The 94,462-nt window shown below is 61.0% G+C and carries 87 protein-coding genes and 1 pseudogene; 46 read left to right on the top strand and 42 right to left on the bottom strand.

The window, feature by feature from the left end; genetic code table 11:
* Positions 1-79: 79 nt before the first annotated feature.
* From B0W55_RS06825 to B0W55_RS06865, 9 genes are all read right to left on the bottom strand, one after another.
* On the bottom strand, positions 80-1,060 hold the full coding sequence (locus B0W55_RS06825) for a peptide ABC transporter ATP-binding protein (protein ID WP_077045251.1): 981 nt from the start codon (positions 1,058-1,060) through the stop codon (positions 80-82).
* Positions 1,060-2,028, bottom strand: a complete 969-nt coding sequence (locus B0W55_RS06830) for an ABC transporter ATP-binding protein (protein ID WP_077045252.1) — start codon at positions 2,026-2,028, stop codon at positions 1,060-1,062. The genes B0W55_RS06825 and B0W55_RS06830 overlap by 1 nt, the downstream gene beginning before the upstream one ends.
* Before the next feature lie 10 nt (positions 2,029-2,038).
* The gene (locus B0W55_RS06835; RefSeq protein WP_077045253.1) at positions 2,039-2,965 is read right to left on the bottom strand and encodes an ABC transporter permease subunit; all 927 of its coding nucleotides are present in this window, start codon (positions 2,963-2,965) and stop codon (positions 2,039-2,041) included.
* Positions 2,966-2,977: 12 nt separating this feature from the next.
* On the bottom strand, positions 2,978-3,988 hold the full coding sequence (locus tag B0W55_RS06840; protein WP_077045254.1) for an ABC transporter permease subunit: 1,011 nt from the start codon (positions 3,986-3,988) through the stop codon (positions 2,978-2,980).
* A gap of 74 nt (positions 3,989-4,062) precedes the next feature.
* Complete coding sequence (locus tag B0W55_RS06845) at positions 4,063-5,658, bottom strand: ABC transporter substrate-binding protein (RefSeq protein ID WP_077045255.1); 1,596 nt, start codon at positions 5,656-5,658, stop codon at positions 4,063-4,065.
* 77 nt (positions 5,659-5,735) lie between these two features.
* Positions 5,736-7,154 carry an OprD family porin gene (locus tag B0W55_RS06850; RefSeq protein ID WP_077045256.1) on the bottom strand — a complete coding sequence of 473 codons (1,419 nt, stop codon included), beginning with the start codon at positions 7,152-7,154 and terminating at the stop codon, positions 5,736-5,738.
* 173 nt (positions 7,155-7,327) lie between these two features.
* Positions 7,328-8,929: an ABC transporter substrate-binding protein gene (locus B0W55_RS06855; RefSeq protein WP_077045257.1), complete on the bottom strand. Its 1,602-nt coding sequence runs from the start codon at positions 8,927-8,929 to the stop codon at positions 7,328-7,330.
* Positions 8,930-9,236: 307 nt separating this feature from the next.
* Complete coding sequence (locus B0W55_RS06860) at positions 9,237-10,862, bottom strand: ABC transporter substrate-binding protein (protein ID WP_077045258.1); 1,626 nt, start codon at positions 10,860-10,862, stop codon at positions 9,237-9,239.
* Between the two features lie 432 nt (positions 10,863-11,294).
* Positions 11,295-12,014 (bottom strand): SIMPL domain-containing protein, encoded by a 720-nt coding sequence (locus B0W55_RS06865; protein WP_077045259.1) that lies wholly within the window; start codon positions 12,012-12,014, stop codon positions 11,295-11,297.
* A gap of 358 nt (positions 12,015-12,372) precedes the next feature.
* Here B0W55_RS06865 and B0W55_RS06870 point away from each other — a divergent pair, with 358 nt between their 5' ends.
* The 9 genes from B0W55_RS06870 (at position 12,373) to B0W55_RS06910 (ending at position 23,996) form a co-directional block, all read left to right on the top strand.
* The gene (locus B0W55_RS06870; protein ID WP_077045260.1) at positions 12,373-13,635 is read left to right on the top strand and encodes an ATP-binding protein; all 1,263 of its coding nucleotides are present in this window, start codon (positions 12,373-12,375) and stop codon (positions 13,633-13,635) included.
* The gene (locus B0W55_RS06875) at positions 13,628-14,194 is read left to right on the top strand and encodes a response regulator transcription factor (protein ID WP_077045261.1); all 567 of its coding nucleotides are present in this window, start codon (positions 13,628-13,630) and stop codon (positions 14,192-14,194) included. The genes B0W55_RS06870 and B0W55_RS06875 overlap by 8 nt, the downstream gene beginning before the upstream one ends.
* Before the next feature lie 97 nt (positions 14,195-14,291).
* Entirely contained in the window at positions 14,292-16,019 is a 1,728-nt protein-coding gene (locus B0W55_RS06880; protein ID WP_077045262.1) for an ABC transporter ATP-binding protein/permease, read from the top strand.
* A 192-nt stretch (positions 16,020-16,211) separates the two neighbouring features.
* Positions 16,212-16,961: a FadR/GntR family transcriptional regulator gene (locus tag B0W55_RS06885; RefSeq protein WP_077045333.1), complete on the top strand. Its 750-nt coding sequence runs from the start codon at positions 16,212-16,214 to the stop codon at positions 16,959-16,961.
* A gap of 378 nt (positions 16,962-17,339) precedes the next feature.
* Positions 17,340-18,251: a 5-dehydro-4-deoxyglucarate dehydratase gene (kdgD, locus tag B0W55_RS06890; protein WP_077045263.1), complete on the top strand. Its 912-nt coding sequence runs from the start codon at positions 17,340-17,342 to the stop codon at positions 18,249-18,251.
* Between the two features lie 59 nt (positions 18,252-18,310).
* On the top strand, positions 18,311-19,756 hold the full coding sequence (locus tag B0W55_RS06895; RefSeq protein ID WP_077045264.1) for an aldehyde dehydrogenase family protein: 1,446 nt from the start codon (positions 18,311-18,313) through the stop codon (positions 19,754-19,756).
* A 186-nt stretch (positions 19,757-19,942) separates the two neighbouring features.
* Positions 19,943-21,313: an MFS transporter gene (locus tag B0W55_RS06900; protein ID WP_077045265.1), complete on the top strand. Its 1,371-nt coding sequence runs from the start codon at positions 19,943-19,945 to the stop codon at positions 21,311-21,313.
* Positions 21,314-21,324: 11 nt separating this feature from the next.
* Positions 21,325-22,878, top strand: a complete 1,554-nt coding sequence (garD, locus tag B0W55_RS06905) for a galactarate dehydratase (RefSeq protein ID WP_077045266.1) — start codon at positions 21,325-21,327, stop codon at positions 22,876-22,878.
* Positions 22,879-23,054: 176 nt separating this feature from the next.
* On the top strand, positions 23,055-23,996 hold the full coding sequence (locus B0W55_RS06910) for an AEC family transporter (RefSeq protein WP_077045267.1): 942 nt from the start codon (positions 23,055-23,057) through the stop codon (positions 23,994-23,996).
* A gap of 137 nt (positions 23,997-24,133) precedes the next feature.
* On the opposite strand, the gene B0W55_RS06915 is transcribed toward B0W55_RS06910, so the two are convergent.
* From B0W55_RS06915 to gatC, 6 genes are all read right to left on the bottom strand, one after another.
* Positions 24,134-24,514 carry a carboxymuconolactone decarboxylase family protein gene (locus B0W55_RS06915; RefSeq protein WP_077045268.1) on the bottom strand — a complete coding sequence of 127 codons (381 nt, stop codon included), beginning with the start codon at positions 24,512-24,514 and terminating at the stop codon, positions 24,134-24,136.
* Between the two features lie 16 nt (positions 24,515-24,530).
* Positions 24,531-25,574 carry a calcium/sodium antiporter gene (locus B0W55_RS06920; protein ID WP_077045334.1) on the bottom strand — a complete coding sequence of 348 codons (1,044 nt, stop codon included), beginning with the start codon at positions 25,572-25,574 and terminating at the stop codon, positions 24,531-24,533.
* A gap of 50 nt (positions 25,575-25,624) precedes the next feature.
* Positions 25,625-25,999, bottom strand: a complete 375-nt coding sequence (locus tag B0W55_RS06925; protein WP_077045335.1) for a septal ring lytic transglycosylase RlpA family protein — start codon at positions 25,997-25,999, stop codon at positions 25,625-25,627.
* Between the two features lie 148 nt (positions 26,000-26,147).
* Positions 26,148-27,593, bottom strand: coding sequence for an Asp-tRNA(Asn)/Glu-tRNA(Gln) amidotransferase subunit GatB (gatB, locus tag B0W55_RS06930; protein WP_077045269.1), 1,446 nt, complete (start codon positions 27,591-27,593; stop codon positions 26,148-26,150).
* 10 nt (positions 27,594-27,603) lie between these two features.
* Entirely contained in the window at positions 27,604-29,055 is a 1,452-nt protein-coding gene (gene gatA / locus B0W55_RS06935) for an Asp-tRNA(Asn)/Glu-tRNA(Gln) amidotransferase subunit GatA (protein WP_077045270.1), read from the bottom strand.
* 16 nt (positions 29,056-29,071) lie between these two features.
* Complete coding sequence (gatC, locus tag B0W55_RS06940) at positions 29,072-29,359, bottom strand: Asp-tRNA(Asn)/Glu-tRNA(Gln) amidotransferase subunit GatC (protein ID WP_077045271.1); 288 nt, start codon at positions 29,357-29,359, stop codon at positions 29,072-29,074.
* 211 nt (positions 29,360-29,570) lie between these two features.
* Between gatC and mreB the strand changes: the two genes are divergently transcribed.
* The 8 genes from mreB (at position 29,571) to tldD (ending at position 40,905) form a co-directional block, all read left to right on the top strand.
* Positions 29,571-30,608: a rod shape-determining protein MreB gene (mreB, locus tag B0W55_RS06945; RefSeq protein WP_002555108.1), complete on the top strand. Its 1,038-nt coding sequence runs from the start codon at positions 29,571-29,573 to the stop codon at positions 30,606-30,608.
* Between the two features lie 140 nt (positions 30,609-30,748).
* Complete coding sequence (gene mreC / locus B0W55_RS06950) at positions 30,749-31,906, top strand: rod shape-determining protein MreC (RefSeq protein WP_077045272.1); 1,158 nt, start codon at positions 30,749-30,751, stop codon at positions 31,904-31,906.
* Positions 31,906-32,397: a rod shape-determining protein MreD gene (mreD, locus tag B0W55_RS06955; protein WP_077045273.1), complete on the top strand. Its 492-nt coding sequence runs from the start codon at positions 31,906-31,908 to the stop codon at positions 32,395-32,397. Before mreC ends, mreD begins: the two co-directional genes overlap by 1 nt.
* 33 nt (positions 32,398-32,430) lie before the next feature.
* Positions 32,431-33,027, top strand: coding sequence for a nucleoside triphosphate pyrophosphatase (locus B0W55_RS06960; RefSeq protein WP_077045274.1), 597 nt, complete (start codon positions 32,431-32,433; stop codon positions 33,025-33,027).
* 57 nt (positions 33,028-33,084) lie between these two features.
* A complete protein-coding gene (gene rng / locus B0W55_RS06965) occupies positions 33,085-34,542 on the top strand; it encodes a ribonuclease G (RefSeq protein ID WP_077045275.1) in 1,458 nt (485 codons plus the stop codon).
* A gap of 75 nt (positions 34,543-34,617) precedes the next feature.
* Positions 34,618-38,421 (top strand): YhdP family protein, encoded by a 3,804-nt coding sequence (locus B0W55_RS06970; RefSeq protein WP_077045276.1) that lies wholly within the window; start codon positions 34,618-34,620, stop codon positions 38,419-38,421.
* Positions 38,422-38,595: 174 nt separating this feature from the next.
* Positions 38,596-39,444 (top strand): carbon-nitrogen hydrolase family protein, encoded by an 849-nt coding sequence (locus tag B0W55_RS06975; protein ID WP_077045277.1) that lies wholly within the window; start codon positions 38,596-38,598, stop codon positions 39,442-39,444.
* Between the two features lie 18 nt (positions 39,445-39,462).
* The gene (tldD, locus tag B0W55_RS06980) at positions 39,463-40,905 is read left to right on the top strand and encodes a metalloprotease TldD (RefSeq protein WP_077045278.1); all 1,443 of its coding nucleotides are present in this window, start codon (positions 39,463-39,465) and stop codon (positions 40,903-40,905) included.
* 48 nt (positions 40,906-40,953) lie between these two features.
* Here the strand turns inward: tldD and yjgA are convergent, their stop codons facing one another.
* On the bottom strand, positions 40,954-41,478 hold the full coding sequence (gene yjgA / locus B0W55_RS06985; RefSeq protein ID WP_077045279.1) for a ribosome biogenesis factor YjgA: 525 nt from the start codon (positions 41,476-41,478) through the stop codon (positions 40,954-40,956).
* 108 nt (positions 41,479-41,586) lie between these two features.
* Here yjgA and pmbA point away from each other — a divergent pair, with 108 nt between their 5' ends.
* A complete protein-coding gene (gene pmbA / locus B0W55_RS06990; RefSeq protein WP_077045280.1) occupies positions 41,587-42,933 on the top strand; it encodes a metalloprotease PmbA in 1,347 nt (448 codons plus the stop codon).
* Between the two features lie 169 nt (positions 42,934-43,102).
* On the opposite strand, the gene B0W55_RS06995 is transcribed toward pmbA, so the two are convergent.
* From B0W55_RS06995 to B0W55_RS07040, 10 genes are all read right to left on the bottom strand, one after another.
* On the bottom strand, positions 43,103-43,378 hold the full coding sequence (locus tag B0W55_RS06995; RefSeq protein WP_077045281.1) for an HPr family phosphocarrier protein: 276 nt from the start codon (positions 43,376-43,378) through the stop codon (positions 43,103-43,105).
* A 15-nt stretch (positions 43,379-43,393) separates the two neighbouring features.
* Complete coding sequence (gene rapZ / locus B0W55_RS07000) at positions 43,394-44,251, bottom strand: RNase adapter RapZ (RefSeq protein WP_077045282.1); 858 nt, start codon at positions 44,249-44,251, stop codon at positions 43,394-43,396.
* Between the two features lie 2 nt (positions 44,252-44,253).
* Entirely contained in the window at positions 44,254-44,718 is a 465-nt protein-coding gene (gene ptsN, locus B0W55_RS07005) for a PTS IIA-like nitrogen regulatory protein PtsN (protein ID WP_077045283.1), read from the bottom strand.
* A 12-nt stretch (positions 44,719-44,730) separates the two neighbouring features.
* Positions 44,731-45,039, bottom strand: a complete 309-nt coding sequence (gene hpf, locus B0W55_RS07010) for a ribosome hibernation-promoting factor, HPF/YfiA family (protein ID WP_047537716.1) — start codon at positions 45,037-45,039, stop codon at positions 44,731-44,733.
* 74 nt (positions 45,040-45,113) lie between these two features.
* Entirely contained in the window at positions 45,114-46,610 is a 1,497-nt protein-coding gene (locus B0W55_RS07015; RefSeq protein WP_077045284.1) for an RNA polymerase factor sigma-54, read from the bottom strand.
* Between the two features lie 180 nt (positions 46,611-46,790).
* Positions 46,791-47,516 (bottom strand): LPS export ABC transporter ATP-binding protein, encoded by a 726-nt coding sequence (lptB, locus tag B0W55_RS07020; RefSeq protein WP_077045285.1) that lies wholly within the window; start codon positions 47,514-47,516, stop codon positions 46,791-46,793.
* A complete protein-coding gene (gene lptA / locus B0W55_RS07025) occupies positions 47,516-48,064 on the bottom strand; it encodes a lipopolysaccharide transport periplasmic protein LptA (RefSeq protein ID WP_077045286.1) in 549 nt (182 codons plus the stop codon). The genes lptB and lptA overlap by 1 nt, the downstream gene beginning before the upstream one ends.
* The gene (gene lptC, locus B0W55_RS07030; protein ID WP_077045287.1) at positions 48,051-48,623 is read right to left on the bottom strand and encodes an LPS export ABC transporter periplasmic protein LptC; all 573 of its coding nucleotides are present in this window, start codon (positions 48,621-48,623) and stop codon (positions 48,051-48,053) included. Before lptC ends, lptA begins: the two co-directional genes overlap by 14 nt.
* Positions 48,624-48,631: 8 nt before the next feature.
* Positions 48,632-49,156, bottom strand: coding sequence for an HAD family hydrolase (locus B0W55_RS07035; protein WP_077045288.1), 525 nt, complete (start codon positions 49,154-49,156; stop codon positions 48,632-48,634).
* Positions 49,157-50,131, bottom strand: a complete 975-nt coding sequence (locus B0W55_RS07040; RefSeq protein WP_077045289.1) for a KpsF/GutQ family sugar-phosphate isomerase — start codon at positions 50,129-50,131, stop codon at positions 49,157-49,159.
* Positions 50,132-50,405: 274 nt separating this feature from the next.
* Here B0W55_RS07040 and B0W55_RS07045 point away from each other — a divergent pair, with 274 nt between their 5' ends.
* The 10 genes from B0W55_RS07045 (at position 50,406) to hisC (ending at position 58,363) form a co-directional block, all read left to right on the top strand.
* A complete protein-coding gene (locus B0W55_RS07045; RefSeq protein WP_077045290.1) occupies positions 50,406-51,218 on the top strand; it encodes an ATP-binding cassette domain-containing protein in 813 nt (270 codons plus the stop codon).
* Complete coding sequence (mlaE, locus tag B0W55_RS07050; RefSeq protein ID WP_077045291.1) at positions 51,218-52,015, top strand: lipid asymmetry maintenance ABC transporter permease subunit MlaE; 798 nt, start codon at positions 51,218-51,220, stop codon at positions 52,013-52,015. Before B0W55_RS07045 ends, mlaE begins: the two co-directional genes overlap by 1 nt.
* Positions 52,015-52,482, top strand: coding sequence for an outer membrane lipid asymmetry maintenance protein MlaD (mlaD, locus tag B0W55_RS07055; RefSeq protein ID WP_046026814.1), 468 nt, complete (start codon positions 52,015-52,017; stop codon positions 52,480-52,482). The genes mlaE and mlaD overlap by 1 nt, the downstream gene beginning before the upstream one ends.
* 11 nt (positions 52,483-52,493) lie before the next feature.
* Positions 52,494-53,147 carry a phospholipid-binding protein MlaC gene (locus B0W55_RS07060; RefSeq protein WP_077045292.1) on the top strand — a complete coding sequence of 218 codons (654 nt, stop codon included), beginning with the start codon at positions 52,494-52,496 and terminating at the stop codon, positions 53,145-53,147.
* Entirely contained in the window at positions 53,144-53,449 is a 306-nt protein-coding gene (locus B0W55_RS07065) for a lipid asymmetry maintenance protein MlaB (RefSeq protein WP_077045293.1), read from the top strand. The genes B0W55_RS07060 and B0W55_RS07065 overlap by 4 nt, the downstream gene beginning before the upstream one ends.
* A gap of 114 nt (positions 53,450-53,563) precedes the next feature.
* A complete protein-coding gene (locus B0W55_RS07070) occupies positions 53,564-53,803 on the top strand; it encodes a BolA family protein (protein ID WP_077045294.1) in 240 nt (79 codons plus the stop codon).
* A gap of 22 nt (positions 53,804-53,825) precedes the next feature.
* Positions 53,826-55,091: a UDP-N-acetylglucosamine 1-carboxyvinyltransferase gene (gene murA / locus B0W55_RS07075; protein ID WP_077045295.1), complete on the top strand. Its 1,266-nt coding sequence runs from the start codon at positions 53,826-53,828 to the stop codon at positions 55,089-55,091.
* 128 nt (positions 55,092-55,219) lie between these two features.
* Positions 55,220-55,855 carry an ATP phosphoribosyltransferase gene (gene hisG / locus B0W55_RS07080; RefSeq protein WP_008018703.1) on the top strand — a complete coding sequence of 212 codons (636 nt, stop codon included), beginning with the start codon at positions 55,220-55,222 and terminating at the stop codon, positions 55,853-55,855.
* Positions 55,856-55,982: 127 nt separating this feature from the next.
* Positions 55,983-57,308, top strand: coding sequence for a histidinol dehydrogenase (gene hisD, locus B0W55_RS07085; RefSeq protein WP_077045296.1), 1,326 nt, complete (start codon positions 55,983-55,985; stop codon positions 57,306-57,308).
* A gap of 2 nt (positions 57,309-57,310) precedes the next feature.
* A complete protein-coding gene (hisC, locus tag B0W55_RS07090) occupies positions 57,311-58,363 on the top strand; it encodes a histidinol-phosphate transaminase (RefSeq protein WP_077045297.1) in 1,053 nt (350 codons plus the stop codon).
* Positions 58,364-58,473: 110 nt separating this feature from the next.
* Here the strand turns inward: hisC and algW are convergent, their stop codons facing one another.
* Positions 58,474-59,634, bottom strand: a complete 1,161-nt coding sequence (algW, locus tag B0W55_RS07095) for a Do family serine endopeptidase AlgW (protein ID WP_077045298.1) — start codon at positions 59,632-59,634, stop codon at positions 58,474-58,476.
* A 102-nt stretch (positions 59,635-59,736) separates the two neighbouring features.
* On the opposite strand from algW, the gene B0W55_RS07100 reads away from it, so the two are divergent.
* The 3 genes from B0W55_RS07100 to cysN all read left to right on the top strand — a co-directional run bounded on the left by B0W55_RS07100 (position 59,737) and on the right by cysN (position 63,576).
* On the top strand, positions 59,737-60,495 hold the full coding sequence (locus B0W55_RS07100; protein ID WP_077045299.1) for a Nif3-like dinuclear metal center hexameric protein: 759 nt from the start codon (positions 59,737-59,739) through the stop codon (positions 60,493-60,495).
* A gap of 255 nt (positions 60,496-60,750) precedes the next feature.
* Positions 60,751-61,668 carry a sulfate adenylyltransferase subunit CysD gene (gene cysD / locus B0W55_RS07105; RefSeq protein ID WP_077045300.1) on the top strand — a complete coding sequence of 306 codons (918 nt, stop codon included), beginning with the start codon at positions 60,751-60,753 and terminating at the stop codon, positions 61,666-61,668.
* Between the two features lie 9 nt (positions 61,669-61,677).
* Positions 61,678-63,576 (top strand): sulfate adenylyltransferase subunit CysN, encoded by a 1,899-nt coding sequence (gene cysN, locus B0W55_RS07110; RefSeq protein WP_077045301.1) that lies wholly within the window; start codon positions 61,678-61,680, stop codon positions 63,574-63,576.
* Positions 63,577-63,744: 168 nt separating this feature from the next.
* Here the strand turns inward: cysN and B0W55_RS07115 are convergent, their stop codons facing one another.
* From B0W55_RS07115 to B0W55_RS07125, 3 genes and pseudogenes are all read right to left on the bottom strand, one after another.
* Positions 63,745-64,650 (bottom strand): acyltransferase, encoded by a 906-nt coding sequence (locus B0W55_RS07115; RefSeq protein ID WP_077045302.1) that lies wholly within the window; start codon positions 64,648-64,650, stop codon positions 63,745-63,747.
* Complete coding sequence (gene pta, locus B0W55_RS07120; RefSeq protein ID WP_077045303.1) at positions 64,651-66,750, bottom strand: phosphate acetyltransferase; 2,100 nt, start codon at positions 66,748-66,750, stop codon at positions 64,651-64,653.
* Between the two features lie 60 nt (positions 66,751-66,810).
* Positions 66,811-67,136 (bottom strand): annotated as a pseudogene (locus tag B0W55_RS07125) (DUF3565 domain-containing protein).
* Between B0W55_RS07125 and B0W55_RS07130 the strand changes: the two are divergent.
* The 3 genes from B0W55_RS07130 to B0W55_RS07140 all read left to right on the top strand — a co-directional run bounded on the left by B0W55_RS07130 (position 67,105) and on the right by B0W55_RS07140 (position 69,519).
* Complete coding sequence (locus B0W55_RS07130; protein ID WP_077045305.1) at positions 67,105-67,590, top strand: peptidylprolyl isomerase; 486 nt, start codon at positions 67,105-67,107, stop codon at positions 67,588-67,590. The pseudogene B0W55_RS07125 and the gene B0W55_RS07130 overlap by 32 nt on opposite strands.
* Positions 67,591-67,713: 123 nt before the next feature.
* Positions 67,714-68,196: a glutathione peroxidase gene (locus B0W55_RS07135; RefSeq protein ID WP_077045306.1), complete on the top strand. Its 483-nt coding sequence runs from the start codon at positions 67,714-67,716 to the stop codon at positions 68,194-68,196.
* 219 nt (positions 68,197-68,415) lie between these two features.
* A complete protein-coding gene (locus tag B0W55_RS07140) occupies positions 68,416-69,519 on the top strand; it encodes an NADH:flavin oxidoreductase (protein WP_077045307.1) in 1,104 nt (367 codons plus the stop codon).
* A 136-nt stretch (positions 69,520-69,655) separates the two neighbouring features.
* On the opposite strand, the gene B0W55_RS07145 is transcribed toward B0W55_RS07140, so the two are convergent.
* Both B0W55_RS07145 and cysZ read right to left on the bottom strand, forming a co-directional pair.
* Positions 69,656-70,831 (bottom strand): glycosyltransferase family 1 protein, encoded by a 1,176-nt coding sequence (locus tag B0W55_RS07145; RefSeq protein WP_077045308.1) that lies wholly within the window; start codon positions 70,829-70,831, stop codon positions 69,656-69,658.
* A 53-nt stretch (positions 70,832-70,884) separates the two neighbouring features.
* Positions 70,885-71,637 (bottom strand): sulfate transporter CysZ, encoded by a 753-nt coding sequence (gene cysZ, locus B0W55_RS07150; RefSeq protein ID WP_077045309.1) that lies wholly within the window; start codon positions 71,635-71,637, stop codon positions 70,885-70,887.
* 315 nt (positions 71,638-71,952) lie between these two features.
* Between cysZ and trxB the strand changes: the two genes are divergently transcribed.
* Complete coding sequence (gene trxB, locus B0W55_RS07160; protein ID WP_077045310.1) at positions 71,953-72,915, top strand: thioredoxin-disulfide reductase; 963 nt, start codon at positions 71,953-71,955, stop codon at positions 72,913-72,915.
* Between the two features lie 174 nt (positions 72,916-73,089).
* On the opposite strand, the gene B0W55_RS07170 is transcribed toward trxB, so the two are convergent.
* The 7 genes from B0W55_RS07170 to B0W55_RS07200 form a co-directional block, all read right to left on the bottom strand.
* Positions 73,090-74,340, bottom strand: a complete 1,251-nt coding sequence (locus B0W55_RS07170; protein ID WP_077045312.1) for an aspartate aminotransferase family protein — start codon at positions 74,338-74,340, stop codon at positions 73,090-73,092.
* 243 nt (positions 74,341-74,583) lie between these two features.
* Positions 74,584-74,922 carry a HopJ type III effector protein gene (locus B0W55_RS07175; RefSeq protein WP_077045313.1) on the bottom strand — a complete coding sequence of 113 codons (339 nt, stop codon included), beginning with the start codon at positions 74,920-74,922 and terminating at the stop codon, positions 74,584-74,586.
* The gene (locus B0W55_RS07180) at positions 74,915-75,211 is read right to left on the bottom strand and encodes a DUF1244 domain-containing protein (RefSeq protein ID WP_077045314.1); all 297 of its coding nucleotides are present in this window, start codon (positions 75,209-75,211) and stop codon (positions 74,915-74,917) included. The genes B0W55_RS07175 and B0W55_RS07180 overlap by 8 nt, the downstream gene beginning before the upstream one ends.
* An 82-nt stretch (positions 75,212-75,293) precedes the next feature.
* Positions 75,294-75,665, bottom strand: a complete 372-nt coding sequence (folX, locus tag B0W55_RS07185) for a dihydroneopterin triphosphate 2'-epimerase (RefSeq protein ID WP_077045315.1) — start codon at positions 75,663-75,665, stop codon at positions 75,294-75,296.
* A complete protein-coding gene (folE, locus tag B0W55_RS07190) occupies positions 75,665-76,243 on the bottom strand; it encodes a GTP cyclohydrolase I FolE (protein ID WP_077045316.1) in 579 nt (192 codons plus the stop codon). Before folE ends, folX begins: the two co-directional genes overlap by 1 nt.
* Positions 76,244-76,263: 20 nt before the next feature.
* Positions 76,264-76,971, bottom strand: coding sequence for a dihydromonapterin reductase (gene folM, locus B0W55_RS07195; protein ID WP_077045317.1), 708 nt, complete (start codon positions 76,969-76,971; stop codon positions 76,264-76,266).
* A gap of 174 nt (positions 76,972-77,145) precedes the next feature.
* A complete protein-coding gene (locus B0W55_RS07200; protein WP_077045318.1) occupies positions 77,146-77,712 on the bottom strand; it encodes an antibiotic biosynthesis monooxygenase in 567 nt (188 codons plus the stop codon).
* 231 nt (positions 77,713-77,943) lie between these two features.
* Here B0W55_RS07200 and B0W55_RS07205 point away from each other — a divergent pair, with 231 nt between their 5' ends.
* Positions 77,944-78,903, top strand: coding sequence for a MerR family transcriptional regulator (locus B0W55_RS07205; RefSeq protein WP_077045319.1), 960 nt, complete (start codon positions 77,944-77,946; stop codon positions 78,901-78,903).
* A gap of 17 nt (positions 78,904-78,920) precedes the next feature.
* Here the strand turns inward: B0W55_RS07205 and B0W55_RS07210 are convergent, their stop codons facing one another.
* Together B0W55_RS07210 and B0W55_RS07215 are read right to left on the bottom strand one after the other, a co-directional pair.
* The gene (locus tag B0W55_RS07210) at positions 78,921-79,526 is read right to left on the bottom strand and encodes a hypothetical protein (protein ID WP_077045320.1); all 606 of its coding nucleotides are present in this window, start codon (positions 79,524-79,526) and stop codon (positions 78,921-78,923) included.
* 54 nt (positions 79,527-79,580) lie between these two features.
* Positions 79,581-80,057, bottom strand: a complete 477-nt coding sequence (locus B0W55_RS07215; protein ID WP_077045321.1) for a PAS domain-containing protein — start codon at positions 80,055-80,057, stop codon at positions 79,581-79,583.
* Between the two features lie 103 nt (positions 80,058-80,160).
* On the opposite strand from B0W55_RS07215, the gene B0W55_RS07220 reads away from it, so the two are divergent.
* From B0W55_RS07220 to B0W55_RS07250, 7 genes are all read left to right on the top strand, one after another.
* Positions 80,161-80,616: a flavodoxin gene (locus tag B0W55_RS07220; protein ID WP_077045322.1), complete on the top strand. Its 456-nt coding sequence runs from the start codon at positions 80,161-80,163 to the stop codon at positions 80,614-80,616.
* Positions 80,617-80,848: 232 nt separating this feature from the next.
* Positions 80,849-81,631, top strand: a complete 783-nt coding sequence (locus B0W55_RS07225; RefSeq protein ID WP_077045323.1) for a class II aldolase/adducin family protein — start codon at positions 80,849-80,851, stop codon at positions 81,629-81,631.
* Complete coding sequence (locus B0W55_RS07230; RefSeq protein WP_077045324.1) at positions 81,631-82,533, top strand: alpha/beta fold hydrolase; 903 nt, start codon at positions 81,631-81,633, stop codon at positions 82,531-82,533. The genes B0W55_RS07225 and B0W55_RS07230 overlap by 1 nt, the downstream gene beginning before the upstream one ends.
* Positions 82,534-82,799: 266 nt before the next feature.
* Entirely contained in the window at positions 82,800-83,711 is a 912-nt protein-coding gene (locus B0W55_RS07235) for an SDR family oxidoreductase (RefSeq protein WP_077045325.1), read from the top strand.
* Positions 83,712-84,229: 518 nt separating this feature from the next.
* Positions 84,230-86,023 carry a DUF1302 domain-containing protein gene (locus B0W55_RS07240; protein ID WP_077045326.1) on the top strand — a complete coding sequence of 598 codons (1,794 nt, stop codon included), beginning with the start codon at positions 84,230-84,232 and terminating at the stop codon, positions 86,021-86,023.
* Positions 86,024-86,046: 23 nt separating this feature from the next.
* The gene (locus B0W55_RS07245; protein ID WP_077045327.1) at positions 86,047-87,417 is read left to right on the top strand and encodes a DUF1329 domain-containing protein; all 1,371 of its coding nucleotides are present in this window, start codon (positions 86,047-86,049) and stop codon (positions 87,415-87,417) included.
* Positions 87,418-87,557: 140 nt separating this feature from the next.
* Positions 87,558-90,107, top strand: coding sequence for a LuxR C-terminal-related transcriptional regulator (locus B0W55_RS07250; RefSeq protein ID WP_077045328.1), 2,550 nt, complete (start codon positions 87,558-87,560; stop codon positions 90,105-90,107).
* A 60-nt stretch (positions 90,108-90,167) separates the two neighbouring features.
* On the opposite strand, the gene B0W55_RS07255 is transcribed toward B0W55_RS07250, so the two are convergent.
* A complete protein-coding gene (locus tag B0W55_RS07255) occupies positions 90,168-90,971 on the bottom strand; it encodes an IclR family transcriptional regulator (protein ID WP_077045329.1) in 804 nt (267 codons plus the stop codon).
* 166 nt (positions 90,972-91,137) lie between these two features.
* On the opposite strand from B0W55_RS07255, the gene hmgA reads away from it, so the two are divergent.
* The 3 genes from hmgA to maiA are packed head-to-tail and all read left to right on the top strand — an operon-like array spanning position 91,138 to position 94,398.
* On the top strand, positions 91,138-92,442 hold the full coding sequence (gene hmgA, locus B0W55_RS07260; protein ID WP_077045330.1) for a homogentisate 1,2-dioxygenase: 1,305 nt from the start codon (positions 91,138-91,140) through the stop codon (positions 92,440-92,442).
* 3 nt (positions 92,443-92,445) lie between these two features.
* On the top strand, positions 92,446-93,750 hold the full coding sequence (gene fahA / locus B0W55_RS07265; protein ID WP_077045331.1) for a fumarylacetoacetase: 1,305 nt from the start codon (positions 92,446-92,448) through the stop codon (positions 93,748-93,750).
* A 12-nt stretch (positions 93,751-93,762) separates the two neighbouring features.
* Complete coding sequence (gene maiA / locus B0W55_RS07270; protein WP_077045332.1) at positions 93,763-94,398, top strand: maleylacetoacetate isomerase; 636 nt, start codon at positions 93,763-93,765, stop codon at positions 94,396-94,398.
* The last annotated feature ends 64 nt before the right edge of the window (positions 94,399-94,462 follow it).

A 94,462-nucleotide genomic window follows, 5' to 3' on the forward strand; every position in this document is an offset into this window, starting at 1 on the left:
GTCTGTCAGTCAGCAAATAGGTGTACTGACACGACGCATTCGCGAGCAAGCCCGCTCCCACAGGTTTTTCAGTTCACGGTTACGCCGCGCCGTCGAGGAACTGCTCGGCGTAGTGGCACGCGACCTGGCGGCTGTCGAGCAGGCGCAGGGCCGGCTCTTCGCTGCTGCAACGCTCGGTGGCATATGGGCAGCGCTTGTGGAAGGCGCAGCCCGGTGGCGGGTTCAGCGGGTTGGGCAGCTCGCCGACGATCTTGATTTTCGGCTTGTCCGGATCCGGGTGGATGGTTGGAGTCGCCGACAACAGTGCCTGGGTGTACGGGTGCAAAGGACGGGCATAGATGTCGTTCTTCGGACCGATTTCCACCGGGCGACCGAGGTACATCACCATCACGTCATCGGCCACGTGTTGCACCACGGCCAGGTTGTGGGAGATGAACACGTAACCGGTGTTGAACTCCTGCTGCAGGTCCATGAACAGGTTCAATACCTGCGCCTGGATCGACACGTCCAGCGCCGAGGTCGGTTCGTCCGCCACCAGCACTTTCGGTTGCAGCATCATCGCGCGGGCCAGGGCGATCCGCTGGCGCTGACCGCCGGAGAACATGTGCGGATAACGCTGGTAGTGCTCTGGACGCAAGCCCACCTGCTTCATCATCGCCTGGACTTTCTCGCGACGTTCGGCCGCCGACAGGTTGGTGTTGATCAGCAGCGGCTCGGCCAGTTGATCACCGATTTTCTGCCGCGGGTTGAGCGAGGCGTAAGGGCTCTGGAACACCATCTGCACGTCTTTGCGCAGTTGCTTGCGCTGGGCCTTGTCGGCGCCGGCCACTTCCTGGCCGGCGATTTTCAAGGAACCCGAGGACGGCTCTTCGATCAGGGTCAAGGCACGGGCCAGGGTGGATTTACCGCAGCCCGACTCACCTACAACGGCGAGGGTCTTGCCGGCTTCGAGCTCGAACGACACACCGTTGAGGGCGCGGACGGTGGCGTGACCCTTGAACAGGCCACGGGACACTTCGTAGTGACGGGTCAGGTCGCGGGCAGTAAGAACGACGGCCATTACGCCACCTCCTGGTTCAGCGGGTAGAAGCAGCGGGCGAGGCTGTTGCTTTTCGGGTCAAGGGCCGGACGCTGCACGCGGCAGTTGTCCTGCACGTACGGGCAGCGCGGCGACAGCAGGCAGCCCTGCGGACGGTCGTAGCGACCCGGCACGATGCCCGGCAGGGTCGACAGGCGCGAGGCGCCCAGGCTGTGTTCCGGAATCGCCTTGAGCAGTGCTTCGCTGTAAGGGTGGGCCGGGATGTCGAACAGTTGCGGCACCTGACCGACTTCAACGGCTTGACCGGCGTACATCACGCACACGCGCTGGGCGGTTTCAGCCACGACCGCGAGGTCGTGGGTGATCAGCACCAGGCCCATGTTCTGCTCTTTCTGCAAGGCCAGCAGCAGGTCCATGATCTGCGCCTGAATGGTAACGTCCAGCGCAGTGGTCGGTTCGTCGGCGATCAACAGTTTCGGTTCGCCGGCAATCGCCATGGCGATCGCGACACGCTGGCTCATACCGCCTGACAGTTGATGCGGGTAAGCGTCCATGCGGCTGGCCGCGCCCGGGATTTCAACTTTTTCCAGCAACTCGATGGCACGTTTGCGGGCTTGCTTGCCGGACATTTTCAGGTGCAGGCGCAGCACTTCCTCGATCTGGAAACCCACGGTGTAGCTTGGGTTCAGCGCGGTCATCGGGTCCTGGAACACCATCGCCAGGTCTTTGCCGACGATCTGCCGACGCTGACGGTTGCTCAGCTTGAGCATGTTCTGCCCGTCGAAGCTCAGCGAGTCTGCGGTGACGATCCCCGGGTGCTCGATCAGGCCCATCAGCGCCATCATGGTCACGGACTTGCCGGAACCGGACTCGCCAACGATGGCCAGCACTTCGCCCTTGTCCACTTTCAGGTCGAGGCCGTCGACCACAGGGGTGGCGTTCTTGTCGCCGAAGCGAACGTTGAGATTCTTGATTTCTAGCAGGGACATTGGAATCTCCTCAGGCGGCGTTCTTGAGTTTCGGGTCCAGCGCATCGCGCAGGCCGTCGCCCATCAAGTTGATTGCCAGCACGCTGAGCAAAATGGTCAAACCCGGCAGGCTCACGACCCACCAGGCGCGTTCGATGTAGTCGCGGGCCGAAGCCAGCATGGTGCCCCATTCAGGGGTTGGCGGTTGAACGCCAAGGCCGAGGAAGCCCAGGGCGGCGGCATCGAGAATCGCCGAGGAGAAGCTCAGGGTCGCCTGAACGATCAGCGGCGCCATGCAGTTGGGCAGCACGGTGACGAACATCAGGCGTGGCAGGCCGGCACCGGCCAGGCGGGCGGCGGTCACGTAGTCGCGGTTCAGCTCGCCCATCACCGCGGCGCGGGTCAGACGAACATAGGACGGCAGGGACACCACGGCGATCGCGATCACGGTGTTGATCAGGCCAGGGCCGAGGATGGCGACGATCGCCACGGCCAGCAGCAGCGACGGCAGGGCCAGCATGATGTCCATCAGACGCATGATGGTCGGGCCGACCACTTTCGGGAAGAAACCGGCGAACAGACCCAGCAGGATCCCCGGGATCAGCGACATCACCACCGACGACAAACCGATCAGCAGCGACAGGCGCGAACCCTGGATCAGACGCGACAGCAGGTCACGGCCCAGTTCATCGGTACCCAGCAGGAACTGGATCTGCCCACCTTCCAGCCAGGCTGGCGGGGTCAGCAGGAAGTCACGGTACTGCTCGCTCGGGTCATGGGGGGCGACCCACGGGGCGAAGATGGCGCAGAAAATCACCAGCAGCATGAACATCAGGCCGGCAACGGCGCCTTTGTTCTTGGAAAACGCTTGCCAGAATTCTTTGTAAGGCGAGGGGTACAGCAGGCTTTGATCCACGGCGGACGCGGCGGTGGCTACTGAGGATGTTGGAGTGCTCATGGGGTATTGACCTCAGCGCTGATGACGGATGCGTGGGTTGGCAAAGCCGTAGAGGATGTCCACTACGAAGTTGACCAGAATCACCAGGCAGGCGATTAACAGGATGCCGTTTTGTACGACTGGATAGTCACGGGCGCCGATGGCTTCGATCAGCCATTTGCCGATGCCCGGCCAGGAAAAGATGGTTTCGGTCAGAACCGCACCGGCCAACAGGGTGCCCACTTGCAGGCCGACCACGGTCAGTACCGGGATCAGCGCGTTACGCAGGCCGTGCACGAACACCACGCGCGACGGCGACAGGCCCTTGGCCTTGGCGGTACGGATGTAATCCTCGCGCAGCACTTCGAGCATCGACGAACGGGTCATCCGCGCGATCACCGCCAGCGGAATGGTACCCAGCACGATGGCCGGCAGGATCAGGTGGTGCAGGGCATCGACGAAGGCGCTGACGTCATCGGCCAGCAGCGTGTCGATGAGCATGAAGCCGGTGCGCGGCTCGATGTCGTACAGAAGGTCGATCCGCCCGGACACCGGGGTCCAGCCCAGGGACACCGAGAAGAACATGATCAGGATCAGGCCCCACCAGAAGATCGGCATCGAATATCCCGCCAGGGAGATGCCCATCACCCCATGGTCGAACAGGGATCCTCGCTTGAGTGCCGCGATCACCCCGGCCAGGAGGCCCAGGATGCCGGCGAACAACAGGGCGGCCATGGACAGTTCCAGGGTCGCGGGGAATAGGGAGGTGAACTCGCTCCAGACGCTTTCACGGGTACGCAGGGATTCCCCCAGGTCGCCGTGGGCCAGTTTCCCGATGTAGTCGAGGTACTGGGCGTAAAGAGGCTTGTTCAGACCAAGGCGTTCCATTGCCTGAGCGTGCATTTCGGGGTCGACCCGACGTTCTCCCATCATGACTTCCACGGGGTCGCCAGGGATCATGCGAATCAACGCGAAAGTCAGCAAGGTGATGCCGAAGAACGTGGGGATCAGTAACCCCAGTCGGCGGGCAATAAAACTAAACATCGTGTGGTGTACCTCATCAGCCGGTTAGGCGTGCCTGGTGTCCCTGGGGTCAGGGACACCGGGAGTTTTCTTATTTACTTCACCTGGGTGGTGGCGAAGTTATTCGTGGTGAGGGGGCTAATGTGATAGCCCTCTACGTTGTTGCGCATTGCGGTGAACATTCTAGTGTGCGCCATGCTAATCCATGGCTGGTCCTGATTGAAAATAACCTGAGCCTGTTCGTACAGCGCCGCACGTTCGGCCGGGTCGGTTTTTTCCCGTGCCTGGTCGATCAGGGCCTGGAACTTGTCGCTGCACCAGCGTGCATAGTTTTCGCCGTTCTTGGCCGCTTCGCAACTGAGCATAGGCGTCAGGAAGTTGTCCGGGTCGCCGTTATCGCCCGCCCATCCGGCGGAAACCATATCGTGTTCGCCGTTTTTCGCGCGTTTGAGCATTTCGCCCCATTCCATCACGCGGATGTCGACCTTGATGCCGACCTTGGCCAGGTCAGCCTGCATCATCTGCGCACCGAGCATCGGGTTCGGGTTGGTCGGACCACCGCCGTTGCGGGTGAACAGGGTCAGCGTGGTGCCTTCCGGTACGCCGGCTTCCTTGAGCAGGGCGCGGGCCTTGTCCAGATCGCGGGCCGGGTTTTTCAGCGTGTGGTTGTAGCCCAGCAGGGTGTCCGGGTACGGGTTGACCGCTACGGTGGCGTTGCCCTTGCCGAACAGCGCGTTGACATAGGCTTCCTTGTCGAAGGCGATGTCGATGGCCTTACGCACCCGCACATCACTCAGGTACTTGTGAGTGGTGTTCATGGCGATGTAGGACACGGTCATCGCATTCAGTTCATCGACCTTCAGGTTCGTGTCTTTCTTGATGCTCGGAATATCGTCCGGTTTCGGGTACAGGGCGATCTGGCATTCGTTGGCCTTGAGCTTCTGCAGGCGCACGTTGTTGTCGGTGGCGATCGCCAGGATCAGCGAATCGGCCGGCGGCTTGCCACGGAAATAGTCCGGGTTGGCCTTGAAGCGAACCTGGGCATCCTTGTTGTAGCGCTGGAAGATAAACGGACCGGTGCCGATTGGCTTGTTGTTCAGATCGCCGGTCTTGTTGGCCTTGAGCAACTGGTCGGCGTATTCGGCCGAATAGACCGAGGAAAACGCCATGGCGATGTCGGCCAGGAACGGCGCTTCGCGCCGGGTCAGGGTGAACTTGACCGTGTTGTCGTCGACTTTCTCGACGCTTTTGAGCAGTTCTTTGAAGCCCATGCTTTCAAAGTACGGGAAGCCCACGCTCGAGAGTTTGTGCCAAGGATGGTTCGGGTCCAGTTGACGCTGGAAGCTCCAGACCACGTCGTCGGCATTCATGTCGCGGGTCGGCTTGAAGTATTCGGTGGTGTGAAACTTGACGCCTTTGCGCAGGTGGAACGTGTAGTTCAGGCCGTCTTCGCTGATGTCCCAGGATTCGGCCAGGGCCGGAATCACCTCGGTGGTGCCGGGTTTGAAGTCCGCCAGGCGATTGAAGATGGTCTCGGCCACCGCATCGGCCGTGACTGCGGTTGTGTACTGGACCATGTCGAAGCCTTCAGGACTGGCTTCGGTGCAGACCACCAGCGGTTTGGCCGACACGCCAAGCGCGACACTCAACAAGGCAGCCGCAACGGCCGCACGTAGGGGAAGCATTTTCATCGAGAACCCTCTGCAATCGGTTAAAGGACAAAAGCCCAATGGCTGTTCATCAGGGAATCAGCCATTGGGCAGGTGCATTACAGAATGTTGAACGGCACGGTAGTCACGAGACGGAACTCGTTGAGGCTGCCATCGGCCTGGTTGTCGGTGGCGCGGTGAGCGGTGTAGGTTGCGCGCACAGTGGTGGCCTTGAGCGGGCCGCTCTGTACGGCGTACGAAGCACCGATGCCGTATTCGTAGTGGTGTTCGCCGTCCATCGCCAGCACGCTGTTGTACTCGCCACCTTTGTAGTGAGTACCGTCGATGCCCCAGCCGCGGGCCTGGTAGACGTTGAACTTCAGGCCAGGTACGCCGTAGTCGGCCATGTTCAGGCCGTAGGCGATCTGGAACGATTTCTCGTTCGGGCCGTTGAAGTCCGACAGCAGGGAGTTGGCCAGGTAGATGCCGTTGGTTTCGTGCAGGTAGTCGAAGTACTCGTTACCGTTCACTTCCTGATACGAGAAGGTCAGGGTATGGGCCTGGTGGGTCAGGCCGAACGACAGGGAGTAGGTGTCGTTGTCGATGTCGCCCAGCACGCTTTTGCCTTCGTCGACGGTCTTGTAGTAGTTCAGGCCGGTGGTCAGGCTCAGGACCGAGCTGTCGCCCAGTACGTGGCTGGCGCCGAAGTAGTACTGGTTCCACATGTCTTCGGCCTGGGTGGCCCACAGGCTGGTGGTCAGGCTGGCCAGCGGCTGGTAGGTGATACCGGCGGTGTTGACGTGATCGATTTCGACGAGGTGGTCGGCGTATTCCGAGCGGAATTTACGCTGGCTTTCTTCGGTACGCGGAGAGTTGCGGTCGAAGGTGGCCAGGTCGAACGACAGGTTTTCCAGCTCTTCGCTGTGCAGCGCCACACCTTCGAAGCTCGAAGGCAGCGGACGGTTACCGATGACATCGACCATCGGGCTGCTGAAGTTCATGCGGCCGGCGGTCAGGGTGGTGTTGGAGAAGCGCGCCTTGACGTTGGCCAGGCCCACTTTGCTCCACTGACCTTCGGCATCGCCGCCACTGCGGGTCAGGGTCCGGTTGTTGCCCTTGCCGCCAACGCCCGGGATCGGGGCGCCGCCATTGGCAGAGGCCAGGTCCTTGCGATCGCGGTCCAGGGCGATGGCGTTGTAGGCCGCCACTTCGGTGCTGAAACCCACGGTGCCTTCGGTGAAGCCCGAGTTGTACTTGATGATGGTGCCTTGCACCCAGTTGATACGGCGATCGGTTTCTTTCAGGACGCCGTCTTCGCGGTAACGCAGCTTGGCGCCACGCTTGAATTGCTCGTTGGCGTACCAGTTGCGCGTGGTGCCGGTGATCGACTGGCCTTCGACGAAACCGGTGGCTTCGCTTTGTGCGCTTTTCTCTTTGACGGTAACCGGAGTAAACGCCTGGCTTTGGGTCTCTGCGTAAGCTGTGGCGGTTACGCTGCTGATGGCCAGGGCCAGTAGTGCGGTGCTGCTTAGTTTCATGGGGTGAAGCTCCTTACCTTTCTTTTTTTTATGCCGGTCTTTTTTGGTGATCCGGCTTGCGCTTTGGAACTCTTTCACGCATCGCAAACGTTTGCCGAAAGCCTTGTGGGCGAATTACGGCAATGCGCCTGCGTGAGGGCGCAATGCGCCCCCAGCGTTTTGGCTACACGGATTTATTTATCGATGCTGACACCCGAGAACACGTTGCGACCGAACGGGCTGACTTTGAACCCTTCGATTTTGGCGCTCAACGGCTGGTTGACCGTCGAATGGGCGACCGGCGTGATCGGTACCTGCTGCTTGAGGTACTGCTGCGCCTGTTTGTAAAGCACGGTGCGCTGGTCGCGGTCGGTCACGACCTTGGCCTGCTTGATCAGCTTGTCGTAAGCCGGATCGCACCACATCGAGTAATTGTTGCCGCCAATGGCGTCGCAGCTGTACAGCGTGCCGAGCCAGTTGTCCGGGTCACCATTGTCACCGGTCCAGCCGATCAGGCTGACGTCGTGCTCGCCGTTCTTGGTGCGCTTGATGTACTCGCCCCACTCGTAGCTGACGATCTTGACCTTCAGGCCGATCTTCGCCCAGTCCGCCTGGAGCATTTCAGCCATCAACTTGGCGTTGGGGTTGTACGGGCGCTGCACGGGCATGGCCCACAGAGTGATTTCGGTGCCTTCCTTGACGCCGGCGGCCTTGAGCAGCTCCTTGGCTTTCTCAGGGTTGTAGGCGGCGTCCTTGATGGTCTCGTCGTAGGACCATTGGGTCGGCGGCATGGCGTTGACAGCCAATTGACCGGCGCCCTGGTACACGGCGTTGAGGATGCCTTGCTTGTTCACCGCCATGTCCAGCGCCTGGCGCACTTCCAGCTGATCGAAGGGCTTGTGGCGCACGTTGTAGGCGATGTAGCCGAGATTGAAGCCAGGCTTCTCGATCAGTTGCAGTGCCGGGTCGTTCTTCAGCGCGGTGACGTCGGCAGGGCGAGGGTGCAGCGTGATCTGGCACTCGTTGGCCTTGAGTTTCTGCACGCGTACCGAGGCATCGGTGTTGATGGCGAAGATCAGGTTGTCGAGCTTGACGCGGCTCGGGTCCCAGTACTGCCTGTTGCCGGTGTAACGGATGTTGGAGTCTTTCTGGTAACTCTTGAACACGAACGGCCCGGTGCCGATCGGCTTCTGGTTGATATCGCTGGGCTTGCCTTCGGCCAGCAGCTTGTCGGCGTACTCGGCGGAAAGAATCGCGGCAAAGCTCATGGCGATGTTCTGGATGAACGCGGCGTCCACGCTGTTGAGCGTCATGACCACGGTCAGCGGCCCGGTCTTTTCGACCTTGGCGATGTTCTTGTTCAGGCTCATACCGTTGAAATACGGGAACTCGGTCGGGTAAGCCTTACGGAAAGGTTGTTGGGGGTCGAGCATGCGGTTGAACGTGAACAACACGTCATCGGCATTGAAATCGCGGGTCGGTGTGAAGTACTTGGTGGTATGAAACTTCACCCCGGGGCGCAGGTGGAAGGTGTACGTCAGGCCGTCTTCGGAAATATCCCAACTGGTTGCCAGGCCCGGTACGACATTGGTCGAGCCTTTTTCAAACTCTGCCAGGCGGTTGTACAGCGGCTCGGCGGCATCGTTATCGGTCGCAGTGGTGTACTGCGCCGTATCGAAACCGGCGGGACTGCCTTCGGAGCAGAACACCAGGCTGTTATTGGCGGCCTGGCTCATGGAAGTGGCGGCCAACAGGCCGGTGCCCAGCAATGCGGATAAAACCAAGGTATGGCGCATGACGCTCCCTCTTGTTCGTAGTGTTGACAGCGAGCCTTCGTCCCGTCCGCGGACGTGGAGGCGTCACTGGTTTCCAGCTCATGACGTACAGCAAAAAAAACCGATGACCCACGCATGAACTGGTCGGATCCCGACGGTATGAACCGTGAGTCCGGCAGTAAATACGAATAGTCCGAAAGACTTGTGGGAAAAGGCGACGCGTCCTAGCGTGCTGCTGTAGGCAACAGACGATCTAGATGTAGGCGGTTTCCTGCTTTCTCGGTAGATAAAGCAACGGCGACGTCAAAAACGCCGCCGTTGCCACACCTTACTTGCTGACGCTGACGCCGTAGAAGGAGTTCAAGCCGAATGGGCTGATCTTGAAGTCCTGCACTTCGGCGCGCATGGGTTGGAACACCGTCGAGTGAGCGATAGGTGTCATTGGAGTCTGGTCTTTCAGGATGTGTTGCGCCTGCTTGTACAGTTCGGTGCGCTTGGCCTGATCCGAGGTGCGCTTGGCTTGCTTGACGATGTCGTCAAACGGCTTGTAGCACCACTTGGAGAAGTTGTTGCCTTCCAGCGAGTCGCAGCCGAACAGCACGTTCAGCCAGTTGTCGGGGTCACCATTGTCACCGCTCCAACCAATCAGCATCGCCTGGTTCTCGCCACCTTTGGAACGCTTGATGTACTCGCCCCACTCGTAGCTCTGGATCTTGACCTTCAGGCCGATCTTGGACCAGTCGGACTGCAGCATTTCTGCCATCAGCTTGGCGTTCGGGTTGTACGGACGCTGTACCGGCATCGCCCACAGGACGATTTCGGTGCCTTCCTTCACGCCAGCTTCCTTGAGCAGCTCCTTGGCTTTCTCAGGGTTGTACGGCGCATCCTTGATGGTGGTGTCGTAGGACCACTGGGTCGGTGGCATGGCGTTGACGGCCAGCTGGCCGGCGCCCTGGTACACAGAGTCGATGATCTGCTGCTTGTTGACGGCCATGTCCAGCGCCTGGCGAACCTTCAGCTCGGCCAGCGGGTTGGCGTCGGTCTGACCTTTGACCTTGGGCATCACGTTGTAGGCGATGTAACCCAGGTTGAAGCCAGCCTGGTCAGGCAGTTTCAGGGTCTTGTCTTCGCGCAGCGCCTTCAGGTCGGCCGGACGAGGGAACAGGGTGACCTGGCACTCGTTCTTCTTCAGCTTCTGGATGCGCACCGACGGGTCGGTGGTGATGGCGAAGATCAGGTTGTCGATCTTGACGTCGTCAGGCTTCCAGTAGTCCTTGTTCCCGGTGTAGCGGATGTTGGAGTCTTTCTGGTAGCTCTTGAACACGAACGGACCCGTGCCGACCGGCTTCTGGTTGATGTCGGCAGCCTTGCCTTCCTTGAGCAGCTGGGCAGCGTACTCGGCGGACTGGATGGAGGCGAAGCTCATGGCCATGTTCTGGATGAACGCGGCATCGACGTCTTTGAGCGTGAACTTGACGGTGTGGTCGTCGACTTTATCGATCTTGGTGATGTTGGTATCCATCCCCATGTCGGTGAAGTACGGGAATTCGGTCGGGTACGCTTTGCGGAACGGGTCATCCTTGTTAATCATGCGATTAAAGGTGAACAGCACGTCGTCGGCGTTGAAATTGCGCGTCGGCTTGAAGTACGGGGTGGTGTGGAACTTGACACCGTCACGCAAGTGGAAGGTGTAGGTCAGGCCGTCAGGGGAGACGTCCCAGCTGGTCGCCAGACCAGGAATCACGGCGGTGCCGCCGCGCTCGAACTGAGTCAGGCGGTTGAACATGGTTTCTGCAGAGGCGTCGAAGTCGGTTCCGGTGGTGTATTGACCTGGATCGAAACCGGCCGGGCTCCCTTCGGAGCAGAACACCAGGTTAGTCGCAGCTTGAGCGAACGGCGCGCTAGCCAACAGGCTGGCGCCGACTAAAAACGGAATGACCGCTTGTTTAAGCATGGTGGCCTCATGATTTGTTGTCATTTTTTGATTTTGAGGACGACCTTGTGAGTCGTGCCTGCGGATACTTATGCAGGGGCCATACCCAATGCAAGATCCAGAGCACCTACAAGCCTTAAACGGTGGCACGAACGTACCTTAATGTCGCATATGTATAATTCCTGACGCATTTGACCGTTTGCGCGGCGTTTTTGCGGTGCAACTGGCGCACTTTTATGGTGCATCCTGGCATTGGGTTGCCCATGGGTGGGGCGAGGGTGTTACCTATTTATACCCCGTCCTGTGGGGTTGAATGGGAGTGGTTATCGTTGCCGGTCATACCCGGTACAACCCGGTTCACGTATGAACGAACTGTGCCCCTGCAGGAATATAGTCCATAAAAAAACGGCGATCATTTTGGTGATCGCCGTTTTTTGTTCAGGTGTTATCGAATCAAGGCAGCAGCACTTCGATCGAGCCGTCAGCCGTCATGCTGACCTGGCTTGTGCCGGCTTCGACGTCCGGCGTCACCGGCGCGGCGCCGTCCATGCTGGCCGCTTTCATCATCATCGGTGCGCGCATGTAGGGTTGTGGGTAACCGTTGGTGTTGAAGTTCAGGTTGACGATCTTGTAGCCCTTGCCACCCAACGCGTCGGTGGCCAGTTGCGCGCGAGCCTTGAAGGCGGCCACGGCGTCCTTGAGCAGGGCGTCTTCACTGGCCTTGCGGGTTGGCGTGGCGATGGCGAAGTCCATGCCGCCCATCTTCAGGTCGGTGAGCAATTCACCGGTCAGCTTCGACAACGCGGCGAAGTCGGTGCTCTCAAGACGCAATTCGGCACGTTCACGCCAGCCGGTGATCTTCTGGCCCTTGGCGTCGTAGATCGGGTAGCTGCTGCGGCTGCCCTGACGCAGGGTGATGTCGTTGACTTGCTTGGCCTGGGCCAGCGCCTTGTTCATGGTGGTGCTGACGTCAGCGGCGAGTTTGGCCGGGTCGGTGTTCTGTTCTTCGGTGTAGAGGGTCACGATCATCAGATCGCGAGCCACTTCCTGGCTGACTTCGGCGCGCAGGGAAATCTGGTTGTAATGAAGTTCGTCGGCAGCCAGGGCCGGGAGGCTGGCGAGGGTGCCAGCGCTCAGGGCGAGCAGGGCGGCGCTGCGGCGGAAAGTGTGCATGAAAGCTCCTTGGATGATTACGCAGGCGTTGGTCCGGGTCTGCGTGAAACCATCAGACTCTAGCTTTAATGATCCAGTTCGCACAGTTACAAACTCAATACAGATGAATGAGTAACCTGTGGCGAGGGAGCTTGCTCGCGCTGGACTGCGAAGCAGCCCCCTTCCAACTCGGGTGTAAAACCTATAAGCACTGGAATCGATTTTACGACTGCTGCGCAGCCGAACGGGAGCGAGCTCCCTCGCCACAAAAGCTTCCAGGCGACACAGGGATGTGGTCGTTTGCCGCACCTTTCGCTTCTGGCGACGCCGCTTGGTTATACTCTCGGCGATCCGCCTGGAGCGCTCATCAGGAGAGCTCATGCTCGCCCCCGTTCAAATCACTTCCGCCACGCGCCAGAACCTCTGGCGGCTGACCTTCATCCGCACGTTGGTGCTGGCCGCTCAGGCCGGCTCCGTGGGCCTGGCCTATTGGCTCGAACTGCTGCCACTGCCCTGGTTCCAGTTGGCTGCCACCCTGGGTTGTTCGATGCTGCTGTGTGCCTTCACGGCGATTCGCCTGCGCACCACCTGGCCGGTCACCGAGCTTGAATACGCCGTGCAACTGGCGTGCGATCTGTTTATCCACAGTGCTCTGCTGTATTTCTCCGGCGGTTCGACCAACCCGTTCGTCTCTTATTACCTGGTGCCCCTGACCATCGCCGCGGTCACGCTGCCATGGCGCTATTCGGTGATTCTGTCGGGCATTGCGCTGCTGATGTACACCTTGCTGCTGGCGCAGTTCTATCCGCTGCAAACCTACCCGATCGCCCGGGAAAACCTGCAGGTATACGGGATGTGGCTGAGTTTCGCGCTGGCCGCGGCAGTGATCACCTTCTTCGCAGCGCGCATGGCTGAAGAGCTGCGTCGTCAGGAAGAACTGCGCGCCATCCGCCGCGAAGAAGGCCTGCGCGACCAGCAACTGCTGGCCGTCGCCACCCAGGCTGCCGGTGCAGCCCATGAACTGGGCACGCCACTGGCGACCATGAGCGTGCTGCTCAAGGAAATGCGCCAGGACCATCATGACCCGATGTTGCAGGACGACCTGAGCGTGCTGCAGGATCAGGTCAAACTCTGTAAAGAGACGTTGCAGCAATTGGTGCGCGCCGCCGAAGCCAATCGACGTCTGGCGGTCGAGATGCAGGACGTCACTGACTGGCTCGACGAAGCACTCAACCGCTGGCATTTGATGCGCCCGGAAGCCAGCTATCGCTTCCAGCGCCTGGGACAGGGCACGGTGCCGCGCATGGCGCCACCACCGGACCTGACCCAGGCGCTGCTGAACTTGTTGAACAATGCCGCCGATGCCTGTCCCGAAGGCCTTCAAGTGACCCTGGACTGGGACACCGAGAACCTGACCATCAGCATCCGCGACCACGGCGCCGGTGTGCCGCTGGCCATCGCCGAGCAGATCGGCAAGCCGTTTTTTACCACCAAGGGCAAAGGTTTCGGCCTGGGCCTGTTTTTGAGCAAGGCCAGCGTGACACGCGCCGGCGGCTCAGTGAAACTCTACAGTCATGAGGAAGGCGGCACGCTCACCGAGCTGCGCCTGCCCCTTGGCGTCCGAGGAGACGAACATGAGTGACGAAATCCAAGTCGAACACGAAGGCGAAGAACTGCCACATTTGCTGCTGGTCGACGACGATGCGACCTTTACCCGGGTGATGGCGCGCGCCATGGCCCGTCGCGGCTTTCGCGTCAGCACCGCAGGGTCCGCCGAAGAAGGCCTGACCATCGCCCAGGGCGATCTGCCGGACTACGCCGCCCTGGACCTGAAGATGGACGGCGACTCGGGTCTGGTACTGCTGCCCAAGCTGCTGGAAATGGACCCGGACATGCGCGTGGTGATCCTCACCGGCTATTCCAGCATCGCCACCGCCGTGGAAGCCATCAAGCGTGGCGCCTGCAACTACCTGTGCAAGCCGGCGGACGCCGACGATGTGCTGGCTGCGTTGTTGTCCGAGCACGCTGACCTGGACAGCCTGGTGCCGGAAAATCCGATGTCCGTGGACCGTCTGCAGTGGGAGCACATCCAGCGCGTGCTGACCGAGCACGAAGGCAACATTTCCGCCACGGCCCGCGCCCTGGGCATGCACCGTCGCACCCTGCAGCGCAAACTGCAGAAACGCCCCGTTCGCCGCTGAACCTGCGCTGAACGAATGCCGGCCGCTTCTCGCGACAATCCGAACCGATCATCTATGATCGGTTCGTGCGTGTATTTTTTCTTATCGAGCCTTATCCATGAATCAGAACGCTGAATATTGCGCGGTCAACGATGCTGTGCGCGGGCAGTTTTTTCGCAGAGTCTGGGCGATGATCACGCCTTACTGGCGCAGTGAGGAGAAGGGCAAGGCCTGGACACTGCTGATCGCAGTGATCGCGCTGTCGCTGATCAGCGTCGGCATCTCGGTGTGGTTCAACACCTGGTACAAGGACTTCTACAACGCCCTGCAACAGAAGGACGAAGCGGCGTTCTGGCGACTGATCCTGTATTTCTGCGCCATCGCGGCGGTGGCGATCGTCGGCGCGGTGTACCGGCTGTACCTGACCCAGATGCTGACGATCCGCTGGCGGGCGTGGCTCACCGAAAAACATTTCTCCCGCTGGCTTGCGGACAAGAATTACTACCAGCTGGAGCAGGGCGGTTACACCGATAACCCGGACCAGCGGATTTCCGAAGACCTCAACAACTTCACCAACGACACTCTGACCCTGGGCATCGGCCTGCTGCGCAACGTGGTCAGCCTGGTGTCGTTCTCGGTCATCCTCTGGGGCGTGTCGGGCAGCATCGAGGTTTTCGGCATCACCGTGCCTGGCTACATGTTCTGGTGCGTACTGGTGTATGCGGTGGTGGGCAGTTGGCTGACGCATCTGATCGGTCGTCGCCTGATCGGCTTGAACAACCGGCAACAACGCTTCGAAGCGGACATGCGTTTCTCGATGATCCGGGTGCGTGAAAACGCCGAAACCATCGCCTTGTACAACGGCGAGCCCAACGAGCATCGGCGCTTGAGCAGTCGTTTCGCCAATGTCTGGCACAACTTCTGGGACATCATGAAGGTGTCCAAGCGCCTGACCTTCTTCACCTCCGGTTACGAGCAGGCGGCGGTGATCTTCCCGTTCATGGTGGCGGCACCGCGTTACCTGGCCGGCAAGATCGAGCTCGGCGAGCTGATGCAGATCAGCTCGGCCTTCGGCAATGTCCAGGACAGTTTCAGCTGGTTCATCACCGCGTATCAGAGCCTCGCCTCCTGGCGCGCCACCTGTGATCGTCTGTTGAGCTTCCGTCAGGCCATGACCGACAACGAACAGCGCGCACCGGCCATCGATGTACAGAACCAGGGTGACGCGCTCAAAGTGCACAACCTTGGCCTTGATCTGGCTGACGGTCGTCATTTGCTGACCAATGCCGACATGACCGTGCAGAAGGGCGAGCGGGTCATGCTCAGCGGCCGTTCCGGCAGCGGCAAATCCACCCTGTTGCGGGCGATGGGGCATCTGTGGCCGGCGGGGCACGGCAGCATTCGTTTGCCGGCGGCGCGGTATCTGTTCCTGCCGCAAAAGCCTTATCTGCCGATCGGTACCCTGCGTGAAGCGCTGAGTTATCCACAGGCGGGCGATACTTACCCGAACGAACGTTACGCCCATGTCCTGGAAACCTGTCGACTGCCGCATCTGGTCGCGCGTCTGGACGAAGCCAATCACTGGCAGCGCATGTTGTCGCCGGGTGAGCAGCAACGCCTGGCCTTCGCCCGTGCGCTGCTGTATGCGCCGCAGTGGCTCTACATGGACGAAGCGACCTCGGCGATGGATGAAGAAGATGAGGCATCGCTGTATCAGGCGCTGATCGATGAACTGCCGGGCCTGAGCATCGTCAGCGTCGGCCATCGCAGCAGCCTCAAGCGGTTCCATCCGCGCCATGTTCGCATCGACAACGGCCACCTGGTAGACCAGGCCGTGACTGCATAAACACCGTAGATCCCTGTGGGAGCGGGCTTGCTCGCGAAGGCGTCGCGTCAGTCGACATAAATACTGAATGACACACCGCTTTCGCGAGCAAGCCCGCTCCCACATTGGGCAGTATTCACCTCAGCGGTGATCGTACAACCGCGTTGAGCTATGATGCGGTTTCAGCCGATTTTTTCGAGACAGATGTTCACCATGGAAAACCCGAACGACGCACCACGCCTCCCTCGCAAGCGCCGCAGCCTCGCGCAGGAACTGGTGACGGTGTTGTCCGAACAGATTCGCGACGGTCACCTCAAGCGTGGCGACAAGTTGCCCACCGAGTCGGCGATCATGGATGCCCATGGCGTCAGCCGCACGGTGGTGCGCGAGGCAATTTCCCGTTTGCAGGCCGCCGGCCAGGTGGAAACCCGTCACGGTATCGGCACCTTCGTGCTCGACACCCCGAGCCCGAGCGGCTTTCGCATCGACCCGGCCACCGTGGTCACCTTGCGGGACGTGCTGGCCATTCTGGAGCTGCGCATCAGCCTGGAAGTGGAGTCTGCCGGCCTGGCCGCGCAACGCCGCAGTGACGAGCAGCTCGGCCTGATGCGCGCAGCCCTTGATGCGCTCAATGAGAGCGTCTCCCACGCCAGTGACGCCGTGGCTTCGGACTTCCAGTTCCACCTGCAGATTGCCCTGGCGACCGGCAATCGCTACTTCACCGACATCATGACCCACCTGGGCACCAGCATCATCCCGCGCACCCGGCTGAACTCCGCTCGACTGGCCCATGACGATCAGCAGCACTACATGAATCGCCTGAGCCGCGAGCACGAGGAGATCTACGAGGCCATCGCCCGTCAGGATTCCGATGCCGCCCGCGCGGCCATGCGCCTGCACCTGACCAACAGCCGCGAACGCTTGCGTCATGCCCATGAAGAGGCAGAAGCACAGCGGGGGTAAGCTGTTCGCCCGGTGTCACCCATCGTCTGAACGAGTGCCATCGCCAGCAGGCTGGCTCCCACAGGAGAATGCATGCCAATGTGGGAGCCCGCCTGCTCGCGATAGAGCCATCAGCCATCCCATAGATGTCCCGCTTGTTGCTTAATCTTCCGACAACGTATCTCTAACACCCCCGCTGGACGCCACGTTCCTCTCCCGCTTTTCCTCTCGCTACAGCCAGTGAAAACCCGAGTTTGTGCACCTGCTGTCCAACAATTTTCGCCCTCCGCGATGAAATGCAGTTGACGGTTGTATTTTAAGTTGTACGATGACCTACAACTTCGGCGCAGGCTGAACAGTCTCATCACAACAAACGTCGCTACCCAGGGTGTTCGAATAATGAATCCACAAGAACTGAAGTCCATCCTCTCTGCCGGTCTGCTGTCTTTCCCGGTCACCGATTTCAATGCCCAGGGCGATTTCAACCGCGCTGGCTACATCAAACGCCTCGAATGGCTGGCCCCATACGGCGCCTCGGCCCTGTTCGCCGCAGGCGGCACCGGTGAGTTCTTCTCCCTGGCGGCCAGCGAATATTCGGAAATCATCAAGACCGCCGTCGACACCTGCGCCAAGAGCGTGCCGATCCTGGCCGGTGTCGGTGGTTCGACCCGTCAGGCCATCGAATACGCTCAGGAAGCCGAGCGTCTGGGCGCCAAAGGCCTGTTGCTGCTGCCGCACTACCTGACCGAAGCCAGCCAGGACGGCGTTGCCGCCCACGTTGAAGCCGTGTGCAAATCGGTCAACATCGGCGTTGTGGTCTACAACCGTAACGTCTGCCGCCTGAACGCACCGCTGCTGGAGCGTCTGGCCGAGCGTTGCCCGAACCTGATCGGCTACAAGGACGGCCTGGGCGACATCGAGTTGATGGTGTCGATCCGTCGTCGCCTCGGCGATCGCTTCAGCTACCTGGGTGGTTTGCCGACCGCCGAAGTCTACGCCGCGGCTTACAAGGCGCTGGGCGTGCCGGTCTACTCCTCGGCGGTGTTCAACTTCATCCCGAAAACCGCGATGGACTTCTACCACGCCATCGCTCGCGACGATCACGCCACCGTCGGCAAGATCATCGACGACTTCTTCCTGCCTTACCTGGACATCCGTAACCGCAAGGCTGGCTATGCCGTGAGCATCGTCAAGGCCGGGGCAAAAATTGCCGGCTACGACGCAGGTCCTGTGCGTGCACCACTGACCGACCTGACCGGCGAAGAGTACGAAATGCTCGCCGCGCTGATCGACAAGCAGGGCGCTCAGTAACATCCGTTTAAATTAGAGCCGCTGAGCAATCAGCGGCTTTTTGCGTGAGGAGATTTGTTGTGGCTGATGCAAAGCGTTTCGATAACTACATCAACGGTGAATGGGTCGCGGCCAGCGACTATTCGGCCAACATCAACCCGTCCGAACTGACCGACACCATCGGCGATTACGCCAAGGCCGACCTGGCCCAGGTCAACGCCGCCATTGAAGCCGCCCGTGCCGCCTTCCCGGCATGGTCCACTTCCGGCATCCAGGCCCGTCACGATTCGCTGGACAAAGTCGGCAGCGAGATCCTCGCCCGTCGCGAAGAGCTCGGCACCCTGCTGGCCCGGGAAGAGGGCAAGACCCTGCCCGAAGCCATCGGCGAAGTGACCCGCGCCGGCAACATCTTCAAGTTCTTCGCCGGTGAGTGCCTGCGTCTGTCCGGCGACTACGTGCCGTCGGTGCGTCCGGGCGTCAACGTTGAAGTGACCCGCGAAGCCTTGGGCGTGGTCGGTCTGATCACCCCGTGGAACTTCCCGATCGCCATTCCTTCGTGGAAAATCGCCCCGGCCCTGGCCTACGGCAACTGCGTGGTGCTCAAGCCTGCGGACCTGGTGCCGGGTTGCGCCTGGGCGCTGGCGGAAATCATCTCCCGCGCAGGCTTCCCGGCCGGCGTGTTCAACCTGGTGATGGGCAGCGGTCGAGTGGTTGGCGAGGCGCTGGTCAACAGCCCTAAAGTCGACGGCATCAGCTTCACCGGTTCCGTGGGCGTCGGTCGTCAGATCGCGGTCAACTGCGTGTCGCGCCAGGCCAAGGTCCAGTTGGAAATGGGCGGCAAGAACCCGCAGATCATTCTCGACGACGCCGACCTCAAGCAAGCGGTCGAGCTGTCGGTGCAGAGCGCGTTCTACTCCACCGGCCAGCGTTGCACCGCTTCGAGCCGCCTGATCGTCACCGCCGGGATTCACGACAAGTTCGTCGAAGCCATGGCCGAACGCATGAAGTCGATCAAGGTCGGCCACGCGCTGAAGGCCGGTACCGACATCGGTCCGGTGGTTTCCCAGGCGCAGCTCGAGCAGGACATGAAGTACATCGACATCGGCCAGTCCGAAGGCGCTCGCCTGGTGAGCGGCGGTGGTCTGGTGACCTGCGACACCGAAGGTTACTACCTGGCGCCAACTCTGTTTGCCGACAGCGAAGCGTCGATGCGCATCAGCCGCGAAGAGATCTTCGGCCCGGTGGCCAACATCGTGCGTGTGGCCGATTACGAAGCCGCGCTGGCCATGTCCAACGACACCGAGTTCGGTCTGTCGGCGGGTATCGCCACCACGTCCCTGAAGTACGCCAACCACTTCAAGCGCCACTCCCAGGCCGGGATGGTCATGGTCAACCTGCCGACCGCTGGTGTGGATTACCACGTTCCGTTCGGTGGCCGTAAGGGGTCATCCTATGGCTCACGTGAGCAAGGCCGCTATGCGCAAGAGTTCTACACGGTCGTGAAGACAAGCTACATCGGTTCGTAACTGACACCGCCGCGGTATTGGCAACGATACCGCACCCCTGTAGGAGCGAGCATGCTCGCGATGGTCGCAAGGACGCGGCGGGTAACCTGATGCCCCGCGTCATCGTTGACGATCATCGCGAGCGTGCTCGCTCCTACAGAACATCGTTATTACCCGCATAAAAATAATCAGTGGGAGTACATCTACATGCAATCGACCCAGAAGCCGACTCACGTCCGCTATTTGATCCTGCTCATGCTGTTTCTGGTGACCACGATCAACTACGCCGACCGCGCGACCATTGCCATCGCTGGCTCCAGCCTGCAAAAAGACCTCGGCATCGACGCGGTCACCCTCGGTTACATCTTCTCCGCCTTCGGTTGGGCCTACGTGGCCGGGCAAATTCCCGGTGGCTGGCTGCTGGACCGTTTCGGCTCGAAAAAAATCTATGCGTTGAGCATCTTCACCTGGTCGCTGTTCACGGTGCTGCAGGGTTATGTCGGTGAGTTCGGCATGTCCACGGCCGTGGTTGCGTTGTTCATGCTGCGCTTCCTGGTGGGCCTGGCCGAAGCGCCGTCGTTCCCCGGCAACGCGCGCATCGTCGCGGCCTGGTTCCCGACCGCTGAACGCGGCACCGCTTCGGCGATCTTCAATTCGGCGCAATACTTTGCCACCGTGTTGTTCGCACCGCTGATGGGCTGGATCGTCTACAGCTTCGGCTGGCAGCACGTGTTCATCGTCATGGGCGTGATCGGCATCATCTTTTCCGGCATCTGGCTCAAGGTGATCCACAGCCCGCGCCAGCACCCGATGATCAACGACGCCGAGTTCAAGCACATCGCCGACAACGGCGGTATGGTCGACATGGACCAGGACAAGGGCAAAGGCAAGAAAGTCGACGGTCCGAAGTGGGACTACATCCGCCAACTGCTGACCAACCGCATGATGCTCGGCGTGTACCTGGGCCAGTACTGCATCAACGGCATCACCTACTTCTTCCTGACCTGGTTCCCGGTGTACCTGGTGCAGGAGCGTGGCATGACCATCCTCAAGGCCGGTTTCATCGCCTCGTTGCCGGCCATCTGCGGCTTCATCGGCGGTGTGCTGGGCGGGGTCATCTCTGATTACCTGCTGCGCAAAGGTCATTCCCTGACCTTCGCCCGCAAGGCGCCGATCATTGCCGGTCTGTTGGTCTCCAGCAGCATCGTGGCCTGCAACTACGTGGACGTTGAATGGATGGTGGTCGGCTTCATGGCCCTGGCATTCTTCGGCAAGGGCGTGGGCGCACTGGGCTGGGCGGTGGTATCCGATACGTCGCCTAAACAGATCGCCGGTCTGAGCGGTGGCCTGTTCAACACCTTCGGCAACCTGGCGTCGATCACCACCCCGATCGTCATCGGCTACATCATCAGCTCCACCGGTTCGTTCAAGTGGGCACTGGTGTTTGTCGGTTGCAACGCGCTGGTTGCGGTGTTCAGCTATCTGGTCATCGTAGGTCCGATCAAACGTGTGGTGCTCAAAGAACCACCGGTCAACGGTCCTGAAACCAATAACAAATTGTCACAAGCGCATTCCTGAGGAGCGGCGTCATGCAGTTGATTGAACATTCCGACTCGCCGCGCTACATCCGCCTGCACGAGCGGGACAACGTCGTGATCGTGGTCAACGATCAGGGCGTACCGGCCGGTACCGAGTTTGCCGATGGCCTGGTCACCGTGGACTTCGTGCCCCAGAGCCACAAAGTCACCCTGGAAGATATTCCCGAGGGTGGCCAGGTGATTCGTTACGGCCAGACCATTGGTTATGCGCTGCAGCCGATCCCACGCGGCAGTTGGGTCAAGGAAGATCAACTGCGCATGCCGACCGCGCCGCCGCTGGACAGCCTGCCGCTGTCCACCGAAGTGCCGGACGCGCAGGCACCGCTCGAAGGCTTCACCTTCGAGGGTTATCGCAATGCCGACGGCACCGTCGGCACGCGCAACATTCTGGGGATCACCACCACCGTGCAGTGCGTCACCGGCGTACTGGATCACGCGGTCAAGCGCATCAAGGACGAGTTGCTGCCCAAGTACCCCAACGTCGATGACGTGGTGGCGCTGACCCACAGCTACGGCTGTGGTGTGGCGATCACTGCCACCGACGCCTACATCCCGATTCGCACCGTGCGCAACCTGGCGCGCAACCCGAACCTGGGTGGCGAGGCGTTGGTGATCAGCCTGGGCTGCGAGAAATTGCAGGCCGGGCAGGTGATGCACGAGAACGACAGCTCGGTGGACCTGAGCGAGCCGTGGCTGTACCGCCTGCAGGATTCCAGCCACGGTTTTACCGAAATGATCGAACAGATCATGGCGCTGGCTGAAACCCGCCTGAAGAAACTCGATCAACGCCGTCGGGAAACCGTGCCGGCGTCCGAGCTGATCCTGGGCATGCAGTGCGGTGGCAGCGATGCGTTTTCCGGGATCACCGCCAACCCGGCCCTGGGCTATGCCTCGGACCTGTTGCTGCGCGCCGGTGCGACGGTGATGTTTTCCGAAGTGACCGAAGTGCGTGACGCGATCTACCTGCTGACTTCCCGGGCGAAAACCGAGGCTGTCGCCCAGGAACTGGTGCGGGAAATGGACTGGTACGACCGTTACCTGGCCAAGGGCGAAGCGGATCGCAGCGCCAATACCACACCGGGCAACAAGAAGGGCGGGTTGTCGAACATTGTCGAGAAGTCCCTGGGGTCGATCGTCAAGTCCGGCAGCAGCGCGATCAGCGGCGTACTGGGCCCTGGCGAGCGGTTCAAGGAAAAAGGCCTGATTTTCTGCGCGACCCCGGCCAGCGACTTTGTCTGCGGGACCTTGCAGTTGGCGGCGGGGATGAACCTGCACGTATTCACCACCGGTCGCGGTACGCCGTACGGCCTGGCCATGGCGCCCGTGGTGAAAGTGTCGACCCGGACCGAGCTGGCGCAACGCTGGCCGGACCTGATCGACATCGATGCCGGGCGCATCGCCACCGGGCGCGCTTCGATCGAAGACCTCGGCTGGGAGTTGTTCCACTACTACCTGGACGTGGCCAGCGGCAAGAAGCAGACCTGGGCGGAGAAGCACAAGCTGCATAACGACATCACCTTGTTTAATCCGGCGCCGATTACCTGATACCGAGTCGCCTGTTTCGCGAGCAAGCCCGCTCCCACATTCGACCGTGTGCTGCCAGAAGCAATGCGATCAAATGTGGGAGCGGGCTTGCTCGCGAAGGCGTCCGACCAGACGCCGATGTCCCTGGTGGCTTATCATTAGCCACCTAACGACGCTCACCCAAGGTTACCTCCGGCATGCTGGCAATTTTCCTAGAAACCCTGAACATCACCGCCCCGGTGTTCGCCATGCTGTTTCTGGGGGTGTTGCTCAAGCGCATCGACTGGATCAACGACAATTTCATTCACACCGCATCGTCCCTGGTGTTCAACGTCACCATGCCGGCGTTGCTGTTTCTGGGCATCCTCCATGCCGACCTGCACGCCGCGCTGCAACCGGCGCTGCTGATCTACTTCTCCCTCGCGACCCTGGTGGGCTTTGCCATTGCCTGGGGCTGGGCGATTCTCAAGTGCCCGCGCGAAGACCGCGGGATCTACACCCAGGGCGCCTTTCGCGGCAACAACGGGGTCATCGGGCTGGCGCTGGCGGCGAGCATGTACGGCGACTACGGGATTTCCCTGGGGGCGATCCTCGCGGCCCTGGTGATCCTGTTCTACAACACCCTCTCGACCATCGTCCTGGCGGTGTACAGCCCGGTGATCAAGTCCGACCCGTGGAGCATCTGCAAAAGCGTGTTCAGCAACCCGCTGATCATCAGCGTGATCGCCGCCGCGCCCTTTGCCTACTTCAAGATCGGTTTGCCGGGCTGGCTGGAAACCTCGGGCCAATACCTGGCGCAAACCACCTTGCCACTGGCGTTGATCTGCATCGGTGGCACGTTGTCCATGGCAGCGTTGCGCAAAAGCGGCAACATGGCGCTGAGCTCAAGCCTGGTTAAGATGATCGGCCTGCCCATACTGGCGACGCTGGGCGCGTGGCTGTGGGGCTTTCGCGGGGCGGAGTTGGGGATTCTGTTTCTGTACTTCGGCAGCCCGACGGCAGCGGCCAGTTTCGTCATGGCGCGGGCGGCCGACGGCAATCATGAGCTGGCGGCAGCAATCATTGTGATCACCACGTTGATGGCGGCGGTGACCACCAATATCGGGATCTTTGTGTTGCAGGCGGGTGGGTGGATCTAGGGTTGGGATTTGCGGGTTTCTCCGGGGCCTCTTCGCGAGCAAGCCCGCTCCCACATTAGACCGAGCCGTACACAAAATTTGTGTTCACCGCAGATCAACTGTGGGAGCGGGCTTGCTCGCGAAAGCGTCGGAGCTGATTACTCCGGCTTCTGGTAACTGTCGATCACTTCCTGCGCCGCCCGAAACGCATCGATCGCCGCCGGCACGCCCGCATACACCGCACAATGCAGCAAAGCCTCGCGGATCTCCTCCACAGTACAACCGTTGTTCAGCGCGCCGCGCACGTGCCCCTTCAATTCCTGAGGGCATTTCAGCGCGGTCAGCGCCGCCAGGGTGATCAGGCTGCGGGTTTTCAGCGGCAAACCTTCACGGTTCCAGACGCTGCCCCAGGCGTGTTCGTTGACGAAATCCTGCAGCGGCTGGGTGAATTCGGTGGCGTTGCCCAGTGCCCGGTCGACGAAAGCGTCGCCCATCACTTGGCGACGTACTTCAACGCCGGGTTTTTTATGCTCGGTCATGACCCTTCCCTCATTTTCAGTGTTGGCGACGCCAGGCGCGCAGTGACGTGAACAGCAAAAACGCCACCAGCGCCGGCAGGACGAAAAACAGCATCAGGTGTTCGAGCTTGCCGGCCAGGGGCATGCCAGTGGTGAACGCCACCACGTGCAGGCCGTAAGCCAGGTACAAACCCAGAAACAGCAGGCCTTCGGCGCGGGTCACCCGGTACCCGGAATAGAACACCGGCAGGCACAGGGCTGCGACGCCGAGCATCACCGGCAGATCGAAATCCAGGGCATTGGGCGATACCGACAGCGGCAATGGCGCGATCAATGCGGTGACACCCAACACGCCCAGCAGGTTGAACAGGTTGCTGCCGATCACGTTGCCCACGGCAATCTCCCGTTCACCGCGCAGGGCGGCGATCAGCGAGGTGGCGAGCTCCGGCAGGGAAGTGCCGACCGCGACGATGGTCAGGCCGATGATTCGCTCCGACAGCCCCAGGTCGGTTGCAACAGATACCGCCGCCCCCAGCAACAGGTGCCCGGCGTACACCAGCATCGCCAGGCCGACGACAATCATCAGCAGGCTGCTGATCCACGGTGCCTGCCCGGTGTGATCGTGACTCGACACCGGACGCACCGAGTGCCGTGACTGGCGCAGCAACAGGGCCAAGTACAGCAGCAGCGCTGTCAGCAGGATTACCCCGTCGAGGCGGGTCAGGTCCTCGTTCCAGGCCAGCACGAACACCAGCAGGGCCGCGCCGATCATCAGCGGAATGTCGAGGCGCACCAGTTGCCGTGACACCCGCAGCGGGATGATCAGGGCCGATAAACCGAGGGTGACGAGGATGTTGAAGATACTGCTGCCGATCACACTGCCCACGGCAATGTCGGCGTTGTGCGCCAGGGTCGCCTGCAGGCTCACTGCCATCTGCGGCGCGCTGCTGCCAAGCGCAACGATGGTCAGGCCGATGATCAGCGGTCGCACGTGCAGGCGCGCGGCCAGGCGCACGGCAGCGCGTACCATCAATTCGGCGCCGGCGATCAACAGCAGCAGCCCGCTGAACAATTCGATCAGGCTGATCAGGGGGATGTCGGCTAGTCCGAGAATGGTCGGGGCTCCGTATGTCAGTCGTCGAGGGCTTGCACGCGTACCCGTGCGGTGCCGCTCTTGAGCATACCGAGTTGTTCGGCCGCCTCGTGTGAAACATCGATCAGGCGTCCACGGGTGTGCGGACCGCGATCGTTGATGCGCACGACGCAGGACCTGTCGTTGTTCAGATTGGTGACCTTGACCCGCGTGCCGAAGGGGAGCTGGCGATGGGCGGCGGTCAGGGAGTTCTTGTCGAAACGCTCGCCGCTGGCGGTGCGTTTGCCTTGGTGTCTGGCGCCGTAGTAGGACGCAATGCCGGTCTTGTCGTAACCGTGTGGATCGATGGTGTCGGTGCTGGCGCAGCCGACGAGCAGGGAGAGCAGGGCGCAGGTGCCGAGCAGACGCTTCATTCAAGTGTTCCCAAAACAAATGTGGGAGCGGGCTTGCTCGCGAAAGCGCTCTGCCAGAGGACATTGATATCGACTGACACGACGCTTTCGCGAGCAAGCCCGCTCCCACAGGGATCGGAGCCAGGTTTTGGTGCTGGCTCCATTCTCATCAGCCTTCGAGCTTGCTTTTAAGCAATTCGTTGACCTGTTGCGGGTTGGCCTTGCCCTTGGAGGCTTTCATGGCCTGGCCGACGAAGAAACCGAACATCTTGCCGCGTTTGGCTTCGTCTGCCGCGCGGTACTGCTCGACCTGCTCGGCGTTGGCCGCGAGCATTTCGTCCAGCACGGCGGAGATTGCACCCGTGTCGGTCACTTGCTTGAGGCCGCGCTTGTCGATGATCTCGTCCGCGCTGCCTTCGCCATTGGCCATGGCTTCGAACACCACTTTGGCGATCTTGCCGGAGATGGTGTTGTCCTTGATGCGCTGCAGCATGCCGCCCAGTTGCTCGGCCGAAACCGGCGACTGTTCGATGTCCAGGCCCTGCTTGTTGAGCAGGCTGCCCAACTCCACCATCACCCAGTTGGCCGCCAGTTTGGCGTCGCCGCCGATGCTCGCGACTTTCTCGAAGTAATCGGCTTGCTCGCGGCTGGTGGCCAGCACGCTGGCGTCGTAGACCGACAGGCCGAACTGCTCCTGGAAGCGCTCGCGTTTCTGCGGTGGCAATTCCGGCAGGGTGGCGCGCACGTCATTGAGGAACGAATCCTCGATGACCACCGGCAGCAGGTCCGGATCGGGGAAGTAACGGTAGTCGTTGGCTTCCTCTTTGCTGCGCATCGGACGGGTTTCGTCCTTGTTCGGGTCGTACAGGCGAGTCTGCTGGATCACCTTGCCGCCGTCTTCGATCAGCTCGATCTGACGCTGGATCTCGCTATTGATCGCCTTCTCGATGAAGCGGAACGAGTTGACGTTCTTGATCTCGCAGCGAGTGCCGAATTCAGCCTGGCCTTTCGGACGGATCGACACGTTGCAGTCGCAGCGCAGCGAACCTTCGGCCATGTTGCCGTCACAGATACCCAGGTAACGCACCAGCGCGTGGATCGCCTTGACGTAAGCCACGGCTTCCTTGGCGCTGCGCATGTCCGGCTCGGACACGATTTCCAGCAGCGGCGTGCCGGCACGGTTCAGGTCGATGCCGGTGGCGCCGCTGAATTCTTCGTGCAGGCTCTTGCCGGCATCTTCTTCCAGGTGCGCGCGGGTGATGCCCACGCGTTTGACCGTGCCGTCTTCCAGGGCGATGTCCAGGTGGCCCTTGCCAACGATCGGCAATTCCATCTGGCTGATCTGGTAGCCCTTGGGCAGGTCAGGGTAGAAGTAGTTTTTGCGGGCGAACACGTTGTGCTGACCGATTTCGGCGTCAATCGCCAGACCGAACATCACCGCCATGCGCACCGCTTCCTGGTTCAGCACCGGCAGCACGCCGGGCATGCCCAGGTCGATCAGGCTGGCCTGGGTGTTCGGCTCGGAGCCGAACGTGGTGGAACTACCGGAAAAGATTTTCGACCGGGTGGTGAGCTGGGTGTGAATCTCCAGCCCGATCACGACTTCCCATTGCATGTGTGTCTCCTCAGAAGCCGGTTGGGGTGCGGGTGTGCCAGTCGGTGTTCAACTGGTACTGGTGCGCAACGTTGAGCAAGCGGCCTTCCTGGAAATACGGAGCGAGCAGTTGCACGCCCACCGGCAGCCCATCGACGAAACCGGCAGGCATGGACAAGCCCGGCAGGCCCGCGAGGTTGGCGGTGATGGTGTAGACGTCTTCCAGGTACGCAGCGACTGGGTCGCTGTTCTTGGCGCCGAGCTTCCAGGCCGGGTTCGGCGTGGTCGGGCCGAGGATGATGTCGACCTCATTGAAAGCCGCCATGAAGTCGTTCTTGATCAAGCGACGGATCTTCTGGGCCTTGAGGTAGTAGGCATCGTAGTAACCGGCGGACAGCGCGTAGGCACCGACCATGATCCGGCGCTGTACTTCCGCGCCGAAGCCCTCGCCACGGGAACGTTTGTACAGGTCGATCAGGTTGACCGGGTTTTCGCAGCGATGGCCGAAGCGCACGCCGTCGAAACGCGACAGGTTGGACGAGGCTTCCGCCGGGGCGATCACGTAGTACGCGGGGATCGCGTGCTGCATGTTCGGCAGGCTGATTTCCTTGACCACGGCGCCGAGTTTTTCGAGTTCCTTGACGCTGTTGTGGATCAGCTCGGCGATACGCGGGTCGAGACCGGCACCGAAGTACTCTTTCGGCACACCGATGCGCAGGCCCTGCAGCGAACCGTTGAGGCTGGCGCTGTAGTCCGGCACGGGCTCATCGATGCTGGTGGAGTCGTTCGGGTCGAAGCCGGCCATGCCTTGCAACAGGATGGCGCAGTCTTCGGCGGTGCGTGCCAACGGGCCGCCCTGATCGAGGCTGGAGGCGTAAGCGATCATGCCCCAGCGCGAAACGCGACCGTACGTCGGTTTCAGGCCGGTCAGGTTGGTCAGGGCGGCGGGCTGACGAATGGAGCCGCCGGTGTCGGTGCCGGTGGCGGCAGGCAACAGACGAGCGGCAACGGCAGCGGCCGAGCCGCCGGACGAACCGCCCGGTACGTGTTCCAGGTTCCACGGGTTTTTCACCGCGCCGTAGTAGCTCGACTCGTTGGCCGAGCCCATGGCGAATTCGTCCATGTTGGTCTTGCCCAGGGTCACGGCCCCGGCAGCGGCCAGCTTGGCGACGACGGTGGCGTCGTAGGGTGCCTTGAAGTTGTCGAGCATCTTCGAGCCGCAGCTGGTGCGGATGCCTTGGGTGCAGAACAGGTCTTTGTGGGCGATCGGCGCGCCGAGCAGGGCGCCGCTCTCACCATTGGCCCGGCGTGCGTCAGCGGCTTTCGCCTGCGTGAGCGCCAGGTCTTCGGTGAGGCTGATGAAACTGTTGAGCTGTGGGTCGAGCTGGGCGATACGCGCCAGCAGGGCCTTGGTCAGCTCTTCGGAGGAAAACTTTTTATCGGCGAGACCGCGGGCGATCTCGGCCAGAGTCAATTGATGCATTGCAGGCTCTTTCCCTTTAGTCGATGACTTTCGGTACCAGGTACAGGCCGTTTTCGACCGCTGGTGCGATGGACTGGTAAGCCTCGCGATTGTTGGTCTCGGTCACGACGTCCGCACGCAGGCGCTGGCTGGCTTCCAGCGGGTGGGCCAGCGGCTCGATACCGTCGGTATTGACCGCCTGCATTTCGTCGACCAGCCCGAGAATGCTGTTGAGGGCCGAAGTGATGTGTGGAAGATCGGCTTCATTGAGGCCAAGGCAGGCCAGATGAGCGATTTTTTCCACGTCGGAGCGTTCAAGCGCCATTGGGATTCTCCAGTGGAAAACAAAACGGACGGCGTCCGTGTGTTAGATTGTCGGAACACTACCGCACTTCTACGGTCATAAGGCCGCGATTGTGGGGCTTGGTGCACAGAAAAGCGGCCAATTTAACATATTGGCGCCTTGCCCAAAATCCCTGTCGTTGTTAGAGTTTGCCGCACTTTTTTACCCACGCGTTGCCTAGGGTCCCTTTCCCATGTTCAAGAAACTGCGTGGCATGTTTTCCAGCGATCTTTCCATTGACCTGGGCACTGCCAACACCCTTATTTACGTGCGCGAGCGCGGCATCGTCCTGAATGAGCCATCGGTTGTGGCCATTCGGACACACGGTAACCAGAAAAGTGTCGTAGCTGTCGGCACCGAGGCCAAGCGCATGTTGGGCCGTACGCCGGGCAACATTGCTGCCATTCGTCCGATGAAGGACGGCGTGATCGCCGACTTCAGCGTCTGCGAAAAGATGCTGCAGTACTTCATCAACAAGGTTCACGAAAACAGCTTCCTGCAGCCTAGTCCTCGCGTGTTGATCTGCGTTCCGTGCAAATCCACCCAGGTCGAGCGTCGTGCCATCCGTGAATCGGCCCTCGGCGCCGGTGCCCGTGAAGTGTTCCTGATCGAAGAGCCAATGGCCGCCGCCATCGGTGCCGGCCTGCCGGTTGAAGAAGCTCGCGGTTCGATGGTCGTCGATATCGGTGGTGGTACCACTGAAATCGCCTTGATCTCCCTGAACGGTGTGGTTTACGCCGAATCCGTCCGGGTTGGCGGCGACCGTTTCGACGAAGCGATCATCACTTACGTGCGTCGCAACTACGGCAGCCTGATCGGCGAATCCACCGCCGAACGCATCAAGCAGGAAATCGGTACTGCCTACCCGGGCGGCGAAGTCCGTGAAGTCGACGTCCGCGGCCGTAACCTGGCCGAAGGCGTTCCACGCGCATTCACCCTGAACTCCAACGAAGTCCTGGAAGCTCTGCAAGAGTCCCTGGCAACCATCGTTCAGGCCGTGAAAAGCGCCCTGGAGCAATCGCCTCCGGAACTGGCTTCCGACATCGCCGAGCGTGGCCTGGTCCTGACCGGTGGTGGCGCCTTGCTGCGTGACCTGGACAAGTTGCTGGCCCAGGAAACCGGTCTGCCGGTGATCGTCGCCGAAGACCCGTTGACCTGCGTTGCTCGCGGCGGTGGCCGTGCCCTGGAAATGATGGATAAGCACACCATGGATCTGCTCTCCAGCGAATAAGTCGCCGGATAGCCTCTATGCTGTTGAGCGCGCAGGCGGCACTTTGCAGTGCTGCCTGTTCGCGTTTATCTTCTGTCAGTCTGCATCCAGGCCGGTCTGCCGTATGAATAAAGAGAACATTTGCCTGGGAGGAGCGGCTCATTAAACCGCTTTTCACCAAGGGTCCATCGTTGGGCGTGCGCTTGTTGGTGCTGGTCGTGCTGTCGGTCGCGCTGATGGTGGTCGATGCCCGCTTCACGCTGCTCAAGCCAGTGCGTAGCCAGATGTCGCTGGTGTTGATGCAGTCTTACTGGATCACCGACCTGCCGCAGCGGCTATTCCAGGGCGTGGCCAGCCAGTTTGGCAGCCGGACCGAACTCGTCGCCGAAAACGAAAAACTCAAGAGCGAAAACCTGCTGTTGCAGGGGCGCATGCAGAAGCTTGCCTCCCTGACCGAGCAGAACGTTCGCCTGCGCGAGTTGCTCAACTCGTCGGCACTGGTCAACGAGAAGGTCGAAGTGGCCGAGTTGATCGGCATGGACCCCAACCCGTTCACCCATCGCATCATCATCAACAAGGGGGAGCGCGACGGCGTGGTCCTGGGGCAGCCGGTCCTCGATGCCCGTGGTCTGATGGGCCAGGTGGTCGAGTTGATGCCGTACACCTCACGCGTTCTGCTGCTGACCGACTCAACCCATAGCATTCCGGTCCAGGTCAACCGCAACGGCCTGCGGGCGATTGCCAGCGGTACTGGTAACCCGGAGCGCCTGGAATTGCGTCACGTGGCCGATACCGCCGACATCAAGGAAGGCGATCTGCTGGTCAGCTCAGGCCTCGGCCAGCGCTTCCCGGCGGGTTACCCGGTGGCCACGGTCAAGGAAGTGATTCACGATTCCGGCCAGCCATTCGCCATTGTTCGTGCGGTACCGACCGCAGCCCTCAACCGCAGTCGTTACCTGTTGCTGGTGTTCAGCGACAACCGCACCGCTGAAGAGCGTGCCAACGAGGCTGCACAGGCTCAGGAATCCCTGGATGCACAGGGCGGCGGGCCGATCATCCCGGCAACCGTACCCAAGCCTGCGATCGTCCCGGCTGCCGTTGCGGCGCCCGTTGTACCGGCTGTTCAAGCCGCTCCCGCGACAACACCGGCAGCCACACCGGCCAAGCCTGCCGCTTCGCATTCCGGCGCTTCCAAGCCGCCCGCGACAGCCCCGGCCGCCAAGCCACCGGCCACGCAACCCGCTGCCACCAAACCGGCCGCCAAGCCTGCTGCCAAACCGCCTGTTTCGGAACCTGCGACCACTGGGAGACAAGAATAATGGTCGGTGTCAAAGCCTCCCGGAACGGCTGGATCGTCTGGCTGACCTTCGCCATCGGCATGCTGCTCAGCGTGTCGCCGCTGCCGCAATTCATGGAAATCCTGCGCCCGCTGTGGCTGGCCCTGCTGCTGGCGTTCTGGGCATTGGCCCTGCCGCAGAAGGTCGGCATGGTCACCGCGTGGTGCCTGGGGCTGGCAGAAGACGTGCTGTACGGCACGCTGTTGGGCCAGAACGCCTTGATCCTGACCCTCATCACCTACCTGGTGCTGGCCTTGCAACAACGTCTGCGGATGTTCCCGATGTGGCAGCAGAGCCTGGTGATCCTGGTGATCTTCGGCCTCGCCCAGCTTGTCCAGCTATGGCTGAGCGCCCTGACCGGCAACCGTCAGCCTACGCTGGCGCTGGTTTTGCCAGCGCTGGTCAGCGCGCTGCTCTGGCCCTGGATCAGCTTCGCTTTGCGCGGATTGCGCCGGCGCTACAAAATCAATTAATTCGATTCAGACACCAGACAGGGAGAGGTCTTGATGAAACAGTTGTACCTCGCCTCTGGCTCGCCGCGTCGACGTGAGCTGCTCACACAGATCGGCGTGCCGTTCACCGCCATCAGTGCGGACATCGATGAAACCCCTCTGAACAATGAATCGCCATCGGCCTATGTCGAGCGCCTGGCGCGGGGCAAGGCTCGAGCCGGCTACGGCGCAATCGTGTCCAGCGCGGCATTCTGCGTTCTGGGCGCCGACACGGCCGTTGTGCAGGGCGGCAAAATTCTCGGCAAACCGGTTGATGAAGCCGACGCGTGCGCCATGCTCAAGAGGTTGTCCGGCACCGAGCATGAAGTCCTGACCGCCATTGCCGTGCTTGACGGCGAGCGTTGCGAATCACGGGTGGTGCGCAGCCTGGTGCGTTTTCGTCCCATCGGCGACGAGGAGGCGGCAGCCTATTGGGTCAGCGGCGAGCCGCTGGACAAGGCCGGTGGCTATGGCATTCAAGGGCTGGGCGCGGTGTTTGTCGCCGGGCTCGATGGAAGTTACTCGGCGGTGGTTGGACTGCCGCTGTGCGAAACCGCAGAACTGCTCGGCCATTTCGGCATACCCTGTTGGCAAACCCTTAACGCGCGCTAAGCGTCGTACTGACAAGATGCGGCCATTATCGTGAACATGCCTGAACGAGACCCTGCCATGAGTGAAGAGATCCTGATCAACATCACGCCGATGGAATCACGCGTGGCGGTGGTGGAAAACGGTGTCCTGCAAGAGGTCCATGTCGAGCGCACGCAAAAGCGCGGGATCGTTGGCAACATCTATAAAGGCAAAGTCGTACGGGTTTTGCCGGGCATGCAGGCCGCTTTTGTCGACATCGGCCTGGATCGTGCCGCGTTCATCCATGCTTCGGAAATCTCTCTGCGTGAAGGCCCTGCGGTGGAAAGCATCAGCGCCCTGGTGCACGAAGGCCAGAGCCTGGTGGTGCAAGTCACCAAGGACCCGATCGGCTCCAAGGGCGCGCGCCTGACGACGCAATTGTCGATCCCGTCGCGCTATCTGGTGTACATGCCACGCACCGCCCATGTCGGCATTTCCCTGAAGATCGAAGACGAAGCCGAACGCGAGCGCCTCAAACAGGTGGTCAGCGATTGCGTGGCCAAAGAGGGCATCAAGGAAGCCGGCGGTTTCATTCTGCGTACCGCCGCCGAGGGCGCGGGCGCCGATGAGATCCTCATGGACATCCGCTACCTGCGCAGGCTCTGGGACCAGATCAGCGAGCAGATCAAAACCATCAGCGCACCCAGTGTCATCTATGAAGACCTGGGCCTGGCATTGCGCACCCTGCGTGACCTGGTGAGCCCGAAGATCGAGAAAATTCGCATCGACTCCCGGGAAACCTTTCAGAAAACCACGCAGTTCGTCGCCGAACTGATGCCAGAGATTGCCGATCGTCTGGAACACTACCCAGGCGAACGGCCGATTTTCGACCTGTACGGCGTCGAAGACGAAATCCAAAAAGCCCTGGAGCGCAAAGTACCGCTCAAGTCCGGCGGCTACCTGGTGGTGGATCCGGCGGAAGCCATGAGCACCATCGACGTCAACACCGGGGCGTTCGTCGGTCATCGCAATCTCGAAGAAACCATCTTCAAGACCAACCTCGAAGCCGCGACCGCCATCGCCCGCCAACTGCGCCTGCGCAACCTGGGCGGGATCATCATCATCGACTTCATCGACATGGAAGACGAAGAGCACCAGCGCCAGGTACTGCGGACCCTCGAGAAACAGCTGGAGCGCGATCACGCCAAGACCAACATCATCGGCATCACCGAACTGGGCCTGGTGCAGATGACCCGCAAGCGCACCCGTGAAAGCCTCGAGCAGGTGCTGTGCGAGCCCTGCAGCAGTTGCCAGGGCCGCGGCAAGTTGAAGACCCCGGAGACGATTTGCTACGAAATCTTCCGCGAAATCCTGCGCGAAGCTCGCGCCTATCAGGCGGAGGGCTATCGTGTATTGGCGAACCAGAAGGTCGTTGACCGCTTGCTCGATGAAGAGTCGGGCAATGTGGCCGAGCTGGAAGGGTTCATCGGGCGCACCATTCGGTTCCAGGTAGAAACCATGTATTCCCAGGAACAATACGACGTGGTGTTGCTCTGATACGCGGCGTCGTTATTTTTCCTGCACGGCTGGCCTCAGCTTTTTGCAAAACTTTTGCCATGGGAGCCAACTGACATGGAGCGTCTGACACGCATTTTGGCCGCACTGACCCGCTGGGGTCTGGGCCTGTGCGCGTTGGTTTTGGTGTTGATGGCGTTGTACGTCAGCCTCGGCCGGGAACTGGCGCCACTGGTGGCCGAGTACCGCGCCGTCGTCGAAAACCGGGCCGGCGAGGCCTTGGGCATGCCCGTGCAGATCGGCGAGTTGAAAGGCGCCTGGAGCGGTTTCGCCCCGATTGTCTCGGCTCACGACGTCACGGTGGGCGAGGGCGCCAACGCCTTGCATCTGGACTATGTGCGCGCGGTACCCGACCTGTGGGCCAGTCTGCTGGCGCGCGAAGTCCGTATTGCCAATCTCTCTTTCGAAGGCCTGAAGGTCAGCCTCAAGCAAGGCGACGACGGTGAGTGGGCGCTCGAAGGTTTCCCGGTCAAGGACAATCAGCCCCTTGATCCGGAGCAACTGCTCAACCGCATGCAGATGATCCAGCGTCTATCGGTGCTCGACAGCCAGGTCACTTTGCAGCCTTGGGGGGAATCGCCGCTGACCCTGACCTATGTGGGCCTGAGCCTTAAAACCGGTGCCACCCGCCAGCGGCTCGATGCCCGGTTGACGCTGCCAGACGGCCAACCGGTTGCCATGAACATGCGCACGCGCATCCGCGCAAGCGAATGGAAGGCCGGTGAAGCTGAGGTGTACCTGAGTCTGCCGCAAAGTGACTGGTCGAAGTGGCTGCCCGAGCGCATCAGCCAGCAATGGAATTTTTCCCAAATCAAGGCCGGTGGCGAAGTGTGGGCGACCTGGGGCATGGGCGCGCTGCAAAGTGCTGCGGTGCGCTTGAATGCGCCGCAGCTCAAGGGCGCTTACGCCGATCGCAAACCGGTGAAGATCGACAATCTGGCGCTCAACGGTTATTTCCAGCGCAGTGACGAAGGCATGCGGGTGACGGTGGATTCCCTGGCCATGAGCCTGGGCGAAACCCGATGGGAGTCACGCCTGCAACTCAAGCAGACTGCGGGCAGTGATCCGTCGCAAGAGCTCTGGCACCTGCAGGCCGACCGTCTCAACCTCACTCCTCTGACCCCCTTGCTCAATGCCCTGGCGCCACTGCCTGAAGGCTTTGCCACCGTGGTTGAGCGCCTCAAGGTCACGGGCGGTTTGCGCAATGTGCTGATCGACGTGCGGCCCAATGCCACCGACGACAGCAAATTCAGCTTTGCCGCCAACCTCGACCAGGTGGGTTTCGACGCCTATCACGGCGCTCCGGCGGCACGAAACGTCACCGGCAGCATCAGCGGCGACCTTGGGCACGGCGAGTTGCGCATGGACACCAAGGATTTCATGCTGCACCTGGACCCGATCTTCGCCAAACCCTGGCAGTACCTGCAAGCCAACGCCCGCCTGACCTGGAAGCTCGATAAAGAAGGTTTCACCCTGATCGCGCCCTACCTGAAAGTGCTGGGCGAGGAGGGCAAGATTGCCGGCGACTTCCTGATCCGCCTGCATTTCGATCACACCCAGGAAGACTACATGGACCTGCGGGTCGGCCTGGTGGATGGCGACGGTCGCTACACCGCCAAGTACCTCCCGGCCGTTCTCAGCCCGGCGCTGGACGAATGGTTGCGCACGGCGATTATCAAAGGCGCGGTGGACCAGGGCTTCTTCCAGTATCAAGGTTCGCTGAACCACGGCGCGGCCGACACGGCGCGCAGCATCAGCCTGTTTTTCAAAGTGCACGATGCCGAACTGGCGTTCCAGCCCGGCTGGCCCCATGTCAGCAAGGTCAGCGGTGACGTGTTCGTCGAAGACAGTGGCGTGCGGATCCTGGCCAGCACGGGCCAATTGCTCGATACCCAGGTCAGCGACATCTACGTCAACATCCCCCATGCACCGGAGGGGCAAAGCGTCCACCTGTTTCTTGATGGCGGGTTCGCCGGTGGGCTGGGCGATGGCCTGAAAATCCTCAAGGAGGCGCCGATCGGCACGGCCGAGACGTTCGCCGGATGGGAAGGCGAGGGTGACCTGCAAGGCAAGCTGAAGCTGGATATACCGCTGGTCAAAGGTGAACAGCCGAAGATCCTGGTCGACTTCAAGACAGACAAGGCCCGTCTGAAGCTGCCCGAGCCGCCCCTGGAGCTGACGCAACTCAAGGGCGATTTCCGGTTTGACAGCGCCAAAGGCCTGAGCGGGCAGAACATCTCGGCTCGAGCGTTCGACAAACCGGTGACTGCGCAGATTTTCGCCGAGGGTCGCGAAGGCAATCTCAACACCCGTGTCACCGCGTCGGGGCAGATCGAGGTCAAGAAACTCACCGAATGGCTGAAAGTGGCCCAGCCACTACCTGTGAGCGGCGTGATTCCCTACGCGTTGCAGGTGACTCTCAATGGTGCCGACAGCCAATTGATGGTCAATTCCAACCTCAAGGGTGTTGCCGTTGACCTGCCGGCACCCTTTGGCATGGCGGCCGAACAGGGGCGTGACACATCGTTCCGTATGACGCTGCAAGGTGCGGAGCGGCGCTACTGGGTGAACTACGGCGAACTGGCCAATTTCACGTTTTCCGCGCCGAGCGGGAATTTTGCCGACGGGCGCGGTGAGCTGTTCCTTGGCAGCGGTGATGCCGTGTTGCCGGACACCAAGGGCCTGCGCATCCGTGGCGTGCTGTCGGAACTGGACGTCGGCCCCTGGCAGGACCTGGTAACCAAGTACGCCGGGCAAGACCCTGGCGGCAGCGCCAAGCAGTTGCTCAGTGGTGCCGATTTCAAGGTCGGCAAGCTCAGCGCCCTGGGCACCACGCTGGATCAGGCATCCGTTCAGCTGACGCGAAAACCGTCCGCCTGGGCCTTGCAATTGGACAGTCAGCAGGTGACGGGCAACGCCAGCCTCCCGGATGCGAAAGCCGCACCGATCGTGATCAATCTGCAAACCATACGTTTGCCTGCGCCTGACCCGACGGTGCTGGCGGATGAAAACTCACCCGACCCGCTGGCTTCGGTGGACCCGACCAAAATACCGGCGCTGGATATCACCATCGACCAGTTGTTCCAGGGTAACGATCTGGTCGGCGCCTGGTCGTTGAAGGTGCGTCCCACGCCCAAAGGCATCGCCCTCAATTCCCTGAACATGGGCCTCAAGGGTATCCAGTTGCAGGGCAGTGGCGGCTGGGAAGGTGCGCCGGGGGCGAGCAGCAGTTGGTACAAGGGTCGGGTCAGCGGCAAGAATCTGGCGGATGTGCTCAAGGGCTGGGGCTTTGCGCCGAGCGTGACCAGCAAGGATTTCCACATGGATGTCGATGGCCGCTGGCCGGGATCACCGGCGTGGCTGGCGACCAAACGCTTTTCCGGCACCCTGGATGCGTCGCTCAATCAGGGCCAGTTCGTCGAAGTCGAAGGCAGTGCCCAGGCGCTGCGAGTGTTCGGCTTGCTCAACTTCAACTCCATCGGCCGGCGTCTGCGCCTGGACTTCTCCGATCTGTTCGGAAAAGGCCTGAGCTATGACCGGGTCAAGGGCTTGCTGACGGCGACCAACGGTGTGTACGTCACCACGGAGCCGATCCGCCTGACCGGGCCGTCTAGCACTATAGAACTGGATGGCAAGCTGAACATGGTCGCCGACCAGATCGATGCGAAGCTGCTGGTGACGTTACCCGTGACCAACAACTTGCCGATTGCCGCACTGATCGTCGGCGCACCGGCCATTGGCGGCGCATTGTTCCTGATCGACAAGTTGATCGGGGATCGCGTGTCCCGTTTCGCCAGCGTGAAATACAGCGTCAATGGGTCGTGGAAAGATCCGAAAATCACCTTCGACAAGCCTTTTTGAAAAGCCATTGCGCGGACCTATGGAGTAGCATGACCAAAGCGTCGTCTTCCCCTGCAAGAGCAAGCTTGCTCGCGAAAAACGCAATGTCGCCGCGTTCATTCAGGCAGCACGCGCCATTTTTTACCTCCATCGCGAGCGAGCTCGCTCCTGCAGGAATGTAATAAGGAAAGGGCCATGTCTGTTGCAGTGATTCAAATGGTCAGCCAGAGCGATGTCCTGGCCAACCTGTCCCAGGCTCGTCGCCTGCTGGAACAGGCGGCGGCTGGCGGTGCGAAGCTGGCCGTGCTGCCGGAAAACTTCGCTGCCATGGGCCGGCGAGACATCGCCGATATCGGTCGCGCCGAAGCCATGGGCGAGGGACCGATCCTGCCCTGGTTGAAACAGACCGCCCGCGACCTCACGTTATGGATAGTGGCCGGTACCTTGCCCTTGCCGCCGGTGGATCAGCCGACGGCCAAGTCCCATGCCTGCTCCTTGCTGATCGACGATCAGGGCGAGACGGTGGCGCGTTACGACAAGTTGCATCTGTTCGATGTGGACGTGGCCGACAAGCGTGGCCGTTATCGCGAATCCGATGACTATGCTTATGGCAGTGGCGTGGTGGTGGCGGACACGCCAGTCGGGCGGGTGGGCCTGACGGTCTGTTATGACCTGCGTTTCCCGGAGCTGTACAGCGAATTGCGAGCCGCCGGCGCGGAACTGATCACCGCGCCGTCGGCCTTCACCGCCGTGACTGGCGCCGCGCACTGGGATGTGCTGATCCGCGCACGTGCCATCGAGACCCAGTGCTACGTGCTCGCGGCCGCCCAGGGTGGGATTCACCCGGGGCCAAGGGAAACCTGGGGCCATGCGGCCATCGTCGACCCCTGGGGTCGGGTGCTGGCGCAACAGGATCAAGGCGAGGCCGTACTGCTGGCTGAACGTGACAGCAGCGAACAGGCGTCCATCCGGGCGCGGATGCCGGTATCGAGTCACCGGCGCTTTTTCTCGCAGGGCGCCCAGCGGCCTGCATCAGAACGATGAATTTAAGGCGTAAAGCATATGAGCGAGTTGTTGTCCTCAGTCAGTGAACACCTCCTGGCACCCGGCGGCGTCACCATCGAAAGCCTGCAAACCGTGCTCGGCGACCTTGCCGGCCCGGGCATCGATGCCGCCGACCTGTATTTCCAGGGGCAGATTTCCGAGTCCTGGGCGCTGGAAGACGGCATCGTCAAGGAAGGCAGTTTCAACCTTGACCAGGGCGTTGGCGTGCGTGCGCAATCGGGTGAAAAGACCGGTTTTGCCTACAGCAACGCGATTACCCTGGAAGCCCTGGGCGCGGCGGCCCGTGCCGCTCGTTCGATTTCACGCGCCGGGCAGAACGGCACGGTGCAGGCCTTCACCACCCAGGATGTCGCGCAGTTGTATGCGCCGGACAATCCCCTGGAAGTGTTGAGCCGCGCCGAGAAAGTCGACCTGCTCAAGCGCATCGACGCCGCGACCCGCGCCCTCGACCCGCGTATCCAGCAAGTCACCGTGAGCATGGCCGGGGTCTGGGAACGCATTCTGGTGGCCTCCACCGACGGCGGACTGGCGGCGGACGTACGGCCGCTGGTGCGTTTCAACGTCAGTGTGATCGTCGAACAGAACGGTCGGCGCGAGCGCGGTGGCCATGGCGGCGGCGGTCGTACCGATTACCGGTATTTCCTCGCCGAAGACCGGGCCATGAGCTATGCCCGGGAAGCGCTGCGTCAGGCACTGGTCAATCTGGAAGCGATTCCTGCGCCGGCCGGTACCTTGCCGGTGGTCCTGGGCTCCGGTTGGTCGGGGGTGTTGCTGCACGAAGCGGTGGGCCATGGCCTGGAAGGCGATTTCAACCGCAAGGGCAGCTCCGCCTATAGCGGGCGCATGGGTGAAATGGTCGCCTCCAAGCTGTGCACCATCGTCGATGACGGCACGTTGTCCGGCCGCCGTGGCTCGCTGAGCGTCGACGATGAAGGCACCCCGACCGAGTGCACCACGCTGATCGAAAACGGCGTGCTCAAGGGCTACATGCAAGACAAGCTCAATGCCCGTTTGATGGGCGTGGCCCGCACCGGCAACGGTCGTCGCGAATCCTACGCGCACCTGCCGATGCCGCGCATGACCAACACCTACATGCTGGGCGGCGAAAGCGACCCGGCGGAAATCATCGCCTCGGTGAAGCGGGGTATCTACTGCGCCAACCTGGGCGGCGGGCAGGTCGATATCACCAGCGGCAAGTTCGTGTTCTCCACCAGCGAGGCTTACCTGATCGAGGACGGCAAGATCACTGCCCCGGTCAAAGGCGCAACCCTGATCGGCAACGGTCCGGAAGCCATGAGCAAAGTGTCGATGGTCGGCAACGATCTGGCGCTGGACAGTGGCGTGGGGACGTGTGGCAAGGATGGGCAGTCGGTGCCGGTGGGTGTCGGCCAGCCAACGCTTAAAATTGATGCGATCACCGTGGGTGGCACGGGCGCATAAGGGATGGAGCGGCGGGCGAGTCGCGAGGCGACTCACCCGGGCGCAGATTTAACGCAGGCCGCGTTGAGTCTCGTCCAGCTCACGGATGTACTTGAAGATTTTACGGCTGGAAGCAGGAGGCTTGTTTTGCGCAACCTCATGCTGGGCCTGACGGATCAGCGATCGCAGTTGCTGGCGATCGGCGTCCGGGTAGTCGACGACGAATTTTTCCAGAACAGCATCGTCACCGGCAATCAGGCGATCACGCCAGCGCTCCAGGTTATGGAAGCGTTCGTTGTACTGGCGAGTGGAGGCATCGAGTTGATCGAGCAAGACCAGAATGGCGTCAGTGTCCTGATCGCGCATCAGCTTGCCGATAAACTGAAGGTGCCGTTTACGCGCGATGTTCGCGGTGTGCTTGGGTGCATCGGCCAGGGCCCGGCGCAGGGCGTCGGTCAGGGGCAGTTTGTTGAGCAAGTCAGGCTTGAGCGTTGTAAGGCGCTCGCCAAGGTCAACCAGAGCATGCAGCTCGCGTTTGACCTGGGATTTGCTTTTTTCTCCCGTATCGAGGGAGTCGTCGTAAGAATCAACCATGGTGGCAGTCCGCAAAGAAACGCCGCCATGATAACCAGTCGGGGGCCGCTTGTCCGGCCCGGTCGCTCGATGACCGTTACCGAAAGCAGAATTTGAGTGGAGAACAGCATGAGTGCAGTTGAAAGCGTCGGCCCACAAGCATTGCCGGCACTGCAGGAGCAAGTCGAGCAGATCATCGCTGAAGCCAAGCGTCAGGGCGCCAGTGCCTGTGAGGTGGCAGTGTCCCTGGAGCAGGGCCTGTCCACGTCGGTGCGCCAGCGCGAGGTCGAAACCGTCGAATTCAACCGCGACCAGGGCTTCGGCATCACCCTGTACGTCGGCCAGCGCAAGGGTTCGGCCAGCACCTCGGCCAGCGGCCCGGATGCCATTCGCGAAACCGTCGCTGCGGCACTGGCCATTGCCAGGCACACCTCCGAAGACGAGGCCTCGGGCCTGGCGGATGCCGCGTTGATGGCCAGAGACCTGCACGATTTCGACCTGTTCCACCAGTGGGATATCACGCCGGAACAGGCCATCGAGAAGGCTTTGCTCTGTGAAGCGGCGGCGTTCGACGCCGACCCGCGGATCAAAAACGCCGACGGCACCACCCTCAGCACTCATCAGGGTTGCCGGGTCTATGGCAACAGCCACGGCTTTGTCGGCGGTTATGCATCGACGCGCCACAGCCTGAGCTGCGTGATGATCGCTGAGGCCGATGGCCAGATGCAGCGTGATTACTGGTACGACGTCAACCGCCAGGGCAGTTTGCTCGCAGACCCTGTGAGCATCGGCCAGCGTGCCGCGCAGCGTGCAGCCAGTCGTCTGGGCGCGCGCCCGGTGCCGACCTGCGAAGTGCCGGTGCTGTTTTCCGCAGAGTTGGCCGGTGGTCTGTTCGGCAGTTTCCTGTCGGCGGTCTCCGGCGGCAGCCTGTATCGCAAATCGTCCTTCCTTGAAGGCACCTTGGGGCAGAAACTTTTTCCGGACTGGCTGACCCTCGATGAGCGCCCGCACCTGATGCGCGCGTTGGGCAGTGCGGCCTTCGACGGTGATGGCCTGGCGACCTATGCCAAGCCGTTCGTCGAAAATGGCGTGCTGGTGTCCTACATTCTCGGCACTTACTCCGGCCGCAAGCTTGGCATGCCGAGCACCGCCAACGCTGGCGGGGTACACAACCTGTTCGTTACCCACGGCGATGAAGACCAGGCAGCTTTGCTGCGTCGCATGGGGCGTGGGTTGCTGGTGACCGAGTTGATGGGCCAGGGGCTGAACATGGTCACCGGCGACTACTCGCGCGGTGCGGCGGGCTACTGGGTCGAGAATGGTGAAATCCAGTTCGCCGTTCAGGAAGTGACCATCGCCGGCAACATGCGCGATATGTTCAAGCAGATCGTCGCGGTGGGTAATGACCTGGAGCTGCGCAGCAACATTCGTACGGGCTCGGTACTGATCGAGCGGATGATGGTGGCAGGCAGCTAAGCCTCACCGTTACACAAAAGGCGCGCCACCCTTCGGGTGCCGCGCCTTTTTTCATGCGGGCATGCATGCAAAAGCTGCCAGCCATGTCGGCGATGGATGCTGCGTTGGCCTGGCATGCGCTCTGTAGCAGCCAAACGCAGGTTTCGCCTGCCGCTACAACGCAGCGGAGTTATTCGCCTTCGTCGAAATAGTTGTTGATCAAGGCCACCAGCGCATCCATGGCTTCCTGCGCCTGTTCACCTTCGGTACTCAAATGGATTTTTGTGCCTTTGCCGGCGGCCAACATCATCATGGCCATGATGCTTTTGCCGTCGACGGTGGTTTCCGGTGTGCGTCCAACCCGGATCGTGCAGTCCTTGAACTGGCCAGCGACCCCGACGAATTTTGCAGACGCCCGGGCATGCAGGCCCAGTTTATTGATGATTTCGATTTCCCGTGCAGGCATCGCGATGTGAATCCTTTAGCTGAGGTCGCGGTGGCGGACCTGGACGTTCTTCAGGGATTGCTGCAGGGTCTTGCCCAGTCGTTCGGTCAGGTAGACAGAGCGGTGATGCCCACCGGTGCAACCGATGGCAATGGTGACATAGGCGCGGTTACTGGCAGCAAAGCGGGGCAACCATTTGAGCAAATACGTGGAGATGTCCTGGAACATCTCTTCAACATCCGGCTGGGCCGCCAGGTATTCGGCGACCGCCAGATCCAGCCCCGACTGCGCGCGCAACTCCGGTTTCCAATACGGATTGGGCAGGCAGCGCACATCGAACACCAGATCGGCATCCACCGGCATGCCGCGCTTGAATCCGAAAGACTCCACCAGGAACGCTGTCCCGGGCTCAGGCTGATTGAGCAGGCGCAGCTTGATGGTATCGCGCAGCTGATACAGGTTGAGATTGGTGGTGTTGATCTTGAGGTCGGCCAGGTCGGCGATGGGGCCCAGCAGGCTCGTTTCATCGCTGATCGCTTCGGCGAGCGAGCGATTGGCGGTGCTCAACGGGTGGCGACGACGGGTTTCGGAGAAACGTTTGAGCAGGGTTTCCTCGTCGGCATCCAGGTACAGCACATCACACTGGATGTGCCGGCTGCGGACTTCTTCCAACAGCTCCGGGAAACGCGACAGATGGCTGGGCAGGTTGCGGGCATCGATGGAGACAGCAACCAGCGGCTGTGACAACTCGGTGTGGATCAATGCGCGTTCGGCCAGTTCCGGCAGCAAACCGGCGGGCAGGTTGTCGATGCAGTAGTAACCGTTGTCCTCAAGTACATCGAGGGCGGTACTTTTGCCTGAGCCGGAGCGGCCGCTGACGATGATCAAGCGCATGATTACTGCCCGTTTTGCTCGTCCAGGACAACCTGATACAAGGCTTCATTGCTCGGGGCGCTGCGCAATTTGTCGCGCACATCCTTGCGGTCGAGCATGCTGGCGATCTGGCGCAACAACTCCAGGTGCGCATCGGTGGCGGCTTCCGGGACCAGTAGCACGAACAACAGGTCAACCGGGGCACCATCGATAGCGTCGAAATCGATAGGGGCATCCAGGTGCATCAAGGCACTGATGGGCGAAAGGCAACCCTTGAGACGGCAATGAGGTATTGCGATGCCGTTGCCAAAACCCGTGGAACCGAGCTTTTCACGGGCAATCAACGCCTCGAAGACATCTTGCATCTCCAGATCCGGTACTTCGCGATGGATGAGGTTGGCAATTTGCTCGAGGGCTTTCTTTTTACTGCCTCCCGGCACGTTCACCAGGGAACGGCCGGGGGTCAGGATGCTTTCAAGTCGGATCATGGGTTGGGGGTGTTAACGACCGGTCGCGCCCTGGAGGAGGCTCTGGGTCTTTTCCTTATGCTTTTTGAGTTGTTTGTCCAGCTTGTCGGTCAATGCGTCGATCGCCGCGTACATGTCGGTATGTTCCGCGTTGGCGACCACTTCATTGCCGGGAATATGCAGCGTGGCTTCGATTTTCTGCTTCAGCTTCTCGACCGTCATCGTGACCTGCACGTTGGTGATCTTGTCGAAATGCCTCTCTAATCGTTGGAGTTTTTCGCCGATGTAGGTGCGAAGAGGTTCGGTCACTTCCAGTTGGTGTCCACTGATATTGACTTGCATACAGCTTCTCCTTCGTTGCCAGTGCATAAAGCGGTAGACCCGATGATCTACCACTGGAACGCTGTGGCGTGGCCCTACATCAACCGCTTGCGTTCGCTCGAAGGCGCGATCCCGAGGGATTCGCGGTACTTGGCGACGGTGCGGCGAGCCACCTGAATGCCTTGTGCCTCCAGTAAACCAGCGATCTTGCTGTCACTCAACGGCTTTTTCTGATTTTCCGCGGCAACCAGTTTTTTGATGATCGCCCGAATCGCCGTGGACGAGCATTCGCCCCCTTCAGAGGTGCTGACGTGGCTGGAGAAAAAGTACTTCAGTTCATATATGCCCCGAGGGGTATGCATGAATTTCTGTGTGGTCACCCGCGAAATTGTCGATTCGTGCATGCCGACCGCTTCGGCGATGTCATGCAGGACCAGCGGTTTCATCGCTTCGTCGCCGTACTCCAGGAAGCCGCGCTGATGCTCGACAATCTGGGTGGCGACTTTCATCAGGGTTTCGTTGCGGCTTTGCAGGCTCTTGATGAACCAGCGGGCTTCCTGCAATTGATTGCGCATGAAGGTGTTGTCGGCGCTGGTGTCGGCGCGGCGCACGAAACCGGCGTACTGGGCGTTGACCCGCAGCCTTGGCACCGATTCCTGATTGAGTTCCACCAGCCAGCGTTCGTTGTCCTTGCGCACGATCACGTCAGGGACAACGTATTCGGCTTCGGTGGATTCGATTTGCGAGCCGGGACGCGGGTTGAGGCTCTGGACCAGTTCGATCACTTGGCGCAGCTCGTCTTCCTTGAGCTTCATGCGACGCATCAACTGGCTGTAGTCGCGGCTGCCGAGCAAGTCGATGTAGTCGGTGACCAGGCGCTTGGCCTCGGCCAGCCACGGCGTCTTGGGGGGCATCTGACGCAATTGCAGCAGCAGGCATTCGCCCAGGTTGCGTGCGCCGATACCGGCCGGTTCGAATTGCTGGATGCGGTGCAGGACGGCTTCGATCTCGTCCAGTTCGATGTCCAGTTCCGGATCGAAGGCTTCGAGAATTTCTTCGAGGGTTTCGTCCAGATAGCCTTGATTGTTGATGCAGTCGATCAGCGTGACGGCGATGAGGCGGTCGGTGTCGGACATCGGCGCAAGGTTCAACTGCCACAGCAGGTGGCTTTGCAGGCTTTCGCCAGCCGATGTGCGGGTGGTGAAGTCCCACTCGTCATCATCGTTGCTCGGCAGGCTGCTGGCGCTGGTCTGGTAGACGTCTTCCCAGGCAGTGTCGACGGGCAGCTCGTTGGGAATGCGCTCGTTCCAGTCGCCTTCCTCGAGGTTGTCGACTGTCGGTGCGCTTTCCTGGTAGGAGGGTTCCTGAATGTCGGTATTGGGCTTCTGCTGTTCGACGTTGTCGGCCATGGGGTCGGTGTTATCGAAGTCGTCGCCTTCTTCCTGGCGCTCGAGCATCGGATTGGACTCCAGGGCCTCCTGGATTTCCTGTTGCAGGTCCAGGGTCGACAATTGGAGCAGGCGGATGGCCTGTTGCAGCTGAGGTGTCATCGTCAGCTGCTGGCCCATTCTCAAGACTAGCGATGGTTTCATGGCAGGGGCTTAACACCTTATTCGGCGCACATGCGCCATCCACTACAGGGCGCCGAAGCGCCAAACATAAGCAAATTATATGCCTGATATTGCAGTGTTTGCCTAGAGCGCTGTAACAATAAAAAAGTGTTGATTTTTATCGCGACAAGCGCTCATTCGACCCTCCGTGCTTCTGAGCGCTTACAGGCGGAACTCATGGCCCAGGTACACTTCCTTGACCAGGTCGTTGGCCAGAATCGTCGCTGAGTCGCCTTCGGCAATCAGTTGGCCATCGTTGACGATATAAGCAGTTTCGCAGATATCCAGGGTTTCACGGACGTTGTGATCGGTGATCAGCACGCCGATGCCCTTGGCCTTGAGGTGGTGGATGATCTGTTTGATGTCGCCTACCGAAATCGGGTCCACACCGGCGAAGGGTTCGTCGAGCAGGATGAATTTCGGGTTGGTGGCCAGTGCGCGGGCAATTTCCACTCGGCGGCGTTCACCACCGGACAGGCTCATGCCGAGGTTGTCGCGGATGTGACTGATGTGGAATTCCTGCAGCAGGCTTTCCAGTTCCTTGCGACGGCCTGCCTTGTCGAGTTCCTTGCGGGTCTCGAGGATCGCCATGATGTTGTCGGCCACCGAGAGCTTGCGGAAGATCGACGCCTCCTGCGGCAGATAACCGATGCCGGCCTTTGCGCGGCCGTGCATCGGCTGGTGACTGACATCCAGGTCGTCGATCAGCACGCGACCCTGATCGGCGCGTACCAGGCCGACGATCATATAGAAGCAGGTGGTCTTGCCGGCGCCGTTGGGGCCGAGCAGGCCGACGATCTGACCGCTGTCGATGGACAGGCTGACGTCGCGCACGACCTGGCGGCTCTTGTAGCTCTTGGCCAGATGCTGAGCTTTCAGAGTTGCCATTACTGGGCCTTCTGCTCGTCGGTTTTCTTTTTCGGCTGGATCACCATGTCGACGCGTGGACGCGACTCGGTCACCTTGCTGCCTGTGGCGCGACCGGCGCTCGCAAGCTTCTTCTCGGTGTCATAGACGATTTTCTCGCCTTGAGTGACGTTGTTGTCCTTGTCGATGACCTTGGCGCGGTCGATCAATATGACGCGGTTTTGCTTGGCGAGGTACTGGATGGTCACCCCCCAGCCCTGCACGGGCTTGGTGTCGCCAGCCGTCTGCAGCTGCTCGAAGTAGGCCAGGTTGCCCACCGAGGTCACCACGTCGATGTCGCCATCGGGAGCGCGAGTCATGGTCACTTTGTTGCCGGTGACCTTTATCGAGCCCTGGGTAATGATCACGTCGCCGGTATAGGTGGCTACACCGTTTTTGTCGTCCAGTTGGGCGTCGTCGGCCTGAATGCGGATTGGCTGCTGCTGATCGTTCGGCAGAGCCCAGGCGCTCACGCTTCCCAGTGCTGCGCCCAGACTGAGCAAAATAGGGAGGGTTTTAACGAGCCTCATACTGTCCTCTTACGTTCGATAGCAGGTGTATCCTGCTTTCTTTCAAATACGCTTTCATTCCAACACCAGTCGATACACCGCCAGCGCCGTCGATTCTAACGGGTTGCGCGGTCTGCGCATATTGCTGCTGCGGGAACACCGTCATGCGAGTACTGGTGATCAGGGTGTCGCGGTTCTTTTCGTCGGTGCGTTTGACGCGTACGTTGTCGATCAGCTCGACCTCGGTGCCGCCGGAGTTCACTTCGCCGTGCTCACTGGTCACATGCCACGGGAAATCGGTGCCACGGTACATGTTCAGGTCGGGTTTGGTGACCAGCGTGATGTCGGTCGCTTTTACGTGCTCGGCCTTGTCCGACGTCATTTCGTACTGCACTTTGCCGTCTTCGAGGTATTGCAAGGTGTGAGTGTTGGTCGCGTACCAGTCGATGGGGCTTTCTTCGGTCTTGGCCGGTGGCTTGTCGAGGAAGCGTTCCGGGCTGATGTTCCAATAGCCGACCGCGGCGAAAATCGCCACGATGCAACAGACCACCATTGTCTTGCGTACTTTTTTGCTGAACATGTTTTGGCTCACAGGTACGCGGCGTTTGCCGCATCGAGGCGGCCCTGGGCGCGCAGGATCAATTCGCAAAATTCGCGGGCAGCACCTTCGCCACCACGGGCCTGGGTGATGCCGTGGGCGTGTTCGCGCACGAAGCTGGCAGCATTGGCCACGGCCATGCCAAGGCCCACGCGGCGAATCACCGGCAGGTCGGGCAGGTCGTCACCAAGGTAGGCAACCTGTTCATAGCTTAGGTTGAGTTGGCCAAGAAGCTCGTCCAGCACCACCAGTTTGTCTTCGCGCCCTTGATAAAGGTGCGCGATGCCGAGGTTTTTCGCGCGTCGCTCGACCACCGGGGTCTTGCGGCCGCTGATGATCGCGGTCTGTACGCCGGCCGCCATCAGCATCTTGATGCCCTGGCCGTCGAGGGTGTTGAAGGTCTTGAATTCGCTGCCGTCTTCGAGAAAGTACAGGCGCCCGTCGGTCAGCACGCCGTCGACGTCGAACACCGCCAGTTTGATTGTCTTGCCGCGTTGCAGCAGATCGTTGCTCATTTACATGACTCCTGCGCGCAGCAGGTCGGAGAGGTTGAAGGCGCCGATCGGGCGATCTTCATCGTCGACGACTACCAGCGCGTTGATTCGGTGGTCTTCCATGATTTTCAGGGCTTCGGCCGCGAGCATCTCGGGTCGGGCGGTCTTGCCGTGCGCTGTCATCACCTGATCGATGGTGACACTGTGGATGTCGATGGGGCGGTCCAGGGTGCGGCGCAGGTCACCGTCCGTGAAGATCCCGGCCAGCTTGCCGTCGGCCTCCAGGATCGCCGTCATGCCCAGGCCCTTGCGGGTCATTTCCATCAGCGCGTCCTTGAGCAGCGTGCCGCGCTGGACCTGCGGCAGTTCCGGTCCGGCGTGCATGACACTTTCCACTTTCAACAGCAGGCGCCGGCCCAGTGCGCCACCGGGGTGGGAAAAAGCGAAGTCTTCGGCGGTAAAGCCCCGGGCTTCGAGCAGCGCGACGGCCAAGGCATCGCCCATGACCAGTGCGGCGGTCGTCGAAGAAGTGGGTGCCAGGTTCAACGGGCAGGCTTCATGCTCGACGTGAACATTGAGATTGACTTCGGCAGCCTTCGAGAGCGCAGAGTTTGGGTTGCCGGTCATGCTGATCAACTGGATGCCCAGACGCTTGATCAGGGGCAGCAGGGTGATGATTTCATTGGTGGAGCCGGAGTTCGACAGCGCCAGGATGACGTCGTCGCGGGTGATCATGCCCATGTCGCCATGGCTGGCTTCCGCCGGATGGACGAAAAAAGCCGTGGTGCCGGTGCTGGCCAGGGTCGCAGCGATTTTTCTGCCGATATGCCCGGATTTGCCCATGCCGACCACGACCACGCGGCCTTTGCTGGCCAGAATCATCTCGCAGGCGCGTACGAAATCCGCATCGATTTGGGGCAGCAAGCCATTTACGGCTTCCACTTCGAGTCGGATGGTGCGTTGCGCGGATTGAATCAGGTCGCTGGATTGGCTCATGTCGGAAATCGTTTAGCCTGATGAAAAGGCGGCGATTATAGCGGTTATGATCGAAACCCTCACGCAAGTTCGTCGTGCATTATCGTTCCTTGTCAACGAAACCCTCTAAATGAAGCTTTTTGCGCCAAATGTCTAACGATATGGCGCGGCAATGACCTTGGGCGCCTGACGTTTGCAGTGATATAGTTCGCCGCCAGTTCGGCCCGCCCGGAGGTATGTGCTTTCGTCAGAAAGTCAGGCGTCCGAGTGTGAGGCTGCATCGCAAGGAGTTTAGATGAGTGCCGATAACGCCTACGCGGTCGAGCTGAAGGGATTGTCCTTCAAGCGCGGTGCGCGCAGCATTTTCAATAACATCGATATCCGTATTCCCCGCGGCAAGGTCACCGGCATCATGGGGCCTTCCGGGTGCGGCAAGACGACGCTCTTGCGGTTGATGGGCGCGCAATTGCGGCCGACCAAGGGCGAAGTCTGGGTCAACGGTCAAAATCTGCCGACGCTTTCGCGCAGTGATCTGTTCGATGCCCGCAAGCACATGGGCGTGCTGTTCCAGAGCGGCGCGCTGTTCACCGATCTCGATGTGTTCGAGAACGTTGCCTTTCCACTGCGCGTTCATACCGAGCTGCCAGAAGAAATGATCCGCGACATTGTCCTGCTCAAATTGCAGGCAGTGGGTTTGCGCGGCGCCATTGAATTGATGCCCGATGAGCTGTCCGGCGGCATGAAGCGCCGTGTCGCCCTGGCGCGGGCCATTGCGCTCGATCCGCAGATTCTCATGTATGACGAGCCCTTCGTCGGTCAGGACCCTATCGCCATGGGCGTGCTGGTGCGCCTGATCCGTCTGCTCAACGACGCGCTGGGTATCACCAGCATCGTGGTTTCCCACGACTTGGCCGAGACCGCAAGCATTGCCGACTACATCTATGTGGTCGGCGATGGGCAAGTGTTGGGGCAGGGGACGCCTGAGGAGCTGATGAATTCGACAGACCCTCGAATCCGTCAATTCATGACCGGCGAGCCCGACGGTCCGGTTGCGTACCACTTTCCAGCGACGGACTACCGCGCAGATCTTCTGGGGAAGCGCCGCTGATGCGCAGAATTACATTAATAGAACGCATACGCCGGTTCGGTCTGGCCGCAATCGATGCCGTGGGCGTGTTCGGACGTTCGACATTGTTCCTGTTTCACGCCTTGCTCGGTCGCGGCGGTATCGGCGGCGGTTTCGGTCTGCTGGTCAAGCAGTTGCATTCCGTCGGCGTGATGTCGCTGGTGATCATCGTGGTCTCCGGGATTTTCATTGGCATGGTGCTGGCACTGCAGGGCTTCAACATCCTGTCCAGCTACGGCTCGGAACAGGCGGTGGGGCAGATGGTTGCGCTGACGCTGCTGCGGGAGCTGGGCCCGGTGGTGACGGCGTTGCTGTTTGCGGGACGTGCCGGTTCGGCGTTGACGGCGGAAATCGGCAACATGAAGTCCACCGAACAGTTGTCCAGCCTTGAAATGATCGGGGTCGACCCGCTCAAGTACATCATTGCTCCGCGCCTGTGGGCCGGCTTCATTTCCCTGCCGGTGCTGGCAATGATTTTCAGCGTGGTGGGCATCTGGGGCGGCTCGTGGGTGGCCGTCGACTGGCTGGGGGTCTATGACGGCTCCTACTGGTCGAACATGCAGAACAGCGTGACCTTCGTCGACGATGTGCTCAACGGCATCATCAAAAGCATGGTCTTCGCCTTTGTCGTGACCTGGATCGCCGTATTCCAAGGCTATGACTGTGAGCCCACTTCAGAGGGGATCAGTCGTGCCACTACCAAGACCGTGGTGTATGCCTCTCTGGCTGTGCTCGGCCTGGACTTTATTCTGACCGCCCTGATGTTTGGAGATTTCTGATGCAAAACCGCACCCTGGAAATCGGTGTCGGCCTTTTCTTGCTGGCTGGCATCCTGGCTTTGCTGCTGCTGGCGCTGAGAGTAAGCGGCCTGTCCCCGAGCCCGAGCACCGACACGTATAAACTTTATGCGTACTTCGACAATATCGCCGGTTTGACGGTCAGAGCTAAAGTGACCATGGCTGGTGTGACCATCGGCAAGGTCACGGCCATCGATCTGGATCGCGACAGTTTCACCGGTCGAGTGACCATGCAGCTTGAAAAGCGTGTAGATAACCTGCCTGCCGATTCCACTGCATCTATTCTGACTGCGGGTCTGTTGGGCGAAAAATACATCGGTATCAGCGTCGGCGGGGAAGAAGCGTTGCTCAAGGATGGCGGTACCATCCATGACACCCAGTCGTCGCTGGTGCTTGAGGACCTGATCGGTAAGTTCCTGCTCAATACCGTTAGCAAAGACGCCAAATGAGGAGTGCTCAAATGATCTCAACCTTGCGACGTGGCCTGTTGGTATTGCTCGCGGCCTTGCCTTTAATGGCTAACGCCGTGGCGGCGCCTTCCGCGCACGATCTGGTACAGGACACCACCAACCGGATGTTGGCCGACCTTGCGGCCAATAAAGAGAAGTACAAGCAGGATCCGAACGATTTCTATGCGGCGCTCAACAGCATTGTCGGACCGGTGGTGGATGCCGAGGGCATCTCCAAAAGCATCATGACGGTCAAGTACTCGCGCAAAGCCACGCCGCAGCAGATGAAGACCTTTGAAGAAAACTTCAAGAAAGGCCTGTTCCAGTTCTATGGCAATGCCTTGCTCGAGTACAACAACCAGGGCATCACCGTTGATCCTGCCAAGGACGAGTCGGGCGACCGCACGAGCGTCGGCATGACCGTCAAAGGCAGCAATGGCGCGATCTATCCGGTGTCCTACACCCTGGAAAAGGTCGGCGGCGAGTGGAAGCTGCGTAACGTCATCATTAACGGTATCAACATCGGCAAGCTGTTCCGCGATCAGTTCGCCGACGCCATGCAGCGCAATGGCAACGATCTGGACAAAACCATCAACGGTTGGGCCGGTGAAGTCGCCAAGGCCAAGCAAACCGCTGAACAATCCACCGAGAAACAGACCCAATGAGTGAGTCGGCAGTCCTGATGGACGAAGCCGGCGAACTGCGGCTGAGCGGCGTGCTGGATTACAGCACCGGCCCCGCCCTGCGCAAGCAGGGTAAGGCGCTGATCGAGGCGAGCAAGGCCGCGGCATTGGTGGTTGATTGTTCTGCGGTCACCAAGTCCAGCAGCGTGGGGCTATCCTTGTTGCTGTGCTTCATGCGTGACGCACAGGCGGCCGGCAAACCCTTGAGCATCCGCGGGATGCCGGAAGACATGCGTGAAATCGCTCAGGTCAGCGAATTGACCGAGCTGTTGGCGCAACCCTAACTCGCATCTACAAAGAAGCCCCCCGTCAGAGTCCTGCTTCCCGGGGTTCGCAGGCGCGGGGCTTTTTTGTATGATGTCCGACCCGCGCGCACAGGGCGCCGATTGAGGTTGAGCATGCAGGCCGTAGAAGTGAAAAGCTTCCTTGAAGCAAAGCTGCCAGGAACGCAGGTGGAAGTTGAAGGCGAAGGCTGCAATTTCCAGCTGAACGTGATTAGCGATGAACTGGCGGCATTGAGCCCGGTCAAGCGTCAGCAGCAGATCTATGCCCATTTGAACCCATGGATCACCGATGGCAGCATCCATGCGGTCACTATGAAATTTTTCAGCAGCGCGGCCTGGGCCGAGCGCACCTGAGCCCAAGGGCGTCGAGATTCTTATGGATAAATTGATTATTACTGGCGGTGCTCGTCTTGACGGCGAAATCCGCATCTCCGGGGCAAAGAACTCTGCCCTGCCGATCCTTGCGGCCACGCTGTTGTGCGATGGCCCGGTGACCGTTGCCAACCTGCCGCACCTGCACGACATCACCACCATGATCGAACTGTTCGGTCGTATGGGGATCGAGCCGGTCATCGACGAGAAACTGGCCGTCGAAATCGACCCGCGCACCATCAAGACCCTGATCGCTCCGTACGAACTGGTTAAAACCATGCGTGCGTCGATCCTGGTACTGGGCCCGATGGTTGCCCGCTTTGGTGAAGCCGAAGTGGCGCTGCCTGGCGGTTGTGCCATCGGTTCGCGTCCGGTCGACCTGCACATCCGTGGCCTGGAAGCCATGGGCGCAATCATCGACGTCGAAGGCGGCTACATCAAGGCCAAGGCCCCTGAAGGCGGCCTGCGCGGTGCGCATTTCTTCTTCGACACCGTCAGCGTGACCGGCACCGAAAACATCATGATGGCCGCTGCACTGGCCAAAGGCCGCAGCGTACTGGCGAACGCCGCGCGCGAGCCTGAAGTGGTCGACCTGGCGAACTTCCTGAACGCCATGGGCGCCAAGGTTTCCGGCGCTGGCACCGACACCATCACCATCGACGGCGTCGAGCGTCTGCATACCACCACTTATAAAGTAATGCCTGACCGTATCGAAACCGGCACCTACCTGGTGGCGGCTGCGGTGACCGGCGGCCGTGTGAAGGTCAAGGATACCGATCCGACCATCCTCGAAGCCGTGCTGGAAAAGCTCCGCGAAGCGGGCGCTGAAATCACCACCGGCGAAGACTGGATCGAGCTGAACATGCACGGCAAGCGGCCTAAAGCCGTCAACGTGCGCACCGCTCCATACCCTGCGTTCCCGACCGACATGCAGGCGCAGTTCATCTCCCTCAACGCCATTGCCGAAGGCACGGGTGCAGTGATCGAGACGATCTTCGAAAACCGTTTCATGCATGTGTATGAACTGCACCGCATGGGCGCCAAGATCCAGGTCGAAGGCAACACCGCCATCGTCACCGGTACCGAAAAACTCAAGGGCGCGCCAGTCATGGCCACCGACCTGCGAGCTTCGGCCAGCCTGGTGATTTCGGCCCTGATCGCTGAAGGCGATACCCTGATCGACCGCATCTACCACATCGACCGTGGTTACGAGTGCATCGAAGAGAAACTGCAGATGCTGGGCGCCAAGATCCGTCGCGTTCCGGGCTAGTGGTTGCAGAAGGGGCACAGGGAAGTGCCCATTGGTTTGTTTCAAGTCGAGCCGGTCCCCCGGCTCGATGTATGTCCGGCGCCGTTTGCGACCGGGCATGAGTACCTTGATAAGGACTGACGTTTCCCATGTTGACCATCGCACTGTCCAAGGGCCGCATCCTTGACGACACCCTGCCGCTTCTGGCTGAAGCGGGCATCGTGCCGACCGAGAATCCGGACAAGAGCCGCAAGCTGATCATCCCCACGACCCAGGAGGATGTCCGCCTGCTGATCGTACGTGCCACCGATGTGCCGACCTATGTCGAGCATGGCGCCGCCGACCTGGGTGTCGCCGGCAAAGACGTGCTGATGGAATATGGCGGCCAGGGCCTCTACGAGCCACTGGACCTGCAAATTGCCCAGTGCAAACTGATGACCGCCGGCAAGGTCGGCGCGGTGGAGCCTAAAGGCCGTCTGCGCATCGCCACCAAGTTCGTCAACGTTGCCAAACGCTACTACGCCGAGCAGGGCCGTCAGGTCGACATCATCAAGCTCTACGGCTCGATGGAGCTGGCCCCGCTGATCGGTCTGGCGGACAAGATCATCGACGTGGTCGACACCGGTAACACGCTGCGGGCCAACGGCCTGGAGCCCCAGGATTTCATCGCGGCCATCAGTTCCCGGCTGATCGTCAACAAGGCTTCGATGAAAATGCAGCACGCCCGTATCCAGGCGTTGATCGACACCCTGCGCAAGGCAGTGGAGTCTCGACACCGCGGCTGATTTACCTGCACGCCCGTAAGGCGTGCCCGTCTATCCGCCTCATAGCCAGAATTCTCAGGTGCCCAAGCGGAAACGACTGCTAAGTTAGGGCGCCTGAGTTTTTTGCCAATTCTATGAGGCTCTCGCTATGACCGCACCGACTGCAATTCGCCGACTCAACGCTGCTGATCCGGATTTCGCGCATCATCTGGATCATCTGCTGAGCTGGGAAAGTGTGTCCGACGACTCGGTCAACCAGCGAGTGCTGGACATCATCAAAACCGTGCGTGAACGTGGCGATGCGGCGCTGGTGGAATACACCCGCCAGTTCGACGGACTGGATGTCGCCTCCATGGCCGACCTGATCCTGCCGCGCGAGCGTCTGGAACTGGCACTGACCCGCATCACCGTGGAGCAACGCGAAGCCCTGGAAAAAGCCGCGGCCCGTGTGCGCAGCTACCATGAAAAACAGAAACAGGATTCCTGGAGCTACACCGAAGCCGACGGCACCGTACTGGGCCAGAAGGTCACGCCGCTGGACCGCGCCGGCCTGTACGTGCCGGGTGGGAAGGCTTCGTACCCGTCTTCAGTGCTGATGAATGCGATTCCGGCCAAGGTTGCCGGCGTGACCGAAGTGGTCATGGTGGTCCCGACCCCGCGCGGTGAAATCAACGAACTGGTGCTGGCCGCCGCCTGCATCGCTGGCGTGGACCGCGTGTTCACCATCGGTGGCGCGCAAGCCGTGGCCGCGCTGGCCTATGGCACCGAAAGCGTGCCGCAGGTCGACAAAGTGGTCGGCCCGGGCAACATCTATGTGGCCACCGCCAAGCGCCACGTGTTTGGCCAGGTCGGTATCGACATGATTGCCGGTCCGTCGGAGATTCTGGTGGTGTGCGACGGCCAGACCGACCCGGACTGGATCGCCATGGACCTGTTCTCCCAGGCCGAGCACGACGAAGACGCTCAAGCGATTCTGGTCAGCCCGGATGCCGAGTTCCTCGACAAGGTGGCCGCCAGCATCGCCAAGCTGCTGCCGACGATGGATCGTGCCGCCATCATCGAAACCTCGATCAACGGCCGTGGTGCGCTGATTCACGTGCGTGACATGGAACAGGCCATGGAAGTCGCCAACCGTATCGCCCCGGAACACCTTGAACTGTCCGTCGCCGACCCGCAGGCCTGGTTGCCGAAAATCCGCCACGCCGGCGCGATCTTCATGGGCCGTCACACTTCCGAAGCGCTGGGCGACTACTGCGCAGGTCCGAACCATGTGTTGCCGACTTCCGGCACGGCGCGATTCTCCTCGCCGCTGGGTGTGTATGACTTCCAGAAACGCTCGTCGATCATCTTCTGTTCCGAAGCCGGTGCTTCCGAACTGGGCAAGACCGCCTCGGTGCTGGCCCGTGGCGAATCGCTGAGCGCCCACGCGCGCAGCGCCGAATACCGCATTCTCGACGAAAAAAAGGGGAACTGAGCATGAGTAAATTCTGGAGCCCATTCGTCAGGAATCTGGTGCCGTACGTACCGGGCGAGCAGCCGAAGCTGGCCAAACTGGTCAAGCTCAACACCAATGAAAACCCCTACGGCCCATCGCCAAAAGCCTTGGCGGCGATGCAGACCGAACTGAACGACAACCTGCGCCTGTACCCGGACCCCAACAGCGATCTGCTCAAGAACGCCGTTGCCAACTATTACAGTGTGCAAAGCAACCAGGTGTTCCTCGGCAACGGTTCCGACGAAGTCCTGGCGCACATCTTTCACGGCTTGCTGCAGCACGATAAACCGCTGCTGTTCCCGGACATCAGCTACAGCTTTTACCCGGTTTACTGCGGCTTGTACGGCATCCAGTTCGACGCGGTACCACTGGACGAACAGTTCCAGATCAACCCGGCCGACTATGCCAAGCCGAACGGCGGGATCATCTTCCCCAACCCGAACGCCCCGACCGGTTGCCTGCTGGCCCTGGACGCGGTCGAGCAGATCCTCAAGGCCAGCCCTGATTCGGTCGTGGTGGTCGACGAGGCGTACATCGACTTCGGTGGCGAAACGGCGATCAGCCTGGTGGACCGTTATCCGAACCTGCTAGTAACCCAGACCTTGTCCAAGTCCCGCTCGCTGGCTGGCCTGCGGGTTGGCCTGGCCGTGGGGCACGTGGACCTGATCGAGGCGCTGGAGCGAATCAAGAACAGCTTCAACTCCTACCCGCTGGACCGCATGTCCAATGTCGGTGGGGCGGCAGCGTTCGAAGACCGTGAGTATTTCGACAAGACTTGCGGGCTGGTGATCGAGAGTCGCGAGAAGCTCGTTGCGCAGTTGCAGGCCAAGGGCTTTGAAGTGCTGCCGTCAGCAGCGAACTTCATCTTTGCCCGTCACCCCAAGCACGATGCGTCAGAGCTGGCGGCGAAATTGCGTGAGCAGGGTGTAATCGTTCGGCACTTCAAGCAGGAGCGCATTGCGCAGTTCCTGCGGATTTCGATCGGCACGCCTGAACAGAACCAGGCACTGATCGACGGCCTGGGCGACCTCTGACCCTGTGGGAGCGGGCTTGCTCGCGAAGGCGGTGCTTCAGTTAACATTTATGCTGACTGATACACCGCTTTCGCGAGCAAGCCCGCTCCCAAAAGGGGTTGCGGGTTGGGTTACTGCTCTTCTTTCTCTTTGACCGGCGCAGGCGGTGGACGCAAGCCGATTTCCGCCGTGAGCTTGAGCTCCTTGCCGTTGCGCATCACCTGGATCGTGACCTTGTCGGTCGGCTTGATCCGCGCCACCTGATTCATCGAGCGGCGGCCATCGCCGGCCGGTTCGCCATCGATGGCCAGGATCACGTCACCCAGTTGCAGGCCGGCCTTCTGCGCCGGGCCGTCACGGAAAATCCCGGCGACCACGATGCCAGGTCGTCCCGACAGACCGAAAGACTCCGCCAGCTCCTGGGTCAACGGCTGCACTTCAATCCCGAGCCAGCCCCGAATCACCTGGCCGTGCTCGATGATCGACTTCATCACTTCCATCGCCAGTTTCACCGGGATCGCAAAGCCGATGCCCTGCGAGCCGCCCGACTTGGAGAAAATCGCCGTGTTGATGCCGGTCAGGTTGCCACTGGCATCCACCAGCGCACCGCCGGAGTTGCCGGGGTTGATGGCGGCGTCGGTCTGGATGAAGTCTTCGTAGTTGTTAAGGCCCAACTGATTGCGCCCGGTGGCGCTTATGATGCCCATGGTCACGGTCTGGCCGACGCCGAACGGGTTGCCGATGGCCAGCGCAACGTCGCCGATGCGGAGATTGTCGGAGCGGCCGACGGTGATCGAAGGCAGGTTCTTCAAGTCGATCTTCAACACCGCGAGGTCGGTTTCCGGGTCGCTGCCGATCACCCGCGCCAGGGTTTCGCGACCATCCTTGAGCGCCACCACGATCTGGTCGGCGCCGCTGGTCACGTGGTTGTTGGTCAGGATGTAACCTTCCGGGCTCATGATCACGCCCGAACCCAGGCTCGATTCCATGCGCTTCTGCTTGGGCGAGTTGTCGCCGAAGAATCGACGGAACTGCGGATCCTCGAACAGCGGATGGTTGGGCTTGTTGATGACTTTGGTGGTGTACAGGTTCACCACCGACGGCGCGGCGGTGGTCACCGCGTCGGCATAGGACACCGGGCCTTGCTGCATGCTGGTGGTTTGCGGGGCTTGTTGCAGGTTGACGTCGAGGCTTGGAAGCCCGACCCACTGCGGGTAACGCTGGATGATTAACAGAGCGACAAGCACGCCGGCCAACAACGGCCAGCCGGAAAAACGCAGCGCCTTGAGCATTAAGCACGTCCTGAAAGGTTGCAGGCGGTTAGGGACCGCCCATAATGTCGCGCATTATACGAGGCCGCGCGCGCCTCTGAACGGGATATTTAGGAGTCTTTTATGGCCGTCGCCCTGAGCACACTCGTCGAAGAAGCCGACCGTTACCTCAACGCTGCAAGGATCGCCGATTATTGCCCCAACGGCCTGCAGGTCGAAGGCCGGCCGCAGGTGATGCGCATCGTCAGCGGCGTGACCGCCAGCCAGGCCTTGCTCGATGCCGCGGTAGAAGCCAATGCCGATCTGGTGCTGGTGCACCACGGCTATTTCTGGAAAGGCGAGAACCCGTGCATCACCGGCATGAAGCAACGGCGCCTGAAGACCTTGCTCAAGCACGACATCAGCCTGCTCGCCTACCACCTGCCGCTGGACTTGCACCCGGACGTCGGCAACAACGTGCAGCTTGCTCGACAGTTGGATATCACGGTCGAAGGACCGCTCGACCCGGACAACCTGAAAATCGTCGGTCTGGTCGGTTCGTTGAGCGAGCCTGTGACGGCGCGGGACTTCGCCCGGCGTGTGCAAGAGGCCATGGGGCGTGAGCCGCTGCTGATTGAAGGCAGCGCGATGATCCGTCGCGTCGGCTGGTGTACCGGCGGTGGCCAGGGCTACATCGACCAGGCGATCCAGGCGGGCGTCGACCTGTACCTGAGCGGTGAAGCCTCGGAGCAAACCTTCCACAGCGCCCGGGAAAACGACATCAGCTTCATCGCCGCCGGTCACCACGCCACCGAGCGCTACGGCGTTCAGGCTCTGGGCGATTACCTGGCCCGACGATTCGCCCTGGAACACATCTTCATCGATTGCCCCAACCCGATCTGAATCCACAGCCCTCTGTAGGAGCGAGCTCGCGATGAACCTGAGCGCTCCACGGGGCGCCAGGCTGTCAGCGTTATCGTTGACGACCATCGCGAGCAAGCTCGCTCCTGCCTATGAGCGTTACGCCCAAACACAGGGGCATATTCATATACCCTTTCGATCTAGTCGGCGTCCTGATTAGAAGCGGGACGCTGTGCTAGGATTCCTCGCTCGAACACGGCCCGCTGGCCGTTCATAAGAAAGTTTTCGTGAGTAGCCATGGTCGACAAACTGACGCATCTGAAACAGCTGGAGGCGGAAAGCATCCACATCATCCGCGAGGTGGCCGCCGAGTTCGATAACCCGGTGATGCTGTACTCCATCGGTAAAGACTCCGCCGTGATGCTGCACCTGGCACGCAAGGCATTCTTCCCCGGCAAGCTGCCGTTTCCGGTGATGCACGTCGACACCCGCTGGAAATTCCAGGAGATGTACAAGTTCCGCGACAAGATGGTCGCTGACCTGGGCCTGGACCTGATCACCCACATCAACCCCGACGGCGTGGCGCAGAACATCAACCCGTTCACCCACGGCAGCGCCAAGCACACCGACATCATGAAGACCGAAGGCCTGAAACAGGCCTTGGACAAGCATGGTTTCGACGCTGCGTTCGGTGGTGCCCGCCGCGATGAAGAGAAATCCCGTGCCAAAGAGCGCGTGTACTCGTTCCGCGACAGCAAGCACCGCTGGGACCCGAAAAACCAGCGCCCGGAGCTGTGGAACGTCTACAACGGCAAGGTCAACAAGGGCGAATCCATCCGTGTCTTCCCGCTGTCGAACTGGACCGAGCTGGACATCTGGCAGTACATCTACCTCGAAGGCATCCCGATCGTGCCGCTGTACTTCGCCGCCGAGCGTGAAGTCATCGAGAAGAACGGCACACTGATCATGATCGACGACGAGCGCATCCTCGAGCACCTGAGCGATGAGGACAAAGCCCGCATCGTCAAAAAGAAAGTGCGTTTCCGTACCCTTGGCTGCTACCCGTTGACGGGCGCGGTGGAGTCCGAGGCCGAAAGCCTCACGGACATCATTCAGGAAATGCTCCTGACGCGAACTTCCGAGCGCCAGGGCCGTGTCATCGACCACGATGGCGCAGGCTCGATGGAAGACAAGAAACGTCAAGGTTATTTCTAAGGGGCTGTCATGTCGCATCAATCTGATTTGATCAGCGAGGACATCCTCGCCTACCTGGGCCAGCACGAACGCAAAGAGCTGCTGCGCTTTCTGACCTGCGGTAACGTCGACGACGGCAAGAGCACCCTGATCGGGCGCCTGCTGCACGACTCCAAGATGATCTACGAAGATCACCTGGAAGCCATTACCCGCGACTCGAAGAAAGTCGGTACCACCGGCGAGGACATCGACCTGGCGCTGCTGGTCGACGGCCTGCAGGCCGAGCGTGAGCAGGGCATCACCATCGATGTCGCCTACCGCTACTTCTCCACCGCCAAGCGCAAATTCATCATCGCCGACACCCCCGGCCATGAGCAGTACACCCGCAACATGGCCACCGGTGCGTCCACCTGTGACCTGGCGATCATCCTGGTCGACGCCCGCTACGGCGTGCAGACCCAGACCCGTCGCCACAGCTTCATTGCCTCGCTGTTGGGCATCAAGCACATCGTCGTCGCCATCAACAAGATGGACCTCAAGGACTTCGACCAGGGCGTGTTCGAGTCGATCAAGGCCGACTACCTGAAGTTCGCCGACGGCTTGAAGATGAAGCCGACCAGCATGCACTTCGTGCCGATGTCGGCCCTCAAGGGCGACAACGTGGTGAACAAGTCCGAGCGCTCGCCGTGGTACACCGGCCAGTCGCTGATGGAAATCCTCGAGACCGTGGAAGTGGCGGGCGACCGCAACTTCACCGACCTGCGTTTCCCGGTGCAGTACGTCAACCGTCCCAACCTGAACTTCCGCGGTTTCGCCGGCACCCTGGCCAGCGGCATCGTCAAGAAGGGTGACGAAGTCGTGGTCCTGCCGTCGGGCAAGAGCAGCCGCGTGAAATCCATCGTCACCTTCGAAGGTGAACTGGAGCACGCAGGGCCCGGTCAGGCTGTGACGCTGACCATGGAAGACGAGATCGACATCTCCCGTGGCGACCTGCTGGTGCATGCCGACAACGTGCCGCCGGTCACCGACAGCTTCGAAGCGATGCTGGTGTGGATGGCTGAAGAGCCGATGCTGCCGGGCAAGAAATACGACATCAAGCGCGCCACCAGTTACGTGCCGGGCTCCATTGCCAGCATCGTCAACAAGGTCGACGTGAACACCTTGGAAGAAGGCCCGGCCAGCGCGCTGCAGTTGAACGAAATCGGCAAGGTCAAGATCGCGCTCGACGCGCCGATCGCCCTCGACGGTTACGACAGCAATCGCACCACCGGCGCATTCATCATCATCGATCGCCTGACCAATGGCACCGTCGGCGCCGGCATGATCGTCGCGCAGCCCGTGGCCCACGGCACCAGCACCCACCACGGCAAGCTGGCCCACGTTGCCACCGAAGAGCGTGCACAGCGCTTCGGCCAGCAACCGGCCACCGTGTTGTTCAGTGGCCTGTCGGGCGCGGGTAAAAGCACCCTGGCCTACGCCGTGGAGCGCAAGCTGTTCGATATGGGCCGTGCGGTATTTGTGCTCGATGGCCAGAACCTGCGTCACGACCTGAACAAAGGTCTGCCACAGGACCGCGCCGGGCGTACCGAGAACTGGCGTCGTGCCGCGCACGTGGCGCGTCAGTTCAACGAAGCGGGTCTGCTGACCCTGGCCGCGTTCGTCGCGCCGAGTGCCGAAGGGCGTGAGCAGGCCAAGGACCTGATCGGCAAGGAGCGTCTGCTGACGGTCTACGTCCAGGCCTCGCCGACGGTCTGCGCCGAGCGTGACCCACAGGGCCTGTACGCCGCTGCCGGGGACAACATCCCGGGCGAGTCCTTCCCGTACGACGTGCCGCTGGATGCCGATCTGGTGATCGACACCCAGTCCGTGTCCCTGGAAGAAGGCGTCAAGCAAGTGCTTGCGTTGCTGCGTAGCCGCGGCGCGATCTAAGCGTTCGCCGCCCATGAAAAACCCGCCGATGAGTGATCATCCGGCGGGTTTTTTGTGTCTTGCGATATTCAAATGTGGGAGCGGGCTTGCTCGCGAAAGCGGTGTGTCAGTCGACCTGAAGGGTGAATGTCGGTCCGCATTCGCGAGCAAGCCCGCTCCCACATGGGTTCAGCGGCGAACAGGGAATTCCCGGTGCATCTGCCCCAGCAACGCATCCTTGTCCTCCCAAAGCTGGTTGATCCAGCCCTGGAACTGCAAGCGATACTCGCCATCCTGGTCGTAGTTCTTGCCAATGAACTGCGGCGGAATCTTCAGCTCTTCAAAATGCACCACCACATGCTTCACATTCCCGCACAGCAGGTCCCAGAAACCGGGACGCCCGGCCGGGTAGTGAATCGTCACGTTGACGATCGACTCCAACTGCTCGCCCATCGCATCCAGCACGAAGGCAATGCCGCCGGCCTTGGGCTTGAGCAAATAGCGAAACGGTGACTTCTGCTGGGCATGCTTGCCTTCGGTGAAGCGCGTGCCCTCGACGAAATTGAAGATGCCCACCGGGTTGTTGCGAAACTTCGCGCAGGTCTTGCGGGTGGTCTCCAGGTCCTTGCCTTTCTTCTCCGGGTGTTTTTCCAGGTAGGCCTTGGAGTAACGCTTCATGAACGGAAAGCCCAGCGCCCACCACGCCAGCCCGATCACCGGCACCCAGATCAACTCCTGCTTGAGGAAAAATTTGAGCGGCTGGATGCGGCGGTTGAGCACGTATTGCAGCACCAAAATGTCGACCCAGCTCTGGTGGTTGCTGGTGATCAGGTAGGAGTGCTGATAATCGAGGCCTTGAAGGCCGCTGATGTGCCAGCGGGTACGGCGCACCAGATTCATCCAGCCTTTGTTGACGCTGATCCAGGCTTCGTGGGTATGGCTCATCAACCAGCCAGAAAGACGCTGGGTGAGGGCGAACGGCAAGGCCTTGATCAGGGCCACGCAGAACAGGAACGAGCAGAGCACAATCGTGTTCAGCGCCAACAGCAACGAAGCAATCACACCGCGAACCGGTGCAGGTAGAAAGTCCAGCATTTAAACATCCATAGGTCGGTTGGCTGCCTGGATCGCGGTCAGCGCGATGGTGTAGACGATGTCATCGACCTGCGCGCCGCGCGGCAAGTCGTTCACCGGTTTGCGCAGGCCTTGCAGCATCGGGCCGAGGCTGACGCAATCGGCGCTGCGTTGCACGGCCTTATGGGTGGTATTGCCGGTGTTGAGGTCGGGGAACACGAACACCGTGGCGCGACCGGCCACCTGGCTGTTCGGCGCCAATTGCCGGGCAACGGTTTCGTTGGCCGCAGCGTCGTATTGCAACGGGCCGTCGATCAGCAGCGAGTGCTGCTGTTCATGGGCGAGCAACGTCGCTTCCCGGACCTTTTCAACTTCTTCGCCGCTGGCCGATTCACCGCTGGAATAGCTGATCATCGCCACCCGCGGCGTAATGCCGAAGGCCGCTGCCGAGTCCGCGCTTTGCAGGGCGATTTCCGCCAGTTCGGTGGCGCTCGGGTGCGGGTTCATCACGCAGTCGCCGTACACCAGCACTTCTTCGGGAAACAGCATGAAGAACACCGACGACACCAGGGTGCAGCCCGGCGCGGTCTTGATCAGTTGCAGGGCGGGGCGAATGGTGTTGGCGGTGGAGTGAATCACCCCGGACACCAGGCCATCGACTTCATCGAGCGCCAGCATCATGGTGCCGATCACCACCGTGTCTTCCAGTTGCTGCTCGGCCATCGGCGCGTTGAGGCTCTTGGACTTGCGCAAGGCAACCATCGGCTCGACATAGCGCCCACGGATCAGGTCCGGATCGAGGATCTCCAGACCTGGCGGCAGCTCGATATCGTGGGCACGAGCGACGGCTTCGACGTCGGCCGGTTTGGCCAGCAACACGCAACGGGCGATACCGCGAGCCTGACAGATCGCCGCCGCTTGCACGGTCAACGGCTCGCTGCCTTCGGGCAGGACGATGCGCTTGTTGGCATTCTGCGCGCGTTGGATCAGTTGATAGCGGAACACCGCCGGCGACAGGCGCATTTCCCGGGGCGTGCCACAGCGCTGGTGCAGCCAGTTGGCGTCCAGGTGGCTGGCGACGAAGTCGGTGATGATCTCCGCACGCTCGCGGTCGTCGATCGGGATTTCCTTGTTCAGGCCGTTCAACTGGTTGGCGGTGTCGTAGGAGCCGGTGCTCACCGACAGCACCGGCAGCCCGGCCTGCAACGCGCCACGGCACAGGTCCATGATGCGCGGGTCGGGCAGGGTGTCGCTGGTCAGCAACAGGCCGGCCAGTGGCACGCCGTTCATGGCCGCCAGGCTGACGGCGAGGATGATGTCGTCGCGATCGCCAGGGGTCACCACCAGCACGCCGGGCTTGAGCAGCTCCACGGTGTTGCGCATGGTGCGGGCGCAAATGATGATTTTGCTCATGCGCCGGGTTTCATAGTCGCCGGCATTGAGCACCTGCGCGCCCATCAGGTCGGCCACATCGCGGGTGCGCGGGGCGTTCAGTTCCGGCTGATACGGGATGCAGCCCAGCAAGCGGAAATCGCCGCTGCGCAGCAGGGGCGAATGTTCTTTGAGGCGCGCAGAAAAGGCCTCCATGGTTTCGTCGGTCTTGACCTTGTTAAGGATCACGCCGAGCACTTTCGGGTCTTTCGGACCGCCGAACAGTTGCGCCTGCAACTCCACGCGACCGGACAATTCGGTCAGCACTTCGTTTTCCGGCGCCGACACCAGGATCACTTCGGCATCCAGGCTCTTGGCCAGGTGCAGGTTGACCCGCGCGGCGTAACTGGCGCTGCGGGTCGGCACCATGCCCTCGACGATCAACACGTCCTTGCCGATGGCGGCCTGCTGATACAGGGTGATGATCTCTTCGAGCAACTCATCGAGCTGACCGTCGCCGAGCATGCGCTCGACATGGGCCAGGCCCAGTGGCTGCGGCGGTTTCAGACCGTGGGTGCGTGCCACCAGTTCGGTTGAACGTTCAGGCCCCGTATCGCCCGGATGGGGCTGGGCGATCGGTTTGAAGAAGCCGACCTTGAGGCCGGCCCGTTCCAGGGTACGCACCAGCCCGAGGCTGATGGAGGTCAGGCCCACGCCGAAATCGGTGGGCGCGATAAAAAAAGTTTGCATGCGGATTCTCTGGAGGAGCATGGCAATGGTGACGGCCTATGGCTGGCCGACTACCGAAATTCAGTCGCCAAGGTTATCGCTAACCGAGCCCTGTGCGCACCAACCGCAGGCAAAGGGATGGCCTATTTTTTCCTGGCGTCGGGCAGGGTCCATCACCCAGGGCCGGGATTGCCAGGGCGGCTGGTGGCGCAGATGCTGGGTGTGGCCGCAGGAAAGCTCGGCCACCCAATGGCCGTCTTCATCTTGGTGAAAGCCCGTGAGGGTCACACCCCGTCTGTCCGGGTTGTGTTCGCTTTCGGGCGATTGCTTCGCTAAACTGGGTCTTTCATTATTCTTTTGCAAAGGTCTCGCCCCATGCTGATCGCCGCCAATAAGGCTGTCTCCATCGACTATACCCTGACCAACGACGCTGGTGAGGTCATCGACAGCTCCGCCGGCGGCGCGCCGCTGGTCTACCTGCAAGGCGCAGGCAACATCATCCCTGGCCTGGAAAAGGCGTTGGAAGGCAAGGCTGTCGGCGACGAGCTGACCGTAGCCGTTGAACCGGAAGATGCCTACGGCGAATACGCTGCCGAACTGGTCAGCACCCTGAGCCGCAGCATGTTCGAAGGCGTCGACGAACTGGAAGTGGGCATGCAGTTCCACGCTTCCGCTCCGGACGGCCAGATGCAGATCGTCACCATCCGCGATCTGGACGGCGACGATGTGACTGTCGACGGCAACCACCCATTGGCTGGTCAACGCCTGAATTTCCAGGTCAAGATCGTCAACATCCGTGATGCCAGCCAGGAAGAAATCGCTCATGGTCACGTCCATGGCGAAGGTGGCCATCACCACTGATTTTCTGCGCTAAGCTCAGATGACTGGAGAGGCGCCCCGAGGGCGCCTTTTTAGTCTGCGGCTGTCCCAGTCGACACCGACAAGTGGTTGTTTCGAGAAAAACACGGGAATCTGGAGTACGTCATGAGTGCTTTTCACGACCTTAATTTGACAGCCCTGGATGGCAAGGCGCTGCCTTTGGCACCTTTCAAGGGGCACGTCGTGCTGGTGGTCAACGTTGCCTCCAAGTGCGGCCTGACGCCACAGTACGCGGCGCTGGAAAACCTCTACCAGCAATACAAGGGCAAGGGGTTCAGTGTGCTGGGCCTGCCGTGCAATCAGTTTGCCGGGCAGGAGCCGGGTTCCGAGCAAGAGATCCAGGAGTTTTGCAGCCTTAACTATGGCGTGACCTTTCCGTTGTCCAGCAAGCTGGAAGTCAACGGCCATGACCGGCATCAGTTGTACAAACTGTTGGCGGGCGAGGGCGCGGAATTTCCCGGTGACATCACCTGGAATTTCGAGAAGTTTCTGCTGGGCAAGGACGGACGCGTGCTGGCGCGGTTCTCGCCCCGTACGGCACCGGACGACCCCACCGTCATCCAGGCCATTGAAAAAGCCCTGAGCTGACACCTCCCTGCTGTGTAGGAGCGAGCTCGCTCGCGATGGACGTGAACGATGACGCGGGTGACCTGATACCCGTGGCGTTCTCAGGTTCTTCGCGAGCGAGCTCGCTCCTACAGTGGTTACGTCTTTTGATCCTTAATCACCCAAATCAATAGTGCTGTTCAGCGCGCACGATCCTCCATATTATCGCCGTCATAAAGTCTATTCCCGTGGAGCGTCCAAATGCCCGTCAAAGCCCTGTTCAAACCGTTCCACCTCGGCACCCTCGAACTGCCGACCCGCGTCGTCATGGCGCCGATGACCCGCTCGTTCTCCCCAGGCGGTGTGCCTAATTCCAAAGTGATCGAATACTACCGTCGTCGCGCCGCGGCCGGCGTTGGCCTGATCATCACCGAAGGCACCACCGTCGGGCATAAGGCCTCCAACGGCTATCCGAACGTGCCGCATTTCTATGGCGAAGCAGCACTGGCCGGCTGGAAAAAAGTCGTCGACGCGGTGCATGCCGAAGGCGGCAAGATCGTTCCTCAGCTGTGGCACGTGGGCAGTGTGCGCCGCATCGGCACCGAGCCGGACGCCAGCGTGCCGGGCTACGGCCCGTCGGAAAAAATCAAGAACGATCAGGTCGTGGTCCACGGCATGAGCAAGCAAGACATTCAGGACGTGATCGCCGCGTTCGCCCAGGCGGCCAAGGATGCCCAGAGCATCGGCATGGACGGCGTGGAGATCCACGGCGCCCACGGCTACCTGATCGACCAGTTCTTCTGGGAAGGCAGCAACCAGCGTACCGACGAATACGGCGGCGATCTGGCCAACCGTTCGCGTTTTGCCATTGAGCTGATCCAGGCCGTGCGTGCCGCAGTCGGCGAAGGTTTTCCGATCATCTTCCGCTTCTCCCAGTGGAAGCAGCAGGACTACACCGCGCGCCTGGTGCAAACCCCGCAAGCCCTGGGTGAGTTCCTCAAGCCGTTGGCCGATGCGGGCGTGGATATTTTCCATTGCTCGACCCGCCGCTTCTGGGAGCCGGAATTCGACGGTTCTGAACTGAACCTGGCCGGCTGGGCCCGCAAACTCACCGGCAAACCGACCATCACCGTCGGCAGCGTCGGCCTGGACGGCGAGTTCCTGCAGTTCATGGTCAACACCGACAAAGTCGCGCAGCCGGCCAGCCTGGAAAAACTGCTGGAGCGGTTGAACAACGATGAGTTTGACCTGGTAGCGGTAGGGCGTGCCCTGCTGGTGGACCCGGATTGGGCGCAGAAAGTGCGTGACGGTCGTGAGGCAGACATCCTGCCGTTCAGTCGTGAGGCGTTGATGACGCTGGTTTAAGCGGCGTTTCATCCTGCCCTTCGCGAGCAAGCCCGCTCCCACATTGGAGTTTCAGTGGCCGCCGAATGTATGTGCGGCGCCTATCAAATGTGGGAGCGGGCTTGTTCGCGAAGACGGAGTGGCTGACAGCAAGAATTCAGAGCAAAGTCTGTGCATTGGCAACCAACGGCTCCCCCAGACAAGCCCCCCGCAACTGTCCCTCGAACTGCTCGATAATCGCCGCCCAACCCTGCCGACTGGCATGCTGGCGCGCATTGAGCCGCATGCACCGCAGAGTCTCGCGCTCCTCCAGCATCCAGACCGCCGCGTCGCAGAACGCTTCTTCATCCCCCGGCATCGCCAGCACGCCGTTGTAGCCATGGCGAATATGCTGTGCCGCCGCAGCCTGGTCGTAAGCCACCACACCCAACCCGGAGGCCAGCGCCTCGAGCACCACGTTGCCGAAGGTTTCAGTCAGGCTCGGAAACAGAAAAACGTCCCCCGACGCATAGTGACTGGCCAGGGCTTCGCCCCGTTGCGAGCCGCAGAAAATCGCCTCGGGCAGTTCCTGCTCCAGCGCTGCCCGTTGCGGGCCGTCGCCGATGATGATCAGTTTTATTTTTCGCTGTGGATAAGTCGTGGCCAGCGTGTCAAAGCAGCGTTTGAGCAAGCCCAGGTTTTTCTCCGGTGCCAGGCGTCCTACATGGATGACGGCGATGTCCTTCTCACCCAGCCCCCATTGCTCACGCAGAGACGGCAGACGTTTGACCGGGTGAAACAACTGACTGTCGACCCCTCGGGACAGCAACGCCAGCCGCTCGAAATGCCGACGCTCAAGCTCCATCCGCTGGCTGACGCTTGGCACCAGGGTCAGGTTCGAGCGATTGTGAAACCAGCGCAGATAGTGGGTCAGCAGGCGTGACAGCAAGCCGAGCCCGTACTGGCTGGAATACTGTTGGAAATTGGTGTGAAAGCCGCTGACCACCGAAATCCCCAGGCGACGTGCCGCTCGTAACGCGGACAACCCCAGCGGTCCCTCGGTAGCGATATACAACACGTCCGGGCGATGGCGTTTCCAGCGCCGCAACAGCTTGTGCATCGACGACTGACCCCATTGCAGGCCCGGATAACCCGGCAGCGGCCAGCCGCGGCACAGCAGCAATTCATCGTCGCCGCCCGCCGCCTGATCGCAACCCTGACGCGGTCGCACCAATTCCACCTGATGCCCACGCGCACGCAAACCATCGCACAAGCGGCCAAGGGTATTGGCCACGCCGTTGATTTCGGGAGGGAAGGTTTCGGTGATCAGGGTGATATGCAGAGCTGTCGTCATGGCCTCAGTGTCGGCTGAGGCCGTGTCGTCGTCATGGCGATTTGATGATGGATTTATGACTGCACGGCAAGGTTCTGCGCACCGCGCTCACGCACCCAGAACAGGGTCGCGCCGGCCACGGCGGCCGGCATCATCAGGATATTGACCACCGGAATCAGCAGCACCAGGTAGACAATCCCGCCAAAACTCATGCTCTGCCAGCGCTTCTGCCGCAGCCAGGCGAGCATCTCGTTCCAGCCCAGCTTGTGGTTGTCCGCCGGGTAGTCGATGTACTGGATCGCCATCATCCACACCCCGAACAGCAGCCAGAGCGGCGCGGCCACAATATTCACCACGGGGATGAACGAGAGAATGAACAGGCCGATGGCCCGGGGCAGGAAGTAACCGAGCTTGCGCATTTCCCGGGCCAGGGTCCGGGGGATCATCGCGATCAGTTCGCCCCAGCTGAAGGCCGGGAAATCGTCGGTGCCGCGGATCACCACCTCGACCTTCTCCGCAAGAAAACCATTGAACGGTGCGGCGATCACGTTGGCGAGCAGGGTGAAGGTGAAAAACACCATCAACACCACCAGCACCACGAACAGCGGCCACAGGATGTAACTAAGGAAACTCAGCCAGTCGGGCAGGGACGGCATCAGCGTATCGACCCACAGGCTGAATTGATGGCCGGCCAGATAAATCAATCCGACGAACAGCACCAGGTTGATCATCAGTGGAAGCAAGACAAAAAGGCGCAGGCCGGGGCTGAGAACCAGTTTCAGGCCTTCGCGCAGGTATTGCGGGCCGGACAGAACAGGGGCGGGCATAACGTGCTCCGAGCAGAGGGAAAACGCGCCGACCTTACCGGCTTTGCTGGAGAGGCGAAAGCGCGGCGGCGGTATCGACATTAACTGTAACAAAGGCGTCCGAATGCACACCGTGACGGCATAGAGACCACCTATGAGCTGGATTGTTAAACCGTATTTCCTTAATCTTCGCCCCCTCGATACTGTGCACTCATTCTTTTACAAGACTGTCGAAGTTCAAACCTTCGCCACGTGCTTTCAACGGTTCTTTTAATTTCCACCGGCAACCCGGCGTTCCGCGCCAGGTGTTTGGGGCCGGGTCAACAGGAGCAGGTCATGTCTGAAGTCCGTCATTCGCGAGTGATTATTCTCGGTTCCGGCCCTGCCGGTTACAGCGCCGCGGTCTATGCCGCCCGTGCCAACCTCAAGCCACTGCTGATCACCGGCATGCAGGCCGGCGGTCAACTGACCACCACCACCGAAGTCGACAACTGGCCGGGCGACGTCCACGGCCTGACCGGCCCGGCGCTGATGGAGCGCATGAAAGAGCACGCCGAGCGCTTTGAAACCGAGATCGTGTTCGATCACATCAATGCCGTGGATTTCGCTGCCAAGCCCTACACCCTGACCGGCGACAGCGCGACCTACACCTGCGACGCCCTGATCATCGCCACCGGCGCCAGCGCTCGTTACCTGGGCCTGCCGTCCGAAGAAGCGTTCATGGGCAAAGGCGTTTCGGCGTGCGCGACCTGCGACGGTTTCTTCTATCGCAACAAGCCAGTGGCTGTGGTCGGCGGCGGCAACACCGCGGTTGAAGAGGCCCTGTACCTGGCCAACATCGCCAGCACCGTGACCCTGATTCACCGTCGCGAAACCTTCCGCGCCGAGAAAATCCTGATCGACAAGCTCAACGCCCGTGTGGCCGAAGGCAAGATCATCCTCAAGTTGAACGCCACCCTGGACGAAGTCCTGGGCGACAACATGGGCGTGACCGGTGCTCGCTTGAAGAACAACGACGGCAGCTTCGACGAAGTGAAAGTCGACGGCGTGTTCATCGCCATCGGCCACACTCCGAACACTTCGCTGTTCGAAGGTCAGCTGACCTTGAAAGACGGCTACCTGGTGGTGCACGGCGGTCGTGAAGGCAACGCCACGGCCACCAACATCGAAGGTATCTTCGCGGCAGGCGACGTGGCGGACCACGTTTACCGCCAGGCCATCACCTCTGCCGGCGCCGGCTGCATGGCCGCACTGGATGCCGAGCGTTACCTGGATAACCTGCAGAACGCCAAGTTCTGAGGGTGTTGAAATGAAAAAACCGGCCTCGGCCGGTTTTTTTGTGCCCACGATTCAACGTCCGACACTGCCCCCTGTGGGAGCGGGCTTGCTCGCGAAAGCGTTGTGTCAGTCGACATAGATGCTCAATGACACACCGCCTTCGCGAGCAAGCCCGCTCCCACAGAGAAGTCGTGTTCAGGTCAGTTTGGCCAGGCACGCCTCGAGGATGTCCAACCCTTCCTCTAGCACCGCCGCCTCGATGGTCAACGGCGCCAACAGCCGAATGATGTGCCGTGACTTGCCGCTGGGCATCAGCAACAAACCGGCATCCCGTGCCAACCCCAGCAGTTGTGTCAGTTGCGCCGGGGCGGGTGTGCCATCGGCGTTGGCCAGCTCGATACCACGCATCGCACCCACCCCGGTCAGGCGTCCGAGGTACGGCGTCAGTTTGCGATCGCGCCAGGATTGGTAGCGACCGACAATCGCTTCCTCCTGCTGCGAGCCCCAGGCTTGCAGATGGGCATCGGTCATTTCGTCCAGGGTCGCCAGCGCCGCTGCACAGGCGATCGGGTTGCCGGAATAGGTGCCGCCGAGTCCACCCTTGGGCAAGTTGTCGAGCAGCGACTTGCGTCCCACCACCGCCCCCAGGGGCACACCGCCGGCGATACTTTTAGCGAGCAGGATCAGGTCCGGTTCGATGCCCAGGCGCGAAAAGGCAAAGCGCTGGCCCGTACGGCCGAACCCGGACTGGATCTCATCGGCGATCAGCAGAATGCCTTTGTCATCGCAAAATTTGCGCAGCGCCTGGGCGAACTCGACATCCATGGCCAGGAAACCCGCCTCGCCCTGCACCGGCTCGACGATGAAGCACGCCACGTCCTCGACGTCGATTTCGACGCTGAACAGTCGCTCCATGGCTTTTAGAGCCTCGGCGCAGGTCACGCCGTTGTCCGGGCTGGGGAAGGGCAGGTGATACACCGGCCCGGGCAACACGCCGACCTTCTGCTTGTAGGGCGCGACCTTGCCGTTGAGGTTGAGAGTCGCCAGCGTACGTCCGTGGAAGGCGCCATCGAAGGCGATGACAGCGGTGCGGCCGGTTGCGCCTCGGACGATCTTCAACGCGTTCTCGGCCGCTTCCGCGCCGCTGTTGGTGAGCATGCCGCTGACCGGGTAATCCACCGGAATGAACGCCGCCAGGCGATCCATGAGGTCGATATAGGGCGTATGGGGTGCGGCGTTGAACGCGTAGTGGGTCAGGCGGGTGGCTTGCTCGCGAATGGCCTCGACGATGCGCGGGTGGCAATGGCCCAGGTTCAGGACGCCGATCCCGCCGACGAAGTCGATGTAGCGTTTGCCGTCCGTGTCCCAGACCTCGGCATTCTTGCCGTGGCTGAGGGTGACAGGGTGAACGATGTTGATCGACTGGCTGATGGTTTCGCTGTGCATGAATGACCGGCTCGCAAGAAGGAGGACTTCTTTTTATCTAAGCCGCGAGCAGCCCTGGCGAGCAAACGAAATAAAGTCGCCGGGTCAATCTGAAAAGTCGGGATGTGTTTTCACCCTGTGGGAGCGAGCCTGCTCGCGATGGTCGTCAACGATTACGCTGGCTACCTGAAACCCCGCGGTGTTCCAGCTTTCATCGCGAGCAGGCTCGCTCCCACAGGGTTCAGGTTCAGGCACAGGTGTGAATCAGCGGCGGGTCAGGGGCTGTCGGGTGAACGTCACACCGGCCAGGCCATGAGCGATCAACGCACGAATATTGCCGTGATCGCTGCCCTCAGGCGTCGCCAGCACCGAGCGATAATGTTCGCCGAACGCCAGCAGGGCCTCTTCATCACTCAGGCCTTCGAGCAACGCCAGGCCCAGGGTCTTGCACGAACCTTCGTTCTGCCCGGCGGCGTTTTCCACGTCGCCGTTGGTGAAGGCCTGGGGCTGGTAGTCATAGCCGGCGGCAATGAACGCCAGGGTATCGGCGAAGGCGTGTTCGCCGCTCTTGAGGCTGGCGCGCAGGCTGTTCAGATCACTCATTGGGTTTTCCTTTGGCAAACGCCGTCTGTTGTTCGGCGCTGGCTTCTTGCTGGTATTGGGCTTTCCATTCGGCGTACGGCATGCCGTAAACCACTTCGCGGGCGTCGTCGAGGCTGACGTCGATCTGGCGTTCGTCGGCCGCTGCCTTGTACCACTTGGACAGGCAGTTGCGGCAGAAGCCGGAGAGGTTCATCAGGTCGATGTTCTGCACATCCTTGCGGCTGTCCAGATGAGCCACCAGCCGGCGAAAGGCGGCGGCTTCGAGTTCGAGGCGTTGTTGGTCGTTCATAGGGGTCTCTGACAGACAGCTGCAAGCGACAAGCTGCAAGCTGCGAGATGGGTTGCGGTGATTCGAAGTTTACTACTTGCAGCTAGCGGCTTGCCGCCAAAGTTATCGACACCGACTCGGCAAACCGCAGGGCATGGGGCTTGTCGACTTCGACCTCGGCGTACAGCACCGATTCGTTGGCCATGACCAGATCGAGGATCTCCTGGGTCAAGCGCTCGAGCAGGGCAAAGCGGTTGCCCTCGACGTGGGCGATGATGGCCTTGGTGATCGTGCGGTAGTTCAGCGCGTGGTCGATATCGTTGTCCCGTACCGCTTCCTGGGCCGCGTAGAGGATGGTCAGGTTGATCAACACATCCTGCTTGTTGAGGATTTCGTCCTCGTTGATGCCGATGTAGGTGCGCAGACACAGGTCCTTGACCCGGATGCGTGCCATGCCTGGTTGAAGTTGTGGCATTACTGCTTGCTCCGTCCAATCAATTGCAGGAACTCCTGGCGGGTATTGCTCGACTCGCGGAACGCGCCGAGCATCACCGAGGTGTTCATGGTCGAATTCTGTTTCTCGACGCCGCGCATCATCATGCACATATGCCGGGCTTCGATGACCACCGCGACACCGGCGGCCCCCGTCACTTGCTGCACCGCGTCGGCGATTTGCCGGGTGAGGTTTTCCTGGATCTGCAGGCGTCGGGCGAACATGTCCACCAGCCGCGCGATCTTCGACAGGCCCAGCACCTTGCCCGTTGGAATATAAGCCACGTGGGCCTTGCCGATGAAGGGCAGCAAGTGATGTTCGCACAGCGAATACAACTCGATGTTGTCGACGATCACCATTTCATCGTTGTCGGAGGCAAACAGCGCGCCGTTGACGATTTCTTCGACGCTTTGTTCGTAGCCGTGGCAGAGGTACTGCATCGCCTTGGCCGCGCGCATCGGGGTGTCGCGCAGGCCCTCGCGGTCGGGGTTTTCACCCAGGCCGATGAGGATCTCGCGGTACTGCTGGGACAGGGCGTTCTGGGGCCGAAGTAACGACATGGAAAATCCTCGCGGGACACTTATTTGATGTGCCTTCCGCCGTTGACGGTCAGGGTCGTGCCGGTGACATAAGGGTTATCGAGCAGGTAACGCAGGCTCTGGTAGATCACTTCGCTGCCGGGCTCGATGCCCAGCGCGGACTTGGCCAGCGCCTTGGCGCGGTAGGCTGCGTCGTCTTCAGGATTGAACAGTAGCAGGGCCGGCGCAATTGCGTTGACCTTGATGGCGGGCGCGTACTTGGCGGCAAACGACAGGGTCAGGCTCTCCAGGCCGGCCTTGCTGGCGCAGTAGCCAATATGTTTGCTGCTGCCCTTGCGGGTCACGTCATCGCTGATGTGCACGATGTCGGCGGGCGTCGAGCGCTGGAGCAGGTCAGCGCAATGCAGGTTGATCAGGTACGGCGCCAGCATGTGCACATTGAACATGCGGGTGAACGCTGCCGCGTCGGTGTCCGGGGTTTCGGCCAGCCATTCGGAGGCGTTATGCACGATGGCCCGCAGGCTGTCGGTCCGGGTTTTCAGTTCGCCAATGAAATCGACGATGCCTGCTTCGTTGGAGAAGTCGGCGAACAACGCCGTCGCTCCCAGATCCCGGAGCGTCTGCACGCCGGGGCGTTCGCTGCGGTAGCTGAAGATCACGCGATGGCCGTCTTCGAGCAAGCGCTGCGCACAGTGCAGGCCGACACGCTGGCCGGCACCGGTGATCAGGATGGGGGCGGAAGAAGTCATGAACGGCTCGCGTCGCGGTAAGAGCAAAACTATACCAGCGCATCGCAGCGTTCACCTACGCCCTCTGTAGGCGCGAGCATGCTCGCGATGGTGGTCAACGATAACGTTGGCAACCGGACACCCCGAGGTGTTCTGTCGTCCATCGCGAGCATGCTCGCTCCTGCAGGCGGGAGATCAGCGGTTTTGCGGGGTGGGTTCAGGCAATGGCCGCGCTGGCGTACTGTTGAGCCAGGCGGCCAGCAACCGCGTCGACAACGGAATGAAGAAATACACCATCAACGGCGTCAGGCACAGCGTGCTGATCAACACCCGAGGCAGCAGCGCCATCTCGCCGAGCAGTGGCCCCAAGGCAAAGTTGAACAGCAGCGAAACAGGGAAGAACGCCAGCCAGATCGCCACCGCCTGCTTCCAGCGCGGTGGACGCTGGCCGGCCGCGCCGAACCAGCCTTCGATGCCACTGACCCGATGCTCCGTAGGATGGGCGAACAAATCACTGCCCCGCGCCAGCCAGGCAGTGCGCGACGCGGAATGCTCCCAGGCGTGCAGGGTCTGCTCGTCGGCGAAGCGGAAAATGATCTGGAACTCGTTATCGTCGGGCGGCGGAGCGAGCACGCCAGAGCCCAGATAACCGGGGAAGTCGGTGGCCAGTTGTTCGCCTTCGCGCAACCAGGCGATCAGGTCCTGATAGCGCCCATCGGCAACGCGGCGCGCAACCATCAGGGTGACGGGGGAGGTAGACATTTTGTATCTCCAAAAACAAATGCGTCGCTCCGGGTAGGAGGTTCGCCAGGCGCAGCGCCGGGGTGGTGGGCTGCGCCTTGGGACAAGCAAGGATTATTCCTGATTCTGCCAGCGACCTCCATGTCATGCGTCTGCGACATCTGCATTGGGCATCACAATCGGACTCTTGAACGCGTGTGCTGACTGAGCGTTACAATAGTCTCCAAATCACACATGGATGTAGATCGCCCAATGCCTGTCCTGACTGACATCGCCCCCGGTGATTCGAATCTCCTTGCCCTTGAGCGTGAGGAGCTGTTCCCGATTCGAGAGGTGGCGCGCCTGACGGGCGTCAACCCGGTGACCCTGCGCGCCTGGGAGCGGCGCTACGGTTTGATTGTGCCCACGCGCACTGAAAGTGGGCATCGCCTGTATTCCCTGACCGATATCGAGCGCGTTCGCAGCATCCTCGACTGGATCGAGCGCGGCGTAGCGGTCAGCAAGATCGGCAAGATCCTGGCCAAGGCTGAGCCGCTCCAGGCGCTGTCGCACATCATCCCCAACGATCTCGTCCAGGCCGACTATGCACAATGGCAGATGCAGGTTCAGGCCGCGGTCAGTGCGTTTGACGATGTCCGGCTGGACCAGCTCTACGCGCAGATTTTTTCCACCTACACCATGCCGGTGGTGTTCCAGGACATCCTGATCCCGCTGTGGAAACAGCTGCTGCAACGCCAGGATTCATTCGGACGCACCAGTGAGTGGCTGTTCCTCGACAGTTTTCTGCGTTCGCGGGTCTTGCAGCGCTTGATGCTGTTTCGCGACACGCACCCCCGGCGAGTCATCATCAGCGCTTTGGCGGGGCAATGCCGCGAGCTTGAATTGCTGATCGCTTCGCTGTTCCTCAGTTGCGGTCAGACCGGCGTTCGGGTGTTGACCATCGGCCAGCCGTTCGACGAACTGACCCTGGTCTGCGAAAGGATCAAGCCCCAGGCGCTGGTGTTGTTTTCCAACCACGTGCCCGGTCCCGAACTGCCACGACGATTAAATCGATTGGCGATGAGCCTGGATTGTCCAGTGTTGCTGGCGGGTGATGCATCTGATCTGGCGCAGCAAAGCCTGGCGGGATCGTCGATCGGCTGTCTGGGCAATGAAGGCACGCTCATGCGCCAGCGACTGAAACAGTTTCTGGCGGGCAACCTGGATACCTGATTTGCGACGGCAGGGTTTCAGAGGTGCAGGGCAGGGTGGGTCAACCGGTGCTGCTGCAGGATGTACTGGCGCAGGCGTTCGGTTTCATCCGAATCGCTCTGGCTCAGTTGGTAGGCATAGAAGCCTTGCTCGGTCTCTTTTTCCAGGGTGCCGCGCAAGGCAATCCGCTCGTAGCCTGAAGGGCTGAACCACAGCGCAAAATGCTTCGGCGCCTTGGTCTTGTTGCGCACTTCCACCAGCACACCCTTGAACGACACTTCATGCACCCACATCGTGCCCGGCTGCCCCTTGGCGTTTTCCAGTGCCACAGGCTCGTCGAGCACCAGGCGCCATGGCCGCACCAGAGGGCCGTCTTCGTAAATGCTGGGCACGCCCAGGCGTAGATGCAGCGCGTGAAACTCGTCTTCCACCAAATGCAGGGGGAAGGTCATTTGCTGGTTTTCGAAGTTGGCTTGAATGGTGACTTGTTCATGGGCGGCAAGGCGCGTGAGCAAATCACGGATCTGCGAACCACCGTTGACGAGCAGGCTCGACGTCGCGTCCCGCACGTTGAGTTGCGGGTTGTGCTGCATGGTCTGGATAAAATCCAGTTCATCCTGGGTCAGGAGCGCGTCGCGTTGCATGGCTAGCTCGAAAGATATAGTTACAAAGTCATTGGTGATTGTAGTTAATGACAATTAATTCGCTGATTCGTTTGCACCGTTCGTCGCCTTGAGCGCAGCAAGCTCCGCCTGAACTTCAGCCAACTGCGCTTCAAGCTGCGCCACACGCTGCTGAGCCTTGACTTGCACGGTCACGTCTTTCTGCACGCCGATGAAATAAACCTGACCGTCGTTCGGATTTTTCACCGTAGAAATCGACAGCTCGTTCCAGAACGGCGTGCCGTCCTTGCGGTAGTTGCGCAGGACCTCCCGGCATGAACCTTCGCTGTTCAGCGCGTCACGAACCTTCGACAGCGCTTCTTGATCGCGGTCTCCCGATTGCAGGAAGCGGCAATCCTGATAAAGAATTTCTTCGCTGGTGTAACCGGTCAAGCGTTCGAAAGCGGGGTTTACGTAGATCAGGATCTTGTCTTGATCGCCTTCCTTTTCGGCAATCACGATGCCGTCGTTGGAGGCGTTGATAGCCAGCTGCAGCAGCTTTGCGTTGATCATCGGTAAAACCCTTCCCTGTTGGTTGTCTGAGGCATTCTAAAAGAACAAACAGGACCGTGCTGTTAAGATCCGGGTCTTTGACTCAGCTTCAGGATCAAGATTGATGAAAGTCGCCATCATTTCCGGTTCGGTGTACGGCACGGCTGAAGAAGTCGCCCGTCATGCCGCGAGCATTCTCAAGACCGCCGGTTACGAACCCTTCTACAACCCTCGCGCGAGCCTCGCCGACATCCAGGCGTTCGGCCCGCAAGCCTTTTTGGCCGTGACCTCCACCACGGGCATGGGAGAATTGCCGGACAACGTGCAGCCATTGTATTTCGCCATCCGCGACCAGTTGCCGGCAGCCTGGCGCGGTTTACCGGGCGCGGTCATCGCCCTGGGTGATGCGAGTTATGGCGATACCTTCTGCGGCGGCGGCGAATTGATGCGCGAGCTGTTTGGTGAACTGGGCATTCGCGAAGTGCTGCCGATGTTGCGCCTGGACGCCAGCGAAAGCGTGAACCCGGAAGCGGATGCCGAGCCCTGGCTGGCGGAACTGGCTGGCGCGCTGAAAGGCTGATCGACGGCTTCGGGCACCTGCAACGGGTGCTCGTCATGCTTCTGACGGGGCGCCAACAAAGGCGTCCCTAATCTTCTCTGGCGGCAGCCCTTTGACACGGATCCAAACTTACTGGCCGACTGACTCGTTCGGCCATCAAGCTGGCTGCCAATGCAACTACGCGAACCGGGAGGGCTGACTAGACTCGGTAGTCATTGGAAACACTCCATAATAAAAACAGAGGTTCCCTGCCGTGAGCGTAGCCCCCGTCCCATCGCCACACAGTGTCAAAGACCTTGTCAGCCCCGCCGAATGGCAGACCCGCGTCGATCTCGCCGCCTGTTATCGCCTGGTGGCCCAGCATGGCTGGGACGATCTGATCTTCACCCACATCTCCGCCAAGGTGCCTGGCACCGAAGACTTCCTGATCAACCCGTTCGGGCTGATGTTCCACGAGATAACCGCGTCGAGCCTGGTCAAGGTCGATCAAGCGGGCAACAAACTGATGGACAGTCCCTACGAGATCAATCCGGCCGGGTACACCATTCACAGCGCGGTGCATGAAGTGCGTCACGATGTGGTTTGCGTGTTGCACACCCACACCGCGTCCGGGGTGGCGGTGTCGGCGCAGAAGCAGGGCGTGTTGCCAATCAGCCAGCAGTCGCTGTTCGTGCTGTCGAGCCTGGCGTATCACGCCTACGAAGGCGTGGCGCTCAATCACGAAGAGAAGGCCCGGCTGCAGGCCGACCTCGGGGAAAACAATTTCCTGATGCTGCATAACCACGGTCTGCTGACCTGCGGCGGCACCATCGCCGACACCTTCCTGATGATGTTCACCTTCCAGCGCGCCTGCGATATCCAGGTCATGGCCCAGACCGGTGGCGCCGAGTTGATCGCCATCGAGCCGCAGATCCTGGCGGGTGCCAAGGCCATGATCGCCGGCGTCACCAAAAGCGCTCAAGGCATGGGCGGCGCGCTGGCCTGGCCGGCGCTGCTGCGCAAACTCGATCAACTGGACCCGGGGTATAAATACTGATGGCCCTCGCCGAGATTCCCCTGTCGGTCTGGCGCAAGCACGGCCAGACGTTCAACTTCCGTGGCCAGGCCATCCGGTACTGGACGGCGGGGCAGGGTGAGCCGCTGCTGCTCATCCACGGCTTCCCCAGCGCCAGTTGGGACTGGCACTACCTGTGGCAGCCGCTGGCCCAGCGCTATCGGGTGATTGCCTGCGACATGCTTGGGTTTGGCGACTCGGCGAAACCGGTACACCGTGAGTACAGCCTGCTGGAACAGGCCGATCTGCAACAGGCGCTGCTTTCGCACCTCAATGTCGAGCAACCCGTGCACCTGCTGGCCCATGACTATGGCGACAGCGTGGCCCAGGAGCTGCTGGCGCGGCACTACGAATCGCAGATCGATCTCGCCAGTTGTGTATTCCTCAACGGCGGGCTGTTTCCGGAAACCCACCGTCCCGTACTGATGCAAAAATTGCTGCTGGGCCCCCTGGGCTGGATGATCGGCCGCGCGTTCAGTCGCGATGGGCTGGTGAAGAGTTTTCGCCAGATTTTCGGCCCGAAAACCCGTCCCAGCGAAAGCCAGATGGACGATTTCTGGAGCCTGATCGAAACCAATCACGGCCCACGGGTCATGCACAAATTGATCACCTACATCCCCGAACGGCGCGTCCACCGCGATCGTTGGGTTGGCGCGATGCAGCGCGGTGAAGTGCCGTTGCGGGTGATCGATGGCGAAGTCGACCCGGTCTCCGGCGCGCACATGGTGGCGCGCTATCGTGAACTGATCCCCGATGCCGACGCAGTGCTGTTGAACGACATCGGCCACTACCCGCAGATCGAAGCACCGTGCCAGGTGCTCAAACACTACCTGCAGTTTCGCGACCGGTTGGTATCTCCATCGTTGAAGGTGGCGTGTTCCTGATCTGAAGGCCTTCAACGTTGGCAGGCAGGCTTTTGTGGCGAGAGAGCTCGCTCCCGCTGGACTGCGCAGCAGTTCCCGCTTTCAAGGTCCGCTTCGCGTCCCGACGGGAGCAAGCGCCCTCGCCACAGGTACTGTGTGCGCCTTCAGGCTTTCATCATCCCCCAACCTTATCGCACACCATTCAGCCTCCCCCCTGTTCATTGTGACCCGCAGCCCCGTGCCTGAAACTCCGGAGTCATGTCCCTAGGCCTGCTGGAGTCCCTCCCATGAATCAATCTGTGCGCTTCGAAGATAAAGTCGTGATCATCACCGGTGCAGGTGGCGGCCTGGGACGGGCGCACGCACTGCTGTTCGCCAAACAGGGCGCCAAAGTCCTGGTCAACGACCTCGGCGGCTCGGCCCAGGGTGAAGGCGCCAATGCCTCGGCGGCGGATCGCGTGGTCGCAGAAATCCGCGACGCCGGCGGCACCGCCGTGGCCAACCACGACTCGGTCACCGATGGCGACAAGCTTGTCCAACATGCCATGGACACCTTCGGACGCGTCGACGTGGTGGTCAACAACGCCGGCATCCTGCGCGACAAGACCTTCCACAAAATGGAAGACGCCGACTGGGATCTGGTCTACCGCGTCCACGTCGAAGGCGCCTACAAAGTCACCCGCGCCGCCTGGCCGCACATGCGCGAACAAAACTACGGCCGGGTGATCTTCACCGCGTCCACCTCGGGTATCTACGGCAACTTCGGACAGTCCAACTACGGCATGGCCAAACTCGGCCTCTACGGCCTGACCCGTACCCTGGCCATCGAAGGTCGCAAGAACAACATCCTGGTCAACGCCATCGCGCCCACCGGCGGCACCCGCATGACCGAAGGCCTGATCCCGCCGCAAGTGTTCGAACAACTCAAACCGGAACTGGTCAGTCCGCTGGTGGTGTACCTGGCCAGCGAAACCTGCCAGGAAACCTCTGGCCTCTTCGAAGTCGGTGGCGGCTGGATGGGCAAAGTCCGCTGGGAACGCAGCCTCGGCGTCGGCTTCGATCCCCGCGCCGGTTTCTCCCCGGAAGATGTGGCGGCGAATTGGCAGCAGGTCTGTGATTTTGAGGGGGCGGCGCATCCGAAGGACAATATCGAGGCGTTGAAAGAGATGATGGGGAATTTGCAGAAGTACTCGCTATAACCCATTTTCGCCGCGCAGGGCCTGCCTGGGACCTGCCATCCTTCCGATTACCCTCTCTGCGCCCCCGCCCATAAAAAAGGCCGCTGCAAACGCAGCGGCCGAAGCAGACGTTGGATCCAGGAGCTACAAAATCAACGTCGGTGTACACGGGGCGATGACTCGAAATTTTTCAAATCATCTGAAATATGGCGCGGACGGCGAGGTGGGGGGCTGTCGTTGCCGGTGCTTTGGATGTTTCCTGAAAGCCAGGTCAGAGTAAGGCCTGGGCCACGGTCGAAAAATAGCGATTCCTGACATGCACTATTACAGGGCGGGCAACAGTCGAATGGGCTACAGGTTCTGCGTCCATGCGTTCCATTGATGGGGCGCCATTGCGGACGTCCATGCTCCGCGCAAAACCCCGCTCCACAGCCCCGATCATCCTTTAGAGGTACATCACGAATACCTCCTTGGTGCGCTTATCGCCCCCGGCACGCGGCAGTAGGGTGAGGCCTTCTGTCACTCACCGGGGAAGACGCATGACAAAAACAACAATGCGCGCCATCTTCACGCCGCAGGCACTGGCCGTTGCGGTTGCCTTGGGCTGCTGTGCCCAGGCGCAGGCTGTTTCTTTCAACATTGGCGAGATCGAAGGCACGTTCGACTCTTCGCTGTCCGTGGGGGCGAGTTGGGGCATGCGCGATGCCGATGACTCGCTGGTGGGCACCGTCAATGGCGGCAGCGGGCAGGCGTCGACCGGTGATGACGGGCGCTTGAACTTCAAGAAGGGCGAGACCTTCTCGAAGATCTTCAAGGGCATTCACGACCTCGAATTGAAGTACCGCGACACCGGCATGTTTGTCCGTGGCAAGTACTGGTACGACTTCGAGCTCAAGGATGAGGATCGGCCGTTCAAGCCGATCAGCGATCACAATCGCAAGGAGGGCGCCAAGTCCAGCGGCGGGCAAATCCTCGATGCCTTCGTCTATCACAACTACTCCATCGCCGATCTGCCGGGCACGGTGCGCGCCGGTAAGCAGGTGGTCAGTTGGGGGGAGAGCACCTTCATCGGCAACTCGATCAACAGCATCAACCCGGTGGACGTCTCCGCGTTTCGTCGTCCCGGTGCCGAGATCAAGGAAGGTCTGATCCCGGTCAACATGCTGTTCGCTTCCCAAGGCCTGACCGACAAGCTGACCGTCGAAGGTTTCTATCAACTCGAATGGGACCAGACCGTCCTCGACAACTGCGGCACCTTCTTCGGTGTCGACGTGGCGGCCGATGGCTGCACCAAGGGCTACACCGTCGCCAACCCGGCAATCGCACCCTTGCAGCCGATTGCCGCGGCGTTTGGCCAGGGCTTCGAGGTCACCCGCGAGGGGGTGGTGGTGCCGCGCGGCGGTGACCGCGACGCCCGGGATTCAGGGCAGTGGGGCACGGCGTTGCGCTGGCTGGGGGATGACACCGAGTACGGCCTGTACTTCATGAACTACCACAGCCGCACGCCGAATGTCGGTACCACAACGGCGGGGCTCAGCACGCTGGCGAGCATTCCCGGGATCGTCGCCGCCGCCAACCGGATCGCTCCCGGCAGCGGTACGGGCCTGGCACAAAGCGTGATGCTCGGTCGCGGTCAATATTACCTCGAGTACCCGGAAGACATTCGCCTGTATGGCGCGAGTTTCTCCACCACCCTGTCCACCGGCACCGCGTGGTCCGGTGAGATCAGCTATCGCCCTAACTTGCCGGTGCAGATCAACAGCACCGACCTGACCCTGGCGATGCTCAACCCGATCGCCGGCGGCGCGGCATCGCCGATTGCCTCCTCGCCCGGCGCCGACAATAAAGGCTACCGTCGCAAGGAAGTGACACAGGTGCAGAGCACCCTCACGCACTTCATCGACCAGATCGCCGGCGCCGATCGCCTGACCCTGGTGGGCGAAGCGGCAGTGGTGCATGTCGGTGGCCTGGAGGCCCGCAGCAAACTGCGTTACGGCCGCGACTCGGTGTATGGCCAGTACGGTTTCGGCGGCGATACCGACGGCTTCGTGACCTCGACTTCCTGGGGTTACCGCGCCCGGGCGATCCTCGATTACAACAACGTCATCGCCGGCATCAACTTCAAACCCAATCTGTCCTGGTCCCACGACGTCGCCGGTTACGGCCCCAACGGGCTGTTCAACGAAGGCGCCAAGGCCATCAGCGTCGGCGTCGATGCCGACTACCGCAACACCTACACCGCTAGCCTGAGTTACACCGACTTTTTCGGGGGTGACTACAACGTGCTCGAAGACCGCGACTTCGTGGCGTTGAGCTTTGGCGTGAACTTCTGATCTGGCTGAAAAGGATGAATGCGATGCGCAAGACGATTCTGCAACTCGGCACTGCCCTGGCCCTGAGCCTGCTGGCGGTCAACGTGATGGCGGCGGTCTCGCCGGAAGAAGCCAACAAACTGGGCACCAGCCTCACGCCATTGGGGGCCGAGAAGGCCGGTAACGCCGACGGCTCGATTCCAGCCTGGACCGGTGGCATCCCGAAAAACGCCGGCGCGGTGGACAGCAAGGGTTTCCTGGCGGACCCGTTCGCCAACGAAAAACCCCTGTTCATCATCACCGCGGCTAACGTCGACAAGTACAAGGACAAGCTCTCTGACGGGCAGGTCGCGATGTTCAAACGTTACCCCGAGACCTACAAAATTCCGGTCTACCCCACCCATCGCACCGCCGCACTGCCACCGGAAATCTACGAGTCGGCCAAGCGCAGCGCGTTGAATGTCACCCCGGTCAACGACGGTAATGGCCTGGCCAATTTTACCGGCAACCGCTATTACGCCTTCCCGATTCCGAAGAACGGGGTCGAGGTGATCTGGAACCACATCACCCGTTATCACGGCGGCAACCTGCGTCGCACCATCACCCAGGCCACACCGCAATCCAATGGCGACTTCACCGTCATTCGCTTCAAGGACGAGGTGGCTGTGCCCTCGCTGCTGGGGGATCTGAAGCCGGGCAGCGATGACAACGTGCTCAACTATTTCAAACAGGAAGTGACGGCGCCGGCGCGCCTGGCGGGCAACGTGCTGCTGGTGCACGAGACCCTCGATCAGGTGCAGGAACCGCGCAAGGCCTGGATCTACAACGCCGGCCAGCGCCGGGTGCGACGTGCACCGCAAGTGGCCTATGACGGTGTGGGCACTTCGTCCGACGGCCTGCGCACCACCGACAACTTCGACATGTTTTCCGGCGCGCCGGACCGCTACGACTGGAAGCTGATCGGCAAAAAGGAAATGTACATCCCGTACAACAGCTACAAGCTCGACTCGCCTGACCTCAAATACACCGATGTGATCAAGGCCGGCCATATCAATCAGGACCTGACCCGCTATGAATTGCACCGGGTGTGGGAAGTGGTGGCCACGGTCAAGCCCAACGAGCGCCACGTGTACGCCAAGCGCCACATGTACATCGACGAAGACACCTGGCAAGTAGCGCTGGCCGATCACTACGACGGTCGCGGCCAGTTGTGGCGGGTGGCCGAAGGGCATGCGCAGTTCTACTACGATCACCAGGTGCCGGCCTACACCGTCGAAGCGTTGTATGACCTGATTGCCGGTCGCTACATCGCCCTGGGAATGAAGAACGAAGAGAAGCGCAGCTTCGAATTCAACATCGAGGCAAAAGCCGGGGACTACACGCCAGCAGCGCTGCGGAGCACAGGTGTGAGGTAGTTTTCCTACAGCCTCTTACACAAAAAGGTGACTTTACGGTCACCTTTTTTATGGCTGCAAATCAGCCTGCTGAATACTTCTTCAACAAGCGCTTTGGAGGGGGCTAGGGTGGCGCCACAACTATAAAAAGGCGCACCACTATGACTGCCATGACGACGTGTCTGGACCGTCCTGGATTTCTGCCTCGCTTGCCTTCCCATCACCTGTCCCGCGAGCGGTTGGCCGAACCGTTGCTGGCTTCCAGGGCTCGGGTCAAATTGCTCTGCGCACCGGCCGGCAGTGGCAAAAGTGCGTTGTTGACCGAGTGCCTGCTGCGCGCGCCGGCCGAGTGTGCGGTGCATTGGTTGCCGTTGTCGGGAGAGTCGCCAACTGTTGCCGATTTTCTGCAACGGCTGGCGCAAATACTGGGGGGCGCCGGCGCCGATGAGCCGGCAGTGCAGGAGCACCTGGCCCGGGTGCAAACGCCGACCTGGCTGTTCATCGATGATTACTGCCGTATCGCTCACCCCGAGCTCGACCGACTGCTCGACCGATTACTGACCATCAGCAATCCGGCGTTGAGCTGGTGGCTGAGTTCGCGCCGACGACCAACCTGCAACTGGCCGCGGTTATTGCTCGATGATGAGTTGTACGAGTGCGACGGTGCGGCGCTGGCGCTTGATGAGAGCGAAGTGGAGCAGTTGCTCAGCCATCTCGAACCCTCGCGGGCCGGCAGCGTAGCCAGGAGAATCGTCCAGCGCAGCGGTGGATGGTGCGCCGGTGTGCGCATTGCTTTGCTTGACGGTTGTCAGTGGGCCGCAGGACAGGACAGGCCCGGACGTTCGGCGATGCTGCTCGATTATTTGCAGCATGAGTTGTTCAACACCTTGTCGGCGGAACTGGTGGAAGCCTGGCAGGTACTGGCTCACTTGCCGCGTTTCAATGCCGGCCTGTGCGAACACCTGTTCGGCGCAGGGGAGGGCGCGCAGTGGTTGCAGACCTTGCAAGACATGGGGTGTTTCATCGAGCCCTGGGATGATTCCAGCGACTGGTTGCGCGTCTTTGTGCCGCTGGCCCGGGCCATGCGCGAAGCACAAGGCGCGGCCGGGCGCTCCTGGCATCGGCGCGCGTGCCAATGGTTCTGCGCCGAGGAAGACTGGCAGGGCGCGTTCGAACAGGCACTGCTGGCAGAGGAGTACGAGGTGGCAGTCAGCCTGTTGCAGCACTTCAACTTCGAGCATCTGTTCCAGCGGGAAAACGTGCGTCTGTTACTGAATCTGCATGAGCGTCAGGGCCAGGAGCTGACACTGATTTCGCCACAGCTGGTGGGGCTGATTACCGGGGCGCTGCTGTTTGCCGGTCGGTTCGATCAGGCGGCATTGTGCATCGAGCAACTGGCACGCTTCGCTCCGCAACCGACGGCGGCCTTGCAGCGGCAGTTGCTCGCACGCTGGCAGGCGCAACAAGGCTGGCTGCTGCATTTACAGGGGCGCATGGCGGCGGCTCGCGAGCACTTTGTCGAGGCGTTGGCCGAGTTAAGCGCCGAGGCCTGGCCGGCGCGTTTGTTGTGCCTGTCGGGGCTGACCCAGCAGGCACTGCTCAGCGCCGAACTGGATGGCGCGCAGGCGTTGAACCGCGAGGCGCTGTGCCTGGCCCGGGCGCAAGGTTCGCTGCTGTTCGAAGGCTTGCTCGAACTCGATCATGCTCAGTTGCTGGAGCAGCGCGGTGCTGCCCGACGCGCCGAAAGCCTGTTGGCCGATGTGCATGAGCGGTTGAGCCGCCAAGCCGATCGACCGACACCGTTGCTGGGGCGCATTGCCCTGCGCCGCGGGAGGCTGGCGCTGTGTCAGGGGCAGGACGAAATGGCTGCCGAGCGCTTTCACAGTGGTCTGCAGGATTGTTTATACAGTCAGGACAAGCGGGCGTTGTACGGGTTTCTCGGGCAAGCCCAGGTGGCGGCGAATCAACGGGATTACGCACGGGCGTTCGACCGTCTGCGTGATGCTGAACGATTGATGCAGCAACGGCAGATTCCCGACACGGTGTATCGCGGTGTGTTACTGCAAATCAGCAGTCATTTCTGGTTGCAGCAGGGGCGGCCGCAACTGGCCCATGAAGCGCTGACGCGCGTACTGCGCCACTATCGCGGGCCCCATGCGCGACAGGCGCCGCCGGCGACGGTGGGGTTGATCGCCCGGGTCGAATACTTGCTGGTGCTCGCCGAGACTCAACTGCACCTGACGCAGCAACCGCTCACGCGGCTCAGGGTGTTGCTCGCACACGCGCAACGCCAGGGAATGCTGGCGCTGGAGGCTGAATTGCAACTGGCGATCTGCGAAGTGGCGGACCTGATCGGTGAGCCGGCATTGGCCAAGTCGGCGTTGCAGGCGGGGCTGGAACTGGTGAGGCGTTGCCATCTGCAGCAGGCCTTGAGCGAACTGCGGCTGCGTCAACCGGCATTGCTCGCACGCCTGGGTGTGGACGACGACCCTGAGGTGTCAACCGATGCCAGCCCGTTGAGCGGGCGGGAGTTGGAGGTACTGGGCCTGATCGCCCAGGGCAACTCCAATCAGCAGATCGCCGAGCAGTTGTTCATCTCATTGCACACGGTCAAGACCCATGCGCGGCGTATTCACAGCAAATTGGGCGTGGAGCGTCGCACGCAAGCGGTGGCGATGGCGAAGAAACTGGGTCTGATCGCCCAGGGTTAGATAGAGCAAGCGATGACCACTCTGTGGTGAGGGGATAAATCCCTCACCACAATGTAGCCATCAGGCAAGGGGCGCTTTGTCGGGCTCAAAACCCATCCGCCAGCTCACCGCACGACTGGCCGTCAGCAAGCGTTTCGCCGCAGGGCCGTCTTCGTCGGCATGAAACAGCGACGTCGGCCCCACCACCGTCAACACCGCCACGACATTGCCCATCGCGTTGAACACCGGTGCCGACAGGGCATCCACACCCGGCATCAGCAAGCCATGCACGTGGTGCAGGCCGCGTCCGCGAATCTGCTCGCACATCGTGGCATAGGCCTGATCGTCCGCCAGCGCGTGGGCACTGTGGGCCTGCAATTCCTGCTCACGCAGCTCCACGGTTTCGCGCCTGGGCAAATAAGCGCCAAACACCAACCCCGTCGAAGAACTGAGCAATGGCAATACCGAGCCCAACTGCGTCACCACCGTGACCGCCCGCACCGCCGGCTCGATGCGGACCACAGTCGCACCCTGGTTGCCCCACACCGCCAGGAAGCAGGTTTCGTTCAAGTCGTCGCGCAGTTCGGCCAGTGGCAGGGCGGCGACTTTCAGCACGTCCATACTGTTAAGTGCTGCCAGCCCCACGCGCAGGGCTTCGCGGCCCAGGCCGTAATGGTTGGTCGCCGGATTCTGCTCGGCAAAGCCACTGGCGATCAGCGCCTGCAAATAGCGATGCACCTTGCTTGCCGGCATCTGCACGTGTTCGGCCAGGCGCGAGAGTGAGGTCGAAGGCGACAGCTCGGCCAGCGCCTTGAGGATGTCGGTGCCCACCTCGGCGGAGCGGACTTTCTGTTTACCGTTGCTGTCGCTGGCGGGCTTTTCCATGGTGGCGATGAGGGTTCCGAGGATGAATGGGCGTCTTTATAGCTTGACGGTCATTGCCAATCAAATTACGTTATTCGTAATTGAATTACGATAAAAACAATTTTGGCGGGCCTACACCTCTTCTCCAGAGCGATGGCCACGACCTGTTCTGTGTTCAGGAGGTTTCATGAACCTTGATTCAACGTCGCCAGCGCTGGCCTATCAGTCGGGCTTCGGCAACGAATTCAGCAGCGAAGCGTTGCCCGGCGCCCTGCCGGTCGGCCAGAACTCCCCGCAAAAAGCCCCGTATGGCCTCTACACCGAGCTGTTTTCCGGCACCGCCTTCACCATGGCGCGCAGCGAAGCGCGGCGGACCTGGATGTACCGTATCCAGCCTTCGGCCAATCACCCGGCGTTCGTCAAACTGGAACGGCAACTGGCCGGCGGACCCTTGGGTGAAGTGACCCCCAATCGTCTGCGCTGGAATGCGTTGGACATGCCTTCCGAGCCGACGGATTTCGTTGATGGCCTGGTCAGCATGGCTGCCAACTGCGCGGCGGATAAACCGGCCGGCATCAGCATCTACCAGTACCGCGCCAACCAGTCGATGGAACGGGTGTTCTTCAATGCCGACGGCGAAATGTTGCTGGTGCCGCAAATGGGCCGCCTGCGCATCGCCACTGAACTCGGCGTGCTGGAACTGGCACCGCTGGAAATCGCCGTGCTGCCACGGGGCCTGAAATTCCGCATTGAATTGCTCGATGCGCAGGCCCGGGGCTACATCGCCGAGAACCACGGCGCACCGCTGCGCCTGCCGGACCTGGGGCCGATCGGCAGCAATGGCCTGGCCAATCCGCGGCACTTCCTGACCCCGGTGGCGCACTACGAACACCTCACGCAACCGACCACCCTGGTGCAGAAATTCCTCGGCCAGTTGTGGGGCACCGAACTCGATCACTCGCCCCTCAACGTTGTGGCCTGGCACGGCAACAACGTGCCGTATAAATATGACCTGCGCCTGTTCAACACCATCGGCACTGTCAGCTTCGATCATCCGGACCCGTCGATCTTTACCGTCCTGACCTCGCCGACCAGCGTCCATGGCCTGGCCAACCTCGATTTCGTGATCTTCCCGCCACGCTGGATGGTCGCCGAGAACACCTTCCGGCCGCCGTGGTTCCACCGCAACCTGATGAACGAATTCATGGGCCTGATCCAGGGCGAGTACGACGCCAAGGCCGAAGGTTTCGTCCCCGGCGGCGCCTCGCTGCACAGCTGCATGAGCGCCCACGGCCCGGATGGCGAGACCTGCACCAAGGCGATCAACGCCGAGCTCAAGCCTGGGAAAATCGACAACACCATGGCCTTCATGTTCGAGACCAGCCAAGTGCTGCGCCCGAGCCGGTTCGCCCTCGAATGCCCACAACTGCAACCCAATTACGACGCCTGCTGGGCCACGCTGCCCGCGACTTTCGACCCGACCCGGAGATAACCCATGACGCAGACTTCCATCACTCGCAGCTGGGTTGCTTCGGCCAACGACCATGCCGATTTCCCGCTGCAGAACCTGCCGCTGGGGGTGTTCAGCATCAACGGTTCGGCGCCTCGCAGCGGCGTGGCCATCGGCGAACATATTTTCGATCTGCAGGCTGCGCTCGACGCCGGGCTGTTCGAAGGCGCGGCGAAAACCGCGGTCCAGGCCACCCGTGACGGCCAGCTCAATGCCTTCTTCGAACTGGGCCGTGAGGCACGTGTCGCGCTGCGCGAACGCTTGATCGAATTGCTCAAAGAGGGCAGCACCCTGCACGGCAAGATCGAAGCCCAGGGCAAAAAACTGCTGCCTCTGGCGGCTGATTGCCAGATGCATCTGCCCGCGAAAATCAACGACTACACCGACTTCTACGTCGGCATCGAACACGCGCAGAACGTCGGCAAACTGTTTCGTCCCGACAACCCCTTGCTGCCGAACTACAAGTACGTGCCGATCGGCTACCACGGCCGCGCCTCGACCATTCGCCCATCAGGCACCGACGTGCGCCGCCCCAAGGGGCAGACCTTGCCGGCCGGCCAGAGCGAACCGACTTTCGGCCCCTGCGCGCGCCTGGACTACGAACTGGAACTGGGCATCTGGATCGGCCAGGGCAACGAGATGGGCGACTCGATTGCCATCGGTGATGCCGCCGATCACATCGCCGGTTTCTGTCTGCTCAACGACTGGTCCGCACGAGACATCCAGGCCTGGGAATACCAGCCGCTGGGGCCGTTCCTGTCGAAAAGCTTCATCACCAGCATTTCGCCCTGGGTGGTGACGGCCGAGGCACTGGCGCCGTTCCGTCGTGCCCAGGCTGCGCGCCCGGAAGGTGATCCGCAGCCGCTGCCGTACCTGTTCGATCAGCGCGATCAGGCCGAGGGTGGCTTCGACATCGAACTGGAGGTGCTGCTGCTGACCGAAGCCATGCGCGAACAGAACCTGCCAGCCCATCGCCTGACGTTGAGCAACGCCCAATACATGTACTGGACCGTGGCGCAAATGGTCGCGCACCACAGTGTCAACGGCTGCCAGTTGCAGGCCGGTGACCTGTTCGGGTCGGGCACTCTGTCGGGGCCGCAAAGCGGTCAGTTCGGCAGCCTGCTGGAAATCACCGAGGGCGGGAAGAAGCCGATCGAACTGGCCTCGGGCGAGGTGCGCAAGTTCCTCGAAGACGGCGACGAGATCATCCTGCGGGGCCGTTGCAGCCGCGAGGGTTTTGCCTCCATCGGTTTCGGTGAATGCCGCGGTAAAGTGTTGGCGGCGCGCTAAGGGGAGCGGAGCATGGAACTCTATACCTACTACCGGTCGACCTCGTCGTACCGGGTACGCATCGCATTGGCGTTGAAGGGGCTGGATTACCAGGCGTTGCCGGTCAACCTGATCGCGCCGGCCGGTGGCGAACATCGCCAGCCGGCCTACCTGGGCATCAACCCGCAAGGTCGCGTGCCGGCCTTGCGCACCGATGAAGGTGACCTGTTGATCCAGTCACCGGCGATCATCGAGTACCTGGAGGAACGTTATCCACAGGTGCCGCTGCTGTCCAAAGACTTCGCCGCCCGCGCCCATGAGCGTGGCGTCGCGGCGCTGATCGGCTGCGATGTGCACCCGCTGCACAACGTCAGCGTGCTCAATCGGCTGCGGCAGTTGGGGCATGACGAGCCGCAGGTGGTCCAGTGGATCGGTCACTGGATCAGCCAAGGGCTGGCGGCAGTGGAGCAGTTGATTGGCGACCAAGGGTTTTGCTTTGGCAATGAGCCGGGCCTGGCGGACGTGTACCTGATCCCTCAGTTGTACGCCGCCGAACGCTTCAACATTTCCCTTGAAGCCTACCCACGAATCTGCCGAGTGGCTGAGCTGGCGGCCAACCACCCGGCATTCATCAAGGCGCACCCGGCCAACCAGCCGGACACCCCTTAAAGCATCACCGCAACCCCCCTGTGGGAGCGGGCTTGCTCGCGAAGGCGGCAGCACATCCAGCCGC

Origin of the sequence: Pseudomonas sp. KK4, from assembly GCF_001984065.1 — a bacterium.
Lineage (GTDB): Bacteria > Pseudomonadota > Gammaproteobacteria > Pseudomonadales > Pseudomonadaceae > Aquipseudomonas.

Coding starts and splice junctions, on each gene's coding strand:
- B0W55_RS06825 (WP_077045251.1), bottom strand. CDS start 1,060: ATGGCCGTCGTTCTTACTGCCCGCGACCTGACCCGTCACTACGAAGTG.
- B0W55_RS06830 (WP_077045252.1), bottom strand. CDS start 2,028: ATGTCCCTGCTAGAAATCAAGAATCTCAACGTTCGCTTCGGCGACAAG.
- B0W55_RS06835 (WP_077045253.1), bottom strand. CDS start 2,965: ATGAGCACTCCAACATCCTCAGTAGCCACCGCCGCGTCCGCCGTGGAT.
- B0W55_RS06840 (WP_077045254.1), bottom strand. CDS start 3,988: ATGTTTAGTTTTATTGCCCGCCGACTGGGGTTACTGATCCCCACGTTC.
- B0W55_RS06845 (WP_077045255.1), bottom strand. CDS start 5,658: ATGAAAATGCTTCCCCTACGTGCGGCCGTTGCGGCTGCCTTGTTGAGT.
- B0W55_RS06850 (WP_077045256.1), bottom strand. CDS start 7,154: ATGAAACTAAGCAGCACCGCACTACTGGCCCTGGCCATCAGCAGCGTA.
- B0W55_RS06855 (WP_077045257.1), bottom strand. CDS start 8,929: ATGCGCCATACCTTGGTTTTATCCGCATTGCTGGGCACCGGCCTGTTG.
- B0W55_RS06860 (WP_077045258.1), bottom strand. CDS start 10,862: ATGCTTAAACAAGCGGTCATTCCGTTTTTAGTCGGCGCCAGCCTGTTG.
- B0W55_RS06865 (WP_077045259.1), bottom strand. CDS start 12,014: ATGCACACTTTCCGCCGCAGCGCCGCCCTGCTCGCCCTGAGCGCTGGC.
- B0W55_RS06870 (WP_077045260.1), top strand. CDS start 12,373: ATGCTCGCCCCCGTTCAAATCACTTCCGCCACGCGCCAGAACCTCTGG.
- B0W55_RS06875 (WP_077045261.1), top strand. CDS start 13,628: ATGAGTGACGAAATCCAAGTCGAACACGAAGGCGAAGAACTGCCACAT.
- B0W55_RS06880 (WP_077045262.1), top strand. CDS start 14,292: ATGAATCAGAACGCTGAATATTGCGCGGTCAACGATGCTGTGCGCGGG.
- B0W55_RS06885 (WP_077045333.1), top strand. CDS start 16,212: ATGGAAAACCCGAACGACGCACCACGCCTCCCTCGCAAGCGCCGCAGC.
- kdgD (WP_077045263.1), top strand. CDS start 17,340: ATGAATCCACAAGAACTGAAGTCCATCCTCTCTGCCGGTCTGCTGTCT.
- B0W55_RS06900 (WP_077045265.1), top strand. CDS start 19,943: ATGCAATCGACCCAGAAGCCGACTCACGTCCGCTATTTGATCCTGCTC.
- garD (WP_077045266.1), top strand. CDS start 21,325: ATGCAGTTGATTGAACATTCCGACTCGCCGCGCTACATCCGCCTGCAC.
- B0W55_RS06910 (WP_077045267.1), top strand. CDS start 23,055: ATGCTGGCAATTTTCCTAGAAACCCTGAACATCACCGCCCCGGTGTTC.
- B0W55_RS06915 (WP_077045268.1), bottom strand. CDS start 24,514: ATGACCGAGCATAAAAAACCCGGCGTTGAAGTACGTCGCCAAGTGATG.
- B0W55_RS06925 (WP_077045335.1), bottom strand. CDS start 25,999: ATGAAGCGTCTGCTCGGCACCTGCGCCCTGCTCTCCCTGCTCGTCGGC.
- gatB (WP_077045269.1), bottom strand. CDS start 27,593: ATGCAATGGGAAGTCGTGATCGGGCTGGAGATTCACACCCAGCTCACC.
- gatA (WP_077045270.1), bottom strand. CDS start 29,055: ATGCATCAATTGACTCTGGCCGAGATCGCCCGCGGTCTCGCCGATAAA.
- gatC (WP_077045271.1), bottom strand. CDS start 29,359: ATGGCGCTTGAACGCTCCGACGTGGAAAAAATCGCTCATCTGGCCTGC.
- mreB (WP_002555108.1), top strand. CDS start 29,571: ATGTTCAAGAAACTGCGTGGCATGTTTTCCAGCGATCTTTCCATTGAC.
- mreD (WP_077045273.1), top strand. CDS start 31,906: ATGGTCGGTGTCAAAGCCTCCCGGAACGGCTGGATCGTCTGGCTGACC.
- B0W55_RS06960 (WP_077045274.1), top strand. CDS start 32,431: ATGAAACAGTTGTACCTCGCCTCTGGCTCGCCGCGTCGACGTGAGCTG.
- rng (WP_077045275.1), top strand. CDS start 33,085: ATGAGTGAAGAGATCCTGATCAACATCACGCCGATGGAATCACGCGTG.
- B0W55_RS06970 (WP_077045276.1), top strand. CDS start 34,618: ATGGAGCGTCTGACACGCATTTTGGCCGCACTGACCCGCTGGGGTCTG.
- B0W55_RS06975 (WP_077045277.1), top strand. CDS start 38,596: ATGTCTGTTGCAGTGATTCAAATGGTCAGCCAGAGCGATGTCCTGGCC.
- tldD (WP_077045278.1), top strand. CDS start 39,463: ATGAGCGAGTTGTTGTCCTCAGTCAGTGAACACCTCCTGGCACCCGGC.
- yjgA (WP_077045279.1), bottom strand. CDS start 41,478: ATGGTTGATTCTTACGACGACTCCCTCGATACGGGAGAAAAAAGCAAA.
- pmbA (WP_077045280.1), top strand. CDS start 41,587: ATGAGTGCAGTTGAAAGCGTCGGCCCACAAGCATTGCCGGCACTGCAG.
- B0W55_RS06995 (WP_077045281.1), bottom strand. CDS start 43,378: ATGCCTGCACGGGAAATCGAAATCATCAATAAACTGGGCCTGCATGCC.
- rapZ (WP_077045282.1), bottom strand. CDS start 44,251: ATGCGCTTGATCATCGTCAGCGGCCGCTCCGGCTCAGGCAAAAGTACC.
- ptsN (WP_077045283.1), bottom strand. CDS start 44,718: ATGATCCGACTTGAAAGCATCCTGACCCCCGGCCGTTCCCTGGTGAAC.
- hpf (WP_047537716.1), bottom strand. CDS start 45,039: ATGCAAGTCAATATCAGTGGACACCAACTGGAAGTGACCGAACCTCTT.
- B0W55_RS07015 (WP_077045284.1), bottom strand. CDS start 46,610: ATGAAACCATCGCTAGTCTTGAGAATGGGCCAGCAGCTGACGATGACA.
- lptB (WP_077045285.1), bottom strand. CDS start 47,516: ATGGCAACTCTGAAAGCTCAGCATCTGGCCAAGAGCTACAAGAGCCGC.
- lptA (WP_077045286.1), bottom strand. CDS start 48,064: ATGAGGCTCGTTAAAACCCTCCCTATTTTGCTCAGTCTGGGCGCAGCA.
- lptC (WP_077045287.1), bottom strand. CDS start 48,623: ATGTTCAGCAAAAAAGTACGCAAGACAATGGTGGTCTGTTGCATCGTG.
- B0W55_RS07035 (WP_077045288.1), bottom strand. CDS start 49,156: ATGAGCAACGATCTGCTGCAACGCGGCAAGACAATCAAACTGGCGGTG.
- B0W55_RS07040 (WP_077045289.1), bottom strand. CDS start 50,131: ATGAGCCAATCCAGCGACCTGATTCAATCCGCGCAACGCACCATCCGA.
- B0W55_RS07045 (WP_077045290.1), top strand. CDS start 50,406: ATGAGTGCCGATAACGCCTACGCGGTCGAGCTGAAGGGATTGTCCTTC.
- mlaE (WP_077045291.1), top strand. CDS start 51,218: ATGCGCAGAATTACATTAATAGAACGCATACGCCGGTTCGGTCTGGCC.
- mlaD (WP_046026814.1), top strand. CDS start 52,015: ATGCAAAACCGCACCCTGGAAATCGGTGTCGGCCTTTTCTTGCTGGCT.
- B0W55_RS07060 (WP_077045292.1), top strand. CDS start 52,494: ATGATCTCAACCTTGCGACGTGGCCTGTTGGTATTGCTCGCGGCCTTG.
- B0W55_RS07065 (WP_077045293.1), top strand. CDS start 53,144: ATGAGTGAGTCGGCAGTCCTGATGGACGAAGCCGGCGAACTGCGGCTG.
- B0W55_RS07070 (WP_077045294.1), top strand. CDS start 53,564: ATGCAGGCCGTAGAAGTGAAAAGCTTCCTTGAAGCAAAGCTGCCAGGA.
- murA (WP_077045295.1), top strand. CDS start 53,826: ATGGATAAATTGATTATTACTGGCGGTGCTCGTCTTGACGGCGAAATC.
- hisG (WP_008018703.1), top strand. CDS start 55,220: ATGTTGACCATCGCACTGTCCAAGGGCCGCATCCTTGACGACACCCTG.
- hisD (WP_077045296.1), top strand. CDS start 55,983: ATGACCGCACCGACTGCAATTCGCCGACTCAACGCTGCTGATCCGGAT.
- hisC (WP_077045297.1), top strand. CDS start 57,311: ATGAGTAAATTCTGGAGCCCATTCGTCAGGAATCTGGTGCCGTACGTA.
- algW (WP_077045298.1), bottom strand. CDS start 59,634: ATGCTCAAGGCGCTGCGTTTTTCCGGCTGGCCGTTGTTGGCCGGCGTG.
- B0W55_RS07100 (WP_077045299.1), top strand. CDS start 59,737: ATGGCCGTCGCCCTGAGCACACTCGTCGAAGAAGCCGACCGTTACCTC.
- cysD (WP_077045300.1), top strand. CDS start 60,751: ATGGTCGACAAACTGACGCATCTGAAACAGCTGGAGGCGGAAAGCATC.
- cysN (WP_077045301.1), top strand. CDS start 61,678: ATGTCGCATCAATCTGATTTGATCAGCGAGGACATCCTCGCCTACCTG.
- B0W55_RS07115 (WP_077045302.1), bottom strand. CDS start 64,650: ATGCTGGACTTTCTACCTGCACCGGTTCGCGGTGTGATTGCTTCGTTG.
- pta (WP_077045303.1), bottom strand. CDS start 66,750: ATGCAAACTTTTTTTATCGCGCCCACCGATTTCGGCGTGGGCCTGACC.
- B0W55_RS07130 (WP_077045305.1), top strand. CDS start 67,105: ATGCTGATCGCCGCCAATAAGGCTGTCTCCATCGACTATACCCTGACC.
- B0W55_RS07135 (WP_077045306.1), top strand. CDS start 67,714: ATGAGTGCTTTTCACGACCTTAATTTGACAGCCCTGGATGGCAAGGCG.
- B0W55_RS07140 (WP_077045307.1), top strand. CDS start 68,416: ATGCCCGTCAAAGCCCTGTTCAAACCGTTCCACCTCGGCACCCTCGAA.
- B0W55_RS07145 (WP_077045308.1), bottom strand. CDS start 70,831: ATGACGACAGCTCTGCATATCACCCTGATCACCGAAACCTTCCCTCCC.
- cysZ (WP_077045309.1), bottom strand. CDS start 71,637: ATGCCCGCCCCTGTTCTGTCCGGCCCGCAATACCTGCGCGAAGGCCTG.
- trxB (WP_077045310.1), top strand. CDS start 71,953: ATGTCTGAAGTCCGTCATTCGCGAGTGATTATTCTCGGTTCCGGCCCT.
- B0W55_RS07170 (WP_077045312.1), bottom strand. CDS start 74,340: ATGCACAGCGAAACCATCAGCCAGTCGATCAACATCGTTCACCCTGTC.
- B0W55_RS07175 (WP_077045313.1), bottom strand. CDS start 74,922: ATGAGTGATCTGAACAGCCTGCGCGCCAGCCTCAAGAGCGGCGAACAC.
- B0W55_RS07180 (WP_077045314.1), bottom strand. CDS start 75,211: ATGAACGACCAACAACGCCTCGAACTCGAAGCCGCCGCCTTTCGCCGG.
- folX (WP_077045315.1), bottom strand. CDS start 75,665: ATGCCACAACTTCAACCAGGCATGGCACGCATCCGGGTCAAGGACCTG.
- folE (WP_077045316.1), bottom strand. CDS start 76,243: ATGTCGTTACTTCGGCCCCAGAACGCCCTGTCCCAGCAGTACCGCGAG.
- folM (WP_077045317.1), bottom strand. CDS start 76,971: ATGACTTCTTCCGCCCCCATCCTGATCACCGGTGCCGGCCAGCGTGTC.
- B0W55_RS07200 (WP_077045318.1), bottom strand. CDS start 77,712: ATGTCTACCTCCCCCGTCACCCTGATGGTTGCGCGCCGCGTTGCCGAT.
- B0W55_RS07205 (WP_077045319.1), top strand. CDS start 77,944: ATGCCTGTCCTGACTGACATCGCCCCCGGTGATTCGAATCTCCTTGCC.
- B0W55_RS07210 (WP_077045320.1), bottom strand. CDS start 79,526: ATGCAACGCGACGCGCTCCTGACCCAGGATGAACTGGATTTTATCCAG.
- B0W55_RS07215 (WP_077045321.1), bottom strand. CDS start 80,057: ATGATCAACGCAAAGCTGCTGCAGCTGGCTATCAACGCCTCCAACGAC.
- B0W55_RS07220 (WP_077045322.1), top strand. CDS start 80,161: ATGAAAGTCGCCATCATTTCCGGTTCGGTGTACGGCACGGCTGAAGAA.
- B0W55_RS07230 (WP_077045324.1), top strand. CDS start 81,631: ATGGCCCTCGCCGAGATTCCCCTGTCGGTCTGGCGCAAGCACGGCCAG.
- B0W55_RS07235 (WP_077045325.1), top strand. CDS start 82,800: ATGAATCAATCTGTGCGCTTCGAAGATAAAGTCGTGATCATCACCGGT.
- B0W55_RS07240 (WP_077045326.1), top strand. CDS start 84,230: ATGACAAAAACAACAATGCGCGCCATCTTCACGCCGCAGGCACTGGCC.
- B0W55_RS07245 (WP_077045327.1), top strand. CDS start 86,047: ATGCGCAAGACGATTCTGCAACTCGGCACTGCCCTGGCCCTGAGCCTG.
- B0W55_RS07250 (WP_077045328.1), top strand. CDS start 87,558: ATGACTGCCATGACGACGTGTCTGGACCGTCCTGGATTTCTGCCTCGC.
- B0W55_RS07255 (WP_077045329.1), bottom strand. CDS start 90,971: ATGGAAAAGCCCGCCAGCGACAGCAACGGTAAACAGAAAGTCCGCTCC.
- hmgA (WP_077045330.1), top strand. CDS start 91,138: ATGAACCTTGATTCAACGTCGCCAGCGCTGGCCTATCAGTCGGGCTTC.
- fahA (WP_077045331.1), top strand. CDS start 92,446: ATGACGCAGACTTCCATCACTCGCAGCTGGGTTGCTTCGGCCAACGAC.
- maiA (WP_077045332.1), top strand. CDS start 93,763: ATGGAACTCTATACCTACTACCGGTCGACCTCGTCGTACCGGGTACGC.